Source organism: Burkholderia sp. LS-044, from assembly GCF_004803625.1.
GTDB lineage: Bacteria > Pseudomonadota > Gammaproteobacteria > Burkholderiales > Burkholderiaceae > Burkholderia > Burkholderia cepacia.
Genome location: NZ_SSWO01000019.1, coordinates 1 through 115,343 on the forward strand (window position 1 = coordinate 1; position 115,343 = coordinate 115,343).

The 115,343-nt window shown below is 61.4% G+C and carries 96 protein-coding genes and 6 pseudogenes (1 of these 102 running past the window's edge); 52 read left to right on the forward strand and 50 right to left on the reverse strand.

The window, feature by feature from the left end:
* The 9 genes and pseudogenes from E9536_RS33925 to E9536_RS33970 all read left to right on the forward strand — a co-directional run.
* On the forward strand, positions 1-242 hold a 242-nt coding region (locus E9536_RS33925; protein ID WP_282186958.1), incomplete at its 5' end, for a citrate/2-methylcitrate synthase.
* Positions 243-1,116: 874 nt separating this feature from the next.
* Complete coding sequence (locus E9536_RS33930; protein ID WP_051363320.1) at positions 1,117-3,174, forward strand: AAA family ATPase; 2,058 nt, start codon at positions 1,117-1,119, stop codon at positions 3,172-3,174.
* A 3-nt stretch (positions 3,175-3,177) separates the two neighbouring features.
* On the forward strand, positions 3,178-5,181 hold the full coding sequence (locus tag E9536_RS33935; RefSeq protein WP_027791961.1) for a UvrD-helicase domain-containing protein: 2,004 nt from the start codon (positions 3,178-3,180) through the stop codon (positions 5,179-5,181).
* A 169-nt stretch (positions 5,182-5,350) separates the two neighbouring features.
* Positions 5,351-6,054, forward strand: a pseudogene (locus E9536_RS33940) (transposase); the annotation flags it as partial.
* A gap of 602 nt (positions 6,055-6,656) precedes the next feature.
* Positions 6,657-7,100 (forward strand): alpha/beta hydrolase, encoded by a 444-nt coding sequence (locus tag E9536_RS33950; protein ID WP_011548494.1) that lies wholly within the window; start codon positions 6,657-6,659, stop codon positions 7,098-7,100.
* 51 nt (positions 7,101-7,151) lie between these two features.
* Positions 7,152-7,796: an FMN-dependent NADH-azoreductase gene (locus E9536_RS33955; RefSeq protein ID WP_011548495.1), complete on the forward strand. Its 645-nt coding sequence runs from the start codon at positions 7,152-7,154 to the stop codon at positions 7,794-7,796.
* Between the two features lie 12 nt (positions 7,797-7,808).
* Positions 7,809-8,117 (forward strand): YciI family protein, encoded by a 309-nt coding sequence (locus E9536_RS33960; RefSeq protein WP_011548496.1) that lies wholly within the window; start codon positions 7,809-7,811, stop codon positions 8,115-8,117.
* A gap of 93 nt (positions 8,118-8,210) precedes the next feature.
* A pseudogene (locus E9536_RS42265) lies at positions 8,211-8,569 on the forward strand (PDDEXK nuclease domain-containing protein); the annotation flags it as partial.
* Between the two features lie 316 nt (positions 8,570-8,885).
* On the forward strand, positions 8,886-10,049 hold the full coding sequence (locus E9536_RS33970) for an arabinogalactan endo-1,4-beta-galactosidase (RefSeq protein WP_011548497.1): 1,164 nt from the start codon (positions 8,886-8,888) through the stop codon (positions 10,047-10,049).
* A 43-nt stretch (positions 10,050-10,092) separates the two neighbouring features.
* On the opposite strand, the gene E9536_RS33975 is transcribed toward E9536_RS33970, so the two are convergent.
* From E9536_RS33975 to ugpC, 6 genes are all read right to left on the reverse strand, one after another.
* Positions 10,093-11,388: a sugar efflux transporter gene (locus tag E9536_RS33975; protein ID WP_011548498.1), complete on the reverse strand. Its 1,296-nt coding sequence runs from the start codon at positions 11,386-11,388 to the stop codon at positions 10,093-10,095.
* Positions 11,389-11,392: 4 nt separating this feature from the next.
* The gene (locus E9536_RS33980; RefSeq protein WP_011548499.1) at positions 11,393-13,363 is read right to left on the reverse strand and encodes a beta-galactosidase; all 1,971 of its coding nucleotides are present in this window, start codon (positions 13,361-13,363) and stop codon (positions 11,393-11,395) included.
* Positions 13,364-13,399: 36 nt separating this feature from the next.
* Positions 13,400-14,251 carry a carbohydrate ABC transporter permease gene (locus E9536_RS33985; protein ID WP_011548500.1) on the reverse strand — a complete coding sequence of 284 codons (852 nt, stop codon included), beginning with the start codon at positions 14,249-14,251 and terminating at the stop codon, positions 13,400-13,402.
* Between the two features lie 11 nt (positions 14,252-14,262).
* Positions 14,263-15,180 carry a sugar ABC transporter permease gene (locus tag E9536_RS33990; RefSeq protein WP_011548501.1) on the reverse strand — a complete coding sequence of 306 codons (918 nt, stop codon included), beginning with the start codon at positions 15,178-15,180 and terminating at the stop codon, positions 14,263-14,265.
* Between the two features lie 90 nt (positions 15,181-15,270).
* Complete coding sequence (locus E9536_RS33995) at positions 15,271-16,509, reverse strand: ABC transporter substrate-binding protein (protein ID WP_011548502.1); 1,239 nt, start codon at positions 16,507-16,509, stop codon at positions 15,271-15,273.
* Between the two features lie 63 nt (positions 16,510-16,572).
* The gene (gene ugpC / locus E9536_RS34000; RefSeq protein WP_011548503.1) at positions 16,573-17,727 is read right to left on the reverse strand and encodes a sn-glycerol-3-phosphate ABC transporter ATP-binding protein UgpC; all 1,155 of its coding nucleotides are present in this window, start codon (positions 17,725-17,727) and stop codon (positions 16,573-16,575) included.
* Positions 17,728-17,962: 235 nt separating this feature from the next.
* Here ugpC and E9536_RS34005 point away from each other — a divergent pair, with 235 nt between their 5' ends.
* Positions 17,963-18,976, forward strand: coding sequence for a LacI family DNA-binding transcriptional regulator (locus E9536_RS34005; RefSeq protein WP_011548504.1), 1,014 nt, complete (start codon positions 17,963-17,965; stop codon positions 18,974-18,976).
* A gap of 340 nt (positions 18,977-19,316) precedes the next feature.
* Here E9536_RS34005 and E9536_RS34010 read toward each other — a convergent pair whose 3' ends face one another.
* From E9536_RS34010 to E9536_RS34040, 7 genes and pseudogenes are all read right to left on the reverse strand, one after another.
* On the reverse strand, positions 19,317-19,538 hold the full coding sequence (locus E9536_RS34010) for a hypothetical protein (protein WP_011548505.1): 222 nt from the start codon (positions 19,536-19,538) through the stop codon (positions 19,317-19,319).
* The gene (gene istB, locus E9536_RS34015) at positions 19,535-20,323 is read right to left on the reverse strand and encodes an IS21-like element helper ATPase IstB (RefSeq protein WP_011694462.1); all 789 of its coding nucleotides are present in this window, start codon (positions 20,321-20,323) and stop codon (positions 19,535-19,537) included. The genes E9536_RS34010 and istB overlap by 4 nt, the downstream gene beginning before the upstream one ends.
* Positions 20,298-21,377 (reverse strand): IS21 family transposase, encoded by a 1,080-nt coding sequence (locus tag E9536_RS34020; protein WP_226292306.1) that lies wholly within the window; start codon positions 21,375-21,377, stop codon positions 20,298-20,300. Before E9536_RS34020 ends, istB begins: the two co-directional genes overlap by 26 nt.
* An 11-nt stretch (positions 21,378-21,388) precedes the next feature.
* Positions 21,389-21,784 carry a transposase gene (locus E9536_RS42270; protein WP_011694460.1) on the reverse strand — a complete coding sequence of 132 codons (396 nt, stop codon included), beginning with the start codon at positions 21,782-21,784 and terminating at the stop codon, positions 21,389-21,391.
* Positions 21,785-23,020: 1,236 nt separating this feature from the next.
* Positions 23,021-23,158: pseudogene (locus tag E9536_RS42275) on the reverse strand (IS66 family insertion sequence element accessory protein TnpB); the annotation flags it as partial.
* Positions 23,159-23,301: 143 nt separating this feature from the next.
* Complete coding sequence (locus tag E9536_RS34035; RefSeq protein WP_011548508.1) at positions 23,302-24,678, reverse strand: glycosyl hydrolase family 28 protein; 1,377 nt, start codon at positions 24,676-24,678, stop codon at positions 23,302-23,304.
* Between the two features lie 626 nt (positions 24,679-25,304).
* Positions 25,305-25,712, reverse strand: coding sequence for a hypothetical protein (locus E9536_RS34040; RefSeq protein ID WP_226113972.1), 408 nt, complete (start codon positions 25,710-25,712; stop codon positions 25,305-25,307).
* On the opposite strand from E9536_RS34040, the gene E9536_RS34045 reads away from it, so the two are divergent.
* From E9536_RS34045 to E9536_RS34060, 4 genes are all read left to right on the forward strand, one after another.
* The gene (locus E9536_RS34045; protein WP_226113973.1) at positions 25,702-26,655 is read left to right on the forward strand and encodes a helix-turn-helix domain-containing protein; all 954 of its coding nucleotides are present in this window, start codon (positions 25,702-25,704) and stop codon (positions 26,653-26,655) included. The two genes, E9536_RS34040 and E9536_RS34045, sit on opposite strands and share 11 nt — an antisense overlap.
* Positions 26,656-26,733: 78 nt before the next feature.
* Positions 26,734-27,672, forward strand: a complete 939-nt coding sequence (locus tag E9536_RS34050; protein ID WP_011548511.1) for a transporter — start codon at positions 26,734-26,736, stop codon at positions 27,670-27,672.
* A gap of 22 nt (positions 27,673-27,694) precedes the next feature.
* A complete protein-coding gene (locus tag E9536_RS34055) occupies positions 27,695-28,924 on the forward strand; it encodes an MFS transporter (protein WP_011548512.1) in 1,230 nt (409 codons plus the stop codon).
* A 36-nt stretch (positions 28,925-28,960) separates the two neighbouring features.
* Positions 28,961-30,403: an amidase gene (locus tag E9536_RS34060; RefSeq protein WP_011548513.1), complete on the forward strand. Its 1,443-nt coding sequence runs from the start codon at positions 28,961-28,963 to the stop codon at positions 30,401-30,403.
* 503 nt (positions 30,404-30,906) lie between these two features.
* Here E9536_RS34060 and E9536_RS34065 read toward each other — a convergent pair.
* The 3 genes from E9536_RS34065 to E9536_RS34075 form a co-directional block, all read right to left on the reverse strand.
* Entirely contained in the window at positions 30,907-31,779 is an 873-nt protein-coding gene (locus E9536_RS34065) for a fumarylacetoacetate hydrolase family protein (protein ID WP_011548514.1), read from the reverse strand.
* A 144-nt stretch (positions 31,780-31,923) separates the two neighbouring features.
* Positions 31,924-32,694 carry an SDR family oxidoreductase gene (locus E9536_RS34070; protein ID WP_011548515.1) on the reverse strand — a complete coding sequence of 257 codons (771 nt, stop codon included), beginning with the start codon at positions 32,692-32,694 and terminating at the stop codon, positions 31,924-31,926.
* A gap of 152 nt (positions 32,695-32,846) precedes the next feature.
* Entirely contained in the window at positions 32,847-33,401 is a 555-nt protein-coding gene (locus tag E9536_RS34075; RefSeq protein ID WP_011548516.1) for an OsmC family protein, read from the reverse strand.
* A 358-nt stretch (positions 33,402-33,759) separates the two neighbouring features.
* Here E9536_RS34075 and E9536_RS34080 point away from each other — a divergent pair, with 358 nt between their 5' ends.
* From E9536_RS34080 to E9536_RS34105, 6 genes are all read left to right on the forward strand, one after another.
* Positions 33,760-34,323 (forward strand): TetR/AcrR family transcriptional regulator, encoded by a 564-nt coding sequence (locus E9536_RS34080; RefSeq protein WP_011548517.1) that lies wholly within the window; start codon positions 33,760-33,762, stop codon positions 34,321-34,323.
* 126 nt (positions 34,324-34,449) lie between these two features.
* Positions 34,450-34,791 carry a carboxymuconolactone decarboxylase family protein gene (locus E9536_RS34085; RefSeq protein ID WP_011548518.1) on the forward strand — a complete coding sequence of 114 codons (342 nt, stop codon included), beginning with the start codon at positions 34,450-34,452 and terminating at the stop codon, positions 34,789-34,791.
* Positions 34,792-34,860: 69 nt separating this feature from the next.
* Positions 34,861-35,541: a DsbA family oxidoreductase gene (locus E9536_RS34090; RefSeq protein ID WP_011548519.1), complete on the forward strand. Its 681-nt coding sequence runs from the start codon at positions 34,861-34,863 to the stop codon at positions 35,539-35,541.
* Positions 35,542-35,689: 148 nt separating this feature from the next.
* Positions 35,690-36,799 carry an alkene reductase gene (locus E9536_RS34095; RefSeq protein ID WP_011548520.1) on the forward strand — a complete coding sequence of 370 codons (1,110 nt, stop codon included), beginning with the start codon at positions 35,690-35,692 and terminating at the stop codon, positions 36,797-36,799.
* 380 nt (positions 36,800-37,179) lie between these two features.
* Positions 37,180-38,388 carry a PatB family C-S lyase gene (locus E9536_RS34100; protein ID WP_011548521.1) on the forward strand — a complete coding sequence of 403 codons (1,209 nt, stop codon included), beginning with the start codon at positions 37,180-37,182 and terminating at the stop codon, positions 38,386-38,388.
* Positions 38,389-38,446: 58 nt separating this feature from the next.
* Entirely contained in the window at positions 38,447-38,665 is a 219-nt protein-coding gene (locus E9536_RS34105) for a 4-oxalocrotonate tautomerase family protein (protein WP_011548522.1), read from the forward strand.
* Between the two features lie 86 nt (positions 38,666-38,751).
* On the opposite strand, the gene E9536_RS34110 is transcribed toward E9536_RS34105, so the two are convergent.
* The 10 genes from E9536_RS34110 to E9536_RS34155 all read right to left on the reverse strand — a co-directional run bounded on the left by E9536_RS34110 (position 38,752) and on the right by E9536_RS34155 (position 48,899).
* On the reverse strand, positions 38,752-39,093 hold the full coding sequence (locus E9536_RS34110; RefSeq protein ID WP_011548523.1) for a hypothetical protein: 342 nt from the start codon (positions 39,091-39,093) through the stop codon (positions 38,752-38,754).
* Positions 39,094-39,101: 8 nt separating this feature from the next.
* On the reverse strand, positions 39,102-39,614 hold the full coding sequence (locus E9536_RS34115) for a TniQ family protein (protein ID WP_011548524.1): 513 nt from the start codon (positions 39,612-39,614) through the stop codon (positions 39,102-39,104).
* Positions 39,607-40,476, reverse strand: coding sequence for a TniB family NTP-binding protein (locus E9536_RS34120; RefSeq protein WP_034184986.1), 870 nt, complete (start codon positions 40,474-40,476; stop codon positions 39,607-39,609). Before E9536_RS34120 ends, E9536_RS34115 begins: the two co-directional genes overlap by 8 nt.
* Before the next feature lie 9 nt (positions 40,477-40,485).
* Positions 40,486-42,102, reverse strand: a complete 1,617-nt coding sequence (locus tag E9536_RS34125; protein ID WP_027791966.1) for a Mu transposase C-terminal domain-containing protein — start codon at positions 42,100-42,102, stop codon at positions 40,486-40,488.
* A 436-nt stretch (positions 42,103-42,538) separates the two neighbouring features.
* The gene (locus E9536_RS34130; protein WP_226113947.1) at positions 42,539-43,045 is read right to left on the reverse strand and encodes a flavin reductase; all 507 of its coding nucleotides are present in this window, start codon (positions 43,043-43,045) and stop codon (positions 42,539-42,541) included.
* A 165-nt stretch (positions 43,046-43,210) separates the two neighbouring features.
* Entirely contained in the window at positions 43,211-45,118 is a 1,908-nt protein-coding gene (locus tag E9536_RS34135; RefSeq protein ID WP_011548528.1) for an AMP-binding protein, read from the reverse strand.
* Entirely contained in the window at positions 45,115-45,903 is a 789-nt protein-coding gene (locus tag E9536_RS34140; protein ID WP_011548529.1) for an enoyl-CoA hydratase-related protein, read from the reverse strand. The genes E9536_RS34135 and E9536_RS34140 overlap by 4 nt, the downstream gene beginning before the upstream one ends.
* A 4-nt stretch (positions 45,904-45,907) precedes the next feature.
* Positions 45,908-47,062, reverse strand: a complete 1,155-nt coding sequence (locus tag E9536_RS34145; RefSeq protein ID WP_011548530.1) for an LLM class flavin-dependent oxidoreductase — start codon at positions 47,060-47,062, stop codon at positions 45,908-45,910.
* Between the two features lie 290 nt (positions 47,063-47,352).
* The gene (locus E9536_RS34150) at positions 47,353-48,132 is read right to left on the reverse strand and encodes a creatininase family protein (RefSeq protein ID WP_011548531.1); all 780 of its coding nucleotides are present in this window, start codon (positions 48,130-48,132) and stop codon (positions 47,353-47,355) included.
* Between the two features lie 2 nt (positions 48,133-48,134).
* Entirely contained in the window at positions 48,135-48,899 is a 765-nt protein-coding gene (locus E9536_RS34155; protein WP_011548532.1) for an enoyl-CoA hydratase/isomerase family protein, read from the reverse strand.
* 191 nt (positions 48,900-49,090) lie between these two features.
* Between E9536_RS34155 and E9536_RS34160 the strand changes: the two genes are divergently transcribed.
* Complete coding sequence (locus E9536_RS34160) at positions 49,091-49,939, forward strand: helix-turn-helix transcriptional regulator (RefSeq protein WP_014725461.1); 849 nt, start codon at positions 49,091-49,093, stop codon at positions 49,937-49,939.
* 37 nt (positions 49,940-49,976) lie between these two features.
* Here E9536_RS34160 and E9536_RS34165 read toward each other — a convergent pair whose 3' ends face one another.
* From E9536_RS34165 to E9536_RS34200, 7 genes are all read right to left on the reverse strand, one after another.
* Positions 49,977-51,614: an acyl-CoA synthetase gene (locus tag E9536_RS34165; RefSeq protein ID WP_011548534.1), complete on the reverse strand. Its 1,638-nt coding sequence runs from the start codon at positions 51,612-51,614 to the stop codon at positions 49,977-49,979.
* A gap of 201 nt (positions 51,615-51,815) precedes the next feature.
* The gene (gene ribB, locus E9536_RS34170) at positions 51,816-52,964 is read right to left on the reverse strand and encodes a 3,4-dihydroxy-2-butanone-4-phosphate synthase (protein WP_011548535.1); all 1,149 of its coding nucleotides are present in this window, start codon (positions 52,962-52,964) and stop codon (positions 51,816-51,818) included.
* Positions 52,965-52,986: 22 nt separating this feature from the next.
* Positions 52,987-53,496, reverse strand: coding sequence for an Lrp/AsnC family transcriptional regulator (locus E9536_RS34175; RefSeq protein ID WP_011661374.1), 510 nt, complete (start codon positions 53,494-53,496; stop codon positions 52,987-52,989).
* A gap of 248 nt (positions 53,497-53,744) precedes the next feature.
* Complete coding sequence (gene lpdA / locus E9536_RS34180) at positions 53,745-55,532, reverse strand: dihydrolipoyl dehydrogenase (protein ID WP_136472331.1); 1,788 nt, start codon at positions 55,530-55,532, stop codon at positions 53,745-53,747.
* 274 nt (positions 55,533-55,806) lie between these two features.
* Entirely contained in the window at positions 55,807-57,141 is a 1,335-nt protein-coding gene (gene aceF, locus E9536_RS34190; protein WP_226113945.1) for a dihydrolipoyllysine-residue acetyltransferase, read from the reverse strand.
* A 162-nt stretch (positions 57,142-57,303) separates the two neighbouring features.
* Positions 57,304-60,018, reverse strand: a complete 2,715-nt coding sequence (gene mdeB, locus E9536_RS34195; protein WP_011694457.1) for an alpha-ketoglutarate dehydrogenase — start codon at positions 60,016-60,018, stop codon at positions 57,304-57,306.
* A gap of 215 nt (positions 60,019-60,233) precedes the next feature.
* Positions 60,234-61,211: a helix-turn-helix transcriptional regulator gene (locus E9536_RS34200; protein ID WP_011548540.1), complete on the reverse strand. Its 978-nt coding sequence runs from the start codon at positions 61,209-61,211 to the stop codon at positions 60,234-60,236.
* A gap of 703 nt (positions 61,212-61,914) precedes the next feature.
* Here E9536_RS34200 and E9536_RS34210 point away from each other — a divergent pair.
* Together E9536_RS34210 and E9536_RS34215 are read left to right on the forward strand one after the other, a co-directional pair.
* The gene (locus E9536_RS34210; protein WP_011694456.1) at positions 61,915-63,264 is read left to right on the forward strand and encodes an MFS transporter; all 1,350 of its coding nucleotides are present in this window, start codon (positions 61,915-61,917) and stop codon (positions 63,262-63,264) included.
* 74 nt (positions 63,265-63,338) lie between these two features.
* Positions 63,339-64,511, forward strand: coding sequence for a porin (locus E9536_RS34215; protein WP_011548543.1), 1,173 nt, complete (start codon positions 63,339-63,341; stop codon positions 64,509-64,511).
* Between the two features lie 75 nt (positions 64,512-64,586).
* Here the strand turns inward: E9536_RS34215 and E9536_RS34220 are convergent, their stop codons facing one another.
* Together E9536_RS34220 and E9536_RS34225 are read right to left on the reverse strand one after the other, a co-directional pair.
* Entirely contained in the window at positions 64,587-64,877 is a 291-nt protein-coding gene (locus E9536_RS34220) for a DUF4148 domain-containing protein (protein ID WP_011548544.1), read from the reverse strand.
* Between the two features lie 376 nt (positions 64,878-65,253).
* Positions 65,254-65,433, reverse strand: a complete 180-nt coding sequence (locus tag E9536_RS34225; RefSeq protein ID WP_124675975.1) for a hypothetical protein — start codon at positions 65,431-65,433, stop codon at positions 65,254-65,256.
* A gap of 239 nt (positions 65,434-65,672) precedes the next feature.
* Between E9536_RS34225 and E9536_RS34230 the strand changes: the two genes are divergently transcribed.
* The 3 genes from E9536_RS34230 to E9536_RS34240 all read left to right on the forward strand — a co-directional run bounded on the left by E9536_RS34230 (position 65,673) and on the right by E9536_RS34240 (position 67,485).
* On the forward strand, positions 65,673-65,900 hold the full coding sequence (locus tag E9536_RS34230; protein ID WP_011548546.1) for a DUF2945 domain-containing protein: 228 nt from the start codon (positions 65,673-65,675) through the stop codon (positions 65,898-65,900).
* The gene (locus E9536_RS34235; RefSeq protein ID WP_011548547.1) at positions 65,897-66,472 is read left to right on the forward strand and encodes a DUF488 domain-containing protein; all 576 of its coding nucleotides are present in this window, start codon (positions 65,897-65,899) and stop codon (positions 66,470-66,472) included. Before E9536_RS34230 ends, E9536_RS34235 begins: the two co-directional genes overlap by 4 nt.
* A gap of 275 nt (positions 66,473-66,747) precedes the next feature.
* Positions 66,748-67,485 carry a sulfite exporter TauE/SafE family protein gene (locus tag E9536_RS34240; protein WP_011548548.1) on the forward strand — a complete coding sequence of 246 codons (738 nt, stop codon included), beginning with the start codon at positions 66,748-66,750 and terminating at the stop codon, positions 67,483-67,485.
* A gap of 206 nt (positions 67,486-67,691) precedes the next feature.
* Here the strand turns inward: E9536_RS34240 and E9536_RS42700 are convergent.
* Positions 67,692-67,790: pseudogene (locus tag E9536_RS42700) on the reverse strand (protein NrnU); the annotation flags it as partial.
* A 65-nt stretch (positions 67,791-67,855) separates the two neighbouring features.
* On the opposite strand from E9536_RS42700, the pseudogene E9536_RS34250 reads away from it, so the two are divergent.
* Together E9536_RS34250 and E9536_RS34255 are read left to right on the forward strand one after the other, a co-directional pair.
* Positions 67,856-69,023 (forward strand): annotated as a pseudogene (locus E9536_RS34250) (IS3 family transposase).
* Positions 69,020-69,181, forward strand: coding sequence for an AraC family transcriptional regulator (locus tag E9536_RS34255; protein WP_200094992.1), 162 nt, complete (start codon positions 69,020-69,022; stop codon positions 69,179-69,181). The pseudogene E9536_RS34250 and the gene E9536_RS34255 overlap by 4 nt, the downstream one beginning before the upstream one ends.
* A 231-nt stretch (positions 69,182-69,412) precedes the next feature.
* Here the strand turns inward: E9536_RS34255 and E9536_RS34260 are convergent, their stop codons facing one another.
* From E9536_RS34260 to E9536_RS34270, 3 genes are all read right to left on the reverse strand, one after another.
* Positions 69,413-70,486 (reverse strand): porin, encoded by a 1,074-nt coding sequence (locus tag E9536_RS34260; protein WP_011548551.1) that lies wholly within the window; start codon positions 70,484-70,486, stop codon positions 69,413-69,415.
* A 190-nt stretch (positions 70,487-70,676) separates the two neighbouring features.
* A complete protein-coding gene (locus E9536_RS34265; RefSeq protein ID WP_136472269.1) occupies positions 70,677-72,119 on the reverse strand; it encodes an MFS transporter in 1,443 nt (480 codons plus the stop codon).
* Between the two features lie 236 nt (positions 72,120-72,355).
* Positions 72,356-73,279: a dihydrodipicolinate synthase family protein gene (locus E9536_RS34270; RefSeq protein ID WP_011548553.1), complete on the reverse strand. Its 924-nt coding sequence runs from the start codon at positions 73,277-73,279 to the stop codon at positions 72,356-72,358.
* A gap of 181 nt (positions 73,280-73,460) precedes the next feature.
* Between E9536_RS34270 and E9536_RS34275 the strand changes: the two genes are divergently transcribed.
* The gene (locus E9536_RS34275; protein ID WP_011548554.1) at positions 73,461-74,405 is read left to right on the forward strand and encodes a LysR family transcriptional regulator; all 945 of its coding nucleotides are present in this window, start codon (positions 73,461-73,463) and stop codon (positions 74,403-74,405) included.
* Between the two features lie 137 nt (positions 74,406-74,542).
* Entirely contained in the window at positions 74,543-74,800 is a 258-nt protein-coding gene (locus E9536_RS34280; RefSeq protein ID WP_011548555.1) for a DUF4148 domain-containing protein, read from the forward strand.
* Positions 74,801-75,167: 367 nt separating this feature from the next.
* Here E9536_RS34280 and E9536_RS34285 read toward each other — a convergent pair whose 3' ends face one another.
* Positions 75,168-75,875 carry a pirin family protein gene (locus tag E9536_RS34285; RefSeq protein WP_011548556.1) on the reverse strand — a complete coding sequence of 236 codons (708 nt, stop codon included), beginning with the start codon at positions 75,873-75,875 and terminating at the stop codon, positions 75,168-75,170.
* A gap of 83 nt (positions 75,876-75,958) precedes the next feature.
* Positions 75,959-76,723 (reverse strand): SDR family oxidoreductase, encoded by a 765-nt coding sequence (locus tag E9536_RS34290; RefSeq protein WP_011548557.1) that lies wholly within the window; start codon positions 76,721-76,723, stop codon positions 75,959-75,961.
* A 137-nt stretch (positions 76,724-76,860) separates the two neighbouring features.
* Here E9536_RS34290 and E9536_RS34295 point away from each other — a divergent pair, with 137 nt between their 5' ends.
* The 3 genes from E9536_RS34295 to E9536_RS34305 all read left to right on the forward strand — a co-directional run bounded on the left by E9536_RS34295 (position 76,861) and on the right by E9536_RS34305 (position 79,344).
* On the forward strand, positions 76,861-77,778 hold the full coding sequence (locus tag E9536_RS34295; protein ID WP_011548558.1) for a LysR family transcriptional regulator: 918 nt from the start codon (positions 76,861-76,863) through the stop codon (positions 77,776-77,778).
* A gap of 162 nt (positions 77,779-77,940) precedes the next feature.
* Entirely contained in the window at positions 77,941-78,906 is a 966-nt protein-coding gene (locus E9536_RS34300; RefSeq protein WP_011548559.1) for an alpha/beta hydrolase, read from the forward strand.
* Between the two features lie 33 nt (positions 78,907-78,939).
* Positions 78,940-79,344, forward strand: a complete 405-nt coding sequence (locus E9536_RS34305) for a nuclear transport factor 2 family protein (protein ID WP_011548560.1) — start codon at positions 78,940-78,942, stop codon at positions 79,342-79,344.
* A gap of 283 nt (positions 79,345-79,627) precedes the next feature.
* On the opposite strand, the gene E9536_RS34310 is transcribed toward E9536_RS34305, so the two are convergent.
* Entirely contained in the window at positions 79,628-80,638 is a 1,011-nt protein-coding gene (locus E9536_RS34310; RefSeq protein ID WP_172535134.1) for an AraC family transcriptional regulator, read from the reverse strand.
* 216 nt (positions 80,639-80,854) lie between these two features.
* Between E9536_RS34310 and E9536_RS34315 the strand changes: the two genes are divergently transcribed.
* The 4 genes from E9536_RS34315 to E9536_RS34330 all read left to right on the forward strand — a co-directional run bounded on the left by E9536_RS34315 (position 80,855) and on the right by E9536_RS34330 (position 82,789).
* Positions 80,855-81,064, forward strand: a complete 210-nt coding sequence (locus tag E9536_RS34315; RefSeq protein ID WP_124920132.1) for a hypothetical protein — start codon at positions 80,855-80,857, stop codon at positions 81,062-81,064.
* Positions 81,061-81,867 carry an SDR family NAD(P)-dependent oxidoreductase gene (locus E9536_RS34320; RefSeq protein ID WP_011548562.1) on the forward strand — a complete coding sequence of 269 codons (807 nt, stop codon included), beginning with the start codon at positions 81,061-81,063 and terminating at the stop codon, positions 81,865-81,867. Before E9536_RS34315 ends, E9536_RS34320 begins: the two co-directional genes overlap by 4 nt.
* Positions 81,868-81,946: 79 nt before the next feature.
* Positions 81,947-82,243: a YciI family protein gene (locus tag E9536_RS34325; RefSeq protein WP_011548563.1), complete on the forward strand. Its 297-nt coding sequence runs from the start codon at positions 81,947-81,949 to the stop codon at positions 82,241-82,243.
* 24 nt (positions 82,244-82,267) lie between these two features.
* Positions 82,268-82,789 carry an SDR family NAD(P)-dependent oxidoreductase gene (locus tag E9536_RS34330; RefSeq protein ID WP_247873546.1) on the forward strand — a complete coding sequence of 174 codons (522 nt, stop codon included), beginning with the start codon at positions 82,268-82,270 and terminating at the stop codon, positions 82,787-82,789.
* 1,128 nt (positions 82,790-83,917) lie between these two features.
* Here the strand turns inward: E9536_RS34330 and E9536_RS34345 are convergent.
* The 7 genes and pseudogenes from E9536_RS34345 to E9536_RS34375 form a co-directional block, all read right to left on the reverse strand.
* Positions 83,918-87,526, reverse strand: a complete 3,609-nt coding sequence (locus tag E9536_RS34345) for an SIR2 family protein (protein WP_124919378.1) — start codon at positions 87,524-87,526, stop codon at positions 83,918-83,920.
* A gap of 552 nt (positions 87,527-88,078) precedes the next feature.
* Entirely contained in the window at positions 88,079-92,581 is a 4,503-nt protein-coding gene (locus E9536_RS34350; RefSeq protein ID WP_124919377.1) for a tetratricopeptide repeat protein, read from the reverse strand.
* Positions 92,582-92,680: 99 nt separating this feature from the next.
* A pseudogene (locus E9536_RS34355) lies at positions 92,681-92,903 on the reverse strand (integrase); the annotation flags it as partial.
* A gap of 14 nt (positions 92,904-92,917) precedes the next feature.
* Complete coding sequence (locus E9536_RS34360; RefSeq protein ID WP_049098169.1) at positions 92,918-93,769, reverse strand: FRG domain-containing protein; 852 nt, start codon at positions 93,767-93,769, stop codon at positions 92,918-92,920.
* Between the two features lie 279 nt (positions 93,770-94,048).
* Positions 94,049-94,477: a hypothetical protein gene (locus tag E9536_RS34365; RefSeq protein ID WP_080982102.1), complete on the reverse strand. Its 429-nt coding sequence runs from the start codon at positions 94,475-94,477 to the stop codon at positions 94,049-94,051.
* A gap of 103 nt (positions 94,478-94,580) precedes the next feature.
* Entirely contained in the window at positions 94,581-95,735 is a 1,155-nt protein-coding gene (locus E9536_RS34370; RefSeq protein WP_027791978.1) for a PDDEXK nuclease domain-containing protein, read from the reverse strand.
* Positions 95,732-96,010, reverse strand: coding sequence for an HU family DNA-binding protein (locus E9536_RS34375; RefSeq protein ID WP_027791979.1), 279 nt, complete (start codon positions 96,008-96,010; stop codon positions 95,732-95,734). Before E9536_RS34375 ends, E9536_RS34370 begins: the two co-directional genes overlap by 4 nt.
* Between E9536_RS34375 and E9536_RS41690 the strand changes: the two genes are divergently transcribed.
* The 4 genes from E9536_RS41690 to E9536_RS34390 all read left to right on the forward strand — a co-directional run bounded on the left by E9536_RS41690 (position 96,003) and on the right by E9536_RS34390 (position 101,702).
* Positions 96,003-96,236, forward strand: a complete 234-nt coding sequence (locus E9536_RS41690) for a hypothetical protein (RefSeq protein ID WP_146774583.1) — start codon at positions 96,003-96,005, stop codon at positions 96,234-96,236. The genes E9536_RS34375 and E9536_RS41690 overlap by 8 nt on opposite strands.
* Before the next feature lie 451 nt (positions 96,237-96,687).
* Positions 96,688-98,823: a phage integrase family protein gene (locus E9536_RS34380; RefSeq protein WP_136472271.1), complete on the forward strand. Its 2,136-nt coding sequence runs from the start codon at positions 96,688-96,690 to the stop codon at positions 98,821-98,823.
* 1,191 nt (positions 98,824-100,014) lie between these two features.
* Entirely contained in the window at positions 100,015-100,674 is a 660-nt protein-coding gene (locus E9536_RS34385; protein WP_104767658.1) for an AAA family ATPase, read from the forward strand.
* Entirely contained in the window at positions 100,671-101,702 is a 1,032-nt protein-coding gene (locus E9536_RS34390; RefSeq protein ID WP_060320187.1) for a ParB/RepB/Spo0J family partition protein, read from the forward strand. Before E9536_RS34385 ends, E9536_RS34390 begins: the two co-directional genes overlap by 4 nt.
* A 122-nt stretch (positions 101,703-101,824) precedes the next feature.
* On the opposite strand, the gene E9536_RS34395 is transcribed toward E9536_RS34390, so the two are convergent.
* Complete coding sequence (locus tag E9536_RS34395; protein ID WP_136472273.1) at positions 101,825-102,700, reverse strand: replication initiation protein; 876 nt, start codon at positions 102,698-102,700, stop codon at positions 101,825-101,827.
* Positions 102,701-104,760: 2,060 nt separating this feature from the next.
* Between E9536_RS34395 and E9536_RS34405 the strand changes: the two genes are divergently transcribed.
* The 11 genes in view from E9536_RS34405 to E9536_RS34455 are tightly spaced (at most 7 nt apart) and all read left to right on the forward strand, a layout consistent with a single transcriptional unit that may run on beyond the window.
* The gene (locus E9536_RS34405; RefSeq protein ID WP_136472277.1) at positions 104,761-105,477 is read left to right on the forward strand and encodes a type IV secretion system protein; all 717 of its coding nucleotides are present in this window, start codon (positions 104,761-104,763) and stop codon (positions 105,475-105,477) included.
* Positions 105,474-106,349 carry a TrbG/VirB9 family P-type conjugative transfer protein gene (locus tag E9536_RS34410; protein WP_136472279.1) on the forward strand — a complete coding sequence of 292 codons (876 nt, stop codon included), beginning with the start codon at positions 105,474-105,476 and terminating at the stop codon, positions 106,347-106,349. The genes E9536_RS34405 and E9536_RS34410 overlap by 4 nt, the downstream gene beginning before the upstream one ends.
* A 7-nt stretch (positions 106,350-106,356) precedes the next feature.
* A complete protein-coding gene (locus E9536_RS34415) occupies positions 106,357-107,631 on the forward strand; it encodes a TrbI/VirB10 family protein (RefSeq protein ID WP_136472281.1) in 1,275 nt (424 codons plus the stop codon).
* Positions 107,628-108,434, forward strand: a complete 807-nt coding sequence (locus E9536_RS34420; protein WP_136472283.1) for a transglycosylase SLT domain-containing protein — start codon at positions 107,628-107,630, stop codon at positions 108,432-108,434. The genes E9536_RS34415 and E9536_RS34420 overlap by 4 nt, the downstream gene beginning before the upstream one ends.
* Positions 108,431-109,696 (forward strand): hypothetical protein, encoded by a 1,266-nt coding sequence (locus E9536_RS34425; RefSeq protein ID WP_136472333.1) that lies wholly within the window; start codon positions 108,431-108,433, stop codon positions 109,694-109,696. Before E9536_RS34420 ends, E9536_RS34425 begins: the two co-directional genes overlap by 4 nt.
* A complete protein-coding gene (locus tag E9536_RS34430) occupies positions 109,693-110,118 on the forward strand; it encodes a lytic transglycosylase domain-containing protein (protein ID WP_136472285.1) in 426 nt (141 codons plus the stop codon). Before E9536_RS34425 ends, E9536_RS34430 begins: the two co-directional genes overlap by 4 nt.
* A gap of 2 nt (positions 110,119-110,120) precedes the next feature.
* Positions 110,121-110,669 carry a toxin co-regulated pilus biosynthesis Q family protein gene (locus E9536_RS34435; RefSeq protein ID WP_136472287.1) on the forward strand — a complete coding sequence of 183 codons (549 nt, stop codon included), beginning with the start codon at positions 110,121-110,123 and terminating at the stop codon, positions 110,667-110,669.
* A gap of 5 nt (positions 110,670-110,674) precedes the next feature.
* Entirely contained in the window at positions 110,675-112,279 is a 1,605-nt protein-coding gene (locus E9536_RS34440) for a type II secretory pathway protein (RefSeq protein ID WP_136472335.1), read from the forward strand.
* A gap of 2 nt (positions 112,280-112,281) precedes the next feature.
* Complete coding sequence (locus tag E9536_RS34445; RefSeq protein ID WP_136472289.1) at positions 112,282-113,610, forward strand: type 4b pilus protein PilO2; 1,329 nt, start codon at positions 112,282-112,284, stop codon at positions 113,608-113,610.
* The gene (locus E9536_RS34450) at positions 113,597-114,175 is read left to right on the forward strand and encodes a hypothetical protein (protein WP_060321785.1); all 579 of its coding nucleotides are present in this window, start codon (positions 113,597-113,599) and stop codon (positions 114,173-114,175) included. Before E9536_RS34445 ends, E9536_RS34450 begins: the two co-directional genes overlap by 14 nt.
* Positions 114,172-115,343, forward strand: partial view of an ATPase, T2SS/T4P/T4SS family gene (locus E9536_RS34455; RefSeq protein ID WP_136472291.1) — the 5' portion only. 1,141 nt of this gene lie beyond the right edge of the window; only the first 1,172 of its 2,313 coding nucleotides appear in the window; it begins with the start codon at positions 114,172-114,174; its stop codon lies off the right edge, out of view. The genes E9536_RS34450 and E9536_RS34455 overlap by 4 nt, the downstream gene beginning before the upstream one ends.

Below are 115,343 nucleotides of genomic sequence, written 5' to 3' on the forward strand. Positions count from 1 at the left end.
TGTCGGTGCAGCTTCAGTTGCCGCGCGATGCGGCGTTCGGGCTGTTCTCGATCGCGCGCAGTGCCGGGCTGCTCGCCCACTGCATCGAGCAGTTGCGCGTCGGCAAGGTGATCCGGCCGCGCAGCCGCTATACGGGGCCGACGCTCGACGATCGGCATCTGCGGCCCGCTGCTGACGACGACGGCAAACAGACGAAAGTCGGCATGATCAACAAGAACCGCCTTTTCAAGGTGGTGGAGTAACTCGCGTGACAATCGTAGACCGAATTGAACGCGCCACCGTTTGCAATGAAAAGTTTTCATCGGCCGCGACTCACGAAGACCGGCGTCAACTCCCCTGCGACGCCGGCAGTGGCAGTCATGCGTTGTGCGAAATCTGAGTTTTGAGCAGGCAATCGCAGCATAGTGATAATGGTTCCGTATCTTGCTGTCGCGTCGATCCCGACGCCGCGAACTGCACGCGACAGTGAATGGCGGTTCTGCAACGATGCGATCGACTCTGAACGACGGCGGATTCAACCGGTCGGCACTCATACAAAGCAGGCATTCGGACGCGGGTTTGGTGACCGCCTCGCGGGCAATGCCATCCGGCTTGACGACGATGCCCAAGCGCCTGGACAACGTAACCAACACACCGCCAGACGCATTCGCCTGCACATCGTCCGCGGTTGCGGGACCAGACACGACCAGCAGCGCGCTGATCTCTTCAGTCGCATGGCCTCTCTGGTCATCTGAGTCGATGAAATCAGCTTGTGTGGCGAAAACGTCGTCCCCGCGCTCTACTCTCCAACCATGTTGGATTTGTGTCGCAATCGAATCGGACGACCGTGCATGTTGAACACGTCGCAACCGAATGGATATGGCAATACAATCACGAGCGCCCTAACATGGGCCTGGCCGCCATGGCGCCGAAACAGGGGCTCGTGGCCACAACAGAAACGCGACCTTCGACTCGCGTCAAAAGCGAAGGATTACCGTTTACTAGACGCACCTGAAATTCTATTTCCGGCCTATTGCAGCCCCAATGATCGGTTAGAATTTCCGAGCAATTTTCAGTCTCTCGGATGTGTCATTGGATTAGCCTATCGGTAGGACTCTACGCAGCAGGGGCGTCACTGTGTATATCGCAGAAATTCGAATCGAGAACTTCCGGCTGTTTGGTGCCGGTAACAAAGCGCCCGTGCTAGCACTGTCCCCGGGACTTACCGCATTGGTCGGCGAGAATGATGCCGGCAAGACAGCGGTCATCGACGCGCTACGTTTGGTGGTCGGCACGCGTGACCAGGACCTGCTGCGGGTGGATCCACTTGATTTTCATCAGCCCACCGCCGGTGGTCCAAGTGCCGACGAAATTATCATCCGTCTGACTTTTAGAGGACTCACCACGGCGGATCGAGGTGCGTTTGCCGAGTTCCTCACGTATGAGACGGTAGCCGGGGCGATCAATACCGCGCTGATCGTGACCTGGGTTGCGAAACGCAACACCAAGGAAGGCAGCTCGCGCCGCGTTCTTCCGCCTGAGTGGCGCACGGGTGCCAAGGGAGACGGCCCATTGCTCGATCTGGGGGCACGATCGCTGCTGACGGCGACGTATCTGCGGCCGTTGCGCGACGCCGAGCGGGCCATGAGCTCTGGGCGAGGATCGCGACTATCGCAGATTCTCCAGCACACCACTGAAATCCGCGACACAGGAAACCCTTTCGACAAACTTGCCGATCCGCCACCCGACCCGACGACGTTGAGTGTGTTGGGCCTCGGCGACTATGCTACACATCTGCTTGGGGAGAGCGAAGGCATTACGCAGGCTCGAAAGCGACTCAATGACGAGTACTTGAAGCCCCTCTCGTTCGCTAACGATATGCTGAATGCGCGGATCGGCGTAGCAGGAGCGCAGGAGGACAGCCTCAGATTGCGGCAGCTACTTGAGAAGCTTGAGCTCGTACTGACCGCGTCGTCTGACGCCGAAAGTGCGCACAGTCGTGGACTCGGCTCAAACAACCTGCTGTTCATGGCGTGCGAGCTCCTGCTTCTCGCCACTGAAAGCGACGGGTTCCCGTTGCTGCTGATCGAAGAGCCCGAGGCGCATCTCCATCCGCAGCGGCAGTTGCAACTTATGTCGTTCCTGCAGGCACAGGCAAAGAAGTCGCGTGCCGATGGACAGCGCATCCAGATCATCGTTACAACGCACAGTGCCAATCTCGCTTCGGACCTACAACTCGACAAGCTCGTATTGATTGAAGGCGGACGGGCTTTCCCTCTGTGTGAGGGTAAGACCAAGCTCAGCGCATCAGACTATCGATTTCTCGAGCGCTTCCTCGACGTCACCAAGGCAAACTTGTTCTTCGCGCGCGCAGTGATGATCGTCGAGGGGGATGCCGAGAACATCCTCCTGCCCGTCATAGCGAGGTTACTTGACCGCGATTTCCACCATCACGGTGTCTCCGTGGTTAATGTCGGCGGTGTTGGGCTCGGCCGATACGCACGCATTTTCATGCGCGAAGACGTCGAGAAGGATGGGGTCATTAACATTCCCGTCGCCTGCATCACCGACATGGACGTGATGCCCAACAATGCGCCTTGGATCGTCGGCAAGCTGGAGGACGGGCAACCGATCCCTCCAAGACCTCCCTCAAAGCGGCAATGGCGGATTAAGGACGATTTTCCGGGCGAACACCTTGAACAGCGGCGAGCCGACCGCAGGGAGAAGGCCTCAGGCCAAAAGGTCGAGACGTTCGTCGCTAACGAATGGACGCTTGAATTTGACCTCGCATTCCACGGTCTCGGCAAGCACGTCTACCGCGCTGGGACACTGGCGTTAGCCAATGACCGCCTCTCTGCCGGCACTGCCGAGCAGGCCGTCATCCTCGCCGCCGCCGATGCAGCCTATCAAGCGCTGATCGATGCGGGTCATGACCCATCGACGCTCGCCTCACATGTCTATGCGCTGTTTGAGGCTGATGGGGCCTCAAAGGCGATCGGCGCGCAATATCTTGCCGAACTGCTGGAAAAGGAGGCCGCCTACAATAACCTAGATGCCCATAGCTTGCGCGCATTGCTGCCGCCCTACATCGTTGCTGCTATCGAGCATGTCACCGGGCCGTTCGCACCGCCGCTCGCAGGTGGCGCAGCCGGAGAGCCCGGCGCGGTAGTGATGGCGCGGGCACCGGGGGCCTGAGTGATGTACGACGATCTAGTCCGCGAGGAAGACGTTACCTGGGCAGCGGTATTGATGGGGCTTGGCCCCGCCGGATTTGCGGCTGTCGAGGGTGATGACAGCCGACTCCGAGCAATGCTGCGACTCGACACAATCGACTTCGAGGCATGCCCGGGAAGTGGCAAGACGACTTTGTTGGTCGCAAAACTCGCAGTTCTAGCGATGCGCTGGCCAAGCCGTCAGCAGGGCATCTGCGTGCTGTCACATACCAATGCCGCGCGCAACGAAATCAGCGCGAAGCTCAGCAGCTCGGCGTTGGGTGTCTCCTTGACACGCTACCCGCACTTCGTCGGCACGATCCACGCGTTTGTGAATGAGTATCTCGCGCTGCCTTGGCTTCGGTCGAAAGGAGTCGAAGTGCGCTGCATCGATACCAGGATTGCACTTGCGAAGCGGTGGAACCTGTTACCCGCGAATCGGCGCTGGGCTTTGCAGCAGGCAAATCTGAGCGAGACCTGCCTGATTTACGACCAGACTGACTATGGCGGGGGCAAGACAGGCCGTTTCGGACCGCAGACGCCGACATATCAAGCGATGATCGATGCGCGTCGCCAGTCGAGCGAACAGGGATATTTTTGCTTCGACGAAATGTTCGTATGGGCCTGCGAATTGCTTGATCGGCATCCTGAGACGATTCCAATGCTACGTCGGCGCTTTCCGCTGGTATTCATCGACGAGGCGCAGGACAACAGTGAGGCACAATCGGCGCTGCTGCACCGCATCTTTTGCAGCGGCGACGCGCCGTCGCGCCGTCAGCGTTTCGGCGACTCCAACCAAGCCATCTACGAAAGCGCCAGCCAGAGCGGCGCCACGACGGATCAGTTTCCAGGCGCTGTTGTACATCCAATGCCACGCAGCTACCGTTTTGGTCAGAATCTTGCGGACCAAGTAAAGGGATTGGGGGTTACGCCGCATGCGCTAATCGGCGCCGGTCCACCGGATCACCTCAGCGCCGATCCTAAGGCGTCGGCAATCTTCCTTTTCGATGACGGGTCGGTCCAGAGAGTGCTGGAGCGCTATGGCCAGCATCTGCTGGATAGCTTCGATGCGGCTGTACTGGAAAACGGAGTGTTCACTGCAGTGGCTGGGGTTCACGAACCCGGAGACGACGATCGCATCCCGCGAGCGATGGGACACTATGTGCCCAGTTACGACCCGGCATGCGTTCGGAAGGAGTCTACGCCGAGCAGCTTCGCCCAATACCTTGCGCGGGCTCGTTTTGAGATGGCTGGCAGCAGAAACACGGGCAAACTTATCAACGCCGTGGCGGCGGCGCTCCTCGCCGCAAGCGAGCTTGCCGGCGTCCCGTATGGGGCGAGCGCACGAAAATCGCCTCATCGCCGGGTGGTCGAGATTCTTGGCGACAGCGACGCGAGATGCGAATATCTCGCATTGCAAGAAATCATCTTGACACACCAAGGGGATATCACCCCTGCGCTCTGCGCCGCGGCAGCACAAGCCCATATTGAGGCGGTGATCCGGCAACTGAGCGGTGCAGAGGTGCTCGGCGAGGATGTTGCCACCTTCTTAGCGCTGCCGCAGGCTCAGCCCGTAGCTGAGGGCGAAGCCGCAATTGCCGCGTGCGCAGACAATTTGTTTGCTTATCCGCCCGACGCCCCGCAGGTACACATTCGGCTGAGCTCGATCCATGCGGTGAAGGGCGAAACGCACACGGCGACGCTCGTCCTCGACAGTTTCTACCACGCGCATCATCTAAGCGAACTGAAGCCATGGTTGCTGGGCACGAAGTCAGGCGGCTTTTCGACAAACGCCAGGGGCCGGCAAGTCCCTGAAGGCCCGAGAACGCTCGGGCGGCTCAAGTTACATTACGTCGCGATGACTCGCCCGACCCATCTGCTGTGCTTGGCGATGCGAAAGGATGCGTTTGGGCCTGGGGAACTCGACACGCTGATGGGTCGAGGTTGGACTGTCATTGATTGCTGCTCAGATGCGCACGTACAAGTCTAGGCGTACAGCGATGGATTTTTTGCGGACTTGAGACATTCTCGTCGTGACGTGCAAGCCGAATGGCATCGAGCCCAATGGAGCGGCCCCACGTATCTGAGGACACGAGGACTCTCTTAAAATAACGGATAGTCTTGCGCCTATCGGTAAGCTTAGTCGTTACGTGGAAAGCATCGAAATTCTGACCGAGCCGGAGCGCCGTCGTCGGCGCACGGCGCAAGAAAAAATCGCCATCGTTCAGGAAACATTGGAGCCGGGAGCGTCGGTGTCGGCCGTTGCACGTCGGCACGGCGTCAACGCCAACCAAGTGTTCGGCTGGCGCAAGCAATCCCAGGAAGGCAGTCTGGTAGCGGTGAAGGCAGGCGAAACCGTTGTGCCGGCATCTGAGCTGGCCGCCGCCATCAAGGAAATCAAGGAACTGCAACGGCTACTAGGGAAGAAGACACTCGAGGTCGAAATCCTGAAAGAAGCCGTGGAATGGGGCCGTTCAAAAAACCTGATTGCGTGCTCGCCCTTGCTGCCGGGGGACGACCGATGAAGACGGTCTGCGAAGTTCTCGGCGTGGCGCGCTCTGCCGTGGCGGTGAAGCGAGCTCGCTCGTCTGACTGGCGCGATGGTCGCCGTGCCCGCATGACCAATGATGCCGGGCTGGTCGAGGAAATTCAGGCCCATGTGGCGCATCTGCCGACCTACGGCTACCGGCGTGTCTGGGCGCTGCTGCGCCGCAGTCGGGAGCAGACCGGTGCGCCGTGCATCAACGCCAAGCGCGTGTATCGGGTCATGCGGGAGCAACAGTTGCTGCTGCGCCGCCCTGGCGTGCGGCGAGATAAGCGGCGACATGACGGTCGCGTTGCGGTGGACCGCAGCAACACCCGCTTGGAGGCGATAGACCTGCAACGCTGCAGCGACGTTTCACCTCAAGTACAAGATCAGTTGCAGGATGCGCAAGGTGTCGCTGATCAGGGAGCCATTCGTGCACGGCCTCGTCGATGACGCATTCGACGGCGGCGTCCAGTCTGCCCCCGGTCGCCCTACCCGGCTGCCTTGGCTCTAATGTGCTGGCGACCGGATCTGCGAGGAAACGTCGACGCAGGCGATATACGGTGGTGCAGTGAACGCCTAATAGCTGTGCTGCTCGTTCAGCCTGCTGTCGGGAAAGCACGCCGTTGCCAAGCGGTCGAAGCACGGACGCAATCTTCGCTGCTCGAGCGGCCCGCTCTTCGATCGAAGCCATATGGATCCCTATCAATCCACGCGACACGTGCGCTAGCAGTATTAAAGAACACGTGCAACGTGCTAGCAACGTTAGTGAACATAGGCCAAGTTTCTGTTGCAGAAACGCAACGGCCAAGCAGCCGCCAGAAAACTTCAAAAAGCCCCTGTTCGCCAAGGCTTCTTTGAGAATTTCCGCTAGCAACGTTTCTGAACACGGCTAGCGCTAATAACGAACGCCTACACAGGCCGGCAACGCTGCCAGTGTGAAAGGCCTGGTCTATCTGTCCGCGCTGGTACCGGACGACGGCGAGTCCGTCGCCGACCTGCTGCAACGCCTCCACGCGCCGATGACCGGCCTCGCATCTGACGCCCATGGGCTAATCTGGCTCGACGATGCGCGAGCGTTTCAGCACGTCATGGCAGCGGACATTCCGCTCGAACAGGCTCGCGTCCTGGCATCGGTTCAACAGCCTGTCGCAGCGGCCTGCTTCACTGGGAAAATCCAGCACGCGGCCTGGCACGACAAGCCTGTCTGGTATCTGCGAACCACCAACGACAATGCGCTGAAGCCCGCCGTGCAGCAAGCCATTGCGCAGCACATCGGGGCAACGGTCACGTCGATTCGCTCCAGCCACATGTCGATGCTATCTCACCCGGACGAGGTCGCGAGGCTGATCGATCTGGCCGCCCGGAAGGCATCGCAATGAATTCCAGCGCGTTTCGACGCGCTTCACTCCTCCCCTGTCAGCGAGGCTTCAATGAATATCCTTCATCTCGATTCGAGCATGCTCGGCAACAGTTCCATCACGCGAGAGCTGTCCGCAGCCGTGGTAGCTGGTCTGCGGGCGCAGCATCCGTCGGCGCATGTGACGTACCGCGATCTCGTCCACGACGAAATCCGGCATCTCACCGGCCCGATCGCAGCAGGATTTCGGCAGATCGGCGTCGGTGCTCTCGACGACGCCACCGCGCGCGAACATGAGCTCTCCGAAGCACTCGTCAAGGAGTTTCTAGCGAGCGACGTCATTGTCATCGGTGCGCCGATGTACAACTTTTCGGTGCCGAGTCAGTTGAAAGCATGGCTCGATCGTGTAGCCCAGGCCGGGCGCACGTTCCGGTATACCGAAAACGGCCCGGTCGGCCTGGCAGGCGGCAAGCAGGTGATCGTAGCCTCTGCGCGCGGCGGATTTTACGCGGACGCACCGCTCTCACACATGGACTTCCAGGAAAGCTACCTGAAGGCGTTCTTCGGTTTCCTGGGCATCACCGACGTCCGCTTCGTGCGGGCCGAAGGAGCGTCGAAGGGTCAAGCCGTCCGGGACGAGAGCATCGCGCTTGCCAGGGCGACCCTGACCGACGTACTCGTCGACATACGCACGTCCGGTGCGCAAACCATCCAGTAACAGGAGTCGCTTATGCTGTTCGCCATCAAGCTCGACTACGTCCGTCCCTTCGAAGAAATCCAGGCGCATCTCGATGCTCACAAGGCGTGGCTCATCAAATACGCGCAAGCGGGAAATATCCTTGCCGCGGGCCCGCTGCATGGAGAAAGCGGCGGTTTCGTGCTCGCGTATGCGGGCCAACCACGGGATATAGAGACAATGATTGCCGAAGACCCGTTCCATATCCACGGATTGGCAAAGTTCGATGTTGTCTGCTGCGAACCTGCGATATGTGTGGCGGGTTTTCCTACGCACTGGGCAGCAGGTGCCAGGACGATCTGAACAGTTTCATTGACGACGCGTGCTGACGCTGCATCCCGATCAGCGCTCTAGGATATTATCCCAACGCTCATCAACACATCGCCACAGCGCCACGATAACCGCCAGGAGCGCGACATCGACCGTGCGCTCGCGGCACATTTTGCGTTTCCTTGTGGAGTTGGGTGCCCGGTTCGCGTTCGTCGGGCGTCAGTATTGGCTAGAGGGACGCGGCGACGAGTTTTTCATCGATCTGCTCTTCTGCTATCTCAGGCTTCGGTGCCATGTCGTCGTCGAACTTAAATCGATGCTGTTCAAGCCCGAATACGGGGCAACTGCACTTCTACCTTTCCGCGCCCGACGCGCAAGTCAAGGCACCGGAAGGCCAGCCAACTATCGGCCTGCTTCAGTGCAAGCAGAAAACTCGGCTGGCGGCGGACTATGCGCTGCGCGGCCCGACGAAACCGATCCGAGTTACGCCCCGATCTTGTGTCCGGGACTACAGGGGTCAACTCCAATTACCGCGCAATCATCGAGATCGTGTGCCGTCATCCTGTTCGGCATCGCGGTCATCACGGGTGCGACGCGCGCCCGAAATCGCGACCGGTCGTAGCGCGACGCGGCGCGCGTGCCGGCGCTCGCCAGATAGTAGGCAACGCGCGCGTTCTTTGCATGGGCGGCGACAGGTGCGCTACGCTCAACTCGGCCCTGTCTCGCGGGTCGAAATTTAAGCGCTTAAACACACTGGAACCGACCCCGCGTCCGACGGGGTCCATGACATGGAGGATGACGATGAACAGACGATCGATGCTGCGCTGGAGCATGTCGAGCGCGGCGCTTGCCTGCCTCGACCTGGCCGGTCCGCTGGCCGCCTTCGCACGACCCGCGCCGCACAGTGCGGCGGCGGCCGAGTTCGCGATGGGCGCCGACATCTCGACGTTGCCGGAACTCGAAGCGCATGGCGCCGCCTTCTTCGACCGCGGCGGCGCGCCACGCGACTGCCTGAAGATTCTCCGCGCGCACGGCGTCGATTCGATCCGGATCAAGGTCTGGAACGATCCCGGCAACCCGGATTTCTTCCCAGCGAACCAGAGCGATGCGGCGGGCTACAACAATGCCGCGCACGTCGTCGTGCTCGCGCAGCGCGCGGCCGCGCTCGGGATGCGCATCCTGATCGACTTCCACTACAGCGACTGGTGGGCCGACCCCGGCAAGCAATATCCTCCGCATGCATGGGCCGGCAAGAGCCTGGCCGAAACCTGCGCGCTGCTGTCGGCGTACACGACCGACGTGCTGCGCCGGCTGCAGCGCGCCGGCGTGAGCCCCGAGTGGGTGCAGATCGGCAACGAGATCACGGGCGGCATGCTGTGGCCGCTCGGCCGCTACGACCAGTGGGACAATCTCGCGCAGTTGCTGAAAACCGGCCACGACGCGGTGAAGGCCGTCGATCCGCGCATCAAGGTGATGCTGCACGTCGACAGCGGTGGCGACAACGGCAAGAGCCGCTGGTGGTTCGACAGCGCGACGCAGCGCGGCGTCGCATTCGATGTGATCGGCCTGTCGTATTACCCGCAATGGCAAGGCTCGCTCGACGATCTGCGCAACAACGCGAACGACCTAGCGGTGCGCTACGACAAGGAGCTGATCGTCGTCGAAACCGCGTATCCGTGGACCACCAGCGATGGCGATTCCGAGCCGAACGCGATGACCAACACCGGATCGACGACCTTTCCGCCGTCGCCGGCCGGCCAGGCCCAATTCCTCGCAGCGGTCGTCGATATCGTGAAGGGCGTGCCGGGCAATCGCGGCAAGGGCGTGTTCTGGTGGGAACCGGAATGGATCCCGACGCGCGGTGTCGGCTGGAAGCTCGGCGCGGGCGACCAGTGGGACAACAACACGCTGTTCGATTTCCACGGTCACGCGTTGCCGTCGCTCGACGCGTTCCGGCAGCGCTGACGCGTCGCGGCGTCGCGACTTCACCGCACCGGCGCATGCCGCGTCAGTGCGGTGAACCGAAGCCGCGGCGCGCACCGCGCGTGCCGTTCCCGCCGCCTGCGTCGCCCCGCCCGCCGTACGCATCCACGGCGAGCAGCACGCACGCCAGGAGCGCGAGCCCGCAGCATCCGGCGAACGTCGCGCGATAGCCGAACAGGTCGACGCACGCGCCCGACAACACACCCGATGCGATCGAACCGACCCGCGCGGTACTGAAGAACATCGCGGTCGCGGTGCCCGGGCGCGTCGGCATCAGGTCGCATACGTGCGTCATTCCGAGGCACGACGTGATCGCGACCACGCATGCGCTCAGCAGTTGCAGCGGCAGGATCAGGTTCACGCGCGTCACCGCCGCAAGGCCGATGAAATACGCCGCATGCACGAGCGCGCATGCGGTCAGCCAGCGCGCCTTGTCGAGGTGTGTCGAGCGGATGCCGAGCCACAGCATCATCGGAATCTCGAGCAGCGCGGCCAGCCCGAGCGCGGCCGATACGTTCGCCGGCGTGCCGCCGAGCGCACGCACGATAAAGAGCGGCAGCACGATCATCGTCGCGTTCGCCACGAGGCCGATCAGCGTCAGCGCGACGAGGGTGCGCAACACGCTGGCGCGCGACGCGACGACGATCGCCGCACGCGCATCGTCAAGCGGCGGCGCAACGCGGGTCACGGCCGGCAGGTGAACGGTCGCGGGCCGGCGCGCCGGCTCCGGGATCCGCGCGACGATCGCCGCGCATGCGACGAAGCCCGCGGAAGCCGAAAGAAAGAGCCCGGTAAAGCCGGTCTGCGCGAGAATCAGCGCACCGAGCGCGGGACCGAACACCCATGCGATCGACAGCATCGTGCGTAGCGCGGCCGACGCGAGTTCGCGCTGCGCATCGTCGGCGACGGGCAGCACCGCGCGCGCGAACGAGAAGATCTGCGACAGCGACACGGCGCCCGCGCCGAGCAGGATCGTGCCGGCGGCGATCACCGGCCCATGCGCGCGCAGCACGCACAGGAGCGCGAAGCCGAGCGCGGCAGCCGCGAGCGACAACACGAGCAGCGGCCGGTGCCGCTCGCGTCGATCCGACCAGCGCCCGGCCCACGTGCTCGCGACGACGCCGCTCGCCGCGATCGACGTCATGAAGACGCCGGCGAGAAACGGCGACATCCCCGCCGCTTCCACACCGAACAGCGACAGGTACGGCGCGGTAAACGACATCGCGATGCCGAGCATCAGTGCCGCCGCTGACAGCGGCACGAAGTACGCGATCCCGGCCAGGCGCGCGAAATGCAGCCGCAGCGGCCGCAACGATTGCACCGCGTCAGTCCGGCTCGACCCAGGCGGCAACGTCCACCGCGCCGAGTTCCCGGCCGCCGAGCACAAAGCGCGCACCGTCCGGCGCGGGCAGCAGGCAGGGTGCGTCGCCGTAGTTGAACGCGAACGTGACGCGCCCGCGTCGACGCAACCGCACACCGTCCGGGAGCGCCCGTACCTGCAACCCGGCATCTCGCGCGCAGCGGGAGACGATCGCGCGCAACAGCGCGCGGTCGAAACAGGCGGTCGCCATCGTCACGTGAGCGCGCCGCACGAGTGCCGGCACGCCGTCGTCGCACGCGGCGAGCACGTCGACGCCCGGTGCCGCTTCCCTGTCGATGTGATCGCGCCATTTCAGCGCATGGCCGTCGACGCCATCGAACGAGACACGCGGCGCGAGCGATGGCCGCAGCGACTCGACCTGGCCGATCCTCACCGGCAGCACGTCGCGCAGCTTGCCCGGTGCGAGACCCGGCGCGATCGCGAATGCCGCGGTGCGTGAACCCGTGCGCGGCCCGAACAGCCAGTGGGCGAATCCGCCCGCAACCTGCTCGACGATGCGATCCGTGACGACCGGCAGCGTCGGCGCGACGACGAGCGCATAACGCGACAGGTCGGCGCCGGCCGCGACGATGTCGACGTCGAGGCCCAGCTCGCGCAGCGCGCGATACCAGTCGAACGCGTGCTGCTGATAGTCGAAGTCGGCGCCGTGCGGCTGGATCCGGATCATCCAGTCGGCCTCGTAGTCGAACAGCAGCGCGACGCGGGCCGTCTCACGCGGACCGCCGACGAACGCGGGATCCAGCGCGGCCAGTTCGCACGCCACACGCGCCACTTCACGACCGCCCGGCGACAGCCGGTCGTCCGGTGCGTTGAGCCCCGAATGCAGTTGCTCCTGCGCATGCGGATACTGCCGCCAGCGGAAATACGACACGAGCTCCGCGCCATGCGCGAACGCTTCCCACGTCCACAGCCGCACCGCGCCTGCGTGCGGCACCGGGTTGTACGGCCCCCAGTTCACCGGCCCGGCCTGTTGCTCCATCACCCACATCCGCCCGTTGCCGATGCCGCGATACAGGTCGTGCGAGAACGCCGAAACGTCCGGGTGGCCGGTACGAGCCCAGCGCCGCTTGTCCGCTTCGTCGAGCGGCAGTACTTCGGTACGCGGGACCGGATAGCTGTCCCACGCAGCGACGTCGAGCCCGCCGCGCGCAAACGCATGGTGATCGAACTCGGTAAAAAAGCCCATGAAGTTGTGCAGCACATCGCGGCCCGGCGCGTGCGGACGGATCGCATCGACCTGCACGGCGTGGAACCGCGCGACCTCGTCCGACTGATAGCGGCGGAAGTCGAGCAGATGGGCGGGATTCGCATCGGTCGGCGTATGGCGCGGCAATTCGATCTCGTCGAAACCGCGATACTCCATGCTCCAGAACACGTTGCCCCATGCACGATTCAGCGCATCGATGTCGCCATAGCGCACGGCGAGCCACGCGCGAAACCCTTCGAGCGCCGCACGCGTATAGCTCGGCAGCGTGTTGTGACAGCCGAGCTCGTTGTCGGTCTGCCATGCGATGACTGCCGGATGCGTGCCGTAGCGTCGCGCCATCGCGTCCACGATGCGCACGCAGTGCTCGCGATACACGGGGCTCGCGATGTCGTAATGGCGGCGCGAGCCGAACTGCCACACCGCGCCGTCGGCGGCCACCGGCAGCATCTCCGGATGACGATCGACGAGCCATTTCGGCGGCGCGGCGGTCGGTGTGCCGAGCACGATCTTCAACTGCTGACGCGCGAGCGTGTCGATCGCTTCGTCGAGCCATGCCCAGTCGTAGCGGCCGGGCGCCGGCTCCATCCGGCTCCACGCGAATTCGGCGATCCGCACGCGCGTCAGGCCCAGTTCGGCCATGCGCAGCGCATCGCGCTCCCATTGTTCGCGCGGCCAGTGTTCGGGGTAATAGCAAACGCCGAGGTGCATCGTGGATTCCTTGCTGAAGAAAGAGGACGGGACGGATCAGCCCTTCGTCGCGCCGAAAGTGAGCCCCGCGACGAAATGCTTCTGCATCGCGAAGAACATCGCGACCGACGGCAGCGCGGCGAGTACCGAGCCGGCCGACACGATGTTCCAGGCGGTCGTCCACTGCCCCTTGAGCGCGGCGACGCCGACGGTGATCGGCGCCGCGTCGTCGCCTTGCGTGAGGCACAGTGCCCAGAAGTAGTCGTTCCACACGAACGTGAACACGAGGATCGCGAGCGCGGCGAGCGCCGGCCGCACGAGCGGCAGCACGACGCGCCAGTAGATCGCCCACTCGGACGCGCCTTCGACGCGCGCGGCCTCGATCAGCTCGAACGGCAGCTCGCGGATGAAGTTGCGCAGGAACAGCGTGCAGAAGCCGGTCTGGAACGCGGTATGGAACAGCACGAGCGCCCACACGGTGTTGTAGAGACCGACGCCGAGCATGATCTGCCGCACCGGGATCATCAGAATCTGGATCGGCACGAAGTTGCCGGCGACGAACAGCCCGAGCAGCACGAGGTTGCCGCGGAACCGGAAGTTCGCGAGCGCGTGCCCGGCGAGCGACGCGAGCAGGATCGATGCGGCGACGGACGGCACCGTGATCAGAACGCTGTTCGCGAAGTAATGCAGCATCGGCGTCTGCGCGAGCGCGGCGCCGTAGTTGTCCAGCAGCGCAAACTGTTTCGGCCAGTCCCAGTAATGACCGGCGATGATCTCGTCGGTCGAGCGGATCGACGTGACGAGCACCGCGAGCAGCGGCACGAGCCACAGCGCGAGCGCGCACGGCAGCGACAGCCGGTACAACCAACGGGCGGGACGTCCCCAGCGGGACACGGGCATCGGATACATTTTCGCGATCCTTATGATTCGACGCGCACCAGCTTGCGCAGCTGCCACACGATGTAGACGAGCATGATCGCGAACAGCACGACCGCGATCGCGGCGGAATAGCCTTCGCGGTAGTACTTGATCGACTGGTCGACCATGAAGTAAGCGAGCACGGTCGAGCTGTCGAACGGGCCGCCGCCCGTCATCACGGAGATCAGGTCGAAGCTGCGCAGCGCGCCGATCACGGTCAGCACGACCGCCATGAAGGTCGCGGGCCGCAACTGCGGCAGGATCACGTGCCACAGCAGCGTGAAGCCGCGCGCGCCTTCCATCCGCGCCGCCTCGACGATCTCGCCGTTGATGCCGGTGAGCCCGGTCAGGTAGAGGATCATGCAGAACGGAATCTGCGGCCACAGCGCGGCGGCGATCACGCCGTAGGTCGCATAACGCGGATCGCCGAGCACCGGGATGCCGTGCCCGACAATCAGCTTCAGCAGCCCGAACGTCGGATCGTAGAACCACGAGAACACCAGGCCGACGACGACGCCCGGCAACACGAACGGCGCGAAGAACAGCGACTTCAAGAGCCGGATCCCGAACACGTTCTGGTTCAGGTATAGCGCGAGTGCGAGGCCGAGCGGCGGTGCGGCGAGGAACAGCACGAGCCACAGCACGTTGTTCTTCAGCGCGACGTAGAACGTATCGGACTGCAGCAGCTCGCGATAGTTGTCGAGCCCGGCGAACATCATCGGCGTCATCCCGTCCCAGTGATGGAAGCTCAGCCAGATGCTGCTGACGATCGGGTACAGCACGAACACGGTGAAGAGCGCGAAACCCGGCAGCACGAACCACAGGGCCGCGCGGTTGCGCCGCCGCGCGAGCGACGCGCGCGCAGGCCGCTGAGGGCCGGCATCGCGGCGCGCGGCGCTTTCGGACAGGCTGGTTGACATGAGATGGCCTTCGATGAAACGAACGTGACGGTGACGAGGTGACGATGAAGCACCGGGCCGACATCCTCGCCGGCCCGGCCGCGCGGCGCATTACTTGCGGTAAATGCGCTTGCGGGTCTGCTCGAGGCGCTGCAGGATCGCATCGAGCTGCGCCGGATCGGACAGGAACTGCTGCATCGCCTTCATCCCCTCGTCGGCCATTTCCTTCGTCATGTCGCGGTCGTAGAACTGCGCGATCCCGCCCGGCGTCGTCGCGAGCGTATGGAAGCCGATCTTCGAGATCGGGTCCTGCGGCTCGGGCGCCTTGTTGTTCGACGGCAGTTGCCCCATCCCCTTCGCGAACTCGCCGCTGACCGCCGGCTGCCCCATGAACGCGAGGAAGCGTCGCGCATCGGTCTTGTTGTGCGCCTTCGCGGGGACGATCAGCACGTTGACCGGGCCGTCCTCGGCAAGCGGCACCGACGCGTCGATCACCGGGAACCGGAAGAAGCTGATCGGGTTGCGCGTCGCGCTCAGCAATCCGGCCGAATACCACGTGCCCATCAGCGTCATCGCGGCCTGGCCGTTGACGATCAGCGGGCTCAGCGAATCGACGTCGTAGGACAATGCGTTGTCGATGAAATACTTGTCGTCGATCAGCTTCTTCCATGCTGCGTACACGGCCCGCACGCGCGGATCGGTATAGGCGACGTCGCCGGCCATCAGCTTCTGGTGGAACGCATAGCCGTTGATCCGCAGGTCGAGGTAGTCGAACCACGCGGCGAGCGTCCATGCATCGCGCGCGGCCACCGCGATCGGCGCGATGCCGGCCGCCTTCAGCTTGCGGCACGCGTCGAGAAACTGCGGCCAGTCGGCCGGCTCGCCGTGAATGCCGGCCTTCTCGAACAGGTCCTTGCGATAGAACAGCCCGTACGCGTCATAGCCGAGCGGCAAACTGTAGAGCTTGCCGCCGTAGGTCGACGACTGCTTGACGGACGCATACGTATCGCTCCAGCCGTTCTTCTGCCAGTCCGCGCTCAGGTCCTCGATCAGCCCGCGCTTCGCGAAATACGCGAGCCTTTCGCCGTTGTTCCAGCTCAGCACGTCGGGCGGATCGGTCGCGAGCCAGCCGGACATCTGCACCTTGTATGCCTCCTCGCCGACGTAGCTGACCTTCAGGTCGATGTCCGGATTGGCCTTGTGGAACTGGTCGAACGTCGCCTGCCACGTCGCGCGCTGGTTGCCGCGCGCGGCGACGTTAACTTTCAACGTGCCCGCGTCGGCCGTCCCCGCGGCGCAGACCGCCGCAGTCGTCAGGGCAAGCAGCAGTCGGCTCGCACGAAGTCTCATCGTTGTCTCCTGGTATTGGTGTGTTGAATGCCGCGTCGCGCGCGGCGGGGCGGCCCTACGCCACTACGCGAACGCCGCTTCGGCGTGAATGGCCGGCAACGCGATGCCGGCTTCGTCGAACAGGTGGCACCGCGACGGCGGCACGTGGAATGCGTGGCGCTCGCCGCGCCGCAACGTGGCCTGACCCGGCAGTTTCGCGAGCAGCGGGACGCCGTCGGGCTGGTCGAGATGCACGTACGCGGCTTCGCCGAGTTGCTCGACGAGCGCGATGTCGCGGACGATCGACGGCAAGCCGGCATCGCCGGACGCCGCGATCGTGAGGTGCTCGGGACGGATCCCGAGCAGCACGCGCGCGCCGCAGCCGACGTGGCGCGGCAGCGGGCGCTCGCGCAGCGTCAGCGTTTCGCCCGTACGGTCCAGCGTCAGCCGGCAGCCGTGCGCATCGCACGCGTCGACGATGGCCGGCAGAAAGTTCATCCGCGGCGAGCCGATGAAGCCGGCGACGAAGCGGTTGGCCGGCCGGTGATACAGCTCGAGCGGCGCACCGGCCTGCGCGATGCTGCCGAAGCGCGCGACGTCGTCGCCAGCATGCAGCAGCACGATCCGGTCGGCCAGCGTCATCGCCTCGATCTGGTCATGCGTGACGTAGACCGAACTCGATTGCGTGAAGCGCGCGTGCAGCCGCGCGATTTCGACACGCGTCTGGCCGCGCAGCGTCGCGTCGAGATTCGACAACGGCTCGTCGAACAGGAACACGCGCGGCTCACGCACGATCGCGCGGCCGATCGCCACGCGCTGCCGCTGCCCGCCGGACAAAGCCTTCGGCTTGCGATCGAGCAGTGCTTCAAGCTGCAGCACGCGCGCGGCCTCGGTCACGCGGCGGCGGATCTCGTCCTTCGGCGTGCCGGCGATCCGAAGCCCGAAACCGATGTTGTCGAACACGGTCATGTGCGGAAACAGCGCGTAGCTCTGGAACACCATCGCGACGCCGCGCTCCGCGGGCGGTGTGTCGTTAATTCGTGCGCCGCCGATCCGCAGCTCGCCCTCGGTCACGTCCTCGAGACCGGCGATCATCCGCAACAGCGTGGATTTTCCGCAGCCCGACGGACCGAGAAACACGCAGAATTCGTGCGACGCGATCTCAAGGTTCACGTCACGCAGCACCGGCGCATGGTCGCCGTAGCGCTTCGAGACGTCCTTCAATGAAATGGCGGTCATCGCGCTCTCCTCCAGCCCGTCATACGCATCGGATCGGAAAATTTAATCGCTTAAATTTCAGTGGCGCAAATTGCCCGGTTCGCCGTACCATGTCGTCTCCTTCCTCTGATGTGTCGAGAAATTAGCGTATCGGCTGTCCCTGTGCAACTTGTGGGACAGACTCCCAGAATATGAGCAGACACTCTCCCGCTTCACTTCCGCTGCACCATGCCGACAGGCCGACCGGAGGCCGCGCTTGGTGACGCTCGCGCAAGTCGCACAGCGCGCGAACGTCACGGCGGCGACCGTCTCGAACGTGCTGCGCAATCCGCAGAAGGTGAAGCCAGCGACCGTCGAACGCGTGATGGCGGCGATCCGCGAACTCGGCTATCGGCCGAACCTGACTGCGCGCGCGCTCGCAGAGGGCCGCACGTCGACGCTCGCGCTAATGCTGTCGAACATCACGAACCCGTTCTACCCGGAGTTCGTGCTGGCCGCCGAACGCGAGGCGCGCAAGCGCGGCCATTACCTGCTCGTGTCCAATACCGACGACGATCCGGCGATCACGCGCAACTACCTCGAGCGGATCGCGGGGACGCTCGCGGCCGGCGCGATCGTGATGAACACCGATCTCGCCGAAGCGGAGCTCGCCGACATCGCGCGTCACGGCGCATCGATCGTGCTGTGCATGTGGGAACGCGTGCATGCGTCGCGCACGTTGCCGTGCGTGACCGTCGATTTCGCGGCGGCGGGCGCGCTGGCGGCCGCGCATCTGTCCGGGCTGCGGCATCGTGCGTTCGGCGCGCTCGTCGGCAAGGGGTCGGGCGGTCCGCAGTCGGTGAGGCTGCGCGGTTTCGCCGACGAACTCGCGGCGCGCGGCCATCCGGCCGACGCGCTGACGGCCGTGTCGGCGCACGATTCGATCGAAGGCGGCTACGAAGCGGCCGCCGCGCTGCTGCGCGAGAAGCCCGGCCTCACCGCGCTGTTCGCGACCAACGACCTAATGGCGATCGGCGCGATGCAGGCGGCCGCCGATCTCGGCCTGCGCGTGCCGGCCGAGCTGTCGGTGGTCGGCATGACCGATATCCAGCTCGCGCACCAGTTCCGCCCGGCGCTCACGACCGTGCGGTTCCCTACGTCGCAGATCGCCGCGCGGGCGATCGCGCTGACGCTCGACATGATCGACGGGATCGAGCCGGGTGCGGCCGTGCATACGATCGGAGCACCCGAACTCGTCGTGCGCGAATCGACCGGGACGGCGCCGGACTGACGGCTCGACACGCACCGTGTGCGCGTGCGGTGTCTGCGCCGGGAACGAACGGCGTGGCGTCGGTCGCACAGGTTCCGTTGTCGCGAATCCGAAAACCAGCCATCACCGAACCTGACCTGCGGCGGAATTTTGTAGCCAGTCAGACAGTGAGTCTCGTGTCGATATTGTTGGAATCCAGCCTGGCTCGACGGACCGTGGCGGGAGGTTGATAGCGATGCGCGCTATGGGGCTGTTGATGGCGGTGTAAAACCGCGCTTAAATGGCGGTGCAATGCTGAGTGATTCGCTCAAGTACGAAGGGGCCCTCGGGCCCCTTTGACGTGATGCGGCGGTGGCGCTGTTCAGAACGGCGGGTCGAGCTTTCGCGTTCGGATACCCGGTCGTGACGTGCGCTGCTCACGCAGCTGTTCGTGGAGTTGGGCGCCGTAGAAGTCGGTGATCACGGCGAGCAGATCCTCGAGCAGTTCATACGCAGCCAGCGCCTGTTCGGGCGTCCAGTCGTCGGGCACGACGAACGGCAGGCCACGCCGGCGCCCGGAGGGCAGCAACGGTGCGCGGCTCATGACGTCGGCCCCTTCTTTGCGGCAGGTTTGCGCGTCTTGCGCTGCCGGGCCCGCGCTTCGTTGCGCTCGCGGGCCTCTTTGAGCCGATACGATTCGCCTTCGATCGAGATCACCTCGGCGCGATGCACGAGACGGTCGACCAGCGACACTACGCAGGCGGCGTTCGGGAACACCTCCGACCATTCCGCGAACGGCTTGTTGGTCGTCACGATGGTCGATCGGGCCTCATATCGACGGCTGACGAGTTCGAACAGCAAGTCGGCGTGGCGGTTCGAGTACGAGAGATAGCCGACCTCGTCGATCACGAGGATGTCCGGCGTGGCATAGTGATGCAAGCGGCGGCGCAGCGCCGAATCGCTGTCCAGTGCCGCGAGTTCGCCGAGCATCTCGCTAGCCGACTTGAACAGCACCGTGCGGCCCTGGATCAGCGCATGGTGCGCGACGTTCTGCGCCAGCGTCGATTTGCCCACGCCGTTCGGGCCGATGAACACGATGTTGGTCGCGTCGTCGAGGAACGAGAGCGACATCAGGTCCTCGACCGCCGCGCGGTCGATCCGCTTGGGCCAGTCCCAGTCGAAGTCGGTCAGCGTCTTGAACTTGCTCAGCTTCGCGGCGCGAATGCGCCGTTGCAGTGATCGATGGGCCCGTTCGTCTTCCTCCCACTGCAGCAACGGCGCAAGCCAGGTGGAGCCGTCGACTTCGGACCAATGCTCGACGAGGCCGTTCAGGCGTAACGCCCTGGCGCGCGAACGCAGCATCTCATTGTTGTTCGGGGTCGACGTCATCCTTTTTCTCCGCAGTCAGTTGATCGTAGGTATCGAGCCGGTGCGGCTGGACGGGCGCATCCTTGCGCCGTACGTGCTCCGGCAGATTCATGGCAACGGGAGGCGGTGCGCCGCGCGCGGCGCGGCGGCGCTCCAGCGCGGCCCGTACGGTATTGGTATGCGCCGATCCCGCACGCAACGCGTCTTCGACGGCGGCCTGCAATTCGGCAGCGCCGTAGCGGTCGAGCAGGCGTAGCAGCGAGCTCGTCAGCCCGCCGACGCTTGCGCCACGTTCGGCCGCACGGATCAGCAGGAGCTCGCAGGCCGGTACCGCTCGGGTCAGGCTGTTGACGCCGCGGTGCTGCCGGGCTTCGCGTTTGAACTGCTCGAGCGTTTTAAGGTGCTGTGGGTCTTCGATCTGTTCGGCCCGGTCGTAGCAACGTCGATGGCTGGCGATCATCTCGGCACCGTCGAACACCCGCACCTGGTTGAGGTCGGCCCGGACGGTCAACGTGCGACGCACGTGGGTATGCGGGATCGTGTAATCGTTCAGGTCGAAGCGCACGTACGGCGTCTTGCCCACCTTCACGGCCAGTTGCTCTTCGACGGGGTATGGATTGTCGGGCAACGTCAACAACAACGGCTGCTCGCGAGCGAACGCTTCGCGCACGGTCATCGTGCGATCCTCAGGGCATGGCCGGTCGGCCGCCTGGGTACGGCACCATTGCTCGGCTTGCGCGTTCAGATCATCGAGATCGGTGTACTTGCGCGCGGCGAAGAAGGCTTCTCGAACATGGCGGATCGCGCGTTCCACGCGTCCCTTCTCGTTGCCGCGCGCAACGGCGACAGGCCGAGGCTCGAAGCGGTAGTGGCCGGCGAACGCGAGCAGCGTCGGATGGAAGCGGATCGCATCACCAACGCGCTCGAGCACGGCCGATTTCAGGTTGTCGTACAGCAGGACTCTTGGTAGTCCACACCATGTGTTAAACGCGCCGATGTGGCCGCGCAGGAAGTTCTCCATTCGCGCATCAAGGAAGAAGCGCAGGTAGATATCGCGCGAGTATGAGAGCACCATCACGAACGCCATCAGTGGCCGAAGTGCCCCCAATCGACCTGGGCCTGCTCGCCGGGGAGCGTGCGCAGACGCAGGAAGGCCTCCGCAGGTTTCCGGGGGCGGTGCAGTGAGATCAGATGCCGGAAGTGGTCCGGCGCCCCTTTGTAGCCGCGCTCGCGAACCATCACATAGAGGCGGCTGGCCGTCAGCGTTGGGTATTTCGTCAGTGTCTGCCGGATGAACGGCAGGTACGGTTCGATCATCGAGGGTTTCGGCTGCGGCCCAATCCGGGGCAGCCCGGCATGGGCAATCACGCGCTGCGCCGTCTCACGATGCACGCGCAACTGCTTGGCAATGGTGCCGCACGGCCATTTCTCGGCGTAATACAGGCGCAGGATCTGCGCTTCGAGTTCAACCGGAATCGTCATCGGGGTCTCCGCGATCAGGGCACCGCCCGAAGGAGGCCCCTTCGGAGCGAACACGACGGGGACCGCGACGGCGCACGAAGCCGGTTCGCACCAGTGGCAGCAACAAGCCGCCGCAGCAATGGCAACGCAACGGCTGCGCCGCCGCCGGATGGGCGGCGGCGTTGGCGAGTGCAATGGCGGCGTCACGGTCCGGTTGCAGTACACCATCGGCGGGCACGTCAGGTGAACCCTGATGCGTCACTTTATTGCGCCGAGCCCGATAGCGCTTGGCTCGAGCCGCGTGAGCAACGCGCCCACGGCGCGTGCGCTGATAGCGTCGTCCAGCCTCGCGCACACGGTCACGGCGTACGTCGGCGGCGCAATTCCGGCAATATCGATTGCCGCGATCGCACCGGCGGCAGATGAAGACCTGCGCCCGGCAACGGGCGCACAGGTACAGGCGGCCCGTGGGCGGCTGCATTGGCGGTTCCTCGAGAACGCCAAAGACGAGGAGTCGACTGAGGTCGACGGGCCGCGCGAGCAATGCGATACTGATCGCTCACACGGCTCTCCGGCCGGCCGACGGGCCTGCCATCTGGATCCTATGTGGAGGTGCGGCACCGTACTGGACTTGGCGGTTGAGGCCGGTGCCGCGCCTGTTGTTCTTCTTCGGCAAACGCCTTTCTACCATGCGCATCGCCCAATGCGACGCGGGGCGCGTCTCCAGTCACCCTACGGGCTCCTTACGTCGCGCCCCGCATCAACATCCCGCTTCCGACAGGTTGGTCGCGTCCAAAACGCCGACTTTTACATTTGTGTCATGCCGCCGCGACGTGACGCCGCCGGAAAAGCGCGGATTTTGACCGCCATCGACAGCGCTCTATGCGAAGCGGATCCTGCCGAGTACCGCGTCCGACAACGCCGTCCTGTCAACCAGTCAACGAGCCTAACAAGAAGGCCTTTCGGGCCTGCTTGCACAGCCGGCGACGGTGGGGTTTCGAGCCGACCAGACCTTCTGACAACGACCAACGATCTTCAAGCGAGGGGTAGACAGTATCATATTGATTTGTATAGATATTTATTGAGGGTCGCATGGCAAAGCCTTACTGGGCTTAAAGGCGGCTAACCGGAAAAATGCATGGAAATCAAGAGCACCCCAAGAAGCCTTCGCACGCCGCGTTATGGGGCGAGCAGCCCTTGCACGACATTGAACGGATCAGATTGGCCTCCCGTATCCGGGTAAGCCAGCCTGGCCAACGATAGTGACGCGCCGGGTTGCAAGCATGCTTCGACCAGGCGGCGTTTCCCATCTGGATCGAACGACCGTTTGCCGTGCGGCGAAACGTGCATCACCTTCAGGGGCAGGTAAACGAGGTCAATCGTGTCAGCTGTCATCGTGGTTGCGTCCGCAAGTGTGAGTTGCGGACGCAATCGTGGATCGATTCAGCAGTGCCGGCTAGGTGCGGAGGATTTCGCGCTTACGCATCAGGCGTTTTGATCCTAATTTGGCCCCTACCGAAGACGTGTCCCCATGTCGCTCAAATCTGCGCAGGGATCGTGATGCTGCTCGGGCAGGACAGCGTCGCGCCGGTATCCGGAATCCCCACTACTTGTCCGTTCGAACCGGTCGAGGTCGTCGCGCTGCTGTGGCTGCCCAGTTGCAATTCGCCGTCGGTCACGGAGAAGGCCTTACCGCCACTGATCTGGCTATTGGTGATGCTGATTCCCGTGTCGCCCGATTTTGGCACGCCCATCAGGCTGTTCGAGAGCCCGATTATGGCGCCTTGCTGCTTGGTGGCGGTGGCGATCACATTGTCGATGGTGACGTTGGCGATGATCGGCAGGGCGCCGCCGGTGCCCGAGGCGTAGGCGTAGGTGAACAGGAAGGGCTGCTGGACGTTGCGCATGCAGGTGTTCCGGTAGGTCACGCCGGTGGTGGCACCGCTGTCCTTGGCGGTCTGGTCGGTCTTGATCCGGTAGCCGTAGTCGGTGCCGCTGAACTGCATCGTGTCGACCGTCACCTGCGAGACGCCGGGCTTGGCGAGCGTGGTGCCGGCCGCCTCCTGGCCGCCGATCGAGATGCCATGACCACCGCCCACCACGCAATGGCTGACGTTGACGCTCGAGGTGGCCGCCCCGCCCGCGTTTGACTTGATGGCGATATCGTCGTCGCCGGTGTCGAGCAGACAGTTCTTGATGGTCGCCGTCTGGGTGCCGATGATGTCGATCGCGTCGGTGTTCGGCGCGAGATCGTCACCGCTGGCATTGCGGTTCGGATTCGCGTAGATCCACACGCCGTCGATCGTGACGTTCTTCGAGCCCGATTCAATCACCAGTTGCTCCTTCGGCGAGTTGCGGATGATCAGTGCGCTGCCGGTAGCATTGGACGAACTCGGGAAGGCCACGATCGACTGCGATTTGCCGGCATCGGTGAAGTTCGAGCCAATCTGCAGGTTTGAGCCGGTGATGGCGATCAGTTTGGGCCGGGCCGTATTGTTCTGCCCGACTGCGGCAGGCCAGTAGTCCTGTCCGTCGCCGTCGATCGCGCCGGTGCCGGTAATGGTCAGGTTGCTCAGATTGCTGCCGGTCAGCATCGCGCCGCTCGAGGGCTGCGCGGGCGAGCCCTTCAGCGTGAAGCCCTTCTCCAACTTCAGCACGATATTGTTGGCGAGATTCACGCTGGTGATGACCGCCGTCGAGATGCCGTTGTTGCTGGCCAGGTCGACCAGGCCCGGACTGCTGCTGGTGCCGCTGGCAGCGCACTGTTGGATGGCGTTCTGCAGATTCGTGGTGTTGGTGCTGGCCGAACTGCTCCACTGCGGCGTGCAGGTGGCCGCTTGCGCGGACGCTTGCACGGCGAGCGCGGCCAAGGTGGAGAGCCTTAGGACGAGGCGCGTGCTGCTTTTGCCTTTCATTGGTTTTCCTTGTATTTAAAATAAGAGAGCGAAATAGGTGCAGCCGGCAAGCAGTGGGGGGGGTAACCTATGAGTCGCAATTCGCCGCCGGACGAACCTCGGCCGGGACACAACACGTATCCCAGGATACTGCTCAGGGCCTCGGATTTTTCTCGAATCCCTGCGCACTAACACGGATCGGTGACCATAATGATCCTCAGTTGAGAACGTTGGCAAAGTGATGGCACTGACGGGAGTGCGAGCAGCAATCACAATGGCGCCGCTGTTTATGCGATAACCGGGCGTCAAACAAGTTGCATCTCCCGGCGGCCCCTCATGTACAAAGCAATTTATGAAATATGGCTTTCAAATTCACTTAATTATACGCGGCATAGTCATTGACGTGCATCCAGCAACTGCAGATTTTTGATCAAACAATAAATAAAAGATGCAATAGCTCTAGATCAAATATCGACTCTCCAGCGCGCCCTCATTCTCGCCGCACTAGCAAAATTCCGGAGTTCTTTTTGAAATTCATCGATCAAATTCTTACGCGAATATTAATATTCGTCGTTTTTGTAATTATTTTGAAAATTTAGGTCTCTCTTCTGTATGCACTAGTAATAACTGCATAGACATACGATCGGTTATGTCGTCAGCCCCAGACTCTCCCGGTACTCAATCTCACTGAGTGCGCCATGCGAGAACTTGACCGAACCAAGGTGATGCTGATCGCCGAGATGGGTTGGAAACCCGGGCGTGCAGCGTAACGGATCGGTCTGAGCGTTCGCCAAGTCAACCCGCTGATGCGGCGCTATCAGGAAGTCGATGACGGAGGCTGGCTCGTGAATTCGCCGCCGACGTCGTCGGCCGAAGGTCTGCCAGCCGCGAGCGCGTCGGGCACGTCCGGCCTCGGGGTAAAGACGCATTGTCAATGATTTATGGTGTGCGCACTGTCGGCACTGGTCTTCGTCCATCGCCCAACCTGCCATGCCGTACACCCCGTTGCCGCCCGCGACAACCGGCGACTCTTCGACGGACGGGATGCCGTTCATCCGGCGCTTCACCTGCAATGACGTCGACAGCCTCGCCGAATGCACGCACGGCTGGTCGATCCACCTCGATCAGCTCTCGCCTGGGCCTTTCCAGGGTACCGTCCATGCGATCCGCCTCGACGAGATGCAGCTCCTGAGGGAACGCGTGAATCGCTCGCTGCTGAAACGTGGCGACCAGTGCGCCGGTAGCACGTCGTTCAGCATCCCGCTGGAAACCTCAGGCACCGGATACTGCGGCGGCTCACCGCTGCGCGACAAAGCGCTGCTTGTCTCCAGCGGCACATCGCTGCCGGAGTTGCGCACCCCGGACCACCAGGACGTCGTATTGCTGACTGTCCCAACCGATACGCTTCGCAGGCTGGTATGGCTCGGCGATAACGATGGCGAAGCCGGCGGAACGCCGTCCAGCGAAACCAGCATCGCGCGCGTGCCGGTGGCCCGCTACGAAGCGTTGAAATCCTTGCTGGTAGCGGGTTTCAGCGCTGCAGACACGTCGGAGCAGCGCCTTGCGCGTCTGCAGACGCGCAAGGCGCTGCGCGACACTATTCTGATCGAACTCGTCGACGCGCTTGAAGCGGCCGGCCGGCCCGTTCGGCTCGATCCATCCGCGCGGCGTCGCATCGTCGACCGCGTGCGCGAGCTCGTGATCTCGCAGCCCGGCGTTCCACTGACCGTGCTCGACGTATGCCGTGCGGTGGGCGCGAGCCGGCGCAAGCTGCAGTACTGCTTCGAGGAAATCCTCGGCACGCATCCTGCGTGGTACTTGCGTGTGGTACGGCTCAACGCGGTGCGTCGCGAACTGCGCGAACATTCCCCGGCGAGCGCTTCGGTCAGCGACGTCGCGTGCCGCTGGGGCTTCTGGCACCTGAGCCGATTCGCGTCGCACTACCGGGAACTGTTCGGCGAACTGCCGTCCGATACGCTCAAACGCCCCCCACGATAATTACCAAAAGCGGATAACGCGCCGGATTTTGACGTTCCTAGACTCCGTACACATTTCAACTGTACGGGAAACGGCACGATGAAAGTCCTAAGACGCCCGCATGGCGTGCGGCACTGTCGCACACGCACCACCGTCGTCGCGATCGGCACATTGGCGGCAACGCTCGCATGTCAGAGCGCTGGCGCGCTTGAAAACGACGGCCCGATCACGCCGTTCGGCGTGTTCGATTTCGGCGCGGGGATGACGCCGCCACCCACGCCCAACGGCACGCTCGCCACACGCTTCGCGTACTACTCGACGCACACGATGCGCAACGGCGGCAATGCCGACTTCTCATTAACAGCCGCGTCGTGGAGCCTCGCATACATCAGAATGACAAACGCGAGGCTGTTCGGCGCGAACGTCGGCTTCGGCGCGATCGTGCCGTTCCTGAATCTGAACGGGCACGTGAACGTACCGACGCCCGCGGGAACGCTCGCAATGTCGGCCGATCCGACCAATATCGGCGATGCGGATTTCCAGCCGCTGATTCTCGCGTGGACTTTGCCTAATCTGTTCGTCAACGTCGCACTCCAAGTGCAGGCGCCAACGGGAGCCTATCGGTCCACTCGACTTTTCAATCCTGGCGTCAACCACTGGACCTTCTCGCCGATCATCGGCGCAACGTACATCACCGACAGCGGATTCGAAATCTCGACCAGCATCGAGGTCGATCAGAACACGACGAACCGTGCAACGAACTATCGAAGCGGCACCGGGTTCCGCCAGGAATTCGCGCTCGGACAGCACATCGGCCCGTTCACCGCCGGCCTCGGCGGCTACATCGAGCGGCAACTGAGCAACGACCACGGCCCGAATGTCGACGGCAACCGCGCGCACGTGAACGCGGTGGGCCCCGCGATCAGCTATGTCGAACAGGGAAAGCCGGCGGTATGGCTGCACGTTTACAAGGAATTCGGTGCGCAAAACCACGCGCAGGGGTACCAAATCGCGCTGCGTGCCGCGCTGTCGTTCTGATGTTCTGATTCGGGAGCAGTCGATGAATCCGCTTTCTTCCGCGCATACCGCGCCATATTCACGTGCCGCTAGGCAAGCCGGCGCCAGCCAGGGTGCTGTGCTGCTGCTCGGCAGCAGTCTCACCGTAATGGGCGCAGTCATGATCGCGCCGATCCTGCCGAAACTCGCGGCGGACTTCGTGCCAGCCAACCCGCGCCTCGCCGCACTCGTGCCGCTCGTCGCGACGGGCCCCGCCCTTGCGATCGCGCTGTGCGCGCCGCTCGCCGGCTGGCTTGCCGATCGCGTCGGACGCAAGATGCTGCTTTTGCTAGCAACGCTCGTGTACGGGCTGGTCGGCGCTGCGCCGGCATGGCTCGACAGTTTCACCGCGATCCTCGTCTGCCGGTTCGCGCTCGGCGCCGCGGAAGCGTGCGTGATGACGTGCTGCACGACGTTAATCGGCGACTACTGGCACGGTGAACAACGGGTGCGCTACGTGAACCGGCAGGTCGTCACGATCGGTGTCGTCGGCACGATTTTTTTCGTGCTCGGCGGCGCGGCCGGCGAGCACGCATGGCGCTATCCGTTCTATCTTTACCTGCTGCCGATCCTGCTCATACCTGCGATTGCCGCCCTGCTGTGGGAGCCGCTGCGTCATGGTCGGCCCGCCGAGCCGGGCGACGGCGGCACGCCGCTGTCCGGCGGCAAGCTCGCGTCGACGCTCGCCATTGGCTATCTGCTGATCTGCGTCGGAATGGTCAGTTCCTTCGTGGTCCCGGTGCAGATGCCGCAGCTGATGATCGACATCGGGCAGCACTCGTCGACGATGATCGGTGCGGTCTCGGGTATCGGTTTGCTATCGACGCTGGCCGGCTCCATCGCATGGCCATGGTTGCGCGACTCGCTCGGCCGGCGCTTCGTCAATGTCGCGCTCCTTGTGCTGCTTGCGGTGGGTCTGTATCTGCTTGCGAGCGCCAATACGGTGCCGGCCATCGTCGTGGCGGTCGTGATTCACGGCTTCGGCGGCGGCATGCTGGTCCCAAACGCAATCCTGCCGCTGATGCGCAGGCTATCGCTCGCGATTCGTGGCCGCGCCCTGGGCGGTTTCACAGCCGCGCTCTATTTGGGCCAGTTCCTCAGCCCGTTGGTCGTGCTCGGATGTGCACAGGCGTTCGGCGGACTGCGTCCCGCAATCGTCTCCATCGCGTCCGGTACAGCCGCCACGGCACTGCTGTGGTTGCTGCCGGCATTTCGTAGCCGCGGCGACGATTGATCCACTCCCATTTTCTTGTTCTCGAACGATAGACCTATGAAAGATTTCCAAACGCTCATCGCCACGCATGATGGCATCGCGCTCGCGGCGCTCGTTCGCGAGAAAGAAGTAACGCCGACGGAACTGCTGGACGCCGTCCTCGCCAGTCTCGACGCGATCAACCCCTCGCTGAATGCCGTCGCAGAGCGCCTCGACGAAACGGCCAGACTAGCCGCATCGACCATCACTGGCCACGAGAGCGTACTCGCCGGTGTCCCGACACTCATCAAGGACCTTTTCATGCCGGTGCGCGGCGCACGCATGGCGAACGGATCGTTCCTGTTCGGCGACTACCGGCCCGACTTCGACGGCGAACTCGTGGGGCGCCTACGGCGCGCGGGCATACCGATCGCTGGAACCTCGCTGTCGCCCGAACTGGGCACGTCGTTTTGCACCTCCTCAGCGCGTTTCGGCGTCACACGCAATCCGTGGAATCCGCATGTGAGCGCCGGCGGATCGAGCGGCGCCGCGGCAGCGCTTGTCGCCGCGCGCGTGCTGCCGTTCGCGCACGGCAACGACGGCGGTGGCTCGCTGAGGGTGCCCGCGTCCTGCTGCGGCGTGTTCGGATTGAAGCCGACACGCGGTCGAACGCCGAATGGCCCGATGATCGGCGAAGGATGGGCCGGCATGGCCATCAACCACGCGATCACGCGCTCGGTTCGCGACAGCGCCGCCCTGCTGGACCTGACCGCGGGCGCCGATACCGGCGCGCCCTATGCGGCGCCATGCCAACCGGAGACGTTTCTCGCGGCCACGCAGCGCGATCCGCGGCCGCTAAAAATCGCCGTGATAGAGCAAGCGCCACCGTGGCCGCTTCATCCGGCCTGCCGACCCGCACTCGCACATACCGTCGCGTTGCTGCGCTCGCTCGGACACCACGTCGAGCCGCTCGATAGTCCGGTCGATTCGGAGGCGTTCTATGACCGTGTATTCACGATCATCGGCGCACAAACGCGTGCGCTGGTCGACATGATAGGCAACCAGCGCGGACTTCCGGTACGCGACGGCGAAATCGAGGCCCGCACCCGTATCATCCTGCGGGAGAAAGGCAATGCAAGCGGCGCCGAATACGCGAGCGCCGTCGACTGGATCCATGCATTGGGCCGGACGTTCGGCCGGTTGATGGAGCGCTACGACGTGCTGCTAACGCCGACGCTCGCGATGCCGCCGCTTGCGCCGGCCGAACTTGCGACCGCGGACGACACGCAGTCGTTGAGCGAAGTCATCGATCGAGCGCATCGGTTTTCTCCGTTCACGGCATGGTTCAACGCGACCGGTCAGCCCGCGATGTCGGTGCCGCTTTACTGGGACGAGCAAGGCCTGCCGATCGGCAGCCATTTCGCGGGGGCGTTCGGCGCAGAGTCGCTGCTGTTCTCGCTCGCCGCGCAGCTTGAGCGCGCTGCACCGTGGGCGGATCGGGTTCCCCCGCTTTGCGTTTGACTGACGGTCCGGTGAACTTCCTGGCTGCAGGCGACTGAGCGCACGGGCGCGTTTGACCAGAGAGGAAGCAGACACCCCGAACGTCGTGTCGGGGTGTCCCGATATTCAATGTTGTACGCGCAGGCTTTCGCGTTTCCCGTTCTTGAACGTATAGAGTGTCATCGTCGCATTCTGGAGATCGCCCTTGGAATCAAATCGCGTTTTACCGATCAAGCTCTTGTAGTCGATCTTTCAGATACGGGAGGCACTTCGCCAGGCCGGACGAGCCAGCAGACTTCTTTGCGTCGACGGGTAATCATCCTTCGCCTGCGACTAAATCACCAGCATAACCGCATCGGACGTCCCACTTAAAATCTCAGAAGACTGTCCGAACGTGACAGGCACCTCTGTCTGTTGTCACGCTCACGATCACGGCACCCTACGCGCGCGTCCGCCTCTCCTCGCATGTAGAGAACCTGCCTGACAACGCCTGCGAGCCGGGCGCAGAGCACCATGCGCGTAAGTCAAGCGTCGCGCCGGACCGTCCCCACGTACGCGACCGGGTTGCGCAACACGCCGAGCCGCTCGATCTCGACTTCGCACACGTCTCCGGCTTTCATCCAGAGCTGCGGTTCGCGCGCCATCCCGATACCGGCAGGCGTGCCCGTGACGATCACATCGCCGGCCTGCAGCGTCATCACGTCACTCAGCAGCACGACCAGCGTCTCGACATCGAAAATCATGTCCGACGTCGATGCCTCCTGCACGACCGCACCGTTCAAGCGCGTCTGGATCTTCAGCCCCTTGCAGCCGCGCGGCAGTTCGTCGGCCGTGACGAACCACGGCCCGAATGCCCCCGTCCCGTCGAAGTTCTTACCCATCGTCCATTGCGGCGTGCGGAACTGGTAATCACGCAGCGTGGCGTCGTTGAAAATCGAATAGCCGGCAACATGATCGAGCGCCCGCTCGCGCGCGATGCTGCGTCCGCCCTTGCCGATCACCGCCACTAGTTCGCCCTCGTAGTCGAGTTGGGACGATTGCGCCGGCAGCGCGATCGGGTCGCCATGGCCGATCAGGCTCGACGCAAACCGCGCGAACACGGTCGGATAGGCCTGCTTCGCAAACCCGGTCTCGGTCGAGTGGTCGAGGTAGTTCAATCCGACACAGACGATCTTGCCGGACCGTCCGAACGGCGGCAGCAAGCGCACCGCCTCGAGATCGACCGGCGCGCCGCGCGCGAGAAGCGCGCCCACTTCGGCAAGATCAGCGCCGTGCGCCAGCAGCGCATCCAGATCGCCCGGATAGGCGGTGTCCTCGGCGGTCAGCCCGAACCATCGCCCGCCGTGCTCCACCGCGATGCCGCGGTGCCCATCCGTTTTATAGACTGCAAATCGCATCGCACACTCCTTGCTCGCCGTCCATGAAGTCGCCGACTACGCCTTCAATGTCCTGTTGGAGCACCGCTGGAGGCAGCGGTAGCCCCTCCTTCATCACGTTTCCGTCGCCCATGTACTGCTAGCGCGCGTACATCCAAACAGCCATCATTTGCGCACGGCCATCACCCCCGCATCCACATTCCAGATGGCACCGGTTACCCACGAGGTCTTGTCTGAAAGAAGGAAGACGATCGTGTTTGCAACGTCTTCGGGCGTACCGACGCGTCCGAGCGGATGAAACGACTCGAGCGCTTTCATCGCACCGGCAATGTCTTCCTTCGCCATAAAGCCTTCATAAATCGACGTCTGTACGATCGCCGGCGAGACAGCATTCACTCGGATACCCGCATCGGCGAGTTCAATCGCGAGATTGCGCGTGAGCGCGTGCAGACCTGCTTTTGCCATGGAATACGCCGATGCCGCGGAGTCGCCCAGCGCTGCCTGGGCTCCGATCGACCCGACGTTCACGATAGCGCCTTGGAGCTTCGCAGCGAGCATGTTCCTGACCACGTCCCGCGTAATGAAGAAAGTGGCACGATTGAGCGACAGGTACATGTCGTAATCAGATTCTTCGTGGTCGATGAAGGCCTTCGGAGCAAAGATGCCCGCAGAATTCACCAGAAGCGAGATATCTTTGTGATTCGCGTTGATCTCCGAGCGGATGGCGTTCATGCCTTCCTCGGTCATGAGGTTCGCCGCAATCACGGAGACCGGACCGAGCCCGCTCAGTTCGGCACGGACCGCTTCAGCTTTGTCTTTCCTGTTTCCCGTCAAGACGACGCTACCGCCGCTTTTCAGCACTTGTTTGGCCGTTGCGAGCCCGATACCGCTGGTGCCACCGACGACAAGAAGTTTCTTACCGGAAAAATCATTCATTTTGGCTTCCTTAATTTAAATGTCTGGATCAGTTCCGCATGCGCGGCCGCGCCAACGCGGACATTACTCGTCTTGCCGCGTCCATGAATCAGCTCGCCTCGCGGAGAACGCAGAACGCAGAACGCGGCCGGTATCGCAAGTACCTCCGCTGGTTAGCCTTCGCGGACTTCGAGAGTCGAGACCATGCGGATCGCCTTCGAGAAATTCGCGAGGTTGACCGAAGTTTTCGTCACGACCTGGTGCAACTCCTCGACACGCTCGCGCGAAGCGTCCGTGTGCAGGCGAACGACATAGCTCACTTCGTCGTATCCCGGGTTCACGCTCTCGTCGAGCCCGAGGAAACCGCGCAAGTCCAGCTCACCATCGGTCTCGATTTCCAGACTGTGGACAGTGATGCCCATCGCGGCGGCGTTGACCACGTATCCGACCGTCAAACAAGCGTTGAGCGCGGCCATGAGCAGCTCTTGCGGATTAGGCGCGCTATTCGTGCCCAAAAGCTGGGTGGGTTCGTCCGCTGCGATTTCGAAATGCCGCTGGTGAGTCACCCCGCCCAGCTCATAGTGGCTGACAGTCGCCACGGAACGCGTCTGGTGTTCCCATTTCGTCTTGACGTTGAAGCGCGCGTTTCGCTTCGTGGGGTCCGTGGCGACTTCTTGCGCGAATTGCTGCAAAGCCGGCACATCGATTCCGTTCGGGTGGGTAGTCATCTGCTGGTCCTCCTAGGAGCGCTCTCGCGCAGGGAAAAGTTCAAACACGCGGCAAGCCTACCATCTAGTTGGTAGCTTCACAAGGGCATTTCTCGTCCTTGTAGTCGTGACGCTCCTTCGAGATTGATCGGACGAATTTGCCGCTCTGCCCGCTCAATGAAAAAATGCACGAGGTCGGTTAGTGCAATTGGGGACACGTTCCTCCACCATCTGCTTGCGGGGCGTCCCTGCAAGGTTGGCCCGCTGCGAAGACGAGATGCGCCGTCATGCTTGACAAAAAACCAACTAGTAGGTAGACTCCGCTTGCAGTGATTCGCTGGGTTCGTTCAATTGAAGATGGCAGTGTGCCGGAGGATGCATGGCAGTAGGTACGCGCGACGCGTTGGTTCAAGCTGCAGAAGGCCTGATGCGCTCGAGGGGTTATGCCGCCTTCAGTTATGCGGATCTGGCCGAAACCGTTGGCATCCGGAAGGCAAGCATTCACCATCACTTCCCGACGAAGGAAGATCTGGGCGTTGCGATTGTGGAAGCCTATGTCGCGAGAGTGGTGGAAGCGTTCGAGCGAATCGACCGCGAGAATGAGGACTTCTGGGGCCGCTTGAACGGATTTTTCGATACCTTTCGCGCCAGCAGTGATGGAAGCCTGCTCCCGCTCTGCGGTGCGCTTGCCGCCGAGATGGCTGCTTTGCCGCCCGAACTGCAGAAGCTCACGCACCGGTTTTTCGAGCTGCAACTGCGCTGGCTGACCAGGGTCATCGACAAGGGCATCAGCGACGGCGAGATCGCCGCCGGTGTGGGGAGCTGCCAGAAGGCGTATCAGGTATTGAGCGTTCTAGAGGGAGCCAGCTTTGTCGAGTGGGCCATGAAGAACGGCGAAACGCTCGACCGCGGCATCATTCGACTCATCGTCTCCGCAGCATAAAAAGGGGATCGCTTCCCCAAACGATTCATCGTTGCACCCAGCGCCAGAGCCGTTTTCCGCGTGAACATGGCTCTTTTATTTGAGTATTTACCCTACCAACTAGTTGGTTGTTATTTGGAGAAAACCATGGAAAACTGGACTGAAACAATCGGCGCCGTCACCCGTCGCGTGCATGAACTCGCACGGTACACCCCGGACACGCTCAAAGGCGTTGGTTTGCTCGGTGCCGCCGGCGCCAAGACAAATCATCTCGACGCAAAGACGCGAGAGCTGATTGCGTTGGCAGTCGCTGTCACAACACGCTGCGACGGCTGCATCGCTTTTCACGCGGCAGAAGCCAACAAGCTCGGTGTGACGAAGGAAGAAGTCGCAGAAGCACTTGGTGTCGCCATCAATCTCAATGCCGGCGCCGCTGTGGTCTATAGCACTCATGTCCTCGACGCGCTGGACCATCTCGGTCGCGAGTAAATGTCCTACCCGGCGCTACCGCTGCGAGCGGAGCGCCACGAGGCAGCAATTTCTAGCTGAGGATGAAACATGAAGCGGGTCAATGTAGAAGTGTGGTCGGACTTTGTCTGCCCCTGGTGCTGGATCGCAAAACGACGCCTGGAAAAAGCGATAGAAGGCGTGACGCAGCACGTCGACGTGGTCGTGACACACAAGTCCTACCGTCTTGCGCGAGGCATGGTTCCGACCGGCTTTACAGACGCGCTTTATGCCAAGTTCGGAAACGCGACAGCAGCGCAAAGAATGATGGATGCGGTGTGCTCGGCCGGAGCCCAGGAAGGTCTGAACTACCGATTCGAGACCATGCGCTTTGGCGATACGAGCGACGCGCACCTACTCGTCAAAAGTGTCCAAACGTCCGAAGACAAACAACGGATGATCGAAGCGATCTACCGGGCCGCGACGACCGACGGGATTGACATCTTCGATAGAGCCGCGCTCATCGACCTTGCGAAGAGCATCGGCATTTCTGCTGCGTCGCTCTCCTTCGACGATCGCGAGATGGTGTCCGAAATCGCGCGAGATGAAGCAGAGGCAAATCGAATCGCAAATGGCGTTCCGCTGTTTGTCTTCAACAACCGAACGTACCTCTCAGGCGCACGTGAAGTTGCCGTGTTCGAAAAAGCGTTGTTCGACTCCGCCGAGAACGTACCGGACGAAAGCGAAGACACCGGAGGCATGAGCTGCAGCATTGACGGGTGCGCTCACTAGGCAGCCCCCCATTCACAAGGTATCGATTCTTTCCGGACTGACCGAAATGCGCGTGAAGCAGATTCCCGGCTGTTAGATAGCCATCCGTTTCATTTCGCATTTAACCCGACACTCACCAGCGCCCTGGCGCACCTACATTTTGAGCAACATGATGAGTAAATTGTTTACGCCCTACGATCTCTCCGGGACGCAGCTCGCCAACCGCGTCGTCATGGCACCGATGACGCGCACGCGTACGCCCGATAACATTCCCAACGATCTCACCGCGCTCTACTACGCGCAGCGTGCTTCCGCCGGCTTGATCATCACCGAAGGTCTTCCGGTGTCCGAAGAGGGCCGAGGCTATCTGTATACGCCGGGTCTGTACACCGACGAGCAGACGGAAGGATGGCGGAAGGTCACCGACGCCGTGCACAAAAAGGGCGGCAAAATCTTTGCCCAGCTCTGGCACGTTGGCCGGCTGTCCCACGTTTCCATCCAGCCTGGCAATGCGGCTCCGGTGTCGTCGGGCGAAGTGCCGGCGACCACGACCATGGTCTACGCGTGGGTAGAACCCGGCAAGGAGGGCCCGGTCCTCCCGAGTGTGCCGCGTGCGCTGACCACGGACGAAGTGCAACGTGTCACTCAGGACTTCGTTGCATCCGCGCGTCGGGCGATGGACGCAGGCTTCGACGGCGTAGAAGTGATGGCGGCCAATGCCTTCCTGTTCGACCAGTTCCTGAGCAGCGCGCTGAACACCCGCACCGACCAATATGGCGGTTCCATCGCTAATCGTCAGCGCTTTTTGCTGGAGACGATCGACGCCCTGGCAGACGCCATTGGCGGTGAAAAGGTGGGCGTGCGGGTCTCGCCGTTCGGGCGCATCTACGATATGGAGGCCTTCGAAGGGGAAGCGGATGCGTGGGCGAGCATGGCCTCGGCCTTGAACGAACGGAAGCTGGCGTTCGTACACCTGAACTATCAGACGACCATTTCTGCAGCAGGTACTCCGAATGGCTTTGGTGCGGCCTTTCGCAAGGCCTACCAAGGCACGCTGATCGGCGCCGGCGGCTTCACGCAGGAGCTCGCCGAAGCCGAACTGGCGAAGGGAGAACTTGACCTGATCGCGTTCGGCACGGCCTTCATTTCCAATCCCGATTTGGTGGAGCGGATGAAGAACGGTTGGCCGCTCACGGAGCCCGATCGGTCGACCTTCTATGGCGTCATTGGTGCCAAGGGCTACACCGATTATCCGACTTTCGAGCAGGAAACCGCGTAATCGGACTGAAATGCCGACGCATCATTCCGGTCCCCGACATGAACGCGAGATGAGGTACGGCGGGCTCGGACTGCTTGCATGGGAAGTCTCCGAATCAACTTTTCCAAGTCGTTCGAAGTGCTTCCCATCGGCATTTAATAGCATCAGAAGATCTGGCGAAACTTGGCCGGCCGACCGTGATCCGGACCGGCCGAGGCGTCGCCTCAGGTTGCATGCCACATTCAGACTCCCCATCGACGTCAATGCAGGCCTTCGAAACTGTTGCGCGTCATGGGACCGAAAGGTCAAGCGGATATGCCGTCGTCCGTCGGTGCGATAGACCAACAGCTGCATCGCGCGAGGCTCGTTGAATGCTTGATTTCGTACATGGAGAATCCAGTATGGGCTATAACTTTGATCGCTCGATCTCCCGCCGCAACACAAATGCAATGGCGGAGGAAGGTTTCGCGAATTATCTGTTCGGAGCGGATGCACCTGCACTTGCACTCGAGATGCCGAGAGAAGAGCTGATATCGATGTGGGTCGCCGACATGCAATTCGCCGCCCCCGATGCCGCCATCGATGCCATTACCGAGCGCCTCAAACATCCCATCTTCGGCTACACGGCGGACCTGGACGAGCAGCTCTATCAGGCTTTCCACTCCTGGTGTGCGCAACGATACAGCTGGCATTTCGCTCGCGAGGAAATGCAGGTCTCACTCGGCGTCATACCAGCCCTCTTCGCACTCGTAGAATATGTGTGCCGCCCCGGCGACAAAGTGCTTAGTCTGACGCCGGCCTATGGATACTTCAAACACGCGGCGCTTCAGCGCGATCGCGAATTCGTGACGTCACGCATGCTCGCATCCGACGACGGCAAGTACTCGATCGACTTTGAGGACTTCGAAGCGAAAGTTAGCGATCCGGCGGTGAAGCTCTTTTTCCTCTGCCACCCTCACAATCCGACCGGCCGGATCTGGACAAGCGACGAGCTGCGCCGAATGGGTGAACTCTGCATCGCAAACGGTGTGAAGATTGTTTCTGACGAGATCCATTGCGACTTGCTAAGAACCGGAAATGCACACACGCCGTTGGCGAAGTTGTTCCCGGGTAGCCCAGACATCATCACGTGCATGGCCGTTAGCAAGACGTTCAATCTGGCAGGAATGATGATCGCGACCGTCATCATCCCGGATCCGGAATTGCGCTCAGAATGGAAACGGCGCCACTACCCGTTCGTGAACCCGCTCAGTCTCGCCGCCGCCATCGGTGCGTACCGCGATGGCGCTCCGTGGTTGGATGCGCTGCGGCTGTATCTGGACGAGAACTTCGCCCTGACTCAACACTTTCTGAGCGATCACTTGCCAAAAGCAAAATTTCGCGTTCCGGAAGCGACTTATCTGGCGTGGATCGACCTACGGACCTATTTCGACGATTCAGTCAACCTCACGCGTTTCTTTCTTGAAAAATCAGGCGTCGTTCTGGAAGGCGGAGAGATGTTCGTCGAGAACGGCGACCGCAGAGTGCGACTCAATCTTGCGTGTCCGCGGGCGCAGCTTCGGCTGTCCCTCGAACGAATCCGAGATGCAATTGTGAAGCAATACCATTGAATCAAGCCGACGTAAGGCAAGACAGCAGCATCAATTCAAACGAACCAAAGGAACACTTATGCCGCTCATTAACGTAAAAGTCATCGAAGGCGTTTTCTCCGCAGCCGACAAGGAAAAGATCATTTCTACCCTTACCGACGCCATGGTGTCGATCGAGGGCGAAAGCATGCGGCCCGTTACCTGGGTTATCGTTGAGGAAGTAAAGAGCGGTGACTGGGGCATTGCCGGCAACGCACTAACAACCGAGAGGGTTAAGGCACTGGCCGCAGGCCAGTAACTGGCTGGCCCTGAACGGGCTCCAGCGGCAGTGAAGCGACCATCGCTTATGCCGTTGGAGCCCTTTTTCATTGCTTCCACGGCATGCTACCTAAAACGCGCAGCCAGCGCGATTGATCGAGTGGGCCAGGTCACCGCTCCGAATTTCAACAGCCGCCCAGTGCGAAAGTGAGCATGACGACAAGAGGCGCCTGAGATCACAATAACCAATCCGCCGATCTTTGCGGCGGCTTGCGCGTCAAACGGCAGCGGCAGGTCGGGCGTGATCGTCATGCGGGCTTGCTGCGTGATTTTCGCCTCGGTCGCTACACCACCACCGAGGGCGGTCCACCGGAATTTGAATCCGATGCGCAAGCCGGGCACGGCCAGCTCGTGTAGCAGTTCACAATCAATGCTAGCCGTGCCCAAAGTAGTGCTAGCAATGTTCACTAATACTGCTAGCGTAGTGTTTTGCTCAGCCTAAGCGGTGGGCATCGATAACGTGATATCGCCCGCAGCGCGGCGTCGAAATTCGGAGCTCTGGCGAAAATCGATTGCGGAACAGTCTCGAGCAGGCTGTGGTGCACCCGGCAGTAGTCGGCTGACGGATCGAGCCACTCCCTCTTCCACCGTGATGCAGTGACATCGGCGTCGTTCAGAACAAGACATCTGAAGCAATACACCAAGTACTTCTGGTCGAAGACCCACTCATGCGGCGTCTGGATCATGCTCAGAATGCCATCGTTGAGCCGCGCTACGCGAGATAGACGGCTCAGAGTTGCGGATGGAACTGGGGGAAAGAGGATCCAGCCGGCCTTGGTCAGGCTAGGCATCGCTACGCCTGTGCCCGATTCCCAGATCAGGTCTACGCTCGTCTGATACCGCGCCGCGATTCGACCCAACCAGCTACCAAACGCCTCTTCCAGGAAGGGGCGAGGTGCGATGGGCCACGGCCGGTGGGTGTCAGACATACGCGCGGGCAACTCGTTCTAGGTGAGCGATATCGATGCACTCGTCACCGTTCCTGATCGCCAACTCTGCTGCTTCGTTGAGGATCGTAGATATGGCGCCAGTCAGCCCTCCGCTTATCTCGAGAACGAGCTGGACAATCTCACGTCGCGACAGATTCGATGGTTTTCGTAGCGGCAAGACTTTCTCGAACGCAGCCATGAGCCTGCGAAGACTTTCACTTTCCCTCCACCTTGGGATCTCGAATGGTCTGTAGCGGCTGATCATCTGTGAATCGGTCTGAAGCCCTAGAACGGCATCGCGCGTACCGACAAGGACCATGCTAATCTGCAGGTCGTTGGCTAGGTATTTTAGAAGGTTCAAAGAGGCGCGTTGCTCACGGTAGGTTCCGGCGAGCAGGTGATGGACCTCGTCTACGATTAGCATCTGCGGCGACATCCGCCGCAAGATGTCGCGAGCGAGCCGCTCGAGTGTGGCAAGCCCTGCAGCGGGGTTATGTGGCGCACCGAGCTCAAAGAGCAAGGCGGCGTAAAAGCGGTGCTGATCGGGGGTGGGAGGCATCTGTACGCTCACGACCGGACACCGCTCTACCCCGGTTCTCTCGTCGAACTCGCTGGGGTGCGCTCGCCTGAACTTGGCCGTTATCTTGGTTTTCCCGATGTTCGAGTCGCCGTGCAGCAGAAGACACGGCATGCGCTCACGTCTCGGCGTGTCATAGAGCCGCTGCAGTAGCTGTAAGGCTTCAGTCGCTCGGGGATAGTCGATCCACCGGTCACGTAGCAGACTCTTTATGCGATCCTCTTTTCCGAGTAGGACCTGATCTCTTGCTGCGGGTAGCAGATGCGCGAAATCATCTTGCTTCATGCTGGCCCCCTACCACTGTTCAACGTCATACGCGGTAACTGGTGCGTCGTAGTTTACCTGCTCGACCTGCCGCTGTTCAGTGAGTGAGAGATCTTCGATGCTGCTCTTCGGAACCAAACCGCCAGCTTGACGTGCCATGCGGCGTCGCGCTCGAGTAGCCCGCTGGGAAGTGACGACCAGTTGTCGCTGCTGCTCAACAGTCTCGAATATCTCCCTCTCCGATACTGCCCGTTGTCCCCTAGCCCGGATAGCTCGCAAAGCTGCTCGCTGTTCGAACAGCGAGATGGGAGGCCGACGCAAGTCCGCGTATCGCACTTCAACGAAACTGCCTCTGCCAGCGCTTACGAAGATGCGCGAGAGGTCTTCTGGGTGATAGCGGACCGTCACGGACCGGCGTGTTTCCCGCCATGCCGCGAACAAGGGATGCCAATAGCGGATCAGGAAGAGCTTGAGGCCGTCCCGCTGAATGGTCCGGGATGCGACTGGCAGGAACCGGATCAGAAACTTCAGTTCGGCATCCGGTTGAGCTGGCAAGCATCGTGAATCCGCTGCTCGCCATGTTTCCTGCCACTTTTGCGCGGGCTGAAGTCCCAACAAACCGCGGTGGGGGCCGCAGTGATAACGCCTACCGATCTCGACAGCCAGCCACTGCTCGAACTGCTTCAACGTAAGCGAAGCTGTCTTTTCGGCCTGGCGCGCCTTGCGCCCTTTGACTGACGATCCAGTCGAACCAGGGAGGCCACGTACGCGCTCCATCAAGGTCCTGTTCAGCCGCTCGATGTGGCCACCAAAGTGCGGCTTGCCCACCGGTCGGTACATCAGTTCAATGCCGTACTCGCGGCATCCACTGCGAAGGGCACGGCTTTTGAATTCGGCCGCGTTATCAAGATGCAGCGTTCGAGGGATACCGCGCATCGGCCAGTCAGCCTCAACGCCTAGTCTTTCGAGCCACGGCTCTTTGCGCAGAACTACGCGCGAGAGGAGCAAGCTTACCGTCGCAGCCCCCGGCCTCTCCATTGCGACATAAAAGCCAAGCACACATCTCGTAGCAACGTCGAGAGCCACAGACAGCCACGGTCGACCGATAATCTGTCCGTCCAGTTCGCTAACGAGCAGGATGTCCGCTTGCGTGTGATCAACCTGCACGATATCTAACGGATGTCGGACCTGGAATGTGCCAGGGGCAACTGCAGCGTTCGGGAGCGCAGCTCGTGCCAAAGCATCCTGCTCGCGATAGGAGAGCCACCGTCGAGCAATTGTTGACCTGCTTGGAGGCGATAGACCTGCAACGCTGCAGCGACGTTTCACCTCAAGTACAAGATCAGTTGCAGGATGCGCAAGGTGTCGCTGATCAGGGAGCCATTCGTGCACGGCCTCGTCGATGACGCATTCGACGGCGGCGTCCAGTCTGCCCCCGGTCGCCCTACCCGGCTGCCTTGGCTCTAATGTGCTGGCGACCGGATCTGCGAGGAAACGTCGACGCAGGCGATATACGGTGGTGCAGTGAACGCCTAATAGCTGTGCTGCTCGTTCAGCCTGCTGTCGGGAAAGCACGCCGTTGCCAAGCGGTCGAAGCACGGACGCAATCTTCGCTGCTCGAGCGGCCCGCTCTTCGATCGAAGCCATATGGATCCCTATCAATCCACGCGACACGTGCGCTAGCAGTATTAAAGAACACGTGCAACGTGCTAGCAACGTTAGTGAACATTGGCCAAGTTTCCGTTGCAGAAACGCAACGGCTAAGCAGCCGCCAGAAAGCTTCAAAAAGTCCCTGTTCGCCGAGGCTTCTTTGAGAATTTCCGCTAGCAACGTTTCTGAACACGGCTAGCGCTAATAATGAACGCCTACACCAGGTCATCGCTCTACATCGGAAGACCGGCTATTTGTATAACGCCGGGGCAGCCCACCATCGACTTCCATCGTCCCGGTGTAGCTCTCGTCCTTTGCTGACTACGCCACCGCAAACGCACCCATCAGCAGTATCGGCGGACACTGTCAGCAGAAACTTCGAACGGCAACAATCGGCCTGGCCTTGTGGTCGCTGGGGAACGGCCGCGCCGTGTCACGCATGCTGCTGCGGCAGCCGATGATAAGCGCGCCCGTGATAGACGAGGCCCGTACACGCGGAGCCGAGATGTAGCGCCTGCACGGCGCAGAAAAAGACCGTATGTGTGCCGATGTCGATGCTCCGGTCCACCGTGCAGTCGAGACTCGCGGCCGCTGTGGCCAGCACCGGCGCACCCGTGACGAGACGGATCCACTCGCCGTACGTGAAGCGCTCGGTCATCTGGACATCGCCCTTGCCCGCGAAGATCGGTGCAAGCATCTCGTGCTCATGGGAAAGAACGTTGACGCAGATGATGCCCGCCTTGCTGAAGTGTCCATATTGACGGCTGGACCGGTCTATGCAAACGAGCACCGTAGCAGGATCGTCGGTGACGGAGCACACCGCGGACACCGTCATGCCGACATCGCCGGAAGGTGTCGTGGTGGTGATGATATTCACCGCTGCGCCGATACGGGACATGGCTTCGCGGAAGGTCGTGCGGTCGGGGGAAAGTGCTATCACGGCGGTACCTCTCTCGGTGGACGGAACGGCGGTGCGGCTTCGTGGCGGCGCGCCACGGGTCCTTGCATGAAGCATGCGTGGTGAAGTACCCGTGGCGTTGCACCGTTCATCACCCACGCCGCACCGTCGACGGGTTCTCGTGGCCAATTGCGCTGCCGGCGATTCCTATTGCCGGTGAACGGACGCTGCTGTCCCTGAACCGACGAGCTGCTCCTTGATCAACTGCTCTTCGGCATCGTCGTAAAGGCCGGCAATAATGTGCGCGTAGCGTGCCATCAATGCCTTGCGGCGTTTCTTGCGCGTGGCGGTCATCACGCCGTTTTCCGGTGTGAGTTCCTCGGGGAATATCCTGAACGCCTTGATCTGCTCCGCGCGCGCCAACCTCGCATTTGCCTTTTCCACTTCTTCACGGATCAGGTCGATAACGGGCTGCGAACTGGCCAGATCGGCGTACTGCGTGACCGACGGGTCGTGCGTCCTGGCCCAGTCCATGGCGAGCGTGCCGTCGACTTCGATCAACGCCGTCAGATACTTGCGCCCTTCGCCGATCACGAGTGCCTCGGTAATGTACGGACTCTGGCGCAGTTCGTTTTCGACCTGCACCGGGCTGATCGATTTGCCGGCGGCCGTATTGATGAGCTCCTTCTTTCGATCGATCAGCTTGTACGACCCGTCCGCGCCGACGTCGACGATATCGCCGGTGTACAGCCAGCCGTCCCGCAGCGCGGCCTTCGTTTCGGCTTCCTTGTTCCAGTAGCCGATGAACAGCCCCGGCCCCCGAACGATCATTTCGCCGTCCGGCAACACGCGGGTTTCCCAGGCGGGGTCGTCGAGCGGGACGCCGGAGTTGCCGGGCCTCGACCAGTCGGTCACCTGCGCGAGGTTGCCGCCGACCATCTCCGTTTGCCCGTAATTCTCTTTCAGGTTGACGCCCCACAACTGAAACAGCGTGACGACCTCGGGCGGCACCGGAGCGGAGGCCGTGTACGGATAGCGCAAATCGTCGAAGCCGATTCTGGCCAGCAACGGCTTGAACACGTGCTCACGGCAGATGGCGTAGAGCTGTTCCTTGAACGGGTCGCCCGTGCCTGCATCCTGGCGATCGGCCAGCACTTCCCGCGCGATGCCGAGCGCGAGCGTGTAGTTTCTCCGCTCGGCTTCGCTGCTGCCGTTCACGTGGTTGATGATCTGGGTCGCGAACTTCTGATAGAAGCGCGGCGGCGCCATATAGGACGTCGGTCTGACTTCCTGAATGCACTTCGCGAAATCGGCCGACACGTCGACGAAGTAAGGTACCGTCTTCGCGATCAACGGCAGCGTCGTCGCCTGAATGCGCGCGACCGTGTGCGAAAGCGGCAGATGGATCACCATGCGCTGCGGTTCGGACAATATCGCCGGACAGAAGGTCGGCCACGTGAACGCGCCCGCGAGCATCGACACGTGCGTCAGCATCGCGCCTTTCGGCGCCCCCGTGGTTCCCGAGGTGTAACCCAGGCTCACCAGGTCCGTCGGCCGCGCAAGCTCTGACTGCTCACGCAGATAAGCGACTTCGTCGCCGTCAAAATGCGACGCGAACTCGGCGAGTGAAACGACATTCATGCCGGTTTCGTCAGGCGAGCGCTTCCAGTCCGGATCGAGCACCACGATCTTGAGGAGCCGGCTGGACGTATCGGCCGCTTTCATGACCCGAAGCTGTTCGGCACTTCCGGCAAAAGCGAGTGTCGCCCCTGAATCCTCCAGGTAGTAGCGCACCTCTTCGACCGACGCGGTGAAATAGACGCCTACCGTCACCGCGCCCGAGCAGATCGTCGCCATGTCGGCAATCAGCCACTCCTGCGATACGTCGCCCATGATGGCAATCCGATCGCCTCGTGCGACACCGGCCGCGCCGAGGGCTGCGGATACGGAACAGACTGCGTTCGCATAGCCCTTCCAGGTGGTGGGCACCCACGCTCCGGCACGCCTCTGAAAGAACGCGTTTGCGTCGGCGTCGTTCTTCACGCGCTCGATCAGCAAGGCCGGAATGGTGGTGGTCGCGAATTGATTGCCGGAAGTCCACGGTGCCGCGCTCATTTCCAGTTGTCTCCAAAGCGCTTGCGCCTTTCGGTAAACGAAGCCACCGCTTCGCGGCGCTCGGGGGAATTGAACGTGATCGTCTCCAGAGCGATCGACGTGTCGAGAAGCAGATGGGCATTCTGCTTGACGAGCTTGTTGACGCAGTACTTCGTCCAGACGATCGCGTCGCGCGGGCCGCTCGCGAGCAGTTCCGCGTAATCGATCGCCGCCTCCAGCAGCTTGTCGCTTTCGACGATCTTGTTGATCATCCCCATCGTCAGCGCTTCCTCCGCGCTGACGAAGTCGCCCGTCATCAGATAGTGCCGCGCGCGGACCGGCCCGAGCAGAAGCGGCCAGATCACCGCACCGCCGTCGCCCGCGACGACACCGGCATTGACGTGCGTATCGGCGAACCGTGCGGTCGGGCTCGCATAAATCATGTCGCAGAACAGCGCGAGCGTCGCGCCCAGGCCCACGGCCACGCCATTGACCGCCGCCACGATCGGCACCTCGACCTCCAGCATGTTTCTTATGAGGTGACGGCCACCACGCGTCGCCGACGGGATATTGCCGTTGTCGATCGACTTCTGGTCGCCGCCCGAGCAGAACCCGCGACCGGCGCCGGTCAACACGATCGCCTTGACCGCTTTGTCGTGATCCAGCTCGACGAATACCCGTTCGAGTTCGTCGTGCATGTCCCAATTGATGGCGTTCAGGATTTCCGGGCGATTCATCGTAACGATCGCGACACCGGAGGACCGTTGTTCGACATTCAGATACTGATAGCGCGAAGACGTATTCATAGGTTCATCCTTGACTTTGCTTCGGGTTGGCGGCCTGCGGACGCATGGCGCGAATCTTCTCGAGCAACTCGTCGGTCGGGCGGACGATATTGTTGCGATCGTTGAAATGCGGAATCACGTAACGGCCCACCATGTCGATCGTCGACATGATCTGCTCGTGCGGCACCGAGTCGATATGCAGCAGCACCTCGTCGATTCCGAGCTTCTCGTATTGCTCCAACTGACGGATGACGGTATCGGGGCTTCCGCACACCGTGGTGGCGGATTCGTTCAGCAGGTAGTCCCAATCTTCGGCGGCGCGCTGCATCGCGGGCACGCTTTCGGCCATGTATGCGTAGTTGTCGGCGAGTTTGGCGAGCCGCGGATACGCATCGGTCGAGATGCGCGCATAGTTCATGATCGCGCCGGCGTAAATGTCCTTCGCTTCCTGGTCGGTCTTGCCGATACCGATGAAGATCGGCATGCCGGCGCGCGGCTTGTGCAACGGCCCGGTCTCATCGCGCTTCCAGCTGTTCCAGTAGGTGTCCAGCAGCCCCTTCTGTTTCTCCCATCCCTGATAAATCGCATGGCTCATCACCGCGAGACCTTCCGAGCCGGCCCAGGCATGGCTGTTCGCACTGGTGGCTGCAACGCCGAGGACGGGATACGGTTTTTGCAACGGCTTCGGCACGAGCGACCGGGGCGGCACCTGGTAATACTTTCCCTCGAAGGTGAACACGTCCTCACGCATCGCTTTGCGCAACAGCGCCATGCCCTCTTCCATTTGCGGCAGGGTTTCCTCCGGCGATACGTTGAACGCGCGCATTGCGATCGTCGTGTTCGCGCGCCCGCAATACATCTCCATCCGGCCTTCGGAGAGGATGTCGGTGGCCGCCAGCCGTTCCGCGGTACGCAGCGCGTGATTGATGGCCTTCGGCATCAGCGCCACGGCAGGACGCAGCTTGATTCGCGAAGTGACGGCCGCGAGATAACCGAACACCACTTCAGGCGCCGAACTCGACACGCCGCCAAGCGCAAAGTGCTGCTCCGACAACGCAACAAAGTCGAAACCCATTTGCTCGGCGAAGCGCGCTTCGCGAACCAGCTCGCGAAGCCTGTTCGAGTAGCTATGCCCGACCTGCGTCTCCTGCTCGGACCAAAAACCGAATTTCAATGGCATTTTCTTTTCCTTGACAGTCGTAATTCGAAAATTCACGGCGCGCGCGAACGGCTGCCGAGGTTCGGGCAGTGTCACGCCGCCAACCAATTAACATCGTCGTTTAACTTGATTTAGAAACAGCCCATCCAGATTGGATAGCGATACTCATCCATCCGGATGCCTTTTCTGCCTTGATGTCTCTTTTGTTTCCGTGAATAAATATTGCCGCACATCCCGCAGCATTTTTTATTCTTTTCATGCCGCAACCTTGCCGATACCGGCAGATCATGCTGCCGGCTCTCCGTCTTTTTCTAGGTCGACGATTCGGCCGCAAATGCCGACGCGAGAAGCCTCGCGGTCGCACGCAAACAGGCCTCGCCGATCTCGCGTGACGATCCTCGCGCATCGCCCAGCACGCCGTTTCGGGAGATCGACGCCACGCCTTCCTTCCACATCCGGTTCAATTGCTCGGTCGTCATGGCGCCCACGTGGCCGGCCGTGAGTCGAGCGAGTCGCACACTGTCCGGATCAAGGTGGATCATCAGGGAGGTTTCGGCGATGTCTGCGTGTCCGCCCACGGATTCCGGATCGCCGCCGGCTTCCTCGACGGCCAGTCGCCATTCGCGCAGCCACGCCTGATGATCCGTATAGGCAAGCACCTGGACGTCTGGCCCGACGGCCTGTCGCAATTCCGGCAACATCGCATGAAGGGCATTGAAGTTACCGACATGCGCCGAGAACAGATAGATGCACTTGAATCCATGTGCCGCGAGGCTCACGCAGTAATCGTGGCAGAGCGCGGCATACGTGTGCTCCTGCAACGAGATCGTGCCCGGGAAGGCCATGTGGTGCTTCGAGCATCCCACTCGTATCGTCGGCGCGATCAGGGTTCGCCCCAGCAACGTGGCGATTTCCACGGCCAGCGCGTCAGCATGATCGGCATCCATGCTCAGCGGCAGATGGGGGCCGTGCTGCTCGATTGCGCCGCAAGGAATGATGACGCGATCGAACTGCGTGGCCAATGCGGCCGCCACGCCCTCATACGTCATGCGCGCAAGATGCAGCGTTTCCGGCAGTTTGAGATTGCTCACGATCAGGCCTTCTTATTGCGGTTCAGAAATCTGGATCTTGCGTCCGCGGTCCGCGCGTTGCCGAGATATCCACGCAGGTCATCGAGCGTCATCTGCAGCAGAGCTTCGTCGTTCATCCGTGGACTCTCGCGCAGCGTTCGCTTGATGGCGGCGAACAGCTGGCGATCTTTGGCGCAAAGCGCGCGGCATTTGGCCAGCGCGTCTCTCAGCGTTTCATCGTGCGCGGAGATCGCGTCCACCGCGCCTATCGCCAACGCTTCTCCGGCCGTGATCAGTTCACCGGAGAAAAGCAGCGAACGCGCGGCACGCCGACCCAGCAGGGCCGCTGCGTGGCGCATGCCTTTTGCCGCGGGCAACAGGCCGTGATTGATCTCGGGAAATCCTAGCCGGGATTCAGCGGACGCGACGACGTAGTCCGCATGCAGCGCCATTTCGAATCCGGCACCCACTGCATAGCCGTTGACCGCGCACACGAGCGGGCTCGGATACTGCTCGAGTTGCGCCAGGAACGCGTGGAACGCTTCCATGCGCGACAGGGCGAGCTCATGGTCCGCCACTTCATTGATATCGCCGCCGGCACAAAAGAACTTCTCTCCCGCCCCGGTGAACACGATGCCGGGTGGCACGTCGTGTCGAGCGAAGTCGCGGAAGACGGACATCAATGCGGTGATGAGCGGTTCGTTCAGTGCGTTCGCCGGCGGCCGGTCGATCGTCAGTTGCACGACGTCCGCGTCGATCCGTGTGCAAATCAATTCGTCGGTTTTCATACCTGATGTCTCGTGAATTTACATCGAGTCAGTGTAGGTCCGACGGGGCCAAATTTAATTTTGATTTGCCGGCGCCATCGTTGATTCGGCGGATTAAAATCGCGTCAGTCGGATGGCCCACCGTATGTTGCACCGAGGGCGGCGATACATGAATTCACCGAGGCCAGGCAGGCGCAGAAAGCGAGTGAACCGTGGAACCCAACAATCCTGAAATCGGCATGTCCGCTTCGCGAGCCATGACAGACCCGGTGAAGATCAACTATCAGCCGTTCGATCCGGACTCCGTCGATTTGCCGGTCATTTCCGTTCTCCTGGAGACGAGCGGAAAAGAGGATGAGCTGCCGATGCACGTTCATCGCAAGGGGCAATTGGTCGTCGCATTGAGCGGGTCGGTCATGTGCCGATCGCCGAGCGGATGGTGGATCGTCCCGCCCAACGGCGCGGTGTGGATTCCGGGCGGCATTCCGCACAGCAATCATGCTTCCGATTTCGCCAAGCTGTACGTCATCTTCATTCCGCCCGACGAGGCCGGCCTGCCCACCGACTGCCGCAGCTTTACGATCACGCCGCTCATCCGCGAGTTGATCCGTTCACTGGCCAGGTTTCCGCCCGACTATCCGAAGGACGGCCCGGTGGGCCGGCTCGCCAGAGTGCTGCTGGATCAGCTCGCGCTGCTGGCGCCCGACGACGTCTTTCTCCCGATCTCCGACAATCCCCGGCTTCAACAGATCGCTTCGGCGTTGCTCGACAACCCCGCCGACCGCAGCACGATCGCGGAATGGGGGCGCCGATATGCGATGAGCGAACGTACGCTCGCGCGGCTGGTACGCAGCGAAACCGGCATGACCTTCGGGCGCTGGCGCGAGCGTCTGCATATCATCATTGCGCTTCAGCGATTGTCGGCAGGCGCGTCGGTTCACGCAGTGGCGCTCGAGCTCGGCTATGAAGGTCCGAACTCGTTCATCACCATGTTCAAGAAGACCATGGGACAAAGTCCCGGCAAGTTTCGCGTGGACCAGAAGGAGGCGTCCTCGCGCTGATCGAAACGCGGCGGCTGGCGCTACGCCGCCGCCCCTTTCACAGCTGGCGCGCCCGCTCCCTCAAGTGGAACTTCTGGATCTTGCCGGTCGCTGTCTTCGGCAGCGGCGAGAACACGATGGTCTTGGGCACCTTGAAATGTGCCAGCCGCTCGCGGCAAAACGCGATGATGTCCGCTTCGGTCACCGCCGAATCGTCTTTGAGCGCGATGAAAGCACAAGGTGTCTCGCCCCACTTGTCGTCGGGACGCGCGACGATTGCCGCCTCCAGAACGGCGGGATGGGAATACAGTATGTCCTCGATCTCGATCGACGAAATGTTTTCGCCTCCCGAGATGATGATGTCCTTCGAGCGATCCTTGATTTCCAGGTAGCCATCGGGATGCCATACCGCGAGATCGCCCGTGTGAAACCACCCGCCGGAAAATGCCTCCACGGTGGCGTCCGAATTCTTCAGGTAGCCCTTCATCACGTTGTTGCCGCGCAGAAATACCTCGCCGAGCGTTTGCCCGTCTTTTGGAACAGGCTCCAGCGTATCGGGGCTGGCTACCATCACTGCCTCGAGAGCGGGGCCGCGCACTCCCTGGCGGGCCTTGAGCCGCGCTTTCGCATCGAGATCGAGTGCATTCCACGAGTCGCGCCACACGCATTGCACGACCGGCCCATAGGACTCGGTCAACCCGTAGGCGTGCGTCACGTCCCAGCCCATGCGCTCCATGCCGGCGATCACCGAAGCGGGCGGCGGCGCACCGCCGGTCATGACCTTGACTCCATGACGGATGCCGGCTTTCAGCTCCGGCGCGGCGTTATTGATCATGTTCAACACTACGGACGCCGCACAAAAATGCGTGACCGCCTCGGTGCGGATGGCGGCGAGAATCCGCTCGGCCCGCGTATGGCGCAGAAAAACACTGGTGCCGGCCACCAACGCCATGGTCCACGGAAAGCACCAGCCATTGCAGTGAAACATCGGCAAGGTCCATAGATAGGTCGTGTCCTCGTCCAGATGCCACGATAGTGCGTTCGATACTGCGTTCAGATATGCGCCGCGATGGTGATACACGACGCCCTTGGGATTGCCCGTCGTGCCGGATGTGTAGTTCAGCGATATGGCCTGCCATTCGTCTTCCGGCATCGCGACAGAAAATTCTGTGTGCGCGGCCTCCTGCAGCAACGCCTCGTAGTCTTTTTCGCCGAGCAGATCGCCTTCTCCGAACTGTGGGTCGTCGATGTCGATGACCTGAATGGCGCGGCCGAGCCGTGCCAGGGCCTTCTTCACCGTCGAGGAGAATTCGCGGTCGGTGATCAGCAGCTTCGCGTCGCCGTGGCCGAGAATGAACGCGATCGTGTCGGCATCGAGCCGTGTGTTGATGGTGTTCAGGACAGCGCCGCAAAGCGGTACACCGAAATGTGCCTCGAACAGTTCGGGCGTATTGGCCGCGATCATCGCCACCGTATCGCCGTTGCCGATGCCGCGCCCGCGCAGCGCGCCGGCGAGCATCCGGCACCGCCGGTAGGTTTCGGCCCAGTCGCGGCGTATCGTGCCGTGCACGATGGCCGTGCGCTCCGGCCAGACGGACGCGGCGCGTTCGAGAAACGTCAGCGGCGACAAGGCAATGAAGTTCGCCGGGTCGCGCTCGAGTCCGATCGTATAGGGATTTTCCGCCGTCGTTTTCATGCGGGCCGCCCCGCGGCCACGGCGCTCGCGCGCGCGCCGACGATGTCGGGGTTTTCTGCGTGTCTCATCTCTCCTCCAGTTGCTTTTATGGTCACGAAACGCCCTGCGATGAGCGTCACGACTTCATCCGGAACAACGCTCCCGCGATCGGAACGGGACGACCCGATTTCTGCATCGGCACGGCGGCGCGACCGGATGGCGTCAAACTTCCTGATCGTCGTGAATTCGCTCTATTTTTCTCTGCTCGACCATGTTCAAACCGTAGCCCTCCAGGCCCACGATCGTTCTTTCATGATTGGAGAGCAGGATCATGTTCTTCACGCCGAGTTCGGTGAGAATTTGCGCGCCTATTCCGTAATCGCGCAGTTCCGGCTCGGCAGGCTTGGGATGCATCATGGCACGCACCCGCTCGGACACGGCCGTCGGGCGGGATTCGCGGATCACCACGATGACGCCGCGATTCTCGTTCTCCAGCAAACGCGCCGCGCCGCGCAGGGACGCGAGGTGGTGACCGCCGATGACGTCGTTCATGGTATCCATCGCATGCATGCGCACGAGAACGGGGTCGGCGCCCCGTAGATCGCCCATGACGAAGGCGATATGCTCGACCTGATCGATCCGGTTCCGGTAGACCACGATCCGCCAATGCCGTCCATTCGGCTCGGTGAAGCTCCCGTGTTCAACGGCCTCGACGAGCCGTTCCGTTCGTCGGCGATACGCGATGAGATCGGCGATCGTGCCCAGCTTCAGCTGATGCCGCCGTGAAAAGGCGATGAGGTCCGGCAGCCTCGCCATGGTGCCGTCGTCGTTCATGATTTCGCAGATCGCACCGGCCGGTGCGAGCCCGGCCAGCCGGGCGATATCTACCGCCGCCTCGGTGTGGCCCGCGCGCACGAGCGTGCCGCCGTCGCGCGCCATGAGCGGAAAGACGTGTCCGGGAGAAACGAGCTCGTCTCGCCCCGTTTCCGGATTGATCGCCAGCGAAATCGTGCGGGAGCGGTCGGCCGCCGAGATGCCGGTGCTCACACCGTCACGCGCCTCGATCGACACCGTGAAGGCCGTCTCGTGCCGCGAACCGTTGATTCGGCTCATCAAATGCAAACCCAGCGATTCGCAGCGCGAGCGAGTCATCGCGAGACAGATCAAGCCGCGCGCATGCGTCGCCATGAAGTTGACGGCGTCGGGCGTGGCGAATTGCGCGGGAATGACGAGGTCGCCTTCGTTCTCACGGTCCTCGTCGTCGACCAGAATGAACATCCGCCCGGCGCGCGCTTCTTCGATAATCTCCAACGCCGTTGCGATGTCGGCGCGCGAATCTGCCGGCCGGCCGGCGGACATTGCGTTACTCATGAGAGCACCTTACGCGATGTGATCACGACGCCTGCGCCAGTCCATGAATCTGGATAGGCCGCGTCTTGTCGATGGGAAGCGTCGTCTTGTTGGCAAGCCGTTTCAGGACGACGTTCGAGCGAACGCTGGCCACACCGGGAAGCGACGTCAGCTTGTGCGTGATGATGTGTTCGAGTTCGACGAGATCTCTCGCCACCACCCGCAGCAGATAGTCGGTTTGCCCGGTCATCATGAAGCAGTCCATGACTTCGGTGATGCCTCTGACCGTGTCGGCAAAACTCTCCCGCGCCTGCATGCCCTGCCGCTCCAGACTGATCTCGACGATGGCCATGATGCCCAGGCCGAGCAGGGACGCATTGAGCACGGCGACGCGTCGGCTGATTACACCGAGACGCTCCAGATTTCTGACCCTGACGAGACAGGGAGAGGGCGACAGGTTGACTCGAGCCGCCAGTTCGAGATTCGTCAAACTTGAGTCCTCCTGAAGTTCACTCAGGATGCTAAGGTCTATCCTGTCCAGCGCAACGTTCATAGCCCGCGTCTCCTCTTTGCACAAGGCTCCGGTGCCCTGAAGTTCGAACGCTCGCTTGCGCGGCAGAACATCGATTTCCGCTCCAGCAGGCATTCGAACAACATCACCTGATGAACAAGTTTATGCCTGGCAGCTCCGCGGAAAATTCTGATAAAAAGTCGAGTTATCACCAAAAACGGTCATTGTCGCCGCACGCTCGGGAAAACCCGCAACTCGTCATACTTGCGACACGCAAGCCGAGATGGCGATCAGGCCTTTCTGGGCGGCGGCAAGTCCGTGCAGACGCCTTCATACAATTCGGCGGCCATGCCGACCGATTCGCCGAGCGTCGGGTGCGGGTGAATCGTCTTGCCGATGTCTTCGGCGTCCGCGCCCATTTCGACTGCGAGACACACTTCGCTGATCAGGTCGCCCGCGTTCAGGCCCACGATGCCGCCGCCGATCACGCGATGAGTTTCCTCGTCGAAGATCAGCTTCGTGAAGCCTTCGTCGCGGCCGTTCGCGATCGCGCGGCCCGATGCGACCCACGGGAACACCGCCTCGCCGTACTTGATGCCTTCGGCCTTGCACTGATCTTCCGTCTTGCCGGCCCATGCCACTTCCGGATCGGTGTATGCCACCGACGGAATCTGCAGCGCGTCGAAGTACGCCTTTTCGCCGTGCGCGGCTTCGGCTGCGACGTGGCCTTCATGCACGGCCTTGTGCGCGAGCATCGGCTGGCCGACGATATCGCCGATCGCGAAGATGTGCGGCACGTTCGTGCGCATCTGCTTGTCGACGTCGATGAAGCCGCGCTCGGTGACCGCGACGCCCGCCTTGTCCGCGCCGATCTTCTTGCCGTTCGGGCTGCGGCCTACCGCGACGAGCACAAGGTCGTAGCGCTGCGCTTCCGCGGGTGCCTTCTCGCCTTCGAACTTCACGTAGATACCGTCTTCCTTCGCTTCCGCGCCGACCGTCTTGGTCTTCAGCATCACGTTGCCGAAGCGCTTCGCGTTGAACTTTTCCCAGACCTTCACGAGATCGCGGTCGGCGCCCATCATCAGGCCGTCCATCATTTCGACGACGTCGATCTCGGCGCCGAGCGTCGAGTACACCGTCGCCATTTCGAGGCCGATGATGCCGCCGCCGATCACGAGCATCCGCTTGGGCAGCTGGCGCAGCTCGAGTGCACCGGTCGAATCGACGACGCGCGGGTCTTCCGGCATGAACGGCAGCTTCACTGCTTGAGAGCCGGCGGCGATGATGGCCTGCTTGAACTTGACGATCTTCTTGCCGTTGTCGCCCTGCACTTCCATGTGGAACGGGTCGACGAATGCGCCGATGCCGGTCACGACTTCGACCTTGCGCGCCCTCGCCATGCCGGCGAGGCCGCTGGTCAGCTTCTTGACGACGCCGCCCTTGAAGTCGCGCAGCTTGTCGAGGTCGACTTGGGGCTTGCCGAACGTGATGCCGTGCGACGCGAGCGCTGCGGCTTCCTCGACGACCAGCGCCGTGTGCAGCAGCGCTTTCGACGGGATGCAGCCGACGTTCAGGCATACGCCGCCGAGTGTCGAATAGCGTTCGATGAGCACCGTCTTCATGCCGAGGTCGGCGGCGCGGAACGCGGCCGAGTAGCCGCCGGGGCCGGCGCCGAGCACGAGCATGTCGCACTCGATGTCGGCTGAGCCGCCGTAGCTGCCGGCTTGCGGCGCCGGAGCGGCAGCGGCTGCGGCTGCGGCCTGTGCCGGAGCCGCAGCCGGTGCCGCGGCCGCGACGGGCTTGGCGGGCTCTGGTGCTTTCGCCGGTGCGGTGGCGTTTGCGGACGCTTCGACGAGTGCGATCACGGTGCCTTGGGAGACTTTGTCGCCGGCTTTGACTTTGATTTCCTTGATGGTGCCTGCGATGTGGCTGGGCACTTCCATGGATGCCTTATCGGATTCGAGCGTGAGGAGCGTTTGCTCTTTTTCGATCACGTCGCCGGGTTTGATGTTGACTTCGATGACATCGATGCCGTTGAAATCGCTGATATCTGGAACTTTGACTTCGATGAGACTCATGTACGTCCCCTTCTTGTTGGCTACGGAGAGAGGGAATGGAAACTCGCGCGATGAACCGGCCACGGCCTGACAAGAGAACGCGAACCTGGGCAGAACCACCTTTGCTGTCCGCCCAAGGACGCGCCTTTCTTTTGGTTACTTTTCTTTGGAAGACAAAGAAAAGTAACCGCCGCCCCGCGCAGGGGCGACGCTAGCAGACCGTATGCAAAACAGGTTCAACGACAGTACGGGGCGCACCGACAAAAACGCACGCCCCCGCGAGCCCCTCTTCTCATCAAAGAATGATGCGACGGAAATCCGCGAGCAACGCGCCAAGATAAGCATTGAACCGCGCGGCTTCGGCGCCATCGATCACGCGATGATCGAACGCCAGGGAAAGCGGCATCGTCAACCGCGGCACGAACTGCTTGCCGTCCCACACCGGCTTCATCTGCCCGCGCGACAACCCGAGGATCGCCACTTCCGGCGCGTTGATGATCGGCGTGAAGTGCGTGCCGCCGATCCCGCCGAGCGACGAGATCGAGAAGCAGCCACCCAGCATCTGATCGGGCTTGAGCTTGCCGTCGCGCGCGGCCTTCGACAGCTCGGCCATTTCCTTCGCGATGTCGACGAGGCCCTTCTTGTCCGCATCGCGGATCACCGGCACGACCAGACCGTTCGGCGTGTCGGCCGCGAACCCGATGTGGTAGTACTGCTTGAACACCAGGTTGTCGCCGTCGAGGCTCGCGTTGAAGGTCGGGAATTTCTTCAGCGCGGCCACCACCGCCTTGATCACGAACGCGAGCATCGTGAACTTCACGCCCGCCTTTTCGTGCTCCTTGTTCAGCTGCACGCGCAGCGCTTCGAGCTCGGTGATGTCCGCTTCGTCGTTGTTCGTGACGTGCGGGATCATCACCCAGTTGCGATGCAGGTTCGCGCCCGAGATCTTCTTGATGCGCGACAGCGGCTTCGGCTCGAACGGGCCGAACTTCGCGAAGTCGACCTTCGGCCACGGCAGCAGGTTCAGCTCGCCGCCGCCTGCCGGCGCGGCTGCCGCGCCCGGCGCCGCGCGCTGGCCCGACATCACGCCCTTCACGAAGCCCGTGATGTCGTCCTTGGTGATGCGGCCCTTCGGGCCGCTGCCCGACACGCGCGCGACGTCGACGCCGAGCTCGCGCGCGAACTTGCGCACCGACGGCGATGCGTGGCTGGCGCGAGACGGCTCGCCTTCGCGCGCCGGCGCGTGATGCAATGGCGCGGATGCGGAGTTCAGTTCGGGCGCCGGCGCAAGCGCCGGCACCAGCCCTGTCGCGACATTCGCCGACGGACACGCGAGATCGCGCGCAGCCGAGGCGGCCGCAGGCACAGGCGCCGCGTCGTCCTGCCGCTCGCCGTCGCTGTCGAGCAGCGCGATCAACGTGCCTTGCGACACCGTCTCGCCGACGGCGACCTTCATCTCCTTGATCACGCCAGCGGTGGGACTGGGCACATCCATCGTCGCCTTGTCCGACTCGAGCACGACGAGCGACTGCTCCCGTTCGACGCGTTGTCCGACTCCCACCAGAACTTCGATCACGGGGATGTTCTTGTAATCGCCGATATCCGGCACTTCTATTCGTGTCACCCGCACATTCGTCTCCAACAGCAAGCATTTCAACAGTCAACGCCCCCTCTTCATCAGGTCGGACGCACTTGATTCGATCGGATTTCCCGCGATGGACCGATGGACGCGCAAGGCCTTCGAGCAGCCACTTCGCGCGCCGCTCGCACGACGCTCACCGGTCAACGGGTGCTAGACCAGCCAGGGTTCGGTCAGCCCGGTTCCGCTTCGCCCGTATCGGTCGATCGCCTGACGCACGACGTCAGGGTCCTGCCGGCCCTCGTCGACGAGTGCTTTCAGCGCGGCGATCACGATCGACGCACGGTCCACTTCGAAGAACGCACGCAACGCCGCACGTGTATCGCTGCGCCCGAAGCCGTCGGTGCCGAGCACGACGTAGCGGGACGGTACATACGCGCGGATCAGCTCGGGCACGGCGCGCACATAGTCGGTCGCGGCGATCACCGGTCCACGTGCGGCGCCCAGGGCGGCCGTCACGTAGGGCACCGCAGGCTCGCCGTGATCCAGTAGCCGCTGCGCACGCTCCGCGGACACGCCGTCGCGATGCAATTCGGTAAAGCTCGTCACGCTCCAGACGGCCGCGTCGATATTCCAGTCGTCTTTCAACATCCGTGCCGCGGCCTGGACCTCACCGAGAATCGCGCCCGAGCCGAGCAACTGCACCTGCGCGATCTCGATCTGCGCGGGCTCCAGCACGTACATCCCCTTGAGCACGCCGCTACGGACGCGATCGAGATCCGCTTCAGTCAACGAACGTTGTGCGTAGTTTTCGTTGGTGACCGTCATGTAGTAAAAGACGTCGCGCTGACGCGCGATCATCTCCTGCATGCCCTCGTCGACGATCATCGCCACTTCGTACGCGAAGGCCGGATCGTACGCGCGGCAGTTCGGTATCGTCGAGGCCGCGAGGTGGCTCGTGCCGTCTTGATGCTGCAGACCTTCACCGCCGAGCGTCGTCTTGCCGGCCGTCGCGCCGATCAGGAAACCGCGCGCGCGCTGATCGGCAGCCGCCCAGATCAGGTCGCCGATGCGCTGGAAACCGAACATCGAGTAGTAGATATAGAACGGCAGCATCGTCAGATCGTGCACGCTGTATGACGTCGCCGCGGCAATCCACGACGACACCGCGCCCGCCTCGGAGATGCCCTCTTCCAGAATCTGGCCGCCGGTATCCTCACGGTAATAAAGCATCGAACCCATGTCTTCCGGCTCGTACAGTTGACCGAGCGGAGAATAGATGCCGATTTGCCGGAACAGATTCGCCATGCCGAAGGTGCGCGCCTCGTCGGCGACGACGGGCACCACACGCGGCCCCAGCTCGGCGTCCTTCAACAGGTTGCCGAGCATGCGCACGAACGCCATCGTGGTCGACATTTCCTTGTCGTTGGTATCGAGCGCGAATCGTCCCCACGACGACATCGCGGGCACGGCCGGCGCGTGCGACGCCGCTGTGCGCCTGCGCGGAAGGTAGCCGCCCAGCGCCGCACGGCGCGCGTGCAGATACTGCATGACGGCACTGCTTTCGTCCGGCTTGTAGAACTTGAGTTGTTCGACATCGTCGTCGGAGAGCGGCAGGCGAAAGCGGTCGCGAAACGCCTTCAACTGTTCGATGTCGAGCTTCTTCTGCTGATGTGTGGTCATGCGCCCCTGGCCGATCGAGCCCATGCCGAAGCCCTTCATCGTCTTCGCGAGAATCACCGTAGGTTGCCCGCTGTGTTTCGACGCCTTGTCGTAGGCAGCGTGCAATTTGCGCACATCGTGGCCGCCGCGCCGCAGGCGGTCGATATCGTCGTTGCTCAGATGCGCGGCGAGTGCGGCCAGTTCGGCGTTCTGACCGAAAAAGCGGTCACGATTGTAGGCACCGTCGTTGGCGGAAAAAGTCTGGAACTGGCCGTCCACGGTGTGCGCGAACGCGCGCAACAGCGCCCCACTGCGATCGCGTGCGAACAGGGGATCCCAGTCCGAACCCCACAACACCTTGATGACGTTCCAGCCCGCCCCCGTAAACTGCGCCTCGAGTTCGTCGATGATGCGGCCATTGCTGCGCACCGGTCCGTCGAGCCGCTGCAAATTGCAGTTGATCACGAACACGAGATTGTCGAGCCGCTCGCGCGCGGCCAGCGACAGCGCGCCGATCGCCTCGGGTTCGTCCATTTCGCCATCGCCGAAATAGCCCCACACCTTGCGGCCTTCCGTGCGTTGCAGTCCGCGGTTCTGCAGATAGCGCATGAAGCGCGCCTGGTAGATCGAGTTGATCGGCCCAATGCCCATCGAGCCGGTCGGGAACTGCCAGAAGTCCGGCATCAGCCACGGATGCGGGTAGGAACACAGGCCCGCACCGGTGATTTCCTGTCGGTAATGCTCGAGATGCGCTTCGTCGAGAAAACCTTCGAGGTAAGCCCGCGCGTAAACGCCCGGCGCGGAATGGGGTTGAAAATAGACGAGATCGCCACCGTTGGCATCGTTCGCGCCGCGAAAGAAATGATTGAAGCCCACTTCGAACAGGTCGGCCGCCGACGCATAGCTGGCAATATGCCCGCCGAGTTCACCGTAGGCGCGATTGGCCCGCACGACCATGGCCAGCGCATTCCAGCGCAGCGCGGCGGCAAGCTTTTCTTCGATATCGAAGTCTCCCGGATACGGCGGCTGCTGAGCGACGGCGATCGTATTCACGTAGGGCGTGACATTGAGGCGCGCCGTTGCGATACCGTTGGACGACGCGTGGGCCGCGAGCCGATCGAACAGGTACTGAGCCCGTTCGGCACCGGCATGCCGAACCACGCCATCGAGCGCATCGAGCCATTCGGCGGTTTCGAGTGGGTCGTCGTCGACTTTCGTCTGGCCCAGGGAAAGGATCGAGGGTGTCCCCGTCGATAAGTCGGTCATCTTGCAACTCCGTAAAAGCAATGCGAGTTCAGTGGCGAGTGCGCAAAGATTACGGGGGATGCCGCAGAATGTGTGGTCGTATTGAAGGCCGCCAAAGCGGTATCGGCTGCAGTGTCTTCTGCGGAATGCGCGATCTACAGCATTTCTATTCGATGCGCGCGGTCTCGCATGGAGAACCCGGCGTCACGGGCGGGAAAATGGGCGAAGGCGCGGCTTCATGCATCGCCCACAACGTCCGCTGCGCCATCCGCTCGGTCGTCCATCTCGGTCGCAGCCGCCGGCGCGAGCCCGGCCTCCGATTGCGTGCGAGCCAGCGCGGCGAAATAGCGGCCTGGCGAATGCCCGAGCGCTTTCTTGAACATGGTGATGAAGGCGGTTACCGACTCATAGCCGAGCTCGTCCGACACGCGTTGCACGGAAGCGCCGCCGGCAAGCTCGCGCACCGCAACGAGCAGTTGCAACTGCTGCCGCCAGCGGCCGAAGGTCAGTCCCGTTTCACTGACGACGAGTCTTGCCAGCGAACGCTCGCTCATGGCGAGACGCTTCGCCCATTGCGCGACGGTGCTGCGATCGCCGGGATTGGCGTTCAATGCGTCCGCCATCTGCCGGATGCGCGGATGATCCGTAACCGGCAGATAGAGGCGCTCGACCGGCATCAACGTCAGCTCATGCAACAGCACGCGCGCAAGCCGGTCGGTATGGCCGCCCTGCTCGTAGTCGAGCGGCGCACCGGCCAGATGCAGAATCATTTCGCGCAGCATCGGCGAAATGGACAGCGTGCAGCACTCCGTCGGCAAGTCGACGACACCGGGCTCGGCGAACAGATAGCAAAGCCGGGCATTGGGTGTCGCATGGTTACTGTGCGGCATCTCGCCGGGAATCCAGACGCCGCATTGCGGCGGGACGATCCAGAACGCGCCCGCGACCCGGCAGGTCACGGCGCCGTGCAACGCCAGCACCAGCTGCCCCTTCTGATGCTTGTGAACCGGAATTTCGGCAGCATGCTCGTCGACGTGCATGCACATCGCTACCGCCGGCCGATCGATCGCGTCCGGATCCGCAAAATCAGGAAGGCTAACGTAACGGTTCATATCGGGCATTCTAGCGACATGTTGAAATTGTGGCGAACGATGCGAAGCATAAGCAGGCACAGCCGCATCACGTGCCACGCTGGAATGGCGCCACGACTTCATTGCGCGAGACCGCCCCTTCCCGGACGCCCGACGTCCGGGCTCGCGCGTGAGCGGTTCGACGGTGTCGATGCCCATGCAGTCCGGTTCGGCCCCGATTGTGCTTCGTACATGGGCTGTGGCGCGTCACGTGCACGCTCGACGAGCCGGGCGAACCCCACGATGGCGTCGAGCAGATCGGCGTGGACGGCACCGCGAAGTTCAGCGGGCCACCGACCGCGAATTACGCTTCGATCGACCGCTCTCACCGCACAATCTGCCGAACGGAGCACCGCCGCGGCAACACAAGAATAATAAATACTGCCTGGACTGCGGCAATATTTCTCCGTGCAATCAAGATGACTTCACGATCCCGGCGCCCCGGATTTCTTCAAACGCAATGAAATACGGAGCGACGGAATAATAAATCAAGCGAGACAGTTTTTTCACACCAATACCGAACGGACGATGGCGCCGCACCATTGTGCATGGCGCTCGCCCCGTTCGGGACGGGACGGCACGGTCGTCGATCGAATCCGCCGGGCCGCCGCATTTGCATCAACAATCAGCTTCGTAAATTTATCAAGTATTCGTCGCATTAATCGTCGATTCTTCAATCCCATTTTAATGGCACCGAATGCTCGCCCATTCGCGCCACCACCTTTAACCCGGCAAGAAAATGCAATACCCGAAGTAAAACCTTTTCTTTTAACGCGAGGAGAACGATGTGGAAATACGGAAAATCAACGTCTACGACATCATCGACAGTCGCAGAATCGGCAGGAGGCAGTATTTCATCGTCGCCTTCTGCGCGCTGCTGATGCTTTTCGACGGCTTCGACACCCAGGTCATCAGCTTCATCGTGCCCGTTCTCGCGAAAGAATGGCAACTGCCCAAGGCGGTATTCGGCGCGATTTTTTCAGCGGTGTTCTTCGGGTTGCTGATCGGCAATTTCGGCATTCCGTTCGCGACCCGACGCTTCAGCACGAAGAAGATCGCTTTCGTGGCAACCGCTGCTTTCGGCCTGTTCACCGTCCTGACCGTCTTTGCCACCAGCGTGCCGCAGCTGATCGCCTTGAGGTTCCTCACCGGCATCGGGCTCGGAGCGGCCACGCCTTGCGCGGTGGGCCTCGTTTCGGAATTCAGCCCGAAGAGAACCCGCGCGACTTTCGTCATTCTCGTCTACATGGGATATGCGCTGGGGTTCATCTTCGCGGGCATCTGCAGCAGCGCGTTGATCCCGCGGTTCGGCTGGGAAGGCCCACTGTGGCTGGGCGGGCTCGCGGCAGTCGGCTTGACGGTGTTGCTCGTCCCGCTGCTGCCGGAATCCGTGGCCTACCTGTCGGCGAACGCGCAGCCCGGTGAATTGCTTCGTGCAACCAAGCGCCTCTTTCCCGATTTCACGCTGCAAGCGGACAGCGAACTGGTCACTCACGAAGAGAAGCCGGCAGACGCAAGTGTGCTCGGGTTGTTCTCCGCACAATTCCGCGTGGGGACATTCCTGCTGTGGGCCGTATTCGCCATCAACCTGGCCGCGTTCTATTTTCTGCAGAGCTGGCTGCCGACCGTTCTCGCGTCCATCTCGTTCCCACCCGCGCTCGTGGTCTGGGCGACCATCACCGTGATCATCGGCGGCATGGTGGCCAGTCTGCTGATGGGACCCATCATGGATCGCACGAGCCCTTACAGAATTCTGTCCGCGGTCTACGTCGGCGGCGCCGTGTCGATGTACGCAATCTCCATCGCGATCGGCTCATCGCATCTCGCTTTACTCACGACGATCTTCTTTTGCGGCTTTTGCATCAGCGGCGGACAAACCTGCGCGATCGCGTTGTGCACGCTGTTCTATAGCCCGGAATTGCGCGCCCCGGGCGTCGCGTGGGCCTACGGATTCGGTCGGCTCGGCGCCGCGGGCGGCACTTACCTCGCGGGCGTCCTGTACGCGAACAACTGGAGCGTCGACGCGATGTTTCGCGTGGCAGCCGCGCCAATCCTCATTGCAGCGGCTTGCGTGGCGCTGATGGGCGCTTGCTATGGCCTGACGAAGAACGGCCTGAAGAAATCCTTTTCGGCCTGACCGGTACCGCTCGCTGAATCGATGAACGTCAAGTGAACCGTTCTTTTGTATGGCCTTTTGATTGCGGAGATCTCATGAAAACCAAAAAAATCGAAATCATTGTCGGCTCGCTCGTGGGGCTGGCCAGTTCCGTCGCGCATAGCCAGAGCAGCGTCACACTCTATGGCGAGATCGACAACGGCATTCATTACCAGACCAACGTAGGCGGCGGCAAAGCCGTCTACATGGACTCGCTGGACGGCATCGACGGCAGCCGCTGGGGGCTGACCGGCAAGGAAGACCTGGGTGGCGGTCTCAAGGCGATTTTTACGCTCGAGTCCGGCATCAACGTGAACAACGGACAGTTTGCCCAGGGCGGCACGGCGTTCGGCCGGCAGGCTTTCGTCGGACTGAGCAGCGACACTTACGGCTCTCTCACCGCCGGCCGTCAATACGACATGGTGTGGTATTTCCCCGAGTTTCTTGCCGGATCCGCGGCGGTTGGCGACCTGCCGAGCGCGCATCCGGGAGATTTCGACAACACCAGCAACAGCGTGCGATTCAACAACTCCGTGCGCTACATGAGCCCGGACTTCCGCGGCTTCTCCTTTGGCGTCGAATATAGCCTTGGCGGCGTACCCGGCGACTTCACGTCGATGTCGGGCTATTCGCTTGGAGTCGGTTACACACACGGTCCGCTTCAGATCGGCGCGGCGTTCGATTACTTCAAACACCCGACCTCGACGCCAGGCAACGGATGGTTCACCAACTATGCAAGCGGCTTCAATCTGCTGGCCTCCTCTCTGAACTCGGCCTATCAGGTCGCGCAGGCCTATCAGGACGCCGTCATCGCGGCGGCCTACACGATCGGAAACGCGACGATCAGCGCATCGTATTCGAACGTTCAATACGCCAATCTCGGTGCGGGGTTCATGAACGGTACCGCCGTCTTCAACAACTACGACATCGGGTTGAACTACCGTGTCACGCCGGTCTTTTTCGTCGGCGTCGCGTACGACTACATGAACGCGCGGAGCGTCACGACGGCACAAGGCAATGCCGTCGGCAACCAGCACTACAATCAGGTGGCGTTCACGCTGGATTATCTGCTGTCGAAGCGTACCGACGTGTACTTCTCCGGCGGCTGGCAGCGCGCTTCGGGCACATCGTCGACGGGCGCGCCAGCCGTCGCCAACATCGGCGGCTCCGGAGATTCGTCGAATAACCACCAGATGGTTTATCGGCTCGCTATACGACATAAGTTCTGAGCGTGGCTCGCCCTGGAGCCTACATGACGATGCAGCGATATTGCAGCGCCAGCATGCGGACGCCAGGGTCATTGTTCAAGGCTGCTGGTTCGACGCCTGCAAGGATGGCGTCGCCACCGCGCCTGCATCGCGGACATCCCGATTCCGGCGAGCCTGCGCCATATCGGGCGGATAGGTCCGCTGCCTGGGCGAGTGAGTCGAAATCCAGCCGTCGCGTTCTGCCTGAACGAGTTCGGCCCGCACTTCGGCGCGCGTCTTTCCGCTCGTGACCACGGCCGCGGCGCAGCCCGCATCGACTACACCGGCGCTCGCGGCAAACGGGATGCACGTGACGAACCAGAGTATCGCTGCAATTGTCGTGCGCATGAGAATCTCCTTCCTTGTGAGGCCGTGGCGCCGCGCTCAGACGAAGCCATACATGGTGAACAACATGACGTACGGGATCTGCTGTCCCGCCGAATTGCAGACCATGACGTCGGCCCTCTGAATGGCGCACGCGGACACGATTGCCTTTGCGACTTTCGAAATGACAAGTTTCATGATGATTAACTCCCCAATCTGACCCGACCTTACGGTCGATCTCTCGGCAATCCGTCGATGGTGCTGAGCAGCGCTCGAAGCGCTGCATCATGGGTTCATGACGCATCGCGGCCATCGACATCGCACAACGCTTGTTCACTACCGGGTCGAAGCACGGGAACCCGGCACGTCGGTGCTTTGAAGCGTCTGCGTGATGCGTACTTTATCGACATCCAGCCAGCATGAATTTGTGGAAGATGACAACGCATCTGCAAAAACTGCCAGAGTTTTGCTGATGCACGATGTCCTGTCGGCGGTCCATTGCCGAACCGCGCGCCGATTCGAGGCGGTCGTTCGGAGACAGCGCCAAATGCCGGACGATCGGATCGGGATCGACTTTCATCTGCTTCGCCTGATCGTCGTCGAGCCGTCGGCCAAAGCAAAGTCGTCAACGTTCGCGAAGTAAAAATGTCACTTCAGACGTCGATACGGGGCATGCAGATTGCATGGACGAGCCTGACCGAGGCCCCACACGATGCACCTCGCACGCGCGAAAGCGCGGCGACGTGCATACTGGCGTGGCTCGCTCCACCCGCCGCTTGCGGCCGTATCGCAAGAGCATCACCACGAGGAGGCTCACGCATGACGACGCCGTTCGAACCGGGCGACCATGTCCGCTGGAATTCCGAAGCCGGTTACGTGACCGGCACGATCATCGCGGTGCACACGCAGGATTTCGACTACAAGGGCCATCGTCATCGCGCGTCGCCCGACGATCCCCAATACGAAATCAAAAGCGATCGCACCGACCACATCGCCGCGCATCGCGGCCGCGTGCTCGAACGCGTCGCCGGCAAGGAGCGCACGTGACGCTCCCGTTCTACACGATCGGCCATTCGAACCGCACGCTCGACGAACTCGTCGCGATGCTGCGGGCCGTCGACATCACGCTGCTCGTCGATATCCGCAAGATGACGCGCTCGCGCACCAACCCGCAGTTCAACGAGGCAACGCTGCCCGACGCGCTGGCCGCTGCCGACATCGGCTACGAGCACATCGCCGAGCTCGGCGGGCTGCGCGGCAAGTCGCGCGACGTGCCCGACGCACTCAACGGCTTCTGGACGAACCGCAGCTTCCATCGGTACGCCGACTACGCGCTGTCGCCGGAATTCCGCGCCGGCCTCGCGCGGCTGATCGCGCTCGGGGAGCAGCAGCGCTGCGCGCTCATGTGTTCGGAGGCCGTCTGGTGGCGCTGTCACCGGCGTATCGTGTCCGACTACCTGCTCGCGCGCGGCGAGACGGTGCTGCACATCATGGGCCTGAATCGTGTGGAGCCGGCGCGCATCACGGCCGGCGCGACGGTCCGCGATGACGGTGCGATCGTCTATCCGGACGCCGACGGCGATACGCAGGAAGATGCCGCGGCGCAATCGAACGAATGACCGGGCGTCGGCGCTGCCCGCGCCGGCTGGTTGACGCCGTTGGTTGACGCCGTTGGGTGACGCCGTTGGGTGACGCGGTTGGTTGATGCGACGGGTTGACACGACCGGTTGACGCAGCCGGCCGATGCGCCGCCGCACGGCGGCCGCCCGTGCGCGTCTGAAACGGAGCGCACGCACCGCCTTTGCGCGGACGCGATCCTGCATTACCATCGGGCCACCTTCGCGCTCGCGCTCGCCGCCGGCGCGCCCTGCCACGCTACCCTTCCTGCGCACCGATGCTCGTCCTCATCATCCTCGCCGGCCTGTGGGCCGGTCTCCAGAATGCCCTCGCGGGTGGCGGTTCATTCGTCACGCTACCGGCGCTGATCGTATCGGGGATGTCGCCGCTCGCGGCCAACATCACGTCGACGGTCGCGCTGTTTCCCGGCCAGGTCACGACCGGCTGGGCAAGCCGCAAGATGGTCCGCGGCGCAGGCACGCTGTCGTTTCGCGCGCTGTTCGTGATCAGCGTGATCGGCGGCGCGCTCGGCGGGCTGCTGCTGCTCAAAACGCCGTCGTCGATCTTCTCGCAGCTGGTGCCGTGGCTCGTGCTGTTCGCAACCGTCGTGTTCGCATGGGGCAGCTTCTTCCGCAAGCCGACCGAGGCCGCGCAGCATCTCGGCCCGATGGCGGCCGGGATCTCGCAGTTCCTGATCGCGATCTACGGCGGCTATTTCGGCGGCGGCATCGGCTTCCTGATGATGGCCGCGCTCACGATGGCCGGCCTGTCGCCGCGTCACGCGATGTCGACCAAGAACGCTCTCGCGGGCGTGATGAACGCGTCGGCGGTCCTGCTGTTCGTCACCTCGCCGCAATTGCACTGGGGCGCGGCGCTTGCGCTCGGCAGCGGCGCGATCGTCGGCGGCCTGCTCGGCGCATGGGCGCTGCACCGCGTGAACGAGCGCGTGCTGCGGATCGCGATCGTCTGTATCGGCGCGGCACTGACGGTCGGGCTGTTCGTCAGGCCGATCTGACGCGCGCGCCGCGAGCGTCGTCGCTATGCGCTCGCGTCGATGCGCGGGCGAACTCGCCAGCCGCCGCGCGATCGTGCCCGCCGTCGGTCAATGCTGCCGCCGATCTGCAATGCGTCGGCCGGTAGGCCGGGCGATGCCTGCCGCTCGCGCGCCGGGCCGCGGCCGATCAGCGTGACGCGGTCGCCGAGCCTGCGTACGCGGAACGTTCAACCGGACGGCCGCACGCCGATCAACGGGTCGTGCAGGAACAGCGCAAACACCGCCCACCCGACGACGCCGGCCGCGATCGCCGACACATCGCCCGACTGTAGTGGTCTAATGAATCCGGACACTGATTTAGGCGAGAATGGTCGCCATGAAGAGGTGTCTGATGAGCAAGCAACGACGTACGTTTTCCCCGGAGTTCAAACAGCAAGCCGCCTGTCTGGTGCTCGACCAGGGTTATAGCCATATGGAAGCAAGCCGCTCGGTCGGCGTCGGCGAGACGGTGCTGCGCCGCTGGGTGCAGCAACTTCAGATGGAACGCCAGGGCGTCACGCCGCAGGGCAAGGCAATCACGCCGGATCAACAGCGTATTCAGGAACTCGAGGCGCGTATCGAACGCCTCGAGCGTGAGAAGGCCATTTTAAAAAAGGCTACCGCGCTCTTGATGTCGGAAGGCATCGAACGTACGAAGTAATTGATCAGATTGGCGCAAGCGAATCGGTCGAGCTGATCTGCGCGGTATTCGACGTGTCGCGGTCCTGCCTGTATGCACACCGAGGGCGAGCCCGACGCGTTGATACCGAGCGCATGGTACTGCGTAGCCGGGTACACGAGCTGTTCATCGAGAGTCGAAGCTCTGCTGGCAGTCGCAGCATCATGGGCATGATGCGCGAGGAAGGTACGGCGATTGGACGCTTCAAGGTCAGCCGCTTGATGGAAGAACTCGGGTTGATCTGCAAGCAGCCGGGTCGCCATGCCTACAAGCAGGCCACGGTCGAGCGGATCGATATCCCGAACCATCTCAATCGCGAATTCGAGGTTGGTACGCCGAATCAGGTGTGGTGTGGTGTGGTGACATCACGTATGTCTGGGCGCAGGGACGTTGGCATTATCTGGCCGTAGTACTCGACCTGTTCACGCGTCGGGTTGTTGGCTGGGCGTTCTCGACACGCCCTGATGCCGATCTGGTCGTGCAGGCGTTGGAGATGGCCTATGAGCAACGTGGTCGACCGCAAGGCTTGCTGTTTCACTCGGATCAAGGCGGCCAATATGCAAGCCGGAAATTCCGTCAGCGCCTCTGGCGCTATCGGATACAGCAGAGCATGAGCCGTCGAGGAAATTGTTGGGATAACTCCCCGATGGAGAGGCTGTTCCGCAGCTTCAAGACCGAATGGCTACCGTCAGTGGGCTACATGTCGGCGCAGGAGGCACACCGGGACATCAGCCACTACCTGATGCACCGGTACAACTGGATACGGCCGCATCAGTTCAATGACGGACTGGCGCCGGCGGTTGCGGAAGAAAAACTTAACGCAGTGTCCGGGATTAGTTGACCACTACACACTACCTCGTCAATTCATCAATGTCCGGCGCAGAAATTTCCTTCCTGCTGGGTTTCGAAGATCCCAACTCCTTCGCGCGGGCATTTCAGGCATGGACCGGAAAAACCCCGCAAGCGGTGCGCTCGGCGCTCAGGCAAGACGGCCCCTGAATCCCTTCGCATGAGGTGCCTGGGTTCTGGCACTTGTCGCTGCTGGCGTCCACGTCGCTGTCACGGACTACCGAGCGGATGTCAGCGTTTCCCCTCTCGAATCAGCAGCTTAGCACCAGACTCGGCGGAATTTGCGAATCCCGAACGCCCCTCGTATATGACCGGCCCGTAACCGACCTCGCCGCCGAGCTTTTCAGAGACAGGAAGTGACGACAAAAGGGTGAACGCTTTCTAGAACGTGTGCCGAATGCCGACGGCAAAGGTGTTGCCGATGGGATGATCGCTCAGCTTGTCGATAGAGTAAATTGCGTAAATGTCCGTCCGCTTGGACAGCAGATGGTCGTAACCGAGTGCGGCAGTATTGCGAAGGCTGTTGGTCGTATGCGTAGGACCGGACCGTTGCGTACGCGCCCACTCAGCAAGCAGGAAATCGGCCGGTGTGAACGGGATCGAAAAACCCGCCTCGTACGTGTGGCTGCCTGTCGGCGTACTCACGTCACTTGTCATCGCCCACGCGCCATAAAGTGTCACGAGCTTGAAGTCATAGGCCGCGCCCGCGAGGTAGGCGTATTGTGCGCCCACTGGCCCCGCTGCGGTGTAGCGTACGCGCTGGCCGGACACCACTGCCGTGAGACCGTGACCTTGATAATTCAAATGCGCGCCGAGATTGCCGACGCCGGGCGACCCCGCAACGCCACCCAGGCCATAGATCACGGTTGCGCCGAAACCTTTGAAGTCCGGTGTTGTGTACTTGGCGGTGTTGTTCCACACCGTATCGCCAATGATCGTGCCACCATAGTTGGTCACGAACGTCTGGAGGACGAGAGGCGAAAAGACAGTCGACGAACTGAACGGGTTGATGAGGGATTCGGCCGTATAGGTCGGATTTCTTTGGCGCCCGAAGGTCAACTGACCGAAGTCGCCTTGAAAGCCCACGTACGCATTGCGTGAAAAGAACGGGTCTGTGGCATTGCGGCCCTGCGCGCCGTTTTGAGGCTGGAAGAAGCTCTCCAGAGCGAAGATGGCGCTGACACCGCCGCCCAGATCTTCCTTGCCGCGGATTCCCCAGAATGATGTGGTCAATCCGCCGCTGCCTATGAGTACCGTGGATTGAGGCGTATCGCTACGTTTGACACTGCCGACATAGGTGCCGACGATCCCATACAGCTGGACTTGCGAACCACTATCTGCGCGGGCGCCGACAGAGGTCAATGCGAGGCCGGCGCTGAGCATCGCTGCTACGCCAAGTGTGCCAGCGACTTTCCGCATCGAAGCGCGGGCCATGACCCGTTGTGCCTTTTTCATTTCCGTTGTCTCCATTCGTTTTGTTATATGCGATCTTTGCCGCACGACATCCGATAAGGACTACAAACAGAGTCGTGGAACGTTGTCGCTATCTGTGAACCTGTCGCGCTGAAATTATCGGTGTTTCGAACCAGGACGCTCCTTCCCCTTGACTCACATCAGGAGAAGGAGCGGCAAGGGATGCGAGCGGTTACGGGGAGATCTCTTCGAGAGCGCGATTGGTGGTCTCCACCATTCGCGAAGCTACAAAGAAACCCACAGCGCTGACCACCGCAAAAAGGATGAATACCGCCGCGATGCCCTTCCCTGTCAATACGACGCCCACGATCGCAGGCGCGGCAGCAGAAGCGGCCCGCAGCCAGGACGTCGCGAGGCCAGTACCAATCGCGCGCATCCGGGTCGGATAGATTTCAGGTGTGTACAGGTACAGCAGTACGGTTGTGGTTGCCATCACTGCGTATGCGGAAGATCCCAAGAACATCACTGACCAGGCACTACCTGCTCCATGAATACCCAGAGCGGCGAGCAGGATCCCGCTGATGATGAAGCAGGCCATTGCCCAGCGGCGGCGCCCGACACGATCGATCAGCAACGCGCAGGCAAGCACCCCGCACGTACTCAGGACGTTCGAGATGGACGCCATGTGAAGCGACTCTTGCAGCGGCAGATGGTAGACCGTCTTGTAGAGGCTGGGCAGCCAGTTGTTGATGCCGTTCGCGACAAAATATGAGGTCGCCCAAAGTAACCACACTACGATGGTGCGCCCGCGGTAGAACGGCGAAAAAAGTTCCTTCCACGATCCCGTCTGCTTCGACTGCAGGCCGTTCAGCAGGCCGACCACGCGCTCATCAACTTCGGCCTTCTGCGTTTTCGTATCAAGGTTTCGCTTGGGCGTGCTGGCCTCCAGTCGCTCGATGATTCCTTCCGCCTTATCGAAGCGCCCCTTTGAAATGAGCCAGCGCGGCGATTCCGGGAGTCGTGCGATCAGGAAGGCGACAATTATGCCCGGGATGCCCCCCACGAGGAACATGTACTCCCAACCGAAGCGGGGGACGATGAACGCCCCCAGTTGCGCGGCTGCGAGCAAACCCAGCGGGAAAATGAGTTCGTACAAAATAAAGAAACGTCCCCGGCCGTGCGCTTGCGACAGCTCGTTGATGTACGTGGCCGCGACGGGCACTTCTCCTCCCACGCCGATGCCTTGCAGAAAGCGCATTAGGAACAGCATATGGAAGCTGCCGGTGAATGCGCAGACGATGCTCATGGCCGACATCACGCCCACAGTCACCGTCGCACTCGGTACGCGACCGATGCGCTCAGCGAGCCAGCCGAACACCAACGCGCCTACGACCTGGCCGAGATAGCCGGCGGCGATCAGCACGCCGATCTGGCCGGCCGAGAGATGCCAGAGGCCAATCAATACGGGCAGTACGAAGGCAAGCGATAGGGCGTCGAATGCGTCAAAGAAGGTCGCGCTGCCCATGATGATACGGGCCTTGGTGTGCCACCGGCAGAACGGTACGTTCTCGATTCGGAACAGCAGGTTCGCCGCACGCAACTGCTCGCTCGTGGTGCGCGTTGCGCTCTCGGATTGACCAACACCGACGCTGTAGGCGGTCAAAGGGGTGTTCATGCTGTCTCCTGAAAAGCTGCATTTTATGGGCCCTCGGACTTCGTCTTTTTTAAGCACCGTCGCGCTTCTGTCTTGTAGTGTCGCGATGTTGGAGCTTGTTTGGTCGTTTCCCGATCCTGTTATGGGCGACGTGCGAAACGAGCGTTCGTGCGTCGCCGTGACGGCTTAACGCGGATAGCGAAGCGGGGGCAGCGCTTCGCTATCGTCATAACGGCTATGAATGCGCCGCTTCCGCGTCAGTCGACGAGGCCTGCCGAACGCAGTGCGTCGGCGATTTCAACGTCCGCGCCTTCCGCGAGCGGCAGCAGCGGCGAGCGCACCGTCGCGTGCTCGAGAATCCCGCGAGCCACGAGGCCGTGCTTGAGTGCCACGGTGCCTTCCATGTGCGAGCCACGGTGGTACACATTGCGCGTGACGGGCAGCAGACGATCGTGGATCGCGCGTGCGGCCGCGTAGTCTTTCGCCTTACCGGCCTTGATCAGCTCGATGAGCGGCTCGGGGGCCAGGCCGCCGTAGCCGACCAGTGCACCGTCAACGTCGAACATCGTGTGCAGCAGATACTCGTCGTGGCAGGTCAGGATTTGCAGTTCCGGACGCTCGCGACGGATGATGGGGATTTCAACATCCCAGCGACGCATGTTGCGCACGCCGTTTTTCATCGCGAACACGCCCGGCTGTGCGGCGATTTCGAGTTGCGTTTCGAGGTTGTACGTCGCCTTGGTGGCATCCGGGTACTGGAACAGGATCAGCGGCAGGCCGCTGCCTTCGTAGATGGCGCGGTAGCGGTCCTGCGGCGCACCCTTCTGGTAGCCGAAGCGCAACCAGCCGTGCGACGGATACACCAGACCAGCCGACGCGCCGGCCTCGACCGCGCGCTTCGCTTCGTCGACGGCGACTTGCGTACCTTCGAGCGTGATACCGGCGATGACCGGAATCTTGCCGTCGACGGACTTAACGAAGCTTTCGATGACCTGAGCCTGTTCTTTCTGCGTCATGAACGTGCCTTCGCCAGCGTGGCCGAGCACCGTCAGACCTTTCACGCCTTCAATGCTGCCGAGCCAGGAGCCCAGACGTTGAATTGCTGCATGGTCCACCGCGCCGTCGCGGGTGAAAGGGGTAACGGGTGCCGGGACCAGACCGCGCAGATCGATTGCTTTCATGACGTCTCCAAATGTGAGCTTTTCCGCTCCTCTTTCGTAGAGGAGAGCCCGCTGCTCGTTTCGCTTCAAGCTGGAACAACGGTGCATGCGTTGCAGTGTAGGGATGGACGCCTCATGCGAGAACTGCCTAGCAGCACATTTCAGATATACTGATTTGACATATCTGATTGGAGGCCGGAAAGTGGACTACGCGGCTTGGAAGCTTTTCATCGACGCGGCGGAACTCGGGAGCTTGAGCAAGGCGGCCGTTGCCTACGGAACCAGCCAGCCACATATCAGCCGCCAGATCGTTGAACTGGAGCAATACTGCGGCGGCCGCCTGTTCCAACGGACGGGGCGCGGCGTGGTATTGACCGATTTGGGGGCGCGGATTGCCCCGCGCGTCAGGACATGGCTGGCCAGCACGGAACAGTTATCCAACGACATTCGCAGTTCGGCCGGAGAGCCGATCGGCGTGGTCCGACTCGGAATCTTGCCCTCCACCGCTCATCCGCTGGTCAGCACGCTCTACCATCGCCTTCGAGAACGTTATCCCCTAGTGCAGTTACAGGTGCGCGAGGGTCAGGGGGCTTTGTTGGATACGTGGTTGGAAAACGGCAGTGTTGACCTCGCCATCCTCTTTCGAAATAGCCCGACGCCGAAAGACGGTGACGAGTATTTGGTTGAGGCGGCGACTTACCTGGTCGGCGCGGAAGGCGACCCTTTGACCAAGCACCCTACTATTGCTTTTTCAAAGCTCGACGGGATTCCGCTGGTCTTTTTCTGCCGCCCCAATAGCTGGCGCGACCGGCTCGAACAAATTGCCGGTGAACATCAGGTCTCCCTGAATTTTGCGGCAGAAGCCGACTCGTTGAGTCTGCAGGGCCACATCGTGGCCGATGGCGGCATCTATGGGTTGCTCGGACCTTACGCGATTGCCACTCTTGAAAAAGAATGCCGGTTGCAGGCGTCAATGGTGGTTGAGCCGTCCGTGCCGCGCTTCATTGCGCTGGCCATGTCGCCCCACGGCGAACTGACGCTGGCGTGCCGCACGGTGAAGCAGCTCACCAAGGAGATCGCGCGGTCGCGCGCCCTCTCCTCGGACCTGCGACTGGGCGTGTCCGCTGCCTTTCTGCGGTCCATCTGAAAGCTGTACGCGCGCAACAGTGTGCTTTTCGCAATGTAGTATTGTCAGAATAAGGGTAAATACCTAGCTTTAGGCGCATATACTTCGAGACTTCTAGCAGTACTTCAGTTGAACCGACGCCCAAAATTACGTATGTGATGAAACAGATTATCGTGACGGCTGGCCTCGCCCTGCTCGCCTCGGCTCCCCTTACGTCGTTCGCCCAGAGCGACATGCCGCTCTCGCGCGCACAAGTACGCGCCGAACTTGCGAACCTCGAACAAGCCGGCTACAACCCGCTTTCCGTTGATGTGGACTACCCGGCGGGGCTCCAAAAGGCTGAAGCGCGATTGCAGGCTGAGCAAACGTCATCGCAGCGTCAGGCCGCGATTCAATCCGGCGCACAGCAGCACTGATTTTTGCCGTTCTTTGGACGAAGAGCCGGCACGCCTCGTTTCGGCTGGCCGAATTCGGCCAGGGGCAGAATCATGATCTCTCGCACGGGGTGTCGGCCACAGATGCAGCGACGCTTCCCGGAGACGAACCGTCGTTCGAACGTCACGATGCCGGCGGCCGCGAGCGTCCCTTCCTGGCCGAACGCGGCCGGCCACCGCCCTACAACGCGCGACCGGCGCAGATCGACCCATCTCCGCCATAGGCAGCGTCAGTATCACAGTCTGCAGTTCGCTCCCCAAACAGCCACCCAACTCTCACGGACGCGTTTTCTCGAAGTCGGAAACAGCAATGAATGGGGCTGCGGCACGCCCTAATGGAGCCCTTGTCCTAGCGCAAGAGCTCAACAATCACGACATCAGTGTCGTCTCGCGCCCTCAATACGAGCCGCGCTTCATCTCGAACGGCAATGCCATCGCGTCGCGTCAGCCTGATCGGCCCTATGTCCAGTCGCCCATGATCCGCAACCAAATAAGCCGAACCGGGCATCGGCAAAACGTGCTGCATTGCCGCGCCTTCGCGCAGCGTCGCGATACGCACCCGCGCGTCGGCATGGAGGGGCAAAGCACCCGTGCGGACATCCTCCGGATCGCCGCTCGCCAGTGTGACGAATCGGCCCTCTCGACATCCTGGCGAACAGACCCGCGTCGAGCAGCGCGGCGTACCGGCCGGTGTGCGCGGACGGAGCCAGATCTGAAACTGCCGCGCGGGTATGTTTTCCTCGTTGCGCTCGGCATGATGGATCGCCGTGCCGGCACTCATCACGTGGACGCAGTTGGCAACCAGGCGCGCGCGATTGCCCGCATCGTCTTCGTGGGTGATGGCCCCCGAACGTACCCACGTGACGATCTCGACGTCGCGGTGAACACGAAGCCCGAGGCCCGCGTGCTGCGCGAATTCGATGTCGTTCCACATATGGAGCGGACCGAGCGGCGCATGGTCGGCGTGCCCGACGTCGCCCGCGCGGAAATGTTGGCGGACATCAACGCCGTCGCGCCGGATTGCGTCAAGCGAAGGAAAAGGCCGATGTTCAATCATGACGATGCTCGATTCGAGTGCGCCGGGCGTGGATCGCGATCGTCGAAGACCGCGTCCACCACACCCCGCGTGCTCAACCTGGCTCAGATCTGTTGCTGGCCGCCGTCGACGAACAATTCGATACCGTTCACGAAGCTCGCGTCGTCCGAGGCCAGGAACAGCGCCGCGCCGGCGATCTCTTCCGGTTCACCGAGGCGCCCCATCGGAATCAGGGAAGCCAGGTAATCGGCAAGCCCTTGCCGTTGCGTGGCGTCGTCACCGGCGAGGTCGAGCAGGCCCGGCGTGCGAGTCGCGCCCGGGCTGATCGTGTTCACGCGGACGCGGCGCTCCTTGAGGTCGAGAATCCAGCTGCGTGCAAAGGCACGCACCGCCGCTTTCGAAGCCGAATACACGCTGAACGCCGCGGTGCCTGCGCTACCTGCCGTCGAGCCGGTGAGAATCACCGATGCGCCCTCGGCAAGCAGCGGCAGCGCTTTTTGCACCGTGAACAGCACGCCCTTCACGTTGCGGTCGAAGGTGTCGTCGTAGTGCGCTTCGGTGATGTTGCCAAGCGGCAGCATCGAGCCGCCGCCGGCGTTCACGAACAGGACGTCGAGGCGCCCCTGTTCTTCCTTGATTTGCGCATACAGCGCGTCGAGTTCATCGAGCTGGGTGGAATCCGAACGGACGCCGGTCGCGTTGCCGCCGGCTTCGCGAATGCCTTTCACGGCGGCATCGAGTTCTACCTGTCGGCGGCCCGTGAGATAGACGTGCGCGCCTTCCGCCGCGAAACGTTGCGCGGTGGCGAGACCGATGCCGCTGGTTGCGCCGGTGACGAGTGCGATCTTGTTGTCGAGTTTGCGTGCCATGGTATTGCTCCTTTCGATGGTCGGTGGATGTTTGCGTCGCAGCGGCTTGCTGCGATGTGAGGAGAATATCGACGGCCTTATCTTTTCGAAATAGAATTGATCGCAATTTAACGTTGCATAAATGAAAAGATAAGGACATGGCTCAACTACCCGATTTCGAGGGGCTCGCGATGTTCGCGAAGGTGGCCGAGCACGGATCATTTGCAGCCGCAGCGCGCGCGACCGGCGTGTCGGTCGCCACGGTCTCGCGCGGCGTGGCCCGCCTGGAGGACCGGCTGGGTGCGCGGCTTTTCAATCGCACGTCGCGCCAGCTCTCGCTCACCGAGTTCGGCCGGACGATCAGCGAGAAAGCCGGCGAGATCTATCACCAGGCCGAGGAAGCGGAAAGCTCGGCGCGCGAAATGTCGGTGCAGCCACGCGGGCTGGTGCGGCTGGCCGTGCCGATGTCATATGGGCTGCGTTGGGTTGCGCCGCTGCTACCCGGCTTCTTTCGCGCGTATCCGGAGGTGTCAATCGACCTGCATCTATCGGATGCGTCGGTCGATCTGGTCGCCGATGGGTTCGACGCCGCCCTGCGTATCGCCGCGCTTCCGGATTCATCCCTGGTCGCGCGGCGGCTGTGCGCGGTGACGCAATTCGTGGTGGCGTCGCCAGAATATCTGAGACGTGAAGGACGACCCACGCATCCGCGCGAGCTGGTGGATCGCCCCTGTCTCTCATATGCGTACCGTGCGCGTAGCGCTGTATGGCGCTTCACGAACGACGCAGGCGAGGAGGAGCCGGTGATGCCGACGGGCCCGCTGCGCGTGACGAACTCCGATGCGCTGTTGCCCACGCTGCTCGATGGCCTTGCAATCGCCGAGCTGCCTGAATTCATCGCGGGCGAGTATTTGGCCGATGGCCGTCTTGAAGCGATCCTCACCGACTGGTCGCTGACGAAGGGTGGTCTTTACTTCGTTACGCCGTCGGCGCGCGCGCGGCCCGCGAAAGTCGCGGCGCTGTCGGATTACTTTGCCGAGCACCTTTCCGAGCCAACATGGCGGTGGCCGAAATGATCCATCGGCGCAGTTGATCAGCCGGCGTCCATCGTTGCATTCATGCAATGATGGATTTCAAACGATTCTATTTCGCAAATATTGTCCGATCCGTATTCTCCTTTCCACCGGCTGCACGACATCACGTCGCAAGCCACTGGACCAAGCAAAAGGAGAATCACGATGAATACGCAAGCCACACCGAACACGCCCGATACCGCGACGGTTACCTTCCTCGATGCGCTGAACAGTGCCACCGGCCCAGCAATCGAGACGCTCACGCCCGCCGAAGCGCGCGAAGTCTTGGCAGGCGCCCAGCGCAGCGTGCCGGTCGACGTCTCGGGCATTGACGTCACGCGCCGCACGGTCGAGCAGGACGGCCTGGTCGTGTCGCTTGTCGTCGTCAAGCCGCAGGATTCGCGCGGTGTGCTGCCCGTGTTCATGTTCTTCCACGGCGGTGGCTGGATTCTCGGCGACTACCCGACGCATGAGCGTCTCGTGCGGGATCTTGTTGTCCAGTCGGGCTCGGCGGCGGTGTTCGTCGAATACACGCCTTCGCCCGAAGCGCGCTATCCGGTCGCGATCAACGAAGCCTACGCCGCGACGAAGTGGGTTGCCGCACATGGCGCGGAGATCGGCGTCGATGGTGCGCGGCTGGCCGTCGTGGGCAACAGCGTGGGCGGCAACATGGCCGCGGTCGTCAGCCAGATGGCGAAGGACCGTCAAGGCCCGGCAATCCGCTTCCAGGGCCTCATGTGGCCGGTGGCCGACCACGCGTTCGACAATGCCTCGTACGACGCCTTTGCAAATGGCTACTTCCTGAGCCGCGACATGATGAAGTGGTTCTGGAATGCCTACACGATCGACGAAGGTGAGCGCAACGAACGCTACGCGTCGCCGCTGCGCGCGTCACTCGACGAATTGAAGGGCTTGCCGCCCGCGCTCATCCAGACGGCGCAGTTCGACGTGCTGCGCGACGAAGGCGAAGCATATGGATATCGGCTCGACCAGGCGGGCAACGACGTGACGACGATCCAGTACAAAGGCACGATCCACGACTTCGGCCTACTCAACGTGCTTGCTGCGGACGCACCGACGCGCGCAGCGATGCAGCAGATGGCGACTGCGTTGAAGACGCATCTGCAATGAATCGCATCCTTTAACGCCTTTATCGAGCCGATCATGAACGACGCTAAACAACTGCTTTCCGCTTATCTCGAATCGATTCGTGACCCACGTGCGGCCGCTGCACTGTTTGCCGACGATGGCGTGCTGGAGCTCCCTTATCTGAAGTCGCTTGGCATTGACGGGCGAGCACAGGGGCCAAAAGCGATCGAAGGCTTCATCGCCTCGCTGCTCGCGAAAGTACCGGATTTTTCGTTCAGAAATGTGCGGCTGCTGATCGAAACGCCTGAGCAGGTATTCGCCGAATATGAAGTCGAAGCGCTCGTGCCATCGACGGGGAAAATCTATCGACAGATGTACGCAGGGCGGCTGGTGGCGAACAACGGCAAAATCCTGCTCTTGCGCGAAGCACTGGATACAATGGCTGCGGCACGCGCATTCTCGACGGCGCAGGCCATTTGAAGAGATGACGATGAAAGGCCGCTTGATCAATCGAAGCGGCCTGCCGCTGTTTCATCCCGACTGGTCGCTTCTGGCCGGTTTCCGCCCAACACGGTCGGCTGTAGCCGACCCTGAAGCGACAGTCGCCGGTCCAGAGAGCGGTCATTCAACGTGCGCATCGATGAACGGGCGGATGCTTCGAACGCCTTCTTCGGCGAGGCAAGCCGATGTATCCCGGCGCATCGTCGCGCGCACAAATTTCGCCCGAGATCGAAATCCCGATGAGTCAGTTGGCGCTTAGCTACTACACCCCGGCTGTATCCGCATTCGACTCGCTATTGCTAACACCAATCTCCGTTCGTACCTTGTGCGGCGTTTTGCCAGTCCATGAGTGGAACGCGCGAGCAAAGGAATTGGAATCGTCGAATCCCAGTAGAAAGGAGATCTCGGCGCTAGACATCGTAGTGTTGCCAAGATAGTGATAGGCCAACGATTCACGCAAAGTGTCCAGCGTTTGCTGGAACGAGGTTCCCTCATCTTGAAGCCTGCGCTGCAACGTGCGGACGCTGACCGCAAGTTTTCGACTGATCACTTGCATGGACACCTCTCCTGCCGGGAGCGTCTCCAGCAGGGTACTGCGCACTCTTTCCGCCATACTGGCCGTCCTATCCAAATCCGCTAGTCTCTGACGTAGCGATGGCTCGAAGAACTGCCACATTTTGTGGTTTTCGGTCAGGAATGGCCGCTCGATATCCTCAGCAGCGAATACAACGGTGGCTAAGGGCGCATCTGTCACTGGCACGCCGAAATATGCTTGGTAGGCGGCCACGCTGTCATTCGATTCGCCCGTCGCCAACGGCCAACTCACTCGTAATGGGCGTACCGGACTTCGTGTCGCCAAGCGTGCTAGTTGCACGAAAAAGACCAGCTTGAAAGTGAGAAATACATCGGGTGGCGGCAGGGTGTGATCCAAGAAGTCGATGGAAACTGTGGTGTGCTCGATCGCTCGATCGATCCGAATGATCATGGGCGCTATCAGTCTGACGTACTTCGCGATTCGGTCGAGTGCTCCGCCCATATTTGAACTACATAGCGCGGCGAAAAGCTCGGGATCGAACCAGTCCGACGACATCACCTTTGCGATTTGCAGCGCTGCCGGTACGTCCGCGTTGATTGTCGCTGCCTCGGCCTCAATGGCCTTCCACAACATGAAGAAACTGGTCGGATCGAGGCGAACGTTCTGACGCGAAAACAGATCCCCCGGTAGCTGCGCACGGCGCAAAACCGGCGAAGCTGCAATGCCTGCATCCTGCATCAACAAGCGCCATCCGGGCCAAATGGCATAGTCCGTCGGATGGCCATGCCGACCGCTCGGGGGATAGTTACTTTTCGTATTCATCGCATGAGTCTATCCCGCAGATCGCGCCATCACAATAGCAAAACCCGCCACTTGGGACCGCGTAAATATTGGCGTGTTCGGCGAGTCTGTTGGCGTGATCGGCTAGTGTCCATGGCGCGATCGGCAGGCAGAATGGCAGCAACCGTCGAGGATCGTCAGAATTGGTTTGCACCTCGAATCGCGCGTCATGCCGTTGCCGAGCCAGCATGGCCATCCACTCTAGCCAGCCTCGCCGAGTCGTTCTTGAAGGAGGCCGGCAATGACGAACTCGGATCCATCTACATCAACAATTTTTCGCAAGCCTTCATAGGCCATTTCGAATACCGGGAGCTGGAGAGATGAAGAAGACAATTTTGATTACTGGGGCATCGTCGGGCTTTGGTTTGATGCTGGCGAACAAACTCCACAAGGACGGCTTCAACGTGATCGGCACCAGTCGTCAGCCGGAAAAATACGCGCGGAACGTGCCCTTCAAGTTGCTGCGCCTTGATATCGACGACGACACTTCTATCGAGTCGTTCACGCATGAGCTTTTCACCTATACGAAGCAACTTGACGTTCTCGTCAACAATGCGGGCTACATGGTGACGGGTATCGCTGAAGAGACACCGCTTGAAGTCGGGCGGCAGCAGTTCGAAACGAACTTCTGGGGAACGGTCAAGGTCACGAACGCCTTGCTCCCCTTCTTTCGCAAGCAAAAGAGCGGGCAGATCATCACCGTCAGTTCCATCGTTGGCTTGATCGGCCCGCCGAATCTGTCCTATTACTCGGCTTCGAAGCATGCGGTCGAAGGTTATTTCAAAGCCCTGCGTTTCGAGCTGAACCAGTTCAACATCAAAGTCAGCGTGGTCGAGCCGGTGTGGTTCAAAACCAACCTTGGACAAAATTCGGTTTCGTCTACAGGTGGCAATATCCCCGACTACGACGCTTACCGCAAACAGGTTCGTGCCGCCACGCAAAAAGGTATCGATGAGGCCGAGGCGCCTGATGCGGTTGTGCACACCATCACGAAAATGATCGGCACGAAAGAACCGAAGTTCAGCAATCCGGTTGGCAAGATGACGGGGATGATTCTTTTCCTGCAAAGCTATGCGCCCAAGATGTTCGAAAGCTCGATTCTCAAGAGCGTCAGGACCGCCGGATAAGCACGCCGGAGGCGAGTAGAACGAACCGAACCGTCAAGCTAGAACGGTTATGGTTCAGAATATTCAATAAGGAGTATTGATGAAATATTACCTGTGCAAGTTCATTCCTCCGCGACCCGACTTTCTCGCGACAATGTCGGACGACGAGTTGAAGTTGATGAAGCGACATGGCGCCTTTCTCGATGAGTTGTTCGCGCAAGGCGTGATCGTGGCACACGGTCCTGTGATTGATGACACTGGTGGCTATGGTGTCTCCCTCTACCAAATTCCGGACGAGGATGACATTGCCGCTTTCACCTCACAAGATCCCATCGTGCAAAACGGCGTCGGTCACTACGAGCACTACGTCATGCTGCGTTTGACATCGCACAACTGACCCACTCTCTGTAAGGAAGTCTTCATGAAAATCCAAGGTTCTGTCGCGCTCGTTACGGGTGCCAATCGCGGACTGGGTGCAGCCTTCACCCGCGCCTTGCTTACCGCTGGCGCGGCCAAGGTCTATGCAGCAGCGCGCGAAGCGTCCACCGTCACCGCATCTGGCGTGGTGCCCGTACGGCTCGACGTGACTCGCGCCGATCAGGTCGAAGCGCTCGCCCGCGAATTGGGCGACGTCAGCTTGCTGGTGAACAACGCCGGCATCGGAGGCTCCGGCGCAGTGCTTGCACCATCATCGATCGATATGCTGCGACAGCAGTTCGAGACAAATGCCGTGGGGCCGTTACGGATGGCGCAAGCGTTCGCGCCGATCCTGGCGGCGTCTGGCAGTAGTGCCATGATCAATGTCATTTCCGCGCTCAGTTGGGCGACTCTGCCAGGCATTACCGGCAGTTACTGTAGGAGTTCACAATCAATGCTAGCCGTGCTCAACAGAGCGCTAGCAATGTTCACTAATACTGCTAGCGTAGTGTTTTGCTCAACCTAAGCGGTGGGCATCGATAACGTGATATCGCCCGCAGCGCGGCGTCGAAATTCGGAGCTCTGGCGAAAATCGATTGCGGAACAGTCTCGAGCAGGCTGTGGTGCACCCGACAGTAGTCGGCTGACGGATCGAGCCACTCCCTCTTCCACCGTGATGCAGTCTGCCCCCGGTCGCCCTACCCGGCTGCCTTGGCTCTAATGTGCTGGCGACCGGATCTGCGAGGAAACGTCGACGCAGGCGATATACGGTGGTGCAGTGAACGCCTAATAGCTGTGCTGCTCGTTCAGCCTGCTGCCGGGAAAGCACGCCGTTGCCAAGCAGTCGAAGCACGGACGCAATCTTCGCTGCTCGAGCGGCCCGCTCTTCGATCGAAGCCATATGGATCCCTATCAATCCACGCGACACGTGCAACGTGCTAGCAACGTTAGTGAACATTGGCCAAGTTTCTGTTGCAGAAACGCAACGGCCAAGCAGCCGCCAGAAAGCTTCAAAAAGTCCCTGTTCGCCGAGGCTTCTTTGAGAATTTCCGCTAGCAACGTTTCTGAACACGGCTAGCGCTAATAATGAACGCCTACAGCAGGCGTCATTTGTACCGCCTCCGCGGCGCCGAGAAGCCAGCTAGCTCAAGCTTTCTCGCCGGAGCAGTATAAGGACCTTCCGGTCGAGCAGCGGCAAACCTACGTTGCTGGAGCACTCGATACCGTCCGCTTTTTCGCGCCAACCCCGGAGTTCAACGAACTCTACAACACCTGTCTGTCCGGTAGGACCGTTGCACAGGTGACATCGGTAGTCGACGCTCGCGCGAGCCATCCCGAGCCGATAGATCAAGGTCTTATGCCATTAATCGTGAATAACTCGCTTGCAGCGGATTGCAATCGCCGCGGATTCAAGCAATAGCCGCGGGCCGGTCGTCAGCGAGATTCCGCGACCGTCGACTGCCGCACGCGGACCGCGGCAAGCCCAGACTTGGCATCGAGGACGGCGACAGCGGCCGCGTGCCCTTACGGACGAATGCCCTACGGGTCGCCCAGCATTCAATTTGTGACACCCGAATGCTGGACTGCTCCGTACAGTGCGAACCGGGCCGGACTTTACTCCCGGTTCCCGCCTCTACCCTCCGCACGCAAACTTTCATTCAAAACGTATCGCTCGGTTTTGTTCCAGCCACTGCAGTCGTCTGTCGACTTCGAGCCGGGGAGATATCGCGACGAGCTTATCGAGTATCGTTGCCAATTCCGTTGAACGGCCGCTGGCCCCCGGACCCAGTAGGATCCAAAGGAACTGCAAACAGGCATGGGCTCCAGTGCCTTCCATCGAGGACTCCTCAAGCTGCGATACTGCGTAACCACCGCCATCCAGTGGCGTTAGAAAATGGCGGATACTCAAGAATGCTTCTTCGAACACCGCTCCGGTGCCGACGCACAGCGCGGCAAGGTCGCTCGAAACTGACGCTCGCTTAAACCGCGCCTCGCGTGGCCAGACCGCATGAAAGATCGGACCGACAAAAGCGCGCCAGGTGCGCTCCGGCGAGTGCCCAATCTGCGCAACATAGATTCGCATGCACTGCGCGGCGCCGGCGAGAACGGTATGCGACGCACTGTATAGGAGGCGGCGAACCTCTTCCGTGGAAATAGGCGGCTTCCCGGTGCCCGGACTCATCCGCCAGCTAACCAGAGGATGCAGAAACCTGGAAGCAACGTGCACGGCGGAATGTCCGGTGGTCGTACCTGCCTCGATCGCCGCCTTGAACAGCGGGCGCTTGTAGGCCCGCGTCGCGGCGAACGACAGCGGGGCGCCACCCAGCAGCACCGATCGTAGCGCAATACCCTCGCTGTCATCACGGGACAGTCGTTCCCTGAGCGGTCCCAACGCAAGCCTCCAATCCGTATGTAGGATAAAGCCCGCGTTGTATGCGCACGCACCACGTCCGAACCATCCGGCCGCTGTGTCGGACCCGATTACCACCGCGAGCCGTTGACGGTCATCCCCGGCAATTGCACCATTCGCGTTGCGGTGGTCGAACCTGAGTAGCAGAAGCTCCGCGAGTCGTCCTGACGCACGATTGATCAGCCGGTCGTAAAACCTACCGGCGTCGTCTTCCGCAAGGGGTTCCTCGTGTTGTTCGCAGAGTCTCCACAATCGGTCCCACCACTGGCCCGCGCAGTATCGTTCCGAAACCTTTGTATATGCCCTGAGCAAATAGCTCAGCGCGGACAACAGGGGAGCTACAAAGTCATCTTCAGCGGCGCAAAGGCGATCAAATGCCCGGCGAACAAGGCCCATTGTGTCCGGCTTCACCTCGGTTCTCACCACCGTTAGCGTCGTGAGCGCCTCCAAAAAATCGTTCCAGAGGTCGAGGTTCTCGTTCGAGAGTGCCGCTGCATTCAGGAGCTCAAACGCCGCGGCCGGTTGTGCTGCGCAGTACGTGGACCAACTCAATCTGGACGAAAAGTCGCGATCGTTACGTAACGTCCGCGCGACGCGAAGTCTGTCATCGGGCTCGGCGTCGATCAGCGGAGCCGGGTCACCCTGTACTGAATGCACTCCGGTTGAATAGCTTCCAAATAGATCGGCTTCCTCATAATCGCCGGTGATGAAAGGGTAACGTAACGCGATAGCGTCCAGTTCTGCGAGCCCCTCAGCTGGCAACACGCCAGCAAGCCGGATCGCGGTTAGCATCAGCCAAACCCGGTAGTCTTTCGCCTGCGGACGCCAGTCGGCACCCTCGACCGGGTAGTCCTGATAAAGTGAGGGCGACTCCCTGAGAATACGCGAGACAATCTTCGCGACCGCCCCTTCTTGGGCTTCGCCGAGTCGTTCTCGCATTGCCAAAACCAGTTCCCGGTTGATATACCAGAAAGCCTTCTCCGGCAGTTCGAGAATCCCGGAAGCCGCTTCATCGGCAGTGAAAAGCGGTGTGAGCCTTAGCGCGTTGACCCACATTCGCAGACCTAGGAGGCCGGGCATACGCTTCCATGATTGCGCCAGCGAGCGAGCGTATTCCGGATCCACCGGTGTGAGTCTCGCGATGAGCGCCGAGAGTACGACGCACAAATGGACGCATCCGTCGTGATACTGGTTCTGGTCGTGCGCCTCGACGGCTGGCACATTCCCATCCAGTGCATCCCATTCGGAATTGACGATATCCAGCTCAACTGCGGCGGCGATAACATCTGACAGCGCGCCATTGCATAGCTCGGCTAGCCTGTGCTCGCGCCCCTTTACCTGAAGTACTGCGCTCACAACTCTGTCCATGTCGGACGGATCGTCGAGGGAAAGCGACACGGTAACAATATCGCGAAGCACCTTTGGCGCCTGCCGAGCACTTTCCCCGGTCGGCCACCACCGCGCCTTGAGCTCGACCTGGGGCGTGATCGCCTTGACCGCATTCCGTAAATCCTGATCGTCATGAATCGGCCCTTCCAGCGCCTGCGCGAGTCTGAAATGATGCATGATCACGTCATGACGCTTTGGCGGCATCTGCGCGAGCACCTTCCACGCCCGCGCCCACGGCTGTGGCACCTTCTGCAGCGCGAGGGCAAGGCGCACGCCGTCGGTAAATAACCGACCGAGTCTGCTTTGCCAGTGAATTGCGGTCTCGAGGCGCTTTCGCTCGGTCAGCGCTTGGAAGCACCAGTTCGCAATGATCTTCGGCGCATCATCAGGCTTCCAGAGTCCGGACGCGTTGAAATACTCGAACCACTCTGGATCCCCGACCGTCGCTGCCACCACATCCCACAAGTCGCTCTTTCCCTTGAGCAGCCATTCGGCCTCCTCGCGTTCAGTTGCGGTAACTGAAGCGAATGATCTGGCGAAAATCTTGGCTCGTTCGCGGCGTGCGAGCCGCGGTCGCTCGACCAGATCGGCCAGTTGGCCAAGATCCTCCCAAAGTGCATTGTGTGCGTTACCATCATCACGCCGCTTCCGGTAGGGGATCGGCACGACCGCGATTGTGTCCCAGCGTGCTTCCGTCTCTGCGGCGTCATGTTGGTAGGAGTCGAGCGCGTAGACCGATCGCAGATCGTCGAACCGGTCCCTGTCGCCTTCCATCAGGTTCAGAAAATATCGAACCGGCGCGTCGTTGGCGCTGTACCCAACAAGGACGAGTGTCTTGCACCGTACAAGGTCAAATAGAAAGCGTGACGCCCAACCCGACCGCATGTAGGCGTCACCGTATTCGGCGCTTGTAAGCACAAGCGGCGTAGCCTCGAGGCCTACAACAGCGTCCCGGATCCGGCCGTGCAGATGAACGATACCGTGACATCCATCCGTGCCGGGCGGAGGCAACGCCTGCCCTGCCAGACTCCAAATCTTCCCGCTCCCAATTCCTTCAACCTCATCTAGCGCGCGCTCGAAAAGACCTTCGAAGTTGGTTGTGACGAGCAGCAATCTGTTATCGCTGGCCCGCGATAGTCGAAGCAACGTCTTGTGGTGCTGCAAATCCGCTTTCGCAGAAGCGAGAATATCTGCTACCTCCTCATGAATTCGCTGCGGATTGACGAGGCGACGCGCCACGGCGCCGAGTGCCTCCTCGTATCGCCAGTGCTCGATAGCGAGCGACTCCGCTTTGGTTGGCACGACGCCGACACGTTCGTAGACCTGGGTGACGAGGCCTCCAAACGTCGGCAACTGAGGTGCGCTGACACCCGCGCCACAAAGAAGCACGACTTCGCCAGCGAGCATGCGGTCCACAAGATCGTTAGGAAACGCGGGGCCGTCGTCAGAGAATCGGAGTGTCAATTCAGTTATTCCTTATTCTTGATTATCGTGGACGCTCCGCGCGGCCCGTCGACGGCGAGCAAAGCAGTCGTCCTATTGTCGATACGAATTTGAGCCGCAGTTGTTCTGCGGTCAAGTAGATCATTGTGGTCTGCAGCGATGCCCGCTGGCACTTCCGCTAAAACGCCCAAATTCACTATCGTGACCTGAATTTATCCCAGCCACGGTAGAAGCCCATGGCCGAGCGCGACGCCGGCGGCCAGTATCGGCGTACCGACCATGTGCAGGAATTTCCTGTTTCGTTCAAAATCCGTATTGGTCGTCTCTCCAGCGCCGAAGCGCCTAGTAGTGGTGCTCAGGTAATACGATCAGGTCCGCCTCGGCCGCCTCGGCCGCCTCGAGCGCGCGCTCTATCTGCCCACGCAGGATCAGGTTGCCATGTAGGCCATAGAAGTACCTGGCGACGCGATGGCCGATGCGCCATCAAACTGCGTCAGCTTCCGGAGAAACAGACGTGCTCGCAGCGAACGCCGCGAACCGTCAAACAGAGAGTGATCTTCTCCGCGTTCGCGGTTACTCGCTCTCTATATCGATTCCCGACGTTGAATTGTGGTCAAACGTGCCAACGTCCTCCACCGGCATTTCGTCTGAAGCGACATTGCGTAGGACTGCAGCGTCATGCGAGCTTAGCCCGTTCAACAACCAAGGTGGCGCGCTGCAATAGAGAATCTGTCCTTTGAACTCTAATGCCGTCGCCTCGGTTCGCGCTCGTGCACACGCATTTTCAATAACGCCAAATAGCAACTCGAGTGCGGCTTCGCCTTGAGCGCGAATTGCTGGTGCGCTCTGCAATGCGTTCTTGGCAGTCTCCGCCAGATTCTCCGGGCAACGCCTATGTCGCGCCAGTCCTCCGATGACAAATTCGGTCACTTCGATCAGAAAGCCAAATTGCCCGCGCCCCGAGTTGGTCAATTTACTGAGAAAATCCAAGGACACGCGGAGCGCAGAACCGAAGTCAATGTCGTCCTCCGCCAGATGTGTTCGAAGCGAAGTGACTGTGGCGCGGGCCCATTCCGTGCCTTGGTAGAGTGCACTGATCAAGTCGTCGGCCGTCAACGAGATGAAGTTACGACCACTCCAGAACATTTTCATGCATGCCGCCGAGTATTCCCGATCACGCATTCGGCCTGACGCTCTGCACGATGCAAGGAGCGCTTGCGGCCATACGCCCGCGAGTCCGAAACTTGCCCCAATCAACCGCAGTCTCGCGTCCAGACACAGCAAAGTTGCGTCCAGCTCCATGCCCAGCGCTAATGTTGCCGCCTCCTCGGTCGAAATGACGTCGCGAAACCCCTGTGGGGCTCGGTGCCAATCTGCCGGGCCGTATGACGGTCGAACTTCACAGTACGTATCGATCGCGTCAACCACGTCCTGCAACATTGCGGTGCGTCGACCCCAGTCTTGCTCAGTCACTTCGACGATCGCCAGTTCGCCATTGTGTTCGATCGCGGTACCTGAGGCGCGCACGCGCTGTGACTCCTCAAGCTCATCACGTAGAAGCCCATAGGTCTTCGTCGAACAATATAGCTTCGGGAGGCTCGACAATGCGTGTAGGCAGTCGAGCCGCCCCAGTTCGATCAAAGTCGCGGCATCAATGACATAACCCGCATCGCTCCGAGACAACAAACTTTCCGCTTCGGCACGATGTGCCTCCGAGCCACCGCCGACATCCAACTTTGCTTCTTGGTTGGGCCATCCACAGACTGCGTCGACAACGCCGCGCCCCATCATTCGGCACACCCCTCCGATAGTAAAAGGAGCCTTTCGATACCCCTCCATGATTTGTCGACCGACTTCCGAGCTTCGGTGGAGCTGCGCCTTCAACTGGGAAAAATCCAGAGCCCCGTGTTCGTCTTCGGGCAGGTTGATTACCGAAACGTAGGATGACTGGGTAATTGAGCCCTTCAGCATTTCATGGGTGGTGTCGAGCAGGCGACGATACGCCGATCCGATCGTCACTACCTTGAACACCTTCGGCTCATCGAATGTTTGAGCAACGGCGACCTCGCTTCCAACAATTGCGCCAATAAAAGGGGCAACGTCCGTTGATGACGCGGAACGGAATTCGTCGGCATCTGGAAGTCCGTCGAACCCGATAGGATCGACAGCTCGGGTAAAGGGTCGCCCCGCATTGTCGACCACCGTAAAGTAAGTCCCCTCCTCGATCACGGGTCGACTAACTTCGAGGTGCGGCAGCGCTTTGTGTACGGCGAGATGGCCGGCCAAGTGCGCTGCCGCCACATCGACGTCCGCCATATTCAACCGGCGCATGCGATAGAGACGTCGGAGGCCGCGTTCCTCGAATCCATGACTCATTTCACATGTGGCAATTTGTGTCAACTCTCGAGAGGTGCCTTCGAGCAACTCGGGAATTTGATCCAGCACGGACAAAAGCTCCCCATCCGAGTCCCGAGCGGCCGTGGTCAGCCGAAACAACCAACTCATCGCTTGGCCGGGGTAGTGCCTCAGTTGAACCAATGAGAGCTGCTTGAGCAACGCCCAATCGCCGACTTCCTGACCGAGTTCCATGGCCAAGTGCCGCGCACCGTCGTTTTCGATCCAGCTCTCGTGAAGGGAGTCGAGAAGTTGCCGGGCCTTCGCATACGCACCGAGGCGCATGTAGCAAAATAGCAGATCGCTATGAAGCTCACTGTGCACCCCGGACCTTAGCATCGCAGCGTATATCTCGGCACATTCCTCAAATCGTCCAGCTTGGAAATAGGCCATCGCTAACATATAGCGCTCCTGCTCTACGCCCGTTTGGTTCACGAGTGTGGCCGCGCGGGCGAGCAGACTATCTGCCCGCTCCAAGCGGCCGGCGCGACGAAGCATGTCCGATCCGACCGCAATCGCAGCAATAGACGTCGATGTCGATAGGTCCTGGGCTTCTAGCTGTTTCATAACCTCATCGTGACGTCCGTCCTTCGCAAGCGCTTGCCACAGCAATACTCTGATCGATTCGACCGCGCGTTCGCAATCGGTCGGCAAGTTAGCCGCAGCCTCGATTGCTCGCTCAATCGGTTCGAGTTTTCCTACATTTGCACATGTCTGAGCGAATGTGACCAGGGCATCGGCGGGCATCGCGTGGAGTGAGGACAGCCCAACCTCCAAAGCGCGGTCGATATCACCACCGCCGCGATGGGCCTCGATCTCCAAACGGATAAATTCCGACCCGTCTATCGATCTCGCGCGCGCCTCACGCAGCAGATCTAAGGCGTCGTTGGTCCGCTTCAAAAGGACATAGACGTAGCCAAGGTTGACCACCGTCGCTTTCAGTGTCGCTGTTGACTGGACCGTCCACAGCTTTTCGTGCCGCGGCTCGAACGCCGCTGCTACGTCGCCCAGCGCATTCAACTCCGCCGTGTCAAGCATGCGAAAGGCGATGTTGAGCGGACTAGCCGCCACCCACTCAAGCGTATATCCCAGCGCCCTATCCCTGTTGAAGAAGCTTACGTCTTGAAGGTCCAACGCCTTTCGAGCTGCCGCGGCTGCTCCATTGATATCTCCGGCTCGGTAGCGGCTAAAGGCAACCAGTTGAAACGCGTCGGCCTCTTGGCGGTACTCACAAGGAATCGCGTCCTCCGCTAGCGACCCGCCTCGCACCAATTCCGCGTTTTTGGCGATTAACCAGACCGAAAGCGACTGCGGGAATCGCTCGAGCGCCTCGTGGCCAGCCTTTTCCGCCGCCGCGAAATCGTTCGCTAGCAACAAACCGCGCACCCGTGCAGCGGCGAGCTTGTCGTCGTCATCGCACAAGGCAGCTGCCTTTAGAAAATCAGCCGCGGCGTCCTGGTCACGGTCGAGATTGAAGCGGCATGTCCCGCGCATGAGGTACCAACGCGCGCGCTGATGCGCATCGAACGGTTCCAGATCCTCGCCGAGCTTTCCGAGGTCATTCAGCGCATCTCGGTACCGGCCTTCCCGAATTCGAGTATTGAGTTGATCGAGCTGTCGGGAGATGAGCTTGTTTTCGGATGATTCGCGCGAGGCAGGAATCGCACTTTGACCTCCCGTATTGCCCGTCGGTAGCGTCGCCGTTGAGATACCGACTGCCACGCCAACGGGAGAAGTGCCGTGATTCCACGCACCAGCATGCGCGCCGAGAGTGTATTGTTGAGCGCTTGCGTCGCGGATGATCTTGAACGCGCGAGCGAGGTCATCGCCAATCACCTCGGCCAAGGAATCGAGCGCTATCCCGCCTGCGCTCGCATTGAGTGACATACACGATGTCACAAACTTCGACCAGACGTGATTGGGATCGGCAGTGTAGCCACTGGACAGCAAACTCGAGCGAATCAGGTTGACGAGTTGCACGTGCTCGGGAGTGCCGTCTTCCTTTAAGTCATGCGCGAGGAAGCTCACATGTTGAAGGAACGTGTAGAGTTCCTCGTCGTCAATCGGTCTTCGCGCAAAACTCGCGACAACGGTTTTGAATGCAGAGACGGCGTTTCGCTTCAGTGCATTGCTAACCCCGACCGCATCGATTTTTTCGAGCCACTCTCGACTCGACAGCGACAGGCTTGCCGCCTTCGCAACTGCGGTCGCACCGCTCATGTGATGACGCCCGTCGGCATCATGAACGATAACGATGCGATCCTTGCCTCTTGAGAACAGCTCCGGTTGCTGATAGTCAAGCCAAGCCCCCCCGACTGCATCTTGGAAAGCTTTGGTCGACCGTCTTGCGGTCAGTCCTGATTTCATTTGGAAGAACACGCGATGCCGGTGACCCGCCGAGTTCTCGACTGTGCAAACCAGATCGTCCGTTTGCGGTCCATGCGCGCGTGCCTGGAAGCGCAGTTCTGCGATGACCCACCCTTCAGCAATTCCCGGGGAAGGCGCACCTAAACACATGTGGATCAGCTTGACAGCCTGGGCACGATTTTCGAATGTGACTCCCTGCCCTCCAGTCGACGCTGAACTCGCGGCCGATTTGGCCATTCCTTCGGTAGAGGACTTGCGTTGTGAAGACTTTCCCGGTCGACGTGTCTGTTTTTTCGTATTCGTATTCGTTTTCATGTTTTGATCTCTGCCCGCATTGCTTTGCCGCTACTCGCCGCGTCGCGCTGCCAGTCACGCGTGATACTTCGCCGCCTCCTGGCACATCCGTTGCTGTTCGACGAGCACCGGCGAGCCCTCGCGCAGCGCGATCGACACCAGGTCGTCACGCATGGTGCGCAACAGGCGCTCGACCTCGAGCGGTTCGTGCTCGTCCAGGTCGAAGTAGAGCCGCGCGATCGCGGCGATCGGCAGACTTTTCACGCGCGCGCAGCACGGTGAACTCGGTACGCGTGTAGGTGCGCGGCACTGGTAGGTCGAGCTGCTGGGGGCGATTGGCCACGGGATCGTGACTCCTCAGAAATTGCTAGCGCCGGGCGATGGTTGATCGGCGGGATACAGGATGTCATCCGTGATGCGGCCGGCGACCCCGTCGAGGTCCGGGAACAACACGCCGCGATTGATGCCGGCCCGCTGAAGCTGCCCGCGGATAGTGCCAAATGCCTCGCCTGGAATGCGGATGTATCGCAGTCGGTCACGAAACCCGGGGTTGGTGTCGAGCGCGAAGTATCTCGTGTCGAGGCCACTTTGCTTCCCGCGATGCACCGTGAACCAGCCGTCCTGGGCAGCGATACGGCGAGAGACATGGCGCGGCTTCAGCAACCGCGTTCGGCCGAGTCGGAGCGGATCTTTGCTCTCCTCGGGCGAGATCAGGTCGTCGTGCACGACGGGCAACATCCACACGGCGCCCGGCCACACGCCACGGCCCTCCTCGCTTTCACACGAACGGTACTCGCACGGTTGCTCGACGGCCGGTTTTTTTACTGCGAACCAGAGGGCCGACAACGCACTCCCCGACCAATCCAGCAAGCGGGTGGGCATCGCGTGGTGTTGCGCGATCGCAAGCCAGTCGGCGTTCGTCAAGTCCACGGTCGATTCGACGTGAGGCAGGGCACGCTGCTTGAACTCGTCGAGCATGCGTTGCTCGGTGTTGGGCCGCAACCGCAGTTGGTATGGTGCGCGTCCAATTGCGGGCACAAGCCGCCACGACTCCACCTCCTGGCCGCGAAACAGTGGGAAATCGAGGCTGATCACGTCGACGCTGGCAAGCCACTTGTCGACGTGTTGTAGAAAGCTCACGAGGTCAGTCGCTTCCCCGACACATTGGGCATCGCGGAGATTCGGATCGAGACTGGATGAGGTGCTCATCGGTGAGTCCTTTGTTCGTGGGTCAGGGTACCGTCATCCTAATGCCCTTTTATTCCACTAGATCCCGCCACGGAATAGAACCACTTAGACAAAGAGTATCGCGGTGCCCTTTGACGACACAACTACACACGCCCTGACTCACTTGCTAGAGTTTCTACGTAGAAACTGTCGACTACGAGGTCCACACACGGATCACGCATTGGCTGCGCCAACTCACAGATTTACCCGTGCATATCAACCGCCGGCGTATTCGCCACGACAGGCAGAAAACGTTCAGCATCAGTCCGATTCGATCGGCAAGTTAAAGGAAGGCGTGCCAACATGCTGCACCTGCTCCAGTGCTTCAAGATAGCGATGGACCGGCACCGCAGCAAGTTGCTTATCATGAACACGAAGCAACGCTTCGAGTGCAGTCCGTTCCGCGTCTGTAAAAGTCCACTTGCCACCCCGCTCTGCCCGCGCAATGCATTGGTTGAGTGCGAAATCCGCGGAGCGATACAGTTCCGCTTCGCCGTCGGAACGCAAATAGAGCGCGAGCGCGAGTATATTGGACAGCGTGGCGATCGACTCGATATCACCACTGCCGCCGCAAAGCAGCGCAAGTGCGAGGTGGTGCTTGAGAGAAAGACGACGGACTTGGTCAACCGGAAGAGGTAGTAGTTGCGCCTTCGTCAGTGGCCGTCGGCGCACGGTAGAGTGTTTTCGCATAGCTTGATTGCCGTGCCAGCAACATCAAATTTTATCGGGCGACCGCTTCATCGTATTCGCCGATCCGCGCGTGTTTAAGCACTTCGGAACCTCGGACGGGAAGTCACGCCTTGCGGCCCCGGCGCTCTAGTTCGATCCTGGTACGTTCCAATTCTCGCGCGAATGTGGCCTCATCCGGGAGGACCGTCTGATACTCCGCTGCGAGTATCTTGTTCGGTAAGTTGTCGAGTGCATAATGCGCCTCGGCCGCGCCTTTTTCAGCACACAGAATCAAGCCAACCGGGGGGTTTTCGCCGGGCTTCATCCAATGTTCACGCGCGTAGTTGAGGTAGAGATGCATCTGCCCCGCGTCCGCATAGCTGAAGCGCCCGACCTTCAAATCGATAATGAGCAGGCATCGCAAGCGCCGGTGAAAAAACACGAGATCGACTCGAAACCAGGTGTCATCGATCCGTAGACGCCGTTGCCGACCTATGAACGCAAAGTCATCGCCGAGCTCGAGGAGGAAATCCGCCAAGTGCTGGATCAAGGCCGCTTCGAGATCCGACTCCGAATATTCGTCCTTCATGTCAAGAAATTCGAGGACGAACGGATCGCGGATCGCTTCCTCAGGCGATAGAAGATCGCCGGGTTGCGCTACAGCCACCTTTCCGAGCAAGGACGCCTTGTTGCGTGACAGCACCAGCCGCTCATAGAGCTGACTGCTGATCTGACGGTCAAGCTGTCGCACAGACCAGCCCTCACGCAACGCTTCAGCCTCGTAAAAGTCGCGAGCAGCTTGCGTTTTCACCGCGAGGAGGCGAACGTAGGCGGACCAGGGCAACGGAAAAGCCTGAGCGATAGAATTTAGCTCAAACGCCACGCCCGGCGGCGCCTTCACCGCCGCCTTGGTTGATTTTGCAGACGCTGTCGGGACAATCCGGGCGGGCGTGGATTGTGCAGACAGTGTCTGCACAATCCGATCCGCAGGCCACGTCAAGTAAAAGGCGCGCATCTGTGCGAGATTGCGCCATCCGAAGCCGCGACCGAATCGCTCTGACAGATCGGCGCCCAAACGGCGGATCACCGCCTCGCCATAAGCGGCCCGTTCCTCCCCGCCCTGCTCGAACTCAACGATTCGTCGCCCGATCTCCCAATATGTCGCCGTCATCAGGGCGTTCACCGTGCGAGCCGTCGCTTCGCGCGCCGACGCGACTATATCGGCAATTTCACGGTGTAGTCCCGCATAAGCGGCCTGCCCGACATCACGCTGCGTCACAGTGCGTTCACCACGTCCTTGAACGCCTTGCCAGCGGTGAACTTCACAGTATTCGCGGCCGGGATGGCAATCTCCGCGCCCGTCGTCGGATTACGTCCCGTGCGGGCGGCTCGCTGCCCCTGCGAAAACGCGCCGAAACCGATCAGCTGTACCGATTCGCCGCGACTCACCACGTCCGTGATCGCGTCCAGGACCGCCTGGACGGTTTTGCTCGCGTCGGTTTTGCTGACGCCCGCGCCCGCTGCGACCGCGTCAATGAGTTCCTGCTTGTTCATGAACAGCCTCGGCAACAAAGTCAAAGCTGCACCCTACCTCATCCCGCTGCACACACGCAAATCGCTGGCGATCAGTGCAGCAATACCCTCCAACTCACTGGCATCCGTCCCCACCACTGCCTGCGGCGGGCAGCCCACCAATAAACTCCGGCTTACACCTGTCGCAGCCACGCTCGCCAAGAGCAATCGCGAACGTTTTTCGCCCGGCCAGCGCTCACACAACTAGCGGGCCGGTGCGGGTGTCATCACTCGCGCAGACTACATGGTCCGGCTTCCGGTGTCACACAACCTGACTGTTTCTCCAGCCGAATCTGCCCGGCCGACCTGCGCGGACCACGGCATCGGTTCGTGCCGCGTCTCCTGCCTCCCGTCTGCCCGCCACCGGCAGCCGGGCCTAGACTCAACTTCAGTTGTGTGAGCGATGGATTCAGCGACATGAATGCAGGGGTCCCGAAATAAAGGGTAACATAGCCCTTACTATGTTATCCTTCATTTTATTGGCCAATTCGCCCCTTTTCCGAGCGCAATTGCACCACCCCCTTGTCTGGCAAGGCCGCGCGGCCGGTCGCGCCAAGATCGGATGGCGCCGCCGCCGCGCCCGCGCCTCGCCGATACCCGCGAACGGTGCGCACACACTGTATCGAATAACACGGTTTCTGTAGCTTTTGGATACGCTCATGCCGATCGCCGACGATCCTGACGTACTCGATGTCGAGGTTTGCAAGCTGCCGCCCGCGCAGCCCAGCGCAACCAGCCCGGCCACCCGCCGCAGAGGGCGCGCGCTTCAGGCTCGCCGCGACGCGGCCGCCACACGCCGGATCGGCCCGCAGCACCTCGCCTTCTTTCGCGGCTATCTGGAAGGACTTGATCTGGCCGAGCTGGCCGACCAGTATCTCGAGTTCGGTCACGATGCCCGCCAGGCTGCGGCGACCTGCGTCTGGCTGGTCACGGCGTTCGTTGCCGCGGCCCGCAAACGCGGCGACTTCGCGACCGCGCGCTTGCTCGCGATCCGGCCGGCGACGCTCACCGCGACGCCCGCGGCCGACGGGCCGACGCCTGCCGCGCCGTCGCTGGAGGATTTCGCCGCCGAGCACGATCCCGACGGCTTCTATACCGAGAAAGAGTTGCTCGACCTGTTCGCCGCCCGGCATGCCGGCGCGGACACCGATGCCGGCGCGACCCTGCGTCGCCAGCAGCGCAATGCTCGCCTGCGCGCGCGGCAGATGGCGGCGCTCGAGGCACTCGCGCGTCTGGTGGTCGAGGATCCGCGCCCCGAGCACCACGTGCTCGGCTGGTTCGATACCGCCGTCGCGTTCCGTCTGGCCGACATCGGCCTCACCACGATTGGCAAGCTGGTCGAGACGATCAACGCGCTCGGCTACCGTTGGTACCGTCGCGTGCCGCGCCTGGGCGAAGTCGGCGCGCGCCGCATCACCGCGTGGCTCGCCCACTACGGCGACGTCGCCGGCCTGCAGCTGGCCGCCGGCGTGCAAACCCACCCTTCCGGATCCACGCTACCGGCGCCACGACTCGCCGCGGCCGGTCCCGTCACCGCGATCGTGCCTCTCGAGCGCTTCTTGCTGCCCGCCGAGCTGGACGGCTCGCACCGCATCCACCGCAATCTGGTCAAGAACAACAGCCGCGCGAACAACGACCGCGAGGCCATCGAATTCTGGCTCGCCGACTACGAGAACCCGCATACGCGCCAGCGCTATCGCACCGAAGCCGAGCGGCTGCTGCTCTGGTCGATCTTCGTGAAGCGCAAGGCGCTGTCGAGTCTCGACACCGACGATGCGCACGACTACATCAACGGCTTCCTGCCCGATCCCCAACCAGCTAGCGAATGGGTCATGACCGGCACCGCGCATCGCGGCGATCTGGGCTGGCGGCCGTTCCGTGGACCGCTATCGGTCAAGAGCCGGCAGGACGCGCTGTCTGCGCTGAAGAAATTCTTCGGTGAACTGGTCGACGCGCAGTACCTAGATCACAACGCCTTCGCGAAGGTGCGCGTGTTCACCGGATCGACGCACGACGCCGCCGGCAACGAGCGGCGCGTGGCCGCGAAGTCTCGCCTGCAGATCGAACGCGGCTTGACCTCCGATGCCTGGCGTTTCGCGATGCGCGTCCTGGATGCGATGCCGGACACGGCCGCTGCGACGCGCATGCGCTTCGTGCTGAGCTTTGCGTACAGCACCGGCCTACGACGCGCCGAGTTATGCGGCGCCTTCACGGACGATGTGGAGGAGCGCTACGCCGGACCGGAATTGGGGACGATCCGACTGCTGCGCGTGGTCGGCAAGCGCGCGAAGGAGCGCTTCGTGCCGCTGGTCCCGGCAGTGCTCGACTTAATGGGCGACTATCTGGAAACGCGCGGCCTGCCGCGCGATCCCCTCGCCTGCCCTGCCGCCACGCCGTTGATTCCGGCGCTGCTGTCGAATGCCGAGATCGGCCGGATACGACGTGCAGCGAAGGCCAGCAACACCGATCCGGCGCCCGCGCTCGCCGTGCGGGCGCGGCAAACCGGGCCGATCCATCCGATTCAACTGTATAAGGCGGTTAGGCAGTTTTTCGCGATGGCGACTGCCGCAGCACTGCGCGAGGACTCGCCCCATGCGCGGACCTTCAGCGCGGCCAGTCCGCACTGGCTGCGTCACACGTTCGTGTCGCACGCGCTCGCGAATGGCATGAGCCTTGAGAGCGCACGGAATTTTGCCGGTCACGATTCGCTCGACACCACATCGATCTACGCGACTGCGGAGCTTGGCCGCCAATACCGAGAGGCCGAGACCTTCCTTAGATTAGCTACAGCTTAGCGCGGCTCGGGTCATCAAAATCGATTGATGGCGAATCGCCCTAGAATCGGAAGTATCTGCGACGCCAATATTGCTGTTTTGACCGCCAGTCGGAACGCGTCCGACGAAACATCATCAACGGTGGCGATGACGACTCACCTTCGACTTCTCCAAGATTAAGTCGGAGTTAACTCCGTGGGAGTTATCGAACTACCAGATGATCTACGACTTCCGTCCTTACAGGCCAATGATCCCGCAGATAATCCTGGACACTGCGACGCCGTGTACGCTGCGGCCATCCGCGGGCGCGCAGCGTAAAATCAGTATATAAGGAAAAAATCGAGGCTTTGGATCCCACAATCCGGATACGACGAGATATCAGTCGGCGTTCCATCCTCTCCGCCGGTGAAACGGTTCTTGATTGCTCCCGTCGTGCAAGCTGGTCGCAGTTTCAACGTAGAAACTGGATCTGCCAGCATTCGCTATCACGCTCAGCATACGAGCTTTGTCGGTTGACCAATGTCTGTAACTGCTTGGCACGTTCAGTTTCCATATAGAAACTGAACACCCCCCGCGAGCATCAGATTAGACGTCTCCGAGGGGCATCACCGACAGCATCGACCGCAGTTTCTACGTAGAAACTAGATCTGCGAACATCCGGCGTCACGCTCAGTACGCGCGCATTGAAGATTGATCCCGACGTCTGCAATTACTTGGACGACGCAATTTCAATATCGAAACTGAACGTCTTCTGAGCATCCAAAAAGAACGCTCCGATGGGCCGCTCCGAGGGTACTGACCGCAAAGAGTTGCCTTCGAGCCCGCCGTACGCGACCGCAGTTTCTACGTAGAAACTGCCCGCGGCGGCGCTAGGACGTAAGGTCAAAAACAGCGCACGATTCAAAGAGGTCGCACAAGAGAATGGCAATTGGCCCGTTTGCGTTCGATTCGCGACCCGTCCGCCGCACTGTTAAGCCGCCAAAGGTGCTGCTGGCGATACCCCAAGTTTCTACGTAGAAACCACTCTTGGGAAGTACGCCACTCTGCAAGTTTCGGTTGATCTGTCGCACCGGAGCCCAGAATTTCTCATAATCGTGTCGTTTTTCTTGATGTTTTTCGGGTGGCATCCTAATATCCCTGGCAGCCCGCTTGGCGAGCAGTTTCTACGTAGAAACTGCTCCTGTCCGAGCACCGAGTGCATAAGGAGAACGCATGGCCGCGAAAATTATTGCCGTCTTCAACCAGAAAGGAGGGTCGGGGAAAACAACGACCTCGACCAATATCGCGGGTGCCTTCGGCCTGCGAGGCTACCGAACCATGCTCGTCGACTTGGACGAGCAGGGCACCGCGACACTCTCAGTCGGCGCGGCCCCGGACGATCGACCGTACCCGGCAGCTATTTCGAACCTGGCGCTAAGTCCCAGGCCGGATCGGGAGATTGCAAAGTACGTGAATGATTATGATTTTATTGTCATCGACTGTCCGCCCGCCATTAAATCGGCTGCGCCCTCTGTTGCCCTTCTTATTTCCGATCTGGGACTGATTCCCATCGCAGCGTCGGGCGGCAACCTCTGGGCGGTTCAAGAGGCAAAAAAATTAGGTATGGAGGCGCAGATCCGCAACCCGGATCTCAAGCTTCGTTCATTCGCAAACATGAACCAGAACGTCACGATCGTGAAGCAGATCTTTGAAGCTGCAGCTGGTGACGATGAGCTTCCCATGCTGAAATCGAAGCTGGGCTTCCGCACCGCGTACAAAGAAGCAGAGGTATCTGGCGCTACTGTCCTTCAACTCCGCTCGGCCAAGGCCGCCCACAAAGAGCTGAATGATCTTGTCGACGAAATTCTTGAAGTTCTGGAGGTGCGTGCATGAGCAAGAAAGACTTCTCTGCGGCGCTTAATGCCGGTGTAAAGCGCGACCAGACAATGCGAGAGACGGCGACACCTTCGAGGTTCGACCGCGTTGATGAAGCATTGAGCGGCCGAAGCAGCCTATTGGATCAGCCCAACGAGAATGTCGCTGCCCCGACAAGATCGGCTGCAGAAGCGTATTTGGCAAGTCTGGAGCAAGCAGGGAAGGTGCAGGCGCGGTATATAACAATGCCAATAAGCCATATCGACGATAACCCGCTCAACAGTCGCACTATCTACAAAGAAGAGCTCATCGCCGCGCGCGCAGCCTCAATGGCCCGAGATGGCCAACTCGTCCCCGTGCTTGCCGGACGCCACCCCGACTTTCCGGATCGCGCAATCTTGATCGACGGCCAGTTCCGAAAGCTTGGTGCGCTCCGGAATCGCTCCGAGACGTTGGATGTGAAGCTTCTCGAAGGCCTGGACCCGATAGATTTCTACCGCCTTGCTCGAGCAGCAAACAACGAGCGCGAGCAGGAAACAATTTTGGACGTCGCACTCGGGTACAAGAAGCTCCTCGATCAGGGTCATGCAAAATCGAATGACGAGCTGGCGGTCTTGGTGGAGGAGGGCAAATCCAAGGTCAGCAAAATTCTCGCGCTTCTGGATCTGCCGCAGTCAGTCCTGGACGTGATCGGTTCGCATCCCAAACAATTCGGCCTATCAACTAGCTACGAGCTCACCCTGTTCCTCAAGGCATCGGACGAGAAGCGCACCTTGGCATTTGCCGAGCGCATTCGTGACGAGGAATTGCCGTTTCAGAAGGTGAAGGCTATACGCGAAAGTCTCGAGAATGGCCGGGCCCCACGGAAGTCCCTTTCGCGACAGTACAAGGTGTCAACTGTTGAAGGGGCCGAGATCGGTGCGATCAAGGAATGGGGCGACGGGAAGGTCCGTCTGGACCTCGCTCTGGGTTCGGCCGAAAAAGCCGAGGCATACGTTGCGGCCTTCAAAAAGCTCCTTGCCGAAGACGGCCACCAACTGAAGTAGGGATGTGCGATACCCAGGTGTGTCCGCCGGGTAGGCAACACAGCTAGAGTGGCATTCATCCCGTGCCGTATTACAAGCAATGTAGCGCGACGGAACTACTGCGAGACCGTCGCGCTTCAGCTTCAGGCAGTTGCCGCTGCACTTGGTTCTTCAAAGGGCAACTCGCCATCCAGCGCTAGGCGGCTTTGCGGATTCTGGATGAACTTAAAATCGAGCGAATTCACAGCGCGCCCGAGCTTCACCGGTGTCCAGGAAATTACAAGGTCCGCCTTTGCGTTCAGTTCGTTCACTGCGGTTTCAATCACGCGGCGCTTGATGTCGGCAAAGCGGTACGTCGCCGGGATTTCAAGCACGTGCCGGAAATCTTCCAAAGTGATCAGGAGCCTGCCCCGATCCCGCTCTCGCATCAACAGTTCGAGGAGTCGCCATGAGTAAAGTGACTGTAACCCTCGGGCAAACTCAAGTTGATACGAGACGAAACGCCGCTGCAACATGAAGATATGGGGGGTTAAATCCGGCGAGAAGGAAACTTCTGCCCATCCTTCTCGTTCGTGGTAAACCGCCTTCCACACCCAATTCAGTACCACCTTCCTTGGGCCATCCATATACGTCAGTTGACGCTTTTGAAGACTCGCACAGCCTTCCTTCAGTCCCTCATACGCAGCGGTTGCTTGCTTTTCGCCCGACCGCGGAGCAAGTGCTGCAAGGGCGGCAAACTCGTCGGCTCGAACACGAACACTCACATAGCCGTTACCCTTACCATGCAAGTACGGTGACTTCTTGCTGTCTATGCATCGCAGCGCCGCCATCATGACTCGCTTCTCGTTAAGGGTCAGACCTTGCTGAGCATTGACCAGTGCTCGGCTCATGGCAACAGTCCCCCGCACTCGGCCATCACCGTCCAGAGGAGGTTCGTCCAAGGGCGCGATCTGGAAAGGTTCAAGCTCAACGATCTCGACCTGGGCAGGCTCGGACTGGTTTTTTGCCTTTTTGTTCACAAAGGTGACCTTCAGCGGAGAGTGTCACAATTATAAGGTGACATGCGCAGGGTGCAAGTCACCGTTGTGGATAACGGTCGAAATTTGTCACTGCCAGCCCGCTTTGCGTCTACTTAGGGTCGGATTGCGTCACCGTCAGCCCGGGAAACGTCACAGTTTCTCGACTGTGACGTCCCGCAAAGCCATAACTGACAAGCCTGTGCGGGACGGGGCACAGCGTTTACAAAAGGTTTTACAAACGGTTCTACAAACTGTCTTACAAAGAGCCCCGTTTGAAAGTTGTTCCTATACAACAAAATCCCCCCACACCGACTTGCAGCGCATGCCGCACCGCTGAAAAGTGACATTTTCCGACCTCAAAGCCTTTGCAGCGCCTTCAATCCACAGCCGGTTCGCCACAGAGAAGGGTTTGCCAGCGCAAAAGGTGACGCTTTCCGACCCGACCAGCCAAAACGTACTAAGTACTCACTCACCTTTTGCCTAGGTGGTCCCTTTCCCAACGACGGGTCAGACTGCCAGGTCGGAAAACGTCACCTTTGCGGCAGATTATGAGGGGCAGTCTGATGACCCCGGACGGTTCATCGTCGAAGAAGCCATCACGGCAGGTCGGAAAAAGTCATAGAGAGCACGGGACCTTGGGTCGGAAAACGTCACTCTTCGCGCGAACGCTAGCGGAGGAAATAGGATTAGAGCTTCGACCGTAGGTCGAAATATGTCACTTCTCAAAACAACTAGCGGGTCGGAATTTGTCACCATCAGTTTCGACCTCAGGTCGGATCGTGTCACCTTTTCGAACAACGTGCCGGGTCGGGAAACGTCACTTTTGAGGTTTGGACTCAGAAGGTCGGAAAATGTCACTGTTCGCGGTAAGTCAGCGGGTCGGAATTCGTCACCTTTAGGTGACTGTAGCAGTGGGCCGGAATATGTCACCTCTCGATAGACCTCGGGTCGGAAAACGTCACCATTGCATTGCGATGACTTATTTCGACCTGGCAGTCTGCCGAAAGGACTAGCCCGGATAATGTCACCGATCGTGTGGCAACTTCCTCGAGGTCGGAATTTGTCACCCGATCGGCAAGTACCGTCAGCGTCTGCGAGGAAGGACCGACGGAAGGAGAGCGTTCAGCAGATCCTGCAGTAGGGGAAGATGGGGAACCACGAGGTCGATTTGAGGCACATCGATTCTGAGATGCCTGCCGTTTGGCCCAAGAGACAATCGAAGTTCAACACCGTCTCCGGCTTGGACTACGCCCGTAGACAGTATCGATATCACTTTCAATGGAGCAATGTTGGGCGGCACGGATAGAGCCCTTCGCGTGACAAGATCCTTACCGACTTCCCGGATCAGTTTCGTAGCGATTTCTGCTGTCCGGTACGAGACTTGACATGGCCCGCCGAACGAGGCGACCACTTCGGGTGGAAGCAAAGAGGCTTGGATAGACCGTGTGACAATTGCCTTCGACACGTTGAAGTCCACAGCCAGCGTTGCTTGACTCGGCCAGAGCCGCCGATCCAACTGCACCCGATAGAACGTGCCCAGCACAACGGGTGGAGAGCCAGCCCTGCGGAGATCCTCATGTCGCGCGATCGCGGCCAGGCGATCGCGGGGGATGCCTGCTTTGTCAGCAGCCGAACTATTACACGAATTGGAACAGGTCATAGGAGTCAACGATCGTTGATCGTCATTGTTGTTGTTTCTGAGAAATGTCCCTCAACCGGTTGAGGGGCGCATCTGGATTCCTCGAACGAGGACTGGGTCGAGAATCGTGCAAAAACAATGATTTGCGAATGCCTGCCGTTTCGTCACCACCAGAGTGCTGCGTGCAACGCGTGCAACAACGGCGAACTAATTCTATCGGCGTGTTCATAAACGCAAGACCCAAAAGCTCGTGATTTTCATAGGGCTTTTTGCCCTACGCCCCTCAACCAGTTACGCGCTGTGGCTCCGATTGCCAGCGTTTCCTGGTGTGGCGAAAAGGTCCCTGAAATCACGGCTCTTTTCCCACGTGCCGTTGTCGCCCCGGCTGTTCCAATTGATCCGTCCCAATTGGAACTCCGTGATGCAACTCCCCCGACTTTTTCCCCGTAGCAAGAAGCAGGTCGCCCTGTCGCCGGCGCCCGGCCACTACTCGAACGACGATCCCGAAAAGATCATCTTCGATCAGGGGACGCGTCTGCGAATCGAAGCGAATCACTGGAAGACCTTCTGCTTTGTCCTCGCGATCATCGCCGGTGGTGCGGTGTACACGCGGCAACCGCCGCCGTCGGTTGTGAAGGCCTATGGTGTCTCATCGGATGCCGGCGGCAATCCGTTGGTCAAGCAACTGGCCGCATACAACCCCGACGACCAGGCGAAGCGCACGGCGATCAAACAGGACGTCGAGCACTGGTTCACGATCGAGCCGGTTCTCACCGACGATATTCGCACCTCCCGCCTCGCCAAGAACATCAACGCCGTCAAAGCCAAGATGGTCGGCAACGCGAAGAACCAATTCGCGTCGTGGATCAGCGACGACAAGCCGTTCGACCAGATCACGACCAATCCGAAGCTGGTCCGTGAGCCGAAGGTCACCAACGTCTCGCTGCTCGAAGATTCGACCGTCGTCGTCGAATTCACGACCTCGACCCGGCAATCGCCCACCGACAAGCCTGTCGATGTCCGCTTCGCGCTGACGATGCGTTACCAAATCATTCCTCCGACCGCGGAAGACGTCCTTGGCACGAATCCGTACGGCCTCTACTACCCGTTCTTCACTCTGCAAAAAACAGGCGCATGAAACGACCACGTTCCCTCTTGACCTGGGGCACGCTCGCGTTGATCGCGGCGTCGGCCAATGCGTTCGCCGCAAAGACTGCCGCGAGTCCTGTTTCGCCGATTCCCGGTTTCGATGTCGGCAGCATCATCGGCGACGCGATGAGCCCGGTGAATCCGTACAACTCCGGCGCTGATCCCGTCACGATGCCCGGTGACGCGCGCATGGCTGTCTTTCCGTACAGCCGTGATCAAATCTACCGCGTGATGACGGCGCCGCTGAAGCTCACGACGATCGAGCTGGAGCGCGGCGAGAGCCTGATCAGTGAGCCGGCGATGGGCGATTCGGTCCAGTGGGTCATCGATACGGACGGCGCAAACCACGTGTACGTGAAGCCGACGAAGCCCGGTCTCGTCAACACCCTGCATCTGAGCACGAACAAGCGCGAGTACGAGCTGACCCTCGTATCGTCGCCGCTCGGAGGCCTGTTCTATCAGAACGTCCGCTTCAACTACCCGAATTCGCTGATGGCGAAAGTGCGCACGCGCGGGAATGCCGCCGGCGACGATCGCGATGCCGACCATGCTGGTCAATCGGATTCTGGGCCGATCGGAGTGCCGCCCGACAAGCTGAACTTCGAATACACCGTCTCCGGCACGAGCTCGCTCAAACCGGAGACCGTCTTCGACGATGGCACGTTCATTTGGATTCGGATGCCGCCGCGTACCCCGTATGCCGTGCCGACCATCAACGATGGTGGCGATATCGTCAGCCCGAACTTCATCCGCCGTGGGCCGTATATCGTCATCCAGCGACTGGCTGACGAAGTGAAGCTCACGCGACCAGGCGAAGAAGTGACGATCACCCGCGGCCGTCGCGGTCTCTTCGGTTTCTGAGGTCGGTATGTCAAAGCAGATCGATCCGAGCAGCCCGGAAGAGAAAGCCTTGTTCAAGGGTAAGGTGCCGCGCAACATCATGATTGCGATCGGCGCGATTGCTGCTCTTGGCATTGGCTCGTTGGGCTTCTACACGCAGACGGTTGAGGCAAACAAGGCGGAGGCCGACGCGCTGAAGGCCAAGCGTGAACGTGCGGCCGAGGCGGTCGACAAGGGCGACCGCGACAAAGCTGACGTCGACAAGATCATCGAGCAGCAGCAGGCCGAAGCACGTCGACGCGCTGCTGAAGCAGCGGCGGCTGCAAGCGCGGCAGCCGCCGCGAGTGCGAAGAAGCCGACCCTCTCGGCCGACGCTGTCCTGCCAAGTGCTGGCACCAGCGAACTCAAGGCGGAGAACGACCAGGACACCATCTACGTGTCGCCGATCTTCCGTCCGGGCGTCAAGGTCAAGGACGCCCAGCCGCAGCAGCCGCAACTACCGAACGGCATGATCTCGCCGCAACAGATGCTGCTCCAGCAGGCGGCCGCTCAAGACGCTGCCATGAAAGAAGCGACGGCGCAGGCTGCACTCGCATCACGCGGAGGGCAGGCGGCAGGACCGATGACGACGCAACAACGCGACAACGCATTCATGCACGACGTCGCGCAGCTGAGCGAGGGCGACAAGGATTTCGCGCGAACTGGATTTGTCGGCCAGTCGCACGGCTGCACGCTGTCGCCGCCGGCGAAGATTCCGGTTCTCTCGAACGAAGCGCTCAACTCGGATCGCCCTGGCACCGCGTCGCTGATCGTCGAAAGCGATGTGTACGCGAACAACGGTGACGGGCGTTGCCTCGTGATTCCGTGGGGCACCACGATCGTTGCGCCCTATAGCTCGGACATTCAGCCTGGGCAGGAGTCGATTCTCGTCGCCGGCGCGGAGATGCGGCTGCCGAACGGCAAGCACGTCCCGTTGTACGGCGCACAAGGTGCCGACGGCGATGGCACTGCCGGCTTCAGTGGTGACGTGAACAACCACTTCTTCAAGATTTACTCGACGTCGTTCCTGACTGCCATTCTGGTTCGCGCCTTCAGCAATAGCGATCAGAGCACGACGTCTGGCCCGCTTGGCGTCACCACTGTGGGCAGCACAGGCGGTCAGATCGCGGCGCAAACCGCACAGTCGGTGCTCGATCGTTACAAGAACATCCCGCCGACTATCTCGTCGAAGCCGGGCAAACGGCACTTCATGATGAAGATCAATCGCGACATGGTGCTCGAGCCGTACCGGGAGCCGCGATGATCAAGCGCATAGCGTTCGCGGCTGTCGTGGCAATGGCCAGCGCCTACGCACATTCGGCGGTGATCGCGCAGGTGATCAGCCCGGTGAGCATCGTCATCCAGGATGGCGTGACTCGACGCGTCGCGATGCTGCCAGGCAAGCCGGTCTATTACTGCGGCCTCGATGCCTTCGTCGAATGGGCATCGCCATTGATCGGCCAGCCCGTGCACAGCTCTAGCGAAGCGGGCATCGCGGTCACGATCGATGGTCGCGACGTCGCCCTGGACGACCTGTTTATCGACCGCGGTTGGCTCCAACCGCTCGTACTGGATGACGGCGCGCAGGCGGCGCTCGCCGAACGGCGAGGAGGATGGGCCTGCTCCCGCGCGGTCGTGCCGTTCGAACTGCTGCACACCAACGTCGATCCGAAGATCCTCGCCGGCATCGCGCTGAACGAATCGAACTACCGCGGCCGCGCGTGGCCGTGGACCCTGAACGTTGCAGGGCAGGGCTTCTTCTTCAAGTCGCGCGAGGAAGCCTACAAGGCGATCGAGACGCTGCTCGCTGGCGGTCGGCTGGATTTCGACGTTGGCCTCATGCAGGTGAACTGGCGGTATCACGGCAAGCGCTTCGCGTCGGCGTGGGACGCACTCGCGCCCGCCACCAATGTCGCGGTCGCCGAGGCGATTCTGACCGAGAACTTTGCGCGGACCGACTCGGTGGCGAAGGCGGTCGCCTATTACCACAGCGCGAATCCAAACCCGGGTCGCTCGTACCTTGCGCGGTTCGTTCGACACCTTTCCCTGATCGAGGCAGGCCTGTGAAGCACACGACCAAGTTTCTCGCGTGCGCCGCGTCGGCGATCGTGTGCGCGGCCGCATCGGCGGCGAACACCGATCCGTTCGACTTCGACTACGACATCCTCGGAGGGATCTCCGAGCGGCCGGCGTTGATCTTCAACGATGGCTCGAAGACCTATATCCAGCCTCGCGCGGGACAGGTCATTGTCGCGGAAGGCGGGCACACCGAAGGCCCCTATGTCGTCGTCGAGGGCACGCCCGCGTCGATCACGTACAAGGTCGGTGCTCATTCCGCCACGGCCCGATGGAAGAAGGCGAACACGTTCATCGGCGGCACAGGCGCACTGGCGGCGATGAAAGACGATCAACCGGCCGGTTTCGATGGCTTCACCAACCGCTTGGTGCTGATCGGCACGCGGTCCGCGCTCGCGCCGGTTCGCGCGCTTCATGCGTCGATGCCGGTCGGCAACGTGGTCAAGTCGCTCGTTCCGCAGGGGTGGACGGGGTCGGCGCAGAAGGATGTCGACCTGACGACCTCGGAGCTGTTCGCGACGCGCGACGGCGAGAACTGGATGCAGGCGCTCGATCGCTTGATGACACAAACCGGGCTGTACGCGGATGTCGATTTCGGCGAGCGACACGTGCGGCTACATCGCGACGCGCCGAAGTCAGCGGCGCTGAACTATGCGTCGTCCGGCCGCGATGCCGACGAAGCCGGCCTGAATCGCGTCGTCGCGCGGGTCACGGCAGAACCGCTGCCGGTGTCACGGCTGGCTGAACGCTTTGGCGCGCAGGCGATCCGTGATGGCGATGACACGCATATGCAGATCCGCTTCACGGCGAAACCGGCGAAGACCGTCACGTTCAAGACGCTGGACGGGAAGGAGCTACGAACCAGCTGGGATGAGGTCAAGAGCGTAATGACGATCGACCGCGCTGAGCGATTCGTCGTGGCCGACGAGACAAATCGCGTCGAGGTGACGCGCGATGCGAAGACGGTCTACGACTTCGATCAACCGAATCCGGCAAAGCTCGAGGCGGTTTTCGATCGCGAGGGCCGCACGTACTTCAAGTTCGCGGAATCGGTCGTGCGCGTCGGCGTGATCGATGCGCGGAACCTGGGCATCGGGGAGCAGAAGGGGCGCTACTTCATGTTCGAAGGCACGTCCGACCTATTCACCGTGACGGCCGACGGCAACACGATCCACGTCAAGCGCCGCAAGGAAGTCACGTATCGCGAAACGCCTGACGCGACCCTGCAGGCGAGCGGGGGGCCGACGCCATGAAGCACATCGTATCGATCGTCGCCGCCGTGATGGTGATCGCCGCGTTGCCCGCCCGCGCAGATTGCCTTGATGACGCGGCAGCGTTTCACCGCGTCAATCCGCGGCTGCTGCGCGTTATCGCGCAACACGAGTCGGGCATGCGGCCCAATGCCGTGAACCGGAACACGAACGGCAGCGAAGACATCGGGCTCATGCAGATCAACACGTCGTGGCTCCCGACGCTGTCGCGCTACGGCATCCGTCGCGAGCACCTCTTCAACGGCTGCGTGAGCGCGTATGTCGGAGCGTGGATTCTCGCCTCGAACGTGCGCCGTTTCGGGCCGAACTGGAAGGCGGTCGGTGCCTATAACGCGGTGACGCCGTCCAAGCAGCTCGTCTACGCCAGCGCGATCTATCGCCGCTTTATGCAACAGGGTCGGTAACCATGCAGAAGACACATTCGAATCAGGCGCGAGCACGCGCGATCGTAGCGGTAGCGCTGGCCGCCCTGAGCGCCGCGGCGACTGCGGCACCCCAAGCAGCGACGAGCTCCATCGACGCGGATGGCTGGCAGGTACTCGCATCGGGGCCGAAAGCGGCACCGGCCGCGGCCGACAGCATAAAGCGGGAGCAGTCGCTGCAGGCGCCGGCGACCACCAGCGCGCCCGCGCTGTCGACAGACGTCGCGGCTGTCGAGTTGCCGGGCGCGGGTGCAACTGCCGCGAGCGGCACGCTGACCTTCTCTGTGACGCCGGCGGACGTGAATCTGCGCGACGCCCTCGACCGCTGGCTGCAGCAGCAGGGCTGGCAACTGGCGTGGAAGATCGAGGATGACCTGCCGCTCGAATTCAACGCGTCTTTCACTGGCGACTTCACCTCCGTCCTGCAGCAGGTGATGAAGGCGACGAACCACATGCGCACGCCGACGCGCGCGTGCCGCCACTCGAACAACGTCATCCGCGTGATCGCACGCGCGGGCAACTGCCAGGACTGAGAACCATGCGTGTTCACCTTATGAAATCCGCGGTCGCGATCGCAGCCGCCCTGATGGCCGCCGGCTGCGCCGTGACTCAGCAGGACGTCAACGACAGCTACGACGCGGCACACCGGACGATCTCCGACGCGCTTGGCAAGGGACCGGCGCCGATGGCGCTTGTCGAAGACGTGCCGACCGCGTTCCTGGGCGACCGGCTGGTGCCGCTCGCCTACGAGGCGACGCTGCCGGCGGTGTTCCGCGACAAGACTGTCACGCTTCCCGCGAACCTCGGCATCAAGCAGATCGCCACACTGATTTCGACGGCGACCGGCTATCCGGTTCACCTGAGCCCGGACGTGTTCGTTCCGCGCGACTCGCTGGTACCGGGCCAAACGGAGTCGAAAGGGCAGAACAGCGCCGCGCGAACCGAAGAGCCGATCTACCGCCAGGCGTTCTCCGGCAAGACCGGCATGTACATGCGGAACATGACGACCGACCTGGGGCTCGACTGGTCGTTCGACGGCAGCACGATCAACGTGACCCGGTTCGTCACCCGCATGTACCAGATCGCTGCGATCCCGGGCAAGGTGTCGATCAAGTCGACGATGAGCAAGGGCATGGACACGTCGACCGGCAATCAGTCGGGTAGCGGCGGTGGCGGTAGCTCCGGCGGCAACACGGGTTCGTTCTCGGCGCAGACGTCGACGGGTCGCGAAGGCGACTTCGATCAGATCGCTGCGATCACGGCGGAAATTGACAAGCTGAAGTCGCCAATGGGGCGCGTGAGCGTCAACCCGCAGAGCCGACTCGTGATGGTGTACGACACCAAGGACGCGGCCGACAACATTGGCAGGCTGCTTAAGCACGAGAACGCAATCTCCACGCGTCAGGTGGCGATTACGGTTCGGACGCTCCAGATTGCATTGAACAACGGCAGTCAGGCGGGTATGAATGCTGACGTCGTGTTCAACGCGATGCACGCAGGCCTCGCGCGTTACGCGATTAGTTTCACATCCCCGACGTCGCTCGCGACGGGCGGCGGCTCGGTCGGCGTTTCGGTGCTGCGCCCGGACGCGCCGTTCTCCGGCACGAACGCGGTCGTGAACGCGCTGAACCAGTACGGCCGCACGGTGCAGGACAACACGATGACCAAGATGACCCTCAATGGGTTGCCGGTCTCGATCGCATCTTTCAAGAGCGATGACTACCTGCGATCGACCACGCCGTCATCGGGCTCGCTGACTGCCACGTCCGGCGGTGTGCCGGGGCTGACGCCAGGCACGATCACGACGGGCGACTTCGTGAACGTGCTGCCGGCCGTCAACGATCACAACCAGATCGTGCTTGCGTACTGGGCCGACAGCTCAAAGCTCAACGGTCCGTTCACCAGCGTGGGTGCTGGCTCTGGCCAGACTCAGCAACAGATCCAGCTGGCGCATACGGTTGGCACGAAGGACGACCAGACGATCGCACTGTCGGACGGCCAAACGGTGGTGTTGTATGGCGCGATCACGGATCAGGCTGACAGCACGACGAATGCGGGCCTTGCCGGCCTCACAGGGCGCTGGAACAAGTCGAAGACGTTCCAGGTGATCATGCTGAAGGCGACGGTCGTTCCGTCGATGTGACCATGATGCACATCACGGAACCTCTGCCGACCGACAAGCGCTCGAGACTTGTTTTCGGCGTCGAGTGGCGGGCCTACCCGGTTAAGGGGGGGAAGGCTGAACGTCGCCGCTACGCCGATGCTTTCGACGCCACACACTTCGTCGAGTACAAGGTCGGTGCCGAGTTGATCGGTGGCTTTGCGAGACCAGACGCGCCGGAAGTGAAGGGCGCGCGCCTCTACTCGGGCGCCGCGCGTGTCGCACTGCACGATCGACTCAAGGATCGGGCCGCGGCGCTCGTTCTGCTGCAGGACGGTCCGCGCGTCTACACGGTGTTCGTGGTCCGCGGCGCAGTTCGCAGCGATGAGGTCTTGTCGCCCGAGGCAGCGCTGGCGCGACGTATTGAAATCGAGCAGGAGTGCCTGAAAGGGAATCTGAGGCTCGACACGTTCGGCACGGGCGATCGGATCGGTGACGTCGACGAGCCATTTCAGGCGAGCGAGCTGCTGGGGAACCGCAAGGTCGGACGCATCGCGAAGCTCCCGGTTTCGGTGCCGACGTTTATCCCCGTGGCCGTCATTGTGGCGGGCGCGATTTTCGGTGTTCCGAGGGTCATGGACGCGCTGTCCCCGCCACCGCCACCGCCGCGTGCGCCGACATTTGCTGAACAGTACGCCGCTGCAGTTCATGATGCTTTCGTTCGCACGCAGCCGAGAGCGTCCGAATTGGCGCCCGCGCTGCTCGCTGCCGTGGGCGGCAAGCAGACCGTGATCAAGGGGTGGCTGTTCCAGGAAGCAAACTGTCCGTCCTCGGGGTTCTGCACGCTCACGTTCCGCCGCAACGGAGGCACGTTCTCAGGCTTCGATCAGGCGGCGACGGCCGACATGCGACCGGTGAAGTTTGCGCGCGACGGTCGCTCCCTCGAATGGCGCGGCCCGGCGGTTCCAAAGGTCGCGTCACTGAAGGAGAGTGAGTCGAAAAGCTGGCCGGCGACGCAGGCCTTTATCGAGATGCTTCAAACGCCCCCGCAGCGCATGTCGGCCACGCCGCTCGAGCTTCGCGCCTATGGATACGTCGTGACGCTCCAAGAGCCGCGACCTCTCATTGCGACGGCGGGCGCAGGCGACGGCGCACACGTGGGGCGGCTACTCAAACAGGGCGACTGGACGATCGAGGGTTTCCGCTGGCAATCGCCGCTGCTTTCTAAGCTGCCCCCCAACATGACGCTCGAATCGCTGAAGGTCGAGCTGCGTCTCAACGAAGGCGCGAGCGCGATCCCCAACAAGGATACGGGCGACTCGTCGTATGGCATCCACTTCACCGCGCAGGGCAAATACTATGTTTTCGATTAAGCACGCACTCATTGCGGCGGGTGTGGGTCTCGCCGCGTCCGCACATGCGGGGCCGGTCGCCGGCAGTCTGTCGATCGACGATATCGATCAGTTGGCACGCGCGAACATCGCCCGTCAGCTCGGCGGAGGCGCCGTCGGTAGCGGCATGCTGCCACCCGGTGCCATGTCGCTACCGCAGCCCGGGATAGCGGCAAGCGGTGTCGTCGTGGACGGTTCTGCCAAACCGGTCGAGAAGCCGCCGCGGCCACCCCGGCCGCACGCCGAGCCGGTCTCGTTCCTCGGCGCATTCAACGACGAGGCGGGTGGTCACGTCCTGTATTCGTTCCGCGATGCAATCTATCCAGCACGCGTTGGCGCGACGTTGCTCAACGGCTGGAGCGTCAAGAGCGTTGATGGCTACGCAGTGACGGTGGCCGAAGGCAAGCGCACGTGGAAGGAGCCGATTCGCGGCGCAGCGCCGATCCAGTCGCCGGCCGCAAACGCTGTTCGTTCGCTGGTTGATCTCGGTTCCCCGTTACCTGCCGGCGCGCCGTTGCCGGGCATTCCGCTCGGAGGTTCGCAATGAGCTTCTTCGCGGAAATGGAGCCCCAGGAACCGGCGAAGCGCGGTTTGCTCGGCAGGCTCAAGGCGTTCACGGCGGGCTTTACCGATAGCTCCTCATCTTCGATGCAGATTGTTGGTCGGAAGCCGATCGACGGTGGCGATAGTGTGGTTGCGGCCGAACCGAGTGGTGTTCGGGAACCGCGCTTCAAATCGTCGAGCAAGCCGCTGAACCCGCGGCAAGCGAACCAGGGTCAGCCGATGACGATGGGCATGATGCTGCGTCGCGCGCAGGAGGAAGCAGAGGACGTCGCGATCACCGGTGAAGGAAGCAATCGAGAATGGCGCGGGAAGCCAGAGGGCGGCGTGGCCGCTCAAGCAGCGCAACAAGCAAAGAATGACACGGTAGCGGCAGGCGGATCACGGTCGGCGGCGCCAATGGAGGACGGAGGCAGGCATATGCCGCTGGGGCCGGCGCCCGAAGTAGACCTGCCCGCTGACCAGACAGCCGACATGCTGCAGGAGCACGCAGGTGCGTTCGACCCGAACGAGCGGGCGCATGCGAATGCCACGCCGGACGTCGAGGAGGCGTCGGAGTGGGCATCGGGCTACGACGTTCCGCCCACCGTCCGACGCATCGGGACGGACGTGACCGAGACGCCTGAGATTCCTGTTGAGAGTGCTCGACCCCGTCTCGTCCATGCCGAATCGCTCAACTTCAAGCGGGTGCTGTGCCAGCGCGATGAGCATGCGGCACTCACGGTGACGGAGTCGGCCCGGCGCGAATTCATTGCGGTCGAACTGCAGGCCGGCATCTCGATCGTGGTGGCCACTCCTCGTTTCCACGAGAGTCAGTTGTATTCGACGTACCTGAAGGATCTCGCACGCGCTGATATCGTAGTCCACGAGGAGATGGTCGCGGACGAAACGGTCATTGCCTCGCTTTACGGCAAGGAGAAGCAACGAGCGGCGACCGTGGTTCCGGAATCGTCCCGCGCGATCGGCATGTTCCGCGATGTGATCGAAGATGCTCATGGGTATGACGCGAGTGACGTCCACTGGGAGTATCGGGACTTCGCCGATAACGTCGAGCTGCGCTTGCGGGTCGATGGCGAGATGTACGCGTATCGACGGTTGCCCAAGCCGATGGTGCGAAAAGCACTGTCAGCGGCGTATCAGGATCTCGTTCAGCG

What these genes read in the sequence shown, in the direction of transcription:
- ugpC (WP_011548503.1), bottom strand. Translation starts at nt 17,727, where the DNA reads ATGACCGCCATTTCATTGAAGGACGTCTCGAAGCGCTACGGCGACCAT.
- E9536_RS34410 (WP_136472279.1), top strand. Translation starts at nt 105,474, where the DNA reads ATGAAACGACCACGTTCCCTCTTGACCTGGGGCACGCTCGCGTTGATC.
- E9536_RS34300 (WP_011548559.1), top strand. Translation starts at nt 77,941, where the DNA reads ATGAATACGCAAGCCACACCGAACACGCCCGATACCGCGACGGTTACC.
- E9536_RS33955 (WP_011548495.1), top strand. Translation starts at nt 7,152, where the DNA reads ATGAATATCCTTCATCTCGATTCGAGCATGCTCGGCAACAGTTCCATC.
- E9536_RS34270 (WP_011548553.1), bottom strand. Translation starts at nt 73,279, where the DNA reads ATGAAAGCAATCGATCTGCGCGGTCTGGTCCCGGCACCCGTTACCCCT.
- E9536_RS34450 (WP_060321785.1), top strand. Translation starts at nt 113,597, where the DNA reads ATGTTTTCGATTAAGCACGCACTCATTGCGGCGGGTGTGGGTCTCGCC.
- E9536_RS33970 (WP_011548497.1), top strand. Translation starts at nt 8,886, where the DNA reads ATGAACAGACGATCGATGCTGCGCTGGAGCATGTCGAGCGCGGCGCTT.
- E9536_RS34310 (WP_172535134.1), bottom strand. Translation starts at nt 80,638, where the DNA reads ATGCAGGATGCAGGCATTGCAGCTTCGCCGGTTTTGCGCCGTGCGCAG.
- E9536_RS34265 (WP_136472269.1), bottom strand. Translation starts at nt 72,119, where the DNA reads ATGAACACCCCTTTGACCGCCTACAGCGTCGGTGTTGGTCAATCCGAG.
- E9536_RS34055 (WP_011548512.1), top strand. Translation starts at nt 27,695, where the DNA reads ATGAATCCGCTTTCTTCCGCGCATACCGCGCCATATTCACGTGCCGCT.
- E9536_RS34070 (WP_011548515.1), bottom strand. Translation starts at nt 32,694, where the DNA reads ATGAATGATTTTTCCGGTAAGAAACTTCTTGTCGTCGGTGGCACCAGC.
- E9536_RS34120 (WP_034184986.1), bottom strand. Translation starts at nt 40,476, where the DNA reads ATGAAGCAAGATGATTTCGCGCATCTGCTACCCGCAGCAAGAGATCAG.
- lpdA (WP_136472331.1), bottom strand. Translation starts at nt 55,532, where the DNA reads ATGAGTCTCATCGAAGTCAAAGTTCCAGATATCAGCGATTTCAACGGC.
- E9536_RS34260 (WP_011548551.1), bottom strand. Translation starts at nt 70,486, where the DNA reads ATGAAAAAGGCACAACGGGTCATGGCCCGCGCTTCGATGCGGAAAGTC.
- E9536_RS34315 (WP_124920132.1), top strand. Translation starts at nt 80,855, where the DNA reads ATGGCAGCAACCGTCGAGGATCGTCAGAATTGGTTTGCACCTCGAATC.
- mdeB (WP_011694457.1), bottom strand. Translation starts at nt 60,018, where the DNA reads ATGACCGACTTATCGACGGGGACACCCTCGATCCTTTCCCTGGGCCAG.
- E9536_RS34060 (WP_011548513.1), top strand. Translation starts at nt 28,961, where the DNA reads ATGAAAGATTTCCAAACGCTCATCGCCACGCATGATGGCATCGCGCTC.
- E9536_RS34360 (WP_049098169.1), bottom strand. Translation starts at nt 93,769, where the DNA reads ATGAGCACCTCATCCAGTCTCGATCCGAATCTCCGCGATGCCCAATGT.
- E9536_RS34045 (WP_226113973.1), top strand. Translation starts at nt 25,702, where the DNA reads ATGCCGTTCATCCGGCGCTTCACCTGCAATGACGTCGACAGCCTCGCC.
- E9536_RS34375 (WP_027791979.1), bottom strand. Translation starts at nt 96,010, where the DNA reads ATGAACAAGCAGGAACTCATTGACGCGGTCGCAGCGGGCGCGGGCGTC.
- E9536_RS34175 (WP_011661374.1), bottom strand. Translation starts at nt 53,496, where the DNA reads ATGAACGTTGCGCTGGACAGGATAGACCTTAGCATCCTGAGTGAACTT.
- E9536_RS34290 (WP_011548557.1), bottom strand. Translation starts at nt 76,723, where the DNA reads ATGGCACGCAAACTCGACAACAAGATCGCACTCGTCACCGGCGCAACC.
- E9536_RS34320 (WP_011548562.1), top strand. Translation starts at nt 81,061, where the DNA reads ATGAAGAAGACAATTTTGATTACTGGGGCATCGTCGGGCTTTGGTTTG.
- E9536_RS34125 (WP_027791966.1), bottom strand. Translation starts at nt 42,102, where the DNA reads ATGGCTTCGATCGAAGAGCGGGCCGCTCGAGCAGCGAAGATTGCGTCC.
- E9536_RS34145 (WP_011548530.1), bottom strand. Translation starts at nt 47,062, where the DNA reads ATGCCATTGAAATTCGGTTTTTGGTCCGAGCAGGAGACGCAGGTCGGG.
- E9536_RS34095 (WP_011548520.1), top strand. Translation starts at nt 35,690, where the DNA reads ATGATGAGTAAATTGTTTACGCCCTACGATCTCTCCGGGACGCAGCTC.
- E9536_RS34365 (WP_080982102.1), bottom strand. Translation starts at nt 94,477, where the DNA reads ATGCGAAAACACTCTACCGTGCGCCGACGGCCACTGACGAAGGCGCAA.
- E9536_RS33935 (WP_027791961.1), top strand. Translation starts at nt 3,178, where the DNA reads ATGTACGACGATCTAGTCCGCGAGGAAGACGTTACCTGGGCAGCGGTA.
- E9536_RS34080 (WP_011548517.1), top strand. Translation starts at nt 33,760, where the DNA reads ATGGCAGTAGGTACGCGCGACGCGTTGGTTCAAGCTGCAGAAGGCCTG.
- E9536_RS34090 (WP_011548519.1), top strand. Translation starts at nt 34,861, where the DNA reads ATGAAGCGGGTCAATGTAGAAGTGTGGTCGGACTTTGTCTGCCCCTGG.
- E9536_RS34385 (WP_104767658.1), top strand. Translation starts at nt 100,015, where the DNA reads ATGGCCGCGAAAATTATTGCCGTCTTCAACCAGAAAGGAGGGTCGGGG.
- E9536_RS34040 (WP_226113972.1), bottom strand. Translation starts at nt 25,712, where the DNA reads ATGAACGGCATCCCGTCCGTCGAAGAGTCGCCGGTTGTCGCGGGCGGC.
- E9536_RS34390 (WP_060320187.1), top strand. Translation starts at nt 100,671, where the DNA reads ATGAGCAAGAAAGACTTCTCTGCGGCGCTTAATGCCGGTGTAAAGCGC.
- ribB (WP_011548535.1), bottom strand. Translation starts at nt 52,964, where the DNA reads ATGAGTAACGCAATGTCCGCCGGCCGGCCGGCAGATTCGCGCGCCGAC.
- E9536_RS34420 (WP_136472283.1), top strand. Translation starts at nt 107,628, where the DNA reads ATGATCAAGCGCATAGCGTTCGCGGCTGTCGTGGCAATGGCCAGCGCC.
- E9536_RS34215 (WP_011548543.1), top strand. Translation starts at nt 63,339, where the DNA reads ATGAAAACCAAAAAAATCGAAATCATTGTCGGCTCGCTCGTGGGGCTG.
- E9536_RS33985 (WP_011548500.1), bottom strand. Translation starts at nt 14,251, where the DNA reads ATGTATCCGATGCCCGTGTCCCGCTGGGGACGTCCCGCCCGTTGGTTG.
- E9536_RS34020 (WP_226292306.1), bottom strand. Translation starts at nt 21,377, where the DNA reads ATGGTGCTCTCATACTCGCGCGATATCTACCTGCGCTTCTTCCTTGAT.
- E9536_RS34220 (WP_011548544.1), bottom strand. Translation starts at nt 64,877, where the DNA reads ATGCGCACGACAATTGCAGCGATACTCTGGTTCGTCACGTGCATCCCG.
- E9536_RS34135 (WP_011548528.1), bottom strand. Translation starts at nt 45,118, where the DNA reads ATGAGCGCGGCACCGTGGACTTCCGGCAATCAATTCGCGACCACCACC.
- E9536_RS34325 (WP_011548563.1), top strand. Translation starts at nt 81,947, where the DNA reads ATGAAATATTACCTGTGCAAGTTCATTCCTCCGCGACCCGACTTTCTC.
- E9536_RS34430 (WP_136472285.1), top strand. Translation starts at nt 109,693, where the DNA reads ATGAAGCACATCGTATCGATCGTCGCCGCCGTGATGGTGATCGCCGCG.
- E9536_RS34305 (WP_011548560.1), top strand. Translation starts at nt 78,940, where the DNA reads ATGAACGACGCTAAACAACTGCTTTCCGCTTATCTCGAATCGATTCGT.
- E9536_RS34100 (WP_011548521.1), top strand. Translation starts at nt 37,180, where the DNA reads ATGGGCTATAACTTTGATCGCTCGATCTCCCGCCGCAACACAAATGCA.
- E9536_RS34440 (WP_136472335.1), top strand. Translation starts at nt 110,675, where the DNA reads ATGCGTGTTCACCTTATGAAATCCGCGGTCGCGATCGCAGCCGCCCTG.
- E9536_RS34350 (WP_124919377.1), bottom strand. Translation starts at nt 92,581, where the DNA reads ATGAAAACGAATACGAATACGAAAAAACAGACACGTCGACCGGGAAAG.
- E9536_RS34165 (WP_011548534.1), bottom strand. Translation starts at nt 51,614, where the DNA reads ATGAAAACGACGGCGGAAAATCCCTATACGATCGGACTCGAGCGCGAC.
- E9536_RS34200 (WP_011548540.1), bottom strand. Translation starts at nt 61,211, where the DNA reads ATGAAGTCGTGGCGCCATTCCAGCGTGGCACGTGATGCGGCTGTGCCT.
- E9536_RS33990 (WP_011548501.1), bottom strand. Translation starts at nt 15,180, where the DNA reads ATGTCAACCAGCCTGTCCGAAAGCGCCGCGCGCCGCGATGCCGGCCCT.
- E9536_RS34065 (WP_011548514.1), bottom strand. Translation starts at nt 31,779, where the DNA reads ATGCGATTTGCAGTCTATAAAACGGATGGGCACCGCGGCATCGCGGTG.
- E9536_RS33960 (WP_011548496.1), top strand. Translation starts at nt 7,809, where the DNA reads ATGCTGTTCGCCATCAAGCTCGACTACGTCCGTCCCTTCGAAGAAATC.
- E9536_RS34155 (WP_011548532.1), bottom strand. Translation starts at nt 48,899, where the DNA reads ATGAAAACCGACGAATTGATTTGCACACGGATCGACGCGGACGTCGTG.
- E9536_RS33995 (WP_011548502.1), bottom strand. Translation starts at nt 16,509, where the DNA reads ATGAGACTTCGTGCGAGCCGACTGCTGCTTGCCCTGACGACTGCGGCG.
- E9536_RS34280 (WP_011548555.1), top strand. Translation starts at nt 74,543, where the DNA reads ATGAAACAGATTATCGTGACGGCTGGCCTCGCCCTGCTCGCCTCGGCT.
- E9536_RS34140 (WP_011548529.1), bottom strand. Translation starts at nt 45,903, where the DNA reads ATGAATACGTCTTCGCGCTATCAGTATCTGAATGTCGAACAACGGTCC.
- E9536_RS34445 (WP_136472289.1), top strand. Translation starts at nt 112,282, where the DNA reads ATGATGCACATCACGGAACCTCTGCCGACCGACAAGCGCTCGAGACTT.
- E9536_RS34050 (WP_011548511.1), top strand. Translation starts at nt 26,734, where the DNA reads ATGAAAGTCCTAAGACGCCCGCATGGCGTGCGGCACTGTCGCACACGC.
- E9536_RS33980 (WP_011548499.1), bottom strand. Translation starts at nt 13,363, where the DNA reads ATGCACCTCGGCGTTTGCTATTACCCCGAACACTGGCCGCGCGAACAA.
- E9536_RS34075 (WP_011548516.1), bottom strand. Translation starts at nt 33,401, where the DNA reads ATGACTACCCACCCGAACGGAATCGATGTGCCGGCTTTGCAGCAATTC.
- E9536_RS34085 (WP_011548518.1), top strand. Translation starts at nt 34,450, where the DNA reads ATGGAAAACTGGACTGAAACAATCGGCGCCGTCACCCGTCGCGTGCAT.
- E9536_RS34330 (WP_247873546.1), top strand. Translation starts at nt 82,268, where the DNA reads ATGAAAATCCAAGGTTCTGTCGCGCTCGTTACGGGTGCCAATCGCGGA.
- E9536_RS42270 (WP_011694460.1), bottom strand. Translation starts at nt 21,784, where the DNA reads ATGACGATTCCGGTTGAACTCGAAGCGCAGATCCTGCGCCTGTATTAC.
- E9536_RS34230 (WP_011548546.1), top strand. Translation starts at nt 65,673, where the DNA reads ATGACGACGCCGTTCGAACCGGGCGACCATGTCCGCTGGAATTCCGAA.
- E9536_RS34285 (WP_011548556.1), bottom strand. Translation starts at nt 75,875, where the DNA reads ATGATTGAACATCGGCCTTTTCCTTCGCTTGACGCAATCCGGCGCGAC.
- E9536_RS34105 (WP_011548522.1), top strand. Translation starts at nt 38,447, where the DNA reads ATGCCGCTCATTAACGTAAAAGTCATCGAAGGCGTTTTCTCCGCAGCC.
- E9536_RS34115 (WP_011548524.1), bottom strand. Translation starts at nt 39,614, where the DNA reads ATGTCTGACACCCACCGGCCGTGGCCCATCGCACCTCGCCCCTTCCTG.
- E9536_RS34225 (WP_124675975.1), bottom strand. Translation starts at nt 65,433, where the DNA reads ATGAAAGTCGATCCCGATCCGATCGTCCGGCATTTGGCGCTGTCTCCG.
- E9536_RS34035 (WP_011548508.1), bottom strand. Translation starts at nt 24,678, where the DNA reads ATGAAAGGCAAAAGCAGCACGCGCCTCGTCCTAAGGCTCTCCACCTTG.
- E9536_RS34380 (WP_136472271.1), top strand. Translation starts at nt 96,688, where the DNA reads ATGCCGATCGCCGACGATCCTGACGTACTCGATGTCGAGGTTTGCAAG.
- E9536_RS34240 (WP_011548548.1), top strand. Translation starts at nt 66,748, where the DNA reads ATGCTCGTCCTCATCATCCTCGCCGGCCTGTGGGCCGGTCTCCAGAAT.
- E9536_RS34295 (WP_011548558.1), top strand. Translation starts at nt 76,861, where the DNA reads ATGGCTCAACTACCCGATTTCGAGGGGCTCGCGATGTTCGCGAAGGTG.
- E9536_RS34435 (WP_136472287.1), top strand. Translation starts at nt 110,121, where the DNA reads ATGCAGAAGACACATTCGAATCAGGCGCGAGCACGCGCGATCGTAGCG.
- E9536_RS34405 (WP_136472277.1), top strand. Translation starts at nt 104,761, where the DNA reads ATGCAACTCCCCCGACTTTTTCCCCGTAGCAAGAAGCAGGTCGCCCTG.
- E9536_RS34415 (WP_136472281.1), top strand. Translation starts at nt 106,357, where the DNA reads ATGTCAAAGCAGATCGATCCGAGCAGCCCGGAAGAGAAAGCCTTGTTC.
- E9536_RS34010 (WP_011548505.1), bottom strand. Translation starts at nt 19,538, where the DNA reads ATGAGCCGCGCACCGTTGCTGCCCTCCGGGCGCCGGCGTGGCCTGCCG.
- istB (WP_011694462.1), bottom strand. Translation starts at nt 20,323, where the DNA reads ATGACGTCGACCCCGAACAACAATGAGATGCTGCGTTCGCGCGCCAGG.